The sequence below is a fragment of the Cytobacillus stercorigallinarum genome (assembly GCF_014836495.1).
Classification (GTDB): Bacteria; Bacillota; Bacilli; order Bacillales; family Cytobacillaceae; genus Cytobacillus; species Cytobacillus stercorigallinarum.
Genome location: NZ_JACSQT010000007.1, coordinates 1 through 115,343, shown reverse-complemented (window position 1 = coordinate 115,343; position 115,343 = coordinate 1). Strand labels below are relative to the sequence as shown.

Below are 115,343 nucleotides of genomic sequence, written 5' to 3'. Positions count from 1 at the left end.
TTCAGGTATTCGACCAGAAATTGCGCAAACAGCTGTTCAATTAGGTATTAATTTCCGTAATATTAAAATCTATTCTTCATTGGCACAAGCCATTCAACATACAAAGACATTATAAATAGTTAAATGAGAAATAGAACACGAGGATTTTTCGTGTTCTATTTAAGTTTCGTAGTGAGTGAAACTGGTTTCTGTCCTTTTACAAACTTAGTTACTCTCTATCATTTAGTTATTAATGTGCGATCATCTCGTGAACAATTTCTTCGCCGCTCATTTCTGATGGATAATAAGTTGGCCAATTTGTTAGTTCTTCTAAGAGATCTTCCTGACTTTCATTGCCTAGATAAATATGAAAATGAGCGCTAGGTGTTGGATATATATGATGGTCACTAAATTGCACAAATCTTGGTGCGGCTTGATCTCCATCTACTCGATTGAACAAATACCGAACACCTTGATTACCGGCTTCATAAGTGAGGATCTCTAATCCATCATATTCATATGTGCCAGAAAGTGTAGTGTCTTCATGATGAAATATCATTTTTTCATCGGCGATTTCTATTCTATCAATCTCTGTTTCGTAACCTACCGTATAATACTCTTTGTATTCATCAAAAGTTTTTTCTCCATTCTCTTTAGCTTTGTTCTCTAATACTTCATCCAGTGTTCCATTTGTTAAATAAGGATAAACAGACTGCCAGTCTCCTTCCCAATCAGAAAGGGAGCGGTCTTTTACTTGATCCTCATCGAAATATCCTTCGTAAATTTGCTGGTCACTGTCTTCATGGTGATGACTATGATCATGTCCGTGTTCATGTTCATGATTTTCATCGTGTTCATGGTCATGAGTATCTGTTTCAGCTACAGTCTGATCATTTGCCGATGAATCTGTGACTTCCTTCTCAGCACAACCAACTAAAATAAATAGCAGGAAGCTCATAAAGAAAATAGGTTTGATTCTGGTCATTTTTTGTCCCTCTCCTTTTTTCGTAATGATTACGATTTATACTGCAGACATTATATGTATAAAATGAAATAAAGGTTTATGATAGATAAATCGTAACCATTCTTTTTTGTACTTTTTGACTATACTGTGGGATTCAGTTTTTGTCAATATAAATCGTAATTATTATTATTTACGAGAGGGGAAAATAAAATATTGCTACCAGATCAGAGAGGGTTTACTATATACTGGAATTAAGATTTGGTAGATTAATTCGTTTTTGAATGGAGTGTAGACGAGCTTGAAAAAAATCGGTCTTAGTATGATGTTTATTGGTCTATTATTTATCGGATTTAGTGTTTGGACAATTATTGCTGGTAATGTGAAGGAATCACAGTCATTACAAGTGGCCAAAGCAAAGGTAGCTGAAGGAGTGCAAAAGACAGAGGCTTATTTGCCGAAAAAGGGAGAAGCAGCAGGGATACTCTCGATACCAAAGCTTGATGCAGAATTACCCATTATTGAGGGAGTTGATGCAGATGATCTGGCTAAAGGAGTTGGTCATTATCTAGGAAGTTTATATCCGAATGAGGGAGGCCAAATTGTACTCTCAGGTCATAGGGACACCGTCTTTAGGGGGATGGGCAAGTTAAATTTAAATGATATTTTCACTATAAAGGTACCATATGGAGAATTTGATTATAAAATTACTAAAACAAAAATTGTAGATAAAGAAGATACAAGTGTGATTACATTGCAACAAACAGAAGAAGAATTAATTGTTACCACTTGCTATCCTTTTAGTTTTGTGGGAGATGCACCTGAGAGATACATTATTTATGCTGAGCGAGTTAAATAAGACGAAAATAGAGCAATAAATAGGTAAGAATTCCTTATTCATATAAAATTATTATACTAACGTTCTCTAGCCCCTTATTTTTTTAGAATTTTGTGATAAAATTTCAATAAAAGTATGAAAGGGTTAGATGAATGGGGATTCAATCAGTTTCTTTTATTGGATTGGGTGCGTTAGGTATTCTTTTTGGTAGCCAAATGAACCTTTCATTACCAAAAGGAGCACTTACATTTGTTGCTGATGAGACAAGAGTTAAAAAATATAAAGAGAAAGGAGTTTATGCAAACGAACAGTTTTGCGATTTTGATTATAGAACACCAGAAAGCATAGAAAAACCAGTTGATTTACTCATCTTTTCAGTTAAAGCAGATGGGTTGGATGCTGCCATTGAATTAGCTAAGCCAATTGTCAGTGAGCATACAATCATTCTTTCTTTATTAAACGGGATTTCAAGTGAACGCATATTAGGTAGTGTATTTGGAGAAGACAAGGTTTTATATAGCGTCGCCCAAGGGATGGATGCTGTTAAAGTAAACAATATACTAAGCTATCATCATATGGGGATGATTTGTTTTGGCGATCAGGGGGCTGGAACGATATCAATAATGACAAAGGAAGTAGCTGAATTTTTCGATCGCACAGGCATCCCTTATGAAGTAGATACTAATATGCTAAAGAGACAGTGGGGCAAATTCATGTTGAATGTGGGTGTAAATCAGACAGTTGCAGTCTATCGGGGGAATTATGGAACAATTCAAGTAGAGGGAGAACCGAGAGAAACAATGATTGCAGCAATGCGAGAAGTGATTCGTATTGCGCCATATGAAGGGATTACTTTAACAGAAGATGACTTATCTTATTGGTTAAATGTTCTCAATCAATTAAATGCAGAGGGAAAGCCATCTATGGCACAAGATGTCGAGGCTGGAAGGAAAAGTGAAGTGGAGCTTTTTGCAGGAACGGTATTAGCATTGTATAAAAAGCACAAGCTAGCACAACCAACCACAAATCAGATGTTATATGAAAACATCCAACGTATTGATAGTCATTCAGTTTAAGACCACTGAAAAGGAATAAAATTGTAGAATAAACTGGGTTAGAGGAAGTTTGGAGGTTTCTATGTCAAAGAATGATGCGCTTTTTCAAAATCATAGTAGCCTAAAGGTGGTTTACCCAAGAGAGGTTACTCACTTATTAATGAACCATACATCTGCAGCTATCGTTTTGACAAGCATAAATCATCGGATAAATAAAATTAATCAATCGTATACGGACCTATTGGGCTACCGTGAACAAGATGCACTTGGTACGAATTTATATACTCATTTGCGGTTGAAGAAAGACAATATATTAAAGCCTTTTCAAGATAAAGCGGAAGCAAAGGGTATTCATAAAGATGGTCATCTTATTAATTTGGAATTATCGCATTATCCCATTTATGATTCATTAGAGCAAATTGTCGGTGGTATTACATTTATTAAAGAATTGCCAGATACTGAATGTATAGAGGATATCGTCTCAAATAATTTAGGGATCAGTCGATTAATTACAGAGCACACGTCAGATTTAATTTTACTGTACGGTCTAGATAAGAAGGTCATTTATGTATCCCCATCCTTTGAGGAATTATTAGGGTTGGAAAAAGGCACCTATCTAGGCAAAGGTGTAATGGATCATATGAATAAAGAAGAAAGAGAATACAGTGAATTATTGTATAAAAAAATTAATGATACCGGAGAATCCCAAATCCTACAATCACGCATGAAAACGAGTAATGGGAATATCATATATATTGAGTCAAATATTTCTCCGATTTTTAATGAGTTTAATGAAATTCAATTGTATGTTTGTGTCGGTAGGGATGTCACCGATCGAGTAAAAAATGATGATGCTCTAAGAAATTTAGATCGTCTATCCATTATTGGCCAACTAGCAGCAAGTGTGGCACATGAAATCAGAAATCCACTGACATCGTTAAAGGGTTTTTCAAAACTATTACATTATATGGAGGAGAAAGATAAACAGAAAGAGTATTTGTCAATTATTTCTCATGAACTAGAACGTATAGATGGAATTGTCAATGAATTCATGTCTTTAGCTAAGCCACAAGTAGTTGATTATGATTATTTTGACCTTTATGAGATTTTAGAAGCTACATTTAAATTTCTTCACCCACAAGCTATGATGTGTAATGTCCAAATTCGTTTCATTAAGCCCAATCAATCAATTGAATTACTGTGCAATCAAAATCAATTAAAGCAAGTGTTTATTAATTTCTTAAAAAACTCTATAGAGTCAATGCCAAACGGTGGGGAAGTCATTATAGCTATAGAAGTATTAAGAAATAAAAGAGTAAGAATTAATTTTAAAGACGAGGGTATAGGTATAAGCTCAGATCGTTTGCATTATTTAGGGACTCCTTTTTATACAACAAAGGATAAAGGAATCGGTTTAGGGCTGACTGTGAGCAATAAAATTATTCAAGAGCATAACGGAACGATGAAGATAGATAGTAAACCAGGTGGCGGTACAGTAGTAACCGTTGAACTAGGTTATTCATAAAGGGAATCATCGTTTATGAATGATACATAAATGAATGCATTTATAATGGAAAATGCATTTTTTATATTTAATGATCATTTCAGCCTTTCTCGCTATTTAAGCGAGTTTTTTTGTAAACATCAGCTTTAAGACTTAAGGCTTAGTTGGAATTACAATCTTAGTCCATGGAAAAAGCTCCTTCAAATGTTGTATTCTTATACTGTAAGGGTAAATAAAAATAAGTTTACTTATTTTGAAACTTAAATAAGACGAATTACGTAAATAGTATAAGCGTAAAGTCAGGAGTCGATAATTTTGAACCCGTTCTATGTGTTTTTTTTACGGATACTGATCACTGTACCTGTGTCTGTGTTGACATGGTTAATTAGCTACTTTTTTATGAATAACGGTTTTTGGATGAGTGGATTAATTGGTGCCGGGGTGGGTGCTTTTACGTATTGGATAAGTGGAATAATTATTGTCCATCGTTGGATGAAAAGTAAGGGGCTCAAACGGAAAGAGTTTCGATTTATACAAGATAATTTAGAAGATGCCCGAATCAAGATGACTCGCTTACATCGTGCTTTAATGGCCATTCGCCATTGGCCATCTGGTCGTCAACGTAAAGATTTTATTAAAGTGACCAAAAGGATTTACCAACTTGTGCAAAAGGAGCCGAGACGTTTTTATCAAGCAGAATCATTCTTCTATTCGCATTTGGATTCAGCGGTAGAACTCGCTGAAAAATATGTTTTTCTTTCCTCTCAACCGAAGAAGGATTGGGAACTTGAGCGATCATTAACAGAGACCAGAAAAACGTTGCAAGAGCTAATGGTTCATGTAGATAAAGATTTACGTTCGGTACTAGCGAATGATATTGATGACCTTCATTATGAGATAGATGTAGCCAAACATAATATTAAGAAATTAAAGGATGAGAAAACGATTGATGAAAGTAGGCGATTAAAATGACAAAAGAAAAAAATACGTCAAATCAACCTACCCTTGGTGCAGATTTATTGGATGATCTTTTAGAAGACCCGTTTGGTAGTAAAGAGGCAGAGACAAAGGTTAAAAGTGAGGACTCATCGAATCGAGTAAAATTGATTGATGTCATTCCAGAGGAAAACCGACAAAAAGCTTACCAATTAGCTGACCAGATCGACCCGAGTAATCATCAAGCTATGATTTCATATGGTACACCTGCTCAATCAAAATTACTCAATTTTTCACATGCGATGCTTGATCATGTGCAAAGAAAAGATGTCGGTGAAGTAGGTTCAATATTAGGGGAACTGATGCAAAAATTTAATGAAGTGAACCCGGATGATTTAAAACAGGAAAAACCAGGATTTTTCTCAAAAATATTCGGCAAGCTTTCAGGTTCTGTCCATGAAGTATTGTCGCAATATCAAAAGGTAGGCGCACAAATAGATCGCATTAGTGTGAAGTTAGAACGTAGTAAAAACTTGCTTCTTTCAGATATTGTGATGCTAGATAAGCTATATGAAAGCAATAAAGAATATTTTCATGCTTTAAATATTTATATCGCTGCTGGGGAACTGAAGCTGGAGGAAATGAGAGAACGATCTATTCCGGATTTAAAAAAGAAAGCTGAATCATCACAGGATCAAATGAAAGTACAGGAAGTGAATGACTTAGTCCAGTTTGCTGAGAGATTGGATAAACGATTATACGATCTAAAACTAAGTCGAGAGATTACTATCCAAAGTGCGCCTCAAATTCGATTGATTCAAAATACCAACCAAGCGCTAGTTGAAAAGATACAATCATCCATTATGACTGCCATTCCATTATGGAAGAATCAAGTCTCTATTGCTTTAACGTTGATTCGCCAACGCCATGCAGTCGAAGCACAAAAACAGGTGTCAAAGGCAACCAATGATTTACTATTGAAGAATGCAGAAATGCTGAAAATGAACACAATCGAAACAGCGAAAGAGAATGAACGTGGTTTAGTAGATATAGAAACATTAAAGAAAACTCAGCAAAATCTTGTCGAAACGATTGAAGAAACATTACGCATCCAAGAAGAAGGCAGACATAAAAGAAAACAAGCCGAAAGTGATCTAGCCCATATGGAAAACGACTTGAGGTTGAAATTATTAGAAGTAAAAGATAAATAAAGAGTGGTTTATATCATTAGGCACAAACAAATGCTCATTTAGTATTTGTTTGTGCCTTTTTAGGTGAAGGAATAATTAAACTGAAAGGGCATGTCTAGAAAGTTGAATAAGTAGGCGGAACAGAAAACTGAGAAAAACCAGACTTAGCAGAAGTGAGGGGGTAATAGAAAGATTTCGGCAAAAGTTCCGCATACAAAAATGCATATAAAAGAGAAACTGTATGAATAGAAGGAATGCAGCTTTCATTAGCCGAATTAAAGGTCTCTCAAGAATGGTAAAGGGTAGATTAAGAAGGAATCACAAAAATGAACATGGAAAATTCGCACACAAGTGGAGTGAAAGATCCGAGTTGTGTGGGCAAATGGGAAAGAGAAGAAATCTAGCCCCAAAAGAGGCTCCATAGAACTAAGAACACAAAAGCAAGAAAAACTGGCTAGATGTGTTATCGAAACTCATGTTAAAGATTAGAGGAATAGCCAAGCCAAAATGCCAATGTTCGCCGTGAAATGGCATTTTGGCTTTTCCATTACCCAACTGGTACACGAGAAGCGATTTGTATCGGTAGCTTGACAGTTACTGTTGTTCCCTCATGTAAAACACTTGAGAAATCAATGGAACCATTGTGGCTTTGGACTATTTTATTGCTGACTGTTAAGCCAAGACCAGTACCTTTTTCTTTGGATGAATAAAAAGGTTCGCCGAGTTTTGTTAATAATTCCGGAGACATCCCATCCCCATTATCAGATATTTTAATGATGGCCTTATCCTCTTCTTTTTCTAATGAAATGATGATTTGACCGTCTCCGTCAGTTGAGGCTTCAATAGCATTCTTAATTAAATTGATAAATAATTGTTTAAGTTGATTAGGCTCACACAGTATAGAAATTTGCGTGCGTAAATATGTCTTTAATTGTATTTGGATATTATGGAGTGATGCTTCTGTTTTTAATAGTGAAATGACATTATGGAGTAATTCAAAGATGTCTGCTTGAATGAATTTAATCTCTTGTGGTTTGGCTAGTAGTAATAGTTCGCTAACAATATGATTGATGCGATCCAATTCTTCTTCCATAATGCGATAATAAAATTCATGTTTACTGTCTTCTGTCGTTAATACTTGGACAAATCCTTTTAATGAAGTGAGTGGGTTTCTTATTTCATGAGCCACACTCGCAGAAAGTTCACCAACTACAGATAACTTTTCCGTTTTTCTTAATTGTTCTTCAGCTAATCGTAGTTTTGTGACGTCTTTCCCATAAAAAATAATACCAGCTTGTTTATTATTGATAATCATAGGCACAGCTGTACATTCTAAGATGATCTGGGGACCATCTTTATGGTTCATAACCATCTCACATTGTATATGTTGATTTGTTTGTCGTATGTGTTCAAGACTATTAAATACTTCATCATGTAAGTCTTTAGGAAATAGGTGGGTGATAGGTTGTTGGAGTACTTCTTCTGGGTGATAACCGGTTATCTCCTTAAATTGAGGGTTTGCTTGAGTAATTCGTCCTGATAGATCCATCATTACGATCATATCCTGGCTATACAAAAACAGCGATTTATATTGTTGCTGACTTTCTTGCAATAATTCATCCAATTTCTTTCTTTCGGAAATATCTCTACCGATAATGACAAGTCCTTTTCTACTTCGGTCTTCATGAAAAAGAGGCACTTTAATCGTGTCAAATGTCCTCTTTGTTCCATCGGGCTGTAAAATATTTTCCTCGATTCTCGTAATTTTTCCACTATCCCATGTTTCCTCATCTGAAATCATACAATGAGCGAAGGAATTTTTGTAAAAACTTCTTGCCTGATCGCCGAGTTCAATATCTGTTTTTCCCCGATATTGGTCTTCTTCAAGGTTAAATAGTTCAAGGGCGACTTTATTCGCTTCGATCCATCTTCCTTTTTCATCTTTAAAATTTACGAAATCGACCATTGCATTTATAAGTGTGGATAATCTCTCTTTATCTTCTTTGGATGTATTTAATTCTTCAATTCTTTTTATAAAATAGTAGAAGAGACAAGTAGTAAAGGAGATATATATAATGTCTTTTATATGTATCATGGGGAATAGGTTAGATGGTGTATGAAATACACTAATGAGTAGGTTTGTTGAAATGACCCAAATGATACTACCTAGAAAAAAGAAGATTAAGAATTTTGTTTTCATATCTATGCTCCTGTTCTGTAAAACAAATAATCACTATTATATAGTAATCGATTCTGAATAATTTCGCCATTAAAGATTGAGTATTTTAATAATTAAGTATGATAGTAGGATAAATAAGCTTTTAAAAAAATAAGTTATAATAGTAGAAACTAGTTGGAGGAGATGAAGGAATCATGTATTTAACAATAGAAGAAACAGCTCAATATTTATCGGTGTCAGTCACTTATGTGGAAGAGTTGATCCTCCAAGGTAAAATCCGTGTCATTCATGATAGCGAGGGAGCAGTACTTATTTATAAAGACCAATTTAAGACCCATTTTCAACAATTAGAAAAATATAAGAAATTGGTGGAAGAATTATCGAAAGAACCAATTCCAGAAGATAGGGATATAAAGGATGAAGATTGATTAGTAAGGATGTGACATGTTGAAGTTAAAGCTAGTGAATGAAGATAAGAAAAGATATTTGGATCTGCTACTGCTTGCAGATGAACAAGAGAATATGATTGATCAGTATCTAGAACGGGGAGATCTTTATATTTTCGAGGATAAACAAAAGTTGATCGGTGTTTGTGTGGTAACAGAGGAGAAAGAAGATATATATGAAATAAAGAATCTAGCGGTGGTCCCGCATTTAAAACGAAAAGGATATGGCAAAAAGATGATTCAGCTTGTGGAAGATATCTATAAAGGGAGAGCCCGCATGCTTCAAGTAGGAACGGGAGATAGTCCCCTTACGATTCCTTTTTACCAAACGTGTGGATTTCATATTTCACATCAGATTGATGATTTCTTTGTTAAATATTATGACCAACCTATTTATGAGGGTGGTAAACAACTCATTCACATGGTGATTCTACAAAAGCAGCTTTGAGTAGAATGTTTTACATTTCTAATTATTTTGTCTATTCTAGAAAAGTGAGAGTATTTCTAGAGGAGGAATGGAACATGTATGATATTCTAATCGTTGGAGCAGGACCTTCTGGTGCTAGTGCAGCTTTATTTGCTGCTAAAGCGGGGAAAAAAGTAATTGTTATTGATAATGACAAAGGTGTAACCAAAAGGGCGTGGGTTGAAAACCATTATGGTGTATTAGAGGTATCAGGTCCGGATTTGGTTAGCACAGGTAAAAAACAAGCAGAGAAATTTGGGGCAGAAATAGTAGAGGCAACAGTAGAATCTATTGAGAAAAAAGAAGAAGGTTTTGTTGTTACTGCTTCTGAAGGTAGTTATGAAGCGAAACATGTGATTTTAGCAACAGGGTTCTTAGCAGATTTAGCCGAAAGAGCAGGTGTACAAACGAAACCTGGAACAGAGCCAAGAGTAAAAACCATTATTGATGTCGATGCATCAGGTCAAACCAATATTCCTGGTATCTGGGCTGCAGGAACGACAGCAGGTGTAAGTGTACATACAATTATTACTGCTGGCGATGGCGCGAAGGTAGCTATTAATGTAATTAGCGAAATAAATGGTGAGCGTTATGTGGACCACGATGTATTGAAATAAATAGTAGTTGTTTAAGAAAGCTGACTGTTATGGTCAGCTTTTTTGGTTTGGTGTCAATTGTTGGGGGAACATGCCATTTCACTGAGAATGGGAGGCTGATTTTGCAGTCTCACTGTTTTGCATTGCCTAAATAGCTCGCCAGGAAATTTTTCTTCCCGTAAGACTCCTTTCACTTTATATGTAATTTTTAATAATCAACCTTTTCTATCCATCATTTATCATCCATCATTTGTAGTTAGAAGGTTCGTATATGAAAAACTAGCATTTTCTCCCTATTAAAAGATAGTGAATACTACACTTAATAACTTGGAATTAATAGTCTAAACTTTTAGAAAATAAATTAATAGGAGGAAAAAATGAAGAAATCTATCTTAAAATGGAGTTTAGCTACTACTCTCGTATTTGGTGCATTAGGTGTTCAAGGTTATGTTGTGAAACCTGTTGAGGCAGCTGAAACACAGAATCATTCTAATCAATTCTATGACTATTTAATTACAAAATTAGTGAATGAGCACAAAATCTATCGCAATATTGCACATCTTGCCAGAGAGCCGAGAGTTGCTGGGACAGAACAGGAAGATGAGGCTGTCGAATATATCAAAAGAGAGTTTAGGAATTACGGCTATCGTGCAGATATTCAACCGTTTACCTATGTTGGATATACTCCACCACATACGACTGAACTACAAGTAGATGGATATAATGAGCAATTAAACCCTGACTATTTTACATATTCTATTAGTGGGAATGTGAGTGGGGAGATCGTCTATGGCGGTCTCGGAAAACCAGAAGAATTAGGTGATGTTACGGGGAAAATTGTTTTAATCAAGCGCGGAGAGTTAAGTTTCAGTGAGAAAGTGTTGAATGCAGGAGAGGCAGGGGCAGCGGGAGTCATAATTTTTAATAATAGTGAGGGCTCTTTAAATGGAACATTGGGAGAACATAATGATCAATTTGTTCCAGCCATTTCTTTGTCAAAAGCGGAGGGAGATGCGTTGCTTGCTAGCCTAGAAGCCGGGGAAGTGACTGAGGCGACTATCAATATAGAAGGGGCAAGTACGGGAGAGAAAACGTCTCATAATGTCATAGCGACAAAAAAGCCGACCTCAAAATTAAGAGGTACGAATGATATTATTGTTATTGGTGCTCACCATGATTCCGTTGCTGGTGCGCCAGGTGCCAATGATGATGCTTCAGGAACAGCGATGACACTTGAATTGGCAAGGATACTTAAGTTATTCCCAACTGATACAGAAATTCGTTTTATTACATTTGGTGCTGAAGAAGTAGGATTACTTGGATCTACACATTATGTAAATAGTTTACCTGAAGATGAACGAGATAGAATTGTGGCGAATTTTAACTTAGATATGGTCGGGAGTAGAGATGCAGGTGATCTCGTTTTGGCCACACTTGATGGTGAGCCAAACCTTGTCACCGAGTTAGCTCAAGCGACTAGCACGAGGTTAAATGGAGAAGCAACACCGATTAGAAGTGGTGGCAGCAGTGATCATGTGCCATTTGCAGAGGTAGGTATTCCAGCAGCTTTATTTATTCACAGCCCATCAGAGCCTTGGTACCATACACCAGATGATACGATAGATAAAATTAGTAAGGAAAAACTAAAGGATGTAGCCAGTATTGTTGGAACGGCGGTATATCAACAAGCGCAAATCGATCGTATGTTCAAACCTAGAAAACAGCAAGCGAAAAAGGTCGAGCCACAGATGTTTCTTGAAGAGGATTTAAAATAGATAAGGGTTCAGTTTCTGTAAAGGTGGGGGCGTATGCTCCCATCTTTTCTTGCTCATTTCCGTATTTGGTTATCAATTGCACACTTTTTCTCCATATAAAGAAGATATATGATAAAATTTACTTCATTACAAAGACGGAAAGAAGGATGGGAATGAACAAGCTCGGTCTATTTATATTTATGACAATATTAATGATGATATGGGGATTTAATGTATCCGCGATTAAAATCCTTGTCTCTTCTTTCCCACCGATTACGATTACTGCAATCAGGATTCTAGTTGCGGGATTTTTTGTTTTTCTTATGCTTGGAGTTATAGGGAAAGTAAGAAGACCAAATCGGAAGGAATTACAATATATCATATATGGTGGCCTCTTTAATATTACAGCTCATCACTTTTTTCTTGCACATGGGTTATTGGAAACCTCGGGTGCAAACGGAGGATTAATATTAGGATCAGGGCCAGTCTTAACAGCTATTCTCTCAGCAATTATCATTAAAACCATACCTTCACGAATGCAGATGATAGGTTTTATCTTTGGCATTATTGGTGTTTCTTTTATCGTCGTAATCGGTAATGGAGGGTTATCTGGTTTTTCTTTTGGCGATATTTATATTTTCTTATCGATTCTATCTCAAGCGTTCAGCTTTATTCTTATTAGTAAGGCAGCGAAGACCATTGATAGTAGACTACTCACTGGCTATATGCTGATATTTGGGGGGATCATCCTCGCCGGCATAGGTTTGATGTCAGAGCCTATGGCATTTTCAAATTTATTAGATGCACCAAGTTCTTTATGGATTTTATTCTTAGCATCTGCCATATTAGCAACGGCTATTGGACAAATGGGCTACAATTATGCGATTAGTAAAATTGGTCCGGCTGAAGCGGCCATCTTTTTAAATTTAAATACATTCTTTGCTCTTGTCGGATCGGCACTATTTTTAGGGGAGCAAATCACGATTTATCATTGGATTGGTCTTGTCTTTATCATTCCTGGTGTTCTCCTTGGATCAGGTGCAATTGAAACATTATTAAGAAAAAGAAGAACAGAGAAGATGAAGCCGATAAAAAAAAGAAACGTAGCAAACAAATAGATTTGTAAATGAAGTTGAAAAATCCGAACAATTATTCGCAGCAATAGCAGCGTTTAAATAATTGTTCGGATTTTGTTTCTCTTAATATCCTTTTTTATAATCCACTACATTCGTATCAAGGGCATCGCCATTCAAATATTTTTTTAGGTTAGGAATGAAGATGTTTTTAATGACTCTTTCGTTATAATGTTCGGTTGATCCCGATGTATGTGGGGTGATGATTAAGTTATTTAATTCCCATAATGGACTATCTTCAGGTAGCGGCTCTTTTTCGAAAACATCAATACCAGCACCTTTAATTTCTCCTTCTGAAAGTGCATGATAAAGTGCGTTTTCATCAACGATTTCCCCGCGTCCAATATTAATAAAAAATGCCGTTTGTTTCATGCGTTGGAACTGTTCTTTACTGAACATATGGTATGTATCCTTCGTTAAAGGCAGGGTGACGACAATATAATCACATTTAGGTAGGATGTCGTCAAGTTCCAGTGAAGTATACATTTCATCAACGTAATCGACAGGTTTGCCTGAATGCCTTACACCAATGACATGCATATTAAACGCTTTGGCAATTCGAGCAGTCTCTTGTCCAATCATTCCCACACCAATAATACCGATGGTTTTTCCATGCATTTCGAGTTTATTACCAGTTCCATCCCATACTTTCTCTTGTTGTTGTTTAACATAACGGTCGATACTTCTCGTTAAACCTAACATCAATGCAAAAATCGTTTCCGAAATTGGATAAGCATGTACCCCGTTTGCACTTGTTAGAAGGATGTTTTTCTTGTCAAAGTCTTCGAGCGGTAAATAATTCACACCAGCACTCCATGTTTGAATCCAACGAAGGTTAGCGTTATTCCTATAGGTATCATGCATACGATGTTTCCATGCAACAATCACTTCTGCATCCTTCATATGACTCTCCCATACGTCGTGATCCTTGCCTATGATGTGCTCCCAATCAGGAGTGATTTCTGTAATGGCTGATTTAAGTTCTTCGCTTAAGTTTTGTGTGATAATCATTTTTCTTTTAGACATAAGGTATCCTCCATCAGTAGAAAATTTGCAAGTCTACTCTTTATAATAGCAAAATCTTCAGGATACCGAAATAAAAGATATTGAATATTACTATTATTCGTCGTCTTTAATATATCTACCAGTCTCAGGCATTGCGATGTCATCAAACTCCCTTACTAAAGTGATAAGGCTTTGTTGGAGAGTTTGTTCAGCCATAGGAATACCATGTCCTGTGATGGCGATATGAGGATTAAGGTCAGAGAGTTTTCTGACAGATTCTCTTGCTAGTTGCCAATCAGTGGTTAAATACCTTGGTGGGCCACTAATTTCTTGCTCCTGTGTCATTACTTTAAAAAGGGACTCTTGTTTAACCGTACAAAAGGCATCACCAGCAATTAAGACACCATCGCTTTTGCGGAAAAGTGAAATATGGCCCTCTGTATGTCCAGGGGTATGAAGCCACTTCCAACCGGGCATTTCATCAATATGACCATCTCTTGGTAACGGTTTTACATGCTGTGAAATATTAATCCCTTCATTAGGGAATAAATTGGAGAACTTAGCTAATAATCCACCATCAACTGTATTATCAGGTTCTGGATAATCTTTCCGACCAGTTAAATAAGGTAATTCCATTGAATGAGCATAAACAGGGACATCCCATTCTTCTAATAGCTCATGAATCGCTCCTACGTGATCAAAATGTCCATGGGTTAATATGATCGCAACAGGCTTCGCACCACTTCCATATAATTCTTCAGCAGCTTCAATAATTTTATGGGCTGATTTTGGCATACCAGCATCAACAAGGACCCATGCATCCTCTGCTGTTTTAACAAAACAAATATTAACGATTTGAATGTTTATATAATCAACACCTTCTGCAGAATGAACAATCATACCGCTCGTTGTTGAGGTGATAGGCATATAATGTTGCTCAGAATCATACTCTCTCATAAGATTTTATCTCCTTTACATGTCTTTATATGAGAGTATACCCTGCTTACATTCGATTAATCTTTAACATTAATAAAAAGGAATTTTTTACAAACGATTCATACTGTGTTTAAATAATTTTTATACAATTGTAGAAAAGGGAGAGGGTGGTTGAGCAATGATATTTGCCCACCGTGGATTAAGTGGTCGCTTTCCGGAAAATACGATGCTTGCTTTTGAAGCAGCAAGAAAAGCTGGTGTTCATGGAATCGAATTAGATGTCCAATTATCTAAAGATGGTGAACTTGTCATCATTCATGATGAGAAAATCAATCGGACAACAGATGGTACAGGGTTTATCAGGGATTTTAAATATAAAGATATTGTGCAATTTGATGCAGGGAGTTGGTTTGACACCGAATTTAACCATGCGAGAATCCCACATTTAGAAGAGGTTTTTCAATGGGCGAAAGAGGATCATAATGAATTGGTTATAAATGTTGAATTGAAAAATGATGTGTTTCGCTACGATGGCATGGAGGAGAAGGTGTTAACTTTAATTGAGCAATATGGTTTAAGAGAGCGCATCATTCTCTCATCTTTTAATCCTGAGAGTGTAAAGAGAATTCGAACATTAGATAGTGAAATAAATACAGGGTATTTAATTCTAGGTATACACGCTAATGCGATTAAGGTAGCTCAGAATATTGGTGCTGATGCTATTCATTGTCAAAAAGAATTTGCGCAATCCATATATGGTATACAGGCAATAGAAAACAAAATCCCATTACGAACTTATACAATTAATCGATGGTCCGATGCTCAATCATTACTTAATCAAGGCGTTGAAGTGGTTATGACCGATTTTTGTGATGAATTTGTTTCCAACTATCAATGAATGTAGTATACAAAAAAGTGGCTGATTAGGCCACTTTTTTCATTAGCGTCGAATGGGACGCTCTAAGGTTAATACCTCATCTTCAATACTAGCAAACTGTTCTTTTAGCATGGATTGAGTGTCTTGGATAGCTGCATTGTAAAAGTGAGGGGCAAGTGATTCTTTGAAAAAATCTAACACACGCTCAGCGGCGAATTCGGAAAGATCCTCATCTTTTTCCTGAAGAAAAAACTGTTGGATTTCTTCAATCATTTGTTGCTGCTGTTCTTTTGTCAGTCGATAAAACATGTAATGACCTCCATTTCTATACGACCATCATACACCATGAATGATTATGATGCATGTGTTGAATAGTGAAAAACAGTAAAGAGATGAGTAGCTTAAAAAGAATTATCGCAGCTGTTGGCAAGATGGAAAAGTGCTTAGTAAAGTTGTTCCCATATTGATGCAATCTAATTTCAATCACCCTTATAGCATTCCATTCTAAAGAGTGAACGATGAAAAGATTACACCACAAAAAAACACGAATGATTCATGAAATAGAACCATTCGTGTAAGATATCTTACTTATTTAGCTTAAAAGAGCTTTTTAACGATACAATGCGATTGAACACTGGTTTTTCAGGTGTACTATATTTAGAATCGACATTGAAGTAACCGTGACGGAAAAACTGGAATTTATCTTGTGGTTGAACATCTTTTAAGTTCGGTTCAATAAATCCTTGCACCACTTCAAGTGAATTTGGATTAATATAGTCTAAGAAATCTTTGTCTTCTAATGCTTCTTCTTTCATTTGCTCGTCTAATACTAAAGGTTCATATAGACGGAATTCAGCAGAGACGGCACTTTTGGCATCAACCCAGTGTAATGTACCTTTGACTTTACGACCTGTAAAACCTGTACCACTTTTCGTTTCTACATCATAAGTGCAGTGTAATTCAACAACATTGCCATCTTCATCTTTAATGACATCATTACACTTAATGAAGTAAGCATGCTTTAAGCGTACTTCATTTCCAGGGAAAAGACGGAAATATTTTTTCGGAGGATTTTCCATAAAGTCCTCTTGTTCTATATATATTTCACGAGAGAATGGAATTTGTCTTGTGCCCATTTCCTCGTTTTCAGGATTGTTTTCCGCTTCTAACCACTCAGATTCACCTTCCGGATAATTGGTGATGACTACTTTTAACGGTTTCAAGATTCCCATTGTTCGTGGGGCACTGAGTTTTAAGTCTTCGCGGACATAGTGCTCAAGCATCATTTCATCCACTGCACCACTACCTTTAGAGACACCCGTTTCTTGAACAAACTCACGAATAGCACTAGCAGTATACCCTTTGCGACGCAGACCCGATATCGTTGGCATTCTTGGGTCATCCCAGCCATCAACAATTCCTTCATCTACTAATTGTTTTAGTTTTCGCTTACTCATTACTGTATTTGTAATATTTAAGCGCCCGAATTCAATTTGTTGTGGTTGGTTTTCCATTTCACATTCCGCTACAACCCAATTATAAAGAGGACGTTGGTCTTCGAATTCTGTCGTACATAATGAATGTGTGACACCTTCGATTGCATCTTCAAGCGGATGGGCAAAAGCGTACATAGGATAAATACACCACGTGTCCCCAGTATTATGATGAGTCGCATGAGAGATACGGTAAATAACAGGGTCACGTAAGTTTAAATTTGGTGATGACATATCTATCTTTGCGCGCAAAACTTTTTGACCGTTTTCATATTCCCCGTTTTTCATTTTTTCGAATAGGTCTAGGTTTTCTTCAATTGAACGGTTACGATAAGGACTTTCTTTACCAGGCTCAGTTAAAGTCCCACGGTACTCACGAATTTCATCTTGGTTTAAGTCATCGACATATGCTTTGCCTTTTTTAATTAAAAGGACGGCACGGTTATACATTTCATCAAAGTAATTGGATGCATAATGTAGCTCTTCCCAATCATATCCGAGCCATTTTACGTCTTCTTTAATGGCATCGACATATTCTTGGTCTTCTTTCAATGGGTTTGTATCGTCAAAGCGTAAGTTTGTTTGCCCGTTAAAATCGTCTGCTAAACCAAAGTTAATAATGATGGATTTGGCATGTCCAATGTGGAGATAGCCATTTGGTTCTGGTGGGAAACGGGTTACAACAGTGTCGCGCTTTCCATTTTCTAGATCTTCTTTAATAATTGTACGAATAAAGTTTGATTGTTCCAATCCGATATCAGCCTTTCTACCTTGTTCTTTACCTTATTTTAATCTTAATAAGCCTATAAATAAAGTGCCTGTTGATTCTATCTATTATATACAAAAAAAGCGCGCTTAAAAAGTTTTTCTCCATATAAATAAGGAGGGAATCATCTTTCCGTCATGAATATATAAAAGGTTGGATAATGAAGGGGGAAGTTGTATGGTTAAAGACTGGCGAATCATAGCCTATGAAAAGAAGTATGCCCTCTCGACAGTTAGCTTTTGGAGGGAGAGTAAAGAAGTTGCTATTGGTCAAAAGGAAATACATAATATGACAGAGCATATCTATTTTCTCAATCATATGTTAACAAAACAATTCCGTGTAGATTTAGTGGTGCTAGATGAAACGCCGATTGGCATGATTGCTTATAATGAAAGCGAGATTAATCAACTGTATGTACATATAGCTTATCAAGGGTTGGGGATTGGTGGGGCATTATTAGAGCATGCGAAAACTCATTCATGCGGGCGTTTAAGATTATATACATTCGAAGTAAACAAAAAAGCACAGCAGTTTTACGAAGGCAAAGGATTTAAAAAGATTGCCTTTAATAGTGATAACGAAGAAGGGCTACCTGCTATTGAATATGAGTGGGTCCGCTGTTTAAGTAGATTGTTCAGCTAAGTAAGGAGAAAATCGCAAAGAAGGCCGAGCAAATCGTAATTGCGCAGCTAAGTAAGGTACTTGTGTGCCCCTACCCTAAAATTTTAAAACGAAAAGAACCAACTCTACACTTGGAGTTGGTTCAAATGAATTAGGAGAAAATGCCTTTAATAGAATCGATTAGATTCTTAAAGAAGTCAGATACTGCTTGAAGAAAGCCTTTATCTCCGACTGCTTCTGAAATTTTTTCCTGCACACTGTTGGCCAAATCCTCTAATTGGGATTTGACATTATCAAAGTTAATATTAAGTTCTCGCATTTTTTCAAAAAGGTCATAAAGGAGCTGCCGATCTTCTTCACTAAGCTGGATTTCTAGCTTTTGCATTTGTTCATTAACAATTTGTTGTATATCTTCTTTTGTTGCAGGGTTTTGCTCAGCGATTTCTTTTTTGATTTCAGTTAGTAGTTCGGTTACCTTCTCTTGGTCCATACCTTCTTTTTTCGCTAAATTTGTCGCGATACTTAGTTCTTCATTTGCTACTTCAGTTCTTTCCTCATCTAACTTCTCGCCCTCACCTTGGTCATAGGCTTTGTATATTCCAACTAGAGCTGAGTGGCCACTAACCTTTACAGGAGAAGCGATATCAACTATGGCTTCTTCGATACCGGCTGTAAGTAAGGCGTTGGCGTACATTTCATCAGTTACTTCCGTAATGTTTTCAGGAGTCATTTGGTTGATAATTACACCCTTACCTGTATCCGTGCGCGTAATCTTCGCAGAGGAATACATATTAGAGCGGGGGTCCCCTTTAATATAATGAACAATATCATCAGCAGTGATAATAATTTCTTCTACTTTACTGTTTTCTTTTACACCTAATAACTTCTTTGTTTCTTCTTTCTGGCTAGAACTTAATGCCTCACCATAGGCAACAATGGGTAATCCATATTTCTCATTAATACTTTCCTCAGAATTGGCTGATCCTGTTGAAGCAAAAACAGTGGTTTGTAATGAGAATAATAGGGTAATAGTTGTAATAATAGATAAAACCCTCGATCTTTTCTTCATCTTATGACGCTCCTTTCACTAAGATTATAGACGTTTCAGGATAAAAAAGGTTTCATTTTAAAGAAATAGATGGGAGATATGTAAAGGATAAACGCGACTTTTTCTAAAAATATGATCCCGTCAATAACTAAATCCTAATTAACGTGCAAAAAAGATAACAATGCAACGAATAGTATAAATGTAAGTTAAAAATATTACATTCTTCAACATTTATGTATCAAAAATGATAGCTAAATGAAATTATTTGCAGTGATTATTTTGTTAGAATAACAGGATAGAAGCAGATAGGATAATGGTTCTATCCTAAATTGCAAAGAGAGGGAACAATCATGAATATAGAAAATCAATTAATTAATAAACAATTCCATGACACATTTACAATGAATCATGAACATACACATCCCGTTCAAGTATTAGGGGATGCTTATTTGCAAGAGAATATGAAAGAATCGCCAGACCTGACAATGATTCGTTTTGCACAAGGTGAAGTATATTTTCAACATAAAGATTATGAAGCGGCTATCTTTAAATGGGAAAATATAGATAATGAGTTTCAGCCATGGGCACGAAAAAATGTTGCAGATGCCTATTTTGAATTAGATCTTTTAGGTACTGCGGAGGAAATCTATTTATCAATTGATACAGATTCAGATGTATTGAAAATAGAAGTACTCCTGCAATTATTTTCTCTATACATACAGCAGGGGAAATTAGAGAAGGCAGTAGATGCTATTAAAAAAGCAGTCTTCTTAAATCCGGATTATCCAGATGTAACGAGAATCGCACGTGTCTTTTTTGAAGACCATCAAGATTGGCAAAATGCAGTTGAATTAGCTGTAAATGAAGCCATGAGAACGCAAGAAATTACCTGGTTCCACACATTAAAGGGATATGTTGTAGAGGGAAAAACGAAAAAAACTGCTCCTAAGTACTTTATTGAGGCGTTAACAATCCTTTATCAAAATGATGTTCGCCAGTTTGAAGCGATATCTGTCGCATTTTGGCAAAGCTATAAAGGGGAAGAAAACTATTTTAATTGGTTAGAAGAATTTAACCAACTCATGCAAAAGTTAGATACACAGAGCGGATATCATTGGAACGAATTATCTGTTATTTATCATGATACTTATTTCGAATTAATTAATGGCGATAAGCAAATAAAAGAGATTGCCAAAATCGTTCCACCGCATTTACAAAACTGGCTAAGGATTTCTTCAGATACTTACCGTCTTATTGCATCATCTGCAGTGCTTGCATGGAGTGATTTATTTACTAAGAGTTTTGATGCTGAAGTGATAAATGATGCGGAAAGAATGATAGAAGAAGCAATGCCGGTGGGCCATTCGCTTGAAGAGAATTATCAATTATTCCAATCGATCATGGAATGGGCAAGAAGACATGATGTATTAATGGGTGCAAGATTTGAATGGATGGTAAAAGAATTACTTGATTTAGAAACAAATCATGTCATTATTGCGGGGATGTCTGGGAGTGGTAAGACTGAGTTTGTCCAAGAATTACTCGGAGATCATGTGAAAGCAGAGAATACAACGGCAACAGTGATGTATAAACATGCTGACTATAAAGAACTCACTTCCATTTCTGATACAGCAATTATTCCGCTTGACTCTATGGATGATTTAAGAACGGGAGAAAAACGATCGGATCAAGTATTGGTCGATTATAAAAATTCTCTACCTTTCCTATCGCAACAAAGAATGGCGGTCATGGACACACCTGGTCTCTCTAGCAGTAACAAGTTTAGAAATGATGTATTCCAATATTTACATTTTGCCGATAGCTTGTTATTCATCTTAAATGCGGAGTACCCGTTAACAGATAGAGAATTAGATATTGCTGTGAAAATTCGCGAGCAATCACCTAGTCTGCCGGTACATTTTATTTTAAATCATATGGATGCAGCTAGTAGTGAAGAAGAAGCCATGCAGTGGATGGACGAAACGGCTGATAGAGTTTCTACCTATTTCCCTAAAGCGACAATCTTTGCCTACTCACCGCAATATGATCCTACAGAGCAGCTGAAAGATTTTGCAGTATTTTTAGCTGGGTTGAATGAAGGACGTCATTTAATGCAAGAGCGGACAGAGAAGATGTTGCATTATATCCAAAAATCGATTAAGTTTCTTCTCGATAAACGAATAGAAAAAGAAAATGCGCTAATTGATGATATGAACTGGCATGAAGAAATGTTAACAAAGTTGAATGGTGCAATTCATCAATTAGAGGATATGGAAGAAGAAAAAGTGAAAAATATCAGTCATTCTTATCGTGATATTAAAAAGACGATGGAAGATAAGTTAGCTGCAGCTATTCCGGATATTTTACGTGAGTGTAGTCAATTGATTCGGGAAGATAGTGACTTCAGTAAGCTTCATATTCAGTTGAATGATGAAATGAATGAACGAGTCCAACAATATATATCTGAAAAGGTATTACCGGAATATAGGGAATCCATACAAGCATGGATTATGGAAAGCGAGCAAGAATTTTTGACAGGTCAGGCTTTCTTAGTAGAGATGGGGGATAGCTTCAATGAATTATACGGCTTTGAAAAATTACAATTGAACTGTGATTTCCGTATTCTTGAAGATTGGAAGCGCGATGCAGATCGCCTGACTCACGGTACGGTAAGGTTAGATAAAGCAAATATTATGCTACGTCATACACCAACACAAATGCTATTGAAAAGCGCAGGAAAGATCTTTGGGCTCATCCCACAAAATAAAACAATGCTTTACAATAAGTATAAACAATTTGTTGACAATGAGGATTATCGTGAAGTAGCAAGTCAAATGACAGACAACTTCATCCAGCAATTTGAACTATTCGAGAAAGCGTTAGATCGTGATATTCAAATGTTTTTCCAATCACCATTTGCGGTATTAGAAGAAACAGTAAAAGAATCTCATATGACAATTGCAAATGATAACCAAGAACTTGAAAAAATGAGAAGTAATCCAGAAGTCTACCATGATCCATTAAAATTATTCGAGTTAAAATGGAAGCAATATGAATGGATGACGAAGAAGGCTCAAACACCAAAGCAATATATTTAATCTATATAGCTGATAAAATACGCATATGAATTAACTGAAGAGGTTGGGACATAAGTATTCTAGCTAATGATTTATCCGAATGATTAGGAGTATCCATCTAATCATTCGGTTTTTTTGTGTTTGGAACCCTTATATGAAAAGAATAGTGAAATGGAGCGGAAGACACTCGACTCCTGCGGGAAATAGAGGGAAAGCTGAGACCTCATAGGCAATGCCTTAGGAGGCTCAGACCCTCCCCGCGGAAAGCGAGTGTACGTGAGCGCATTGGAACGGACTTTTTTTGCAAATGAAGTTTTAAGATCATCATTTGTTATTGTTCTTTTTTTGAGGTTAGCTCATTTAGTAATCCTCCAGCCTCTTTTAAATAAGGTTCCTAAGATCAGTAAAAGACAAAAGTGCTGAAGTAAGGAATTGAGTAATAGTTGCGATAGGAAAATAACGATTAAAGGTCGTTGAGAAGGAGTGCTTAAATTATTTTCACCTAGCTGTTGGTAAGAAAAGCACAACATTTGTATTATTTCACTGGACTTCTTAACAAAAACAAGAATTTTTCGCATTGAATTTTACTAACAAAATTGTTCATATCATCACATTTATGTCCTTTCTAAAAATACATTTGTTCTCACTGGATAGAAAAAGTTCTTGATTATTTTTCATTCAGTAGTAGAATGAAGATATAAAATAGAGAATAAATTGGGAGATGTCTTGATGAAAGTTGTTAAATTTGGTGGTTCATCGCTAGCCGATGCGAAGCATATAAAGCGTGTGTTTGATATTGTGCATTCTGACAATGAAAGAAGAATAATTGTGGTATCGGCTCCGGGTAAAAGACATGAGAATGATACAAAGGTGACTGATTTACTTATTTCTTGTGGTTTGCATGCAATCAATAATGAAGATCCGAGTCCTTATATTGAGCAAGTGGTCGCTCGGTATAAAGAAATTGCTGACGACCTTATACTACCGCCAACGATCATTAAGGCGATTCAAAATGATTTATTACAGAGATTGGCTGGAGATAAAAATAACCCTGAACAATACCTGGATTGCATAAAAGCGAGTGGAGAAGATAACCATGCTAAATTGATTGCATGCTATTTCCAAGAACAAGGCGTGAAAGCTAAGTATATGAATCCGAAAGAAGCAGGGTTAATTGTTTCAAATGAGCATGGCAATGCCCAAGTGTTACCTAAATCTTATGAAAAGCTTAGTCGTCTACGTGAGTCTTGTGAACTGATTATTTTTCCAGGATTTTTTGGTTATGGCCAAAACGGAAAGATATTTACTTTTTCTCGTAGTGGTTCTGATGTCACTGGGTCGATTTTAGCATTTGCGGTAAAGGCAGATGTTTATGAAAATTTCACGGATGTGGATGCCGTCTTTTCAGTAAATCCAACTTTTGTTGAACAGCCAAAAGAAATTAAAGAATTAACTTATCGAGAAATGCGCGAATTATCGTATGCAGGTTTTACTGTTTTACATGAAGAAGCGCTTATACCTGCCATTCAAGCAGGAATCCCTGTGCAAATTAAAAATACGAATAATCCAAGTGCAAGAGGCACGACGATTTTACGGACAAGAGAAAATCAAAATGGTCCAGTTGTCGGTATTGCGAGTGCGACTGGTTTTTGCAGTATTTATGTCAGTAAATATTTATTAAATCGTGAAATCGGATTTGGTCGCAAATTATATGCCATTTTAGAAGAGTTTGGGATTAGTTATGAACATACACCATCTGGCATAGATGATGTGACTGTCATTATTAAAGAGAATCAACTACAAGAAGATGAAGAGGTAGTTTTACTTAAACGTTTAGAAAGTGAATTAGTAGCTGATGAAGTACATATTCAACATAGCTTGGCGTTGATTATGGTTGTTGGTGAGGGTATGCGCCATAACATTGGCACGATGGCTCGGGCCGCGAATGCTTTAGCCAAAGCGGATGTTAATATAGAAATGATTAACCAAGGATCTTCAGAGGTGAGTATGATGTTTGCGGTTAAAGAGGTAGATGAGAAAAAAGCTGTTCAGGCATTGTATGAAGAATTTTTTGCAGAGATTGCATTACCAATTGGATAAAGCGATGTTAAGGGTTTGAGGGAAACCTGCCTATACACTGGGTAGAAAAGTGTATAGGCAGGTTCTTTATATTTAGTGATGCCTAAGTGACTAAATGTTAATGAATACTGCGCGTGGCTTCTGTTAGATCCGCAAGTTTCTCCATTTGTTTAAAAATATATCTCATACTTTCTAATTTTCAAAAAATATATTTACTTAACTGGTGCAAAAGACTAATATATTCTTTAAACAGGCGTAAGAAACACGTATCATTATGTTTATTCATAAGCATATAGTATCTCAGGGCAACTACCTAGGTGATGAAATAATAAGGGAGGCAAGTGAAATGTTTATTCAATCTAAAAGTCAGATGTTGGCCACTTTATTAGAGCTTGTGTCCATTGATAGTGTGAGTCTTTCACCAGGAGAGAAATACTTTCCTTTAAGAGTGGAACAAGTATTAAAATCTCTACCTTATTATCAAAAATATCCCGGGTATGTGGTGAATCATCCGACTTCAGATGGTCGTTCCATATTGACGGCTCTATATAAAAATAACTTAGCAGAAAAAACGGTAGTGATGATAAGTCATTTTGATGTAGTAGATATTGAAGACTATGGTGACCTGCAACATCTCGCTTTTAATCCTGTTGAATTGACAAGAGAGCTGCATAATCGTCTTGATACTTTACCAGAAGATGCAAAAGAAGATTTAATTAGTGGAGATTGGTTGTTTGGTAGAGGCATGATGGATATGAAATGCGGATTGGTTCAACATATGTCTTTATTAGAAAAAGCGGCGAATGAAGACTGGAACATCAATTTATTATTAGTAGCGGTTCCAGATGAGGAAGTGAATTCAGTTGGTATGAGAGAAGTGATTCCAAGGTTAGTTTCTCTTGGAGAAGAACATAATCTCAATTATACATTATATTTAAATTCAGAGCCGATGTTTTCTCAAGTTCCGCAAGATAATAATCATTATTTTTATACAGGAACGATCGGCAAAATTATGCCAGGAGCATTGTGTTTTGGGAAAGAATCTCATGTCGGTGAGCCGTTTTCTGGGATGAATGCTTGTTGGATGTCATCTATTCTAACAAATGAAGTTGAGTGGAATGAAGAGCTTTCAGAGCAGGTGAATGGTGTGATGTCTCCGCCGCCGACATTGCTTTGGCAAAGAGATTTGAAAAAAGGCTATACCACACAAATTCCTCATCGCTCAGCAAGTCTTTATAATGTGCTATTAATGAAAAGAAATCCTGTTGATGTCATGCATGAAATGAAGAAAGTGGCGATAAAGGCCGCTGATAAAATGGAAGCATTTATAAGAGATAAATATCGTGTAAATGGTTTGGATGAGTCACAGTTATCACATATTCATGTTTATTTGTATGAAGAAATCAGGGCTTATGCAGTCAAGAAAACGAGTGCAGAATATATAGATATATTAGAGCAATCCATTGCCAAAGAGACCGAGGGGGATATTCGCGATCAAACGATACAAATCGTCGATCAATTAGCGATGCTATGTCAAGAATTAGGTCCGATGGTTATTTTATTTTATGCCCCACCGTATTATCCTGCGGTTAATTCCAGTGAAAACGAGTGTATTGCTGAATTATCCTCATCTTTAATTCAGTTTGCTGAAACAAAATATCAAGAGCGTATTCATCCAGTCGCTTATTTCAATGGTATATCTGATTTAAGTTATGCAGGCTTACATGCTGATTTGAAGGATATGGATATTTATAACGACAATTTGCCAGGAGGAGAGAAATTATATTCCATCCCATTTAAGGAAATGGCAAAGATAACTGCTCCTGTAATTAATGTGGGACCGATGGGAAGGGATGCACATCAAAAAACAGAGCGTCTGCAAATTCCTTTTGCTTTCGAAACATTACCAAAACTACTCGCACATTTGATAAAAAAACATGAAAAGCAAAAAATGATTGACAGTTGAAGCGTGATTGCATATGATAGAGGTATCAAATGAATAGCATCTCCAAAGGGGAGTAGCTTTTACAGCAAAGTCGTCAATTCGGAGTATCATGCTCTCGGCTTTGTTGGCAACAATTCTGATCGTTGTTAGCAAGACCTTTACCAAATTCGGTGAAGGTCTTTTATGTTTTCTAAACCTTTACCTGAAAACGGTAAAGGTTTTTTGTTTTTAAGTGAAATAAACAGGGAATGTTAAGTAAAAGCTAATACTGTTTTTCTTACTTGAAAATGATATTTCGCAGGGGATGTTACATAAATGAAGGAGGAAAATTCATTTGGAAGCAGCATTATTATTAGAGTATGGTTGGGTGCTTTTAGTTCTTATCGTATTAGAAGGATTATTAGCAGCAGATAACGCACTTGTTCTTGCCATTATGGTAAAACACTTACCTGAAAAGGAAAGAAAGAAAGCATTATTTTATGGTTTAGCTGGAGCGTTTGTATTTAGGTTTGCCTCATTATTCGCTATTTCATTTCTTGTTGATGTATGGCAAATTCAAGCATTAGGTGCAATTTATTTAATCTTTATCGCGGCGAATCATATATTCCGGAAGCTTCTGGTCAAAAAGCATGACGTACCTGATGCATCTGCCAAGCCGAAAAAGAAATCAGGTTTTTGGATGACAGTTTTTAAAGTTGAGTTAGCTGATATTGCCTTTGCAATTGATTCAATCTTAGCAGCAATTGCTTTAGCAATGGCATTACCACCAACTGGTATTGGTACAATTGGAAGTATGGATACAGGGCAATTCCTCGTTGTATTTGCAGGTGGAATGATTGGATTAATTATTATGAGATTTGCAGCTAATATCTTTGTTGATTTACTTAATAAACGTCCTGGTTTAGAAATCGCTGCCTTTCTCATCGTCGGTTGGGTAGGTGTAAAGTTAGCGGTCACAACTTTAGCACACCCTGCACTGGCTGTATTACCGGAAGGCTTCTCTCATTCAACTGCTTGGAAAGCAACATTCTATATCGTTCTTATTCTTATCGCAGTTGGCGGTTGGTTTTTATCGAAAGAAAAAACAGATGAAGATGGAACTGGAGATAACGACAAGTTGGATCAGACATTAAAGGAAGAAAAAGAACAATTGTAATATTTGAGTGGAATATCCAAAAAAGCGTTCACCTCTTTAGAAGGTTGAACGCTTTTTCATATCATTAGATAAATCTAAATTACTTTTATATAACTGCTTATATAAAAAGTAAATAATAGGCATCCCAATAATTAAAACAGCAAATTCGCCAATAGCAGTTGTGACCCATGTGATGAAGAAAGGAAGGCCAATAGCCAGTTTTAATTGTAAGGCGATAATCCACATCATTACAGTAAAGACGATGGTGTTTACTAACATACGTAACCAAATATTTTTAACAAATTTAAATAGAAACAAGCTAATTAGTAAACATATGATGGAATGGGCGACCCCAAATGTTAAATCAAATGGCTTCATTGGTGAAAATAGTAGGTTCGTTAAAAAAACACCAAGGACAATGCCATAAATAAATCTTCGGTTTAAAACAATGAGATGATTAAATATCTCAGCAAAACGAAACTGGATAGCTGAAAAAGCAATTGGCTGTAATACCATTGATATGGCAATATACATAGCAGCCAAAAGACCATTAGCTACAATCATTCTAATATTCATTTGATTACACTCCTAGTTTTTTATCGTGGGATGGTTTCGAACCACGTTAACAATAGGTTATAATATCAGGTTTTAGGCGTGTTTGTAAATGGTATTATTTATATAAGAAAAAAATTCACAGTATGATCTTATAAATATTTCTATCCATCTTAATTATTTAGTTTGAGTTTTTAGTCTTAGTTAATCTAAATTCAATGGGTTGAATCCCAAAAAATTTATTTAAGTAAATAGTATCTTGTTTGAAGCTACGATCACTTCTTGTTAGTGCAGATAAACACATGCTATATTTTAGAACTAATAAGATAATGTGGTAGCGTCACTTATGCAAAAACATCAAGAACATACTACAGGTGTATCCTTACTAGTAGATCTCCTCTAAGTAGGAGTTTTTCTTTTTTATAAATATTTTTCTTATAAAAGGGGAAAATATTTAAGACTTAAGAGTCAATCATTTGAAAGGAGTTGAAAGTTATGGCAAAAAGGTTTTTATTCATTCTTTCCAGCATCTTATTGTCTTTCTCATTAGCAGCATGTGGAGCGAATGATGATCAAGATCAGAGTCCACCTCCAGAAACCAACAATGGTATAGAAAATGATAATAATGGTGATGAGAATGTACCTGGAGTAGATGAAGATGATACGATGTTTAAAGATGATGAGAAAGATGGTGATCCTGACCCAGAAGATGCGGTTGAGGACCCGGAAGATATGAATGATGGTAATAATCGAGATGAGTAAAACTAAAGCCCTTCTCAATCGAGATGGGCTCTTTAGCTAAAACCCTAGTTAGTATATGTACGTATTTAATTCTAGCACCTGTCTCTTCTCGATAACTATAGTTTGATGTTCTTATGCAAGAAAATGATTCTTTCTATTTCTTCAAAACCATTTTTCTTATAAAATTCTTCGGCAGGTATACCTCTATCTGTGAGAAGTGTAATGTTACTTATGTTACTGCTATGAAGCTCCTTTATTAAATGATTTAACATCGCTCTTCCAATACCCTTATTTTGACTTTGTGTTTTTACACACATTTCATTAATAAAAAACTCATCTCCGCTCCACCATGCTCTATTTACACCAAAAATAAAGCCAATTATTTCATCGTTTTCTACCGCTAAAACGCCTAGAAATCCAGGTGTCTGATAAAAACTCAGTAAATATTTTTTTGCCTTTGTAAATGTCCATTCATCATTCCAAGGCTCATCATTAAATACTTCAATAAATGTTTGCACACATTTATTTAAATCATTCTTTTCTAATCGTTTAAATTCCAAGGTGAATTCTCCTTATCGCGAAATATATTTTTAGAACCACTTCTTTATGGATTATTCTACCACGAAAAATTTCCTTATTTAGTTAACTTGCCTCTTTAGCTAAAATCCCTGACATAAAAAATGAACCATGAAACATAAATAAATAAGAAAATGAAATACAAAAGGGTATTTATGTCAATATGTTTTTAATATATCAGATATTTAATGGAGCTATGAAAATTCTCCTATATGAATACAGGTGAATATTGTTTGAATATGTTATAAAACAGTATTTAATAAGGTTTGTATAATTGTTAAAATTTTGTGAAGATTTTATGACGTAATTATATAAAGATAATATTTTGGTTCAAAAGTCTTGACATTTCTTCTGTTTCATATTAATCTGAATTTAAAGAAAACTCAAAAGGATTTTGTATGGACAATTAAACTTGTCAGAAAATCTTACAAAACTGTTTTCTTCTAAAAAAGATATGAACTTTATTTTCAGAAAATAAAGTCATTTGAATAAGGAGAGAAATATTTATGAGAAAGAAAAAGTTATCATACATCGAGTTAGTTCGTCGTAATAAAGAAGAGTTATTAAAAAATCCAGATCAACTTGAAGTCATCGAAAAACGTTTAGAAAAAAGGCATGAAAAAGCGAAATAAGCCTTTTATATAGAAAGGGACCAGGATAATCATTCTGGTCTTTTTATTTGGAGTAAATAGGGGATGCGTTATAGTGTATAACTTTAGGTATAAATTCCTTAAGTTACAATTGAAGCGGGTAAATATTCTAGAGTGTTTTTAACAATTGGTTTCATTTTTATAATGCAGAGGATTGTAACTAGTGATCCTGCTAATTGGTTGTCAGTAAAAAAGGAAAAGAAAGGGTATTAATAAAAGCCGCTCAAGTAGAATGAGCGGCTATATGAATGCTTTTTATTTATTTTTATAATAGTCAAAGAAAGCTTGGAAAATCTCTAATCCTTGGAAAAATAAAAGTGTAGTTGCAGTTAATGAAAACATACTAATCATAATCATACGAACAATCATTATTATTTCCTCCTTTAATTTTGTGTACTATTCATACAAAAATTAAAAGAATAATTATAGATAATTAGATTGGAAGAAAATCGGCTGCTTATGTCTACTGTTTTGAATAGAAACATAAGTGATTTGGCAGATGCCAAGTAAGAGTAAGCTGAAGAGCATTAGTGATACATGCTCAAAAACAAGCGGATGTTTTTTGAGCTCTTCTTTTAATGGAGAGGTATCACTTAAATGGGAGTCGTTAAAGACTGCATGTTGATGATCTCCCCAAGTGCTCAAACTTGAATGTTCGCTAGGATATTGGACAACTAAAAATGCACAGAACATGATAAGTAATCCAAAAGAGAAACTCTTTTTGCCCGTCATCCGTACCCCACCTTTCCTTCAAGTTATTATCCATTATACCCACTTTAGCTGATTTGTAAAATAAAAGATTAAGAGAAATCATTCATTTGATTCTTCCACTTTCTTTATACTTTATTAATAAAAGTGGAAAAGATGACTAAAGTAAATAGGTAAACGTATCATTTTTTATTCCTAGTATGTTCTTCTAATGGCTCTAAAACAGGGGGCATGGATTTTTATGTCTGCTTTTCGCGTTTTCCTCTAGAAAACCCAGCATGACCTGAGCTATATGTAAATGCCATTCTCTAATGGTCAAATTTAACTGTTTGGATTGTTTCTGCTCCCTCTGTTTCACCCACCTGTTATCCATGTAATCTGTTGGTTTTCCTTTTAGCAATCATTCGAACATAATGGGGATGGCGCATGTTGTTGAATTCGTTCTTAAAGAAAAAGGGGGTCTGGGATGTTGCTTAAAACAAACCACCAATGATCAACCTTTTATCCATGCCGAATAGAGAATTTTAGCACGTGCAGACATTCGTTTTTTTTAAAAAATTTAACCATTGGGCATCGGATGACGTGTCCTTTTGTTTTGAAGAGTTGATTTTTAACTAAAAATAAAACTTCTGTACTCACAAACAAGTATATACCAAGAAAGGTAATTACAATTGATACTTAGATGTCTTTGATAAGTGAAACATCGCCTTATTTGTTGTTTAATGGTAAAGGAAATGCTGGTTGAACATAGAATATAGTAAATAAGATCGATTTGTTAGAGGAGGGATACAAAATGATTGTTGGATTAGTATCAGTCATCATGATTTTTGGAATACCAATCGTTGCGATTATTACTAGCCATTTAAGTTCTCAAACCGAATTAAAGGCGAAAATAATTGAAGATCAAATAAAATTAGAAGAACTCAAACATCAAAATTATTTATTAGAAACGGATAAAATGAGGAGAGAATTAGAAGCACAGCTCAAACTCGATGAAAAAAAGTTAGTATAAGGCAAAACAAAGAGCCGTTCATTAATCAATAAGCGGCTCCTTGTGTTTGTTATGATAGGTCATCCATTTTTTTAACCTCTAGATAATGTATTTGGTGACCATCGATTTCGGTCACAGTAAATAAGTATCCATCTAACTCTAATTGGCTACCAAGTTTAGCATCAAAGTTTAATGTGAGGAACCATCCTCCGATCGTATCGATTTCATCATCTGGTAAATCAAGGTCTAACAAATGGTTAACATCTTCAATTAATACTTTAGAATCAAGAATATAATGGCCTTCTTTTATCTTACGAATTTCCGGAATTTCATCTTCGTCAAATTCATCACGAATTTCACCAACAATTTCTTCTACAATATCTTCAACGGTGACTAATCCCGACGTTCCACCATACTCATCCATTAAGATTGCAAGGTGTATCCGATCTTTTTGCATCTTTATTAATAAGTCGTTGATTGGAATGGTTTCAATAACACGTAACACGGGATTAATAAAATCATGTATAGTAAGCTTCTTTGTTTCTTCAGGCTGAAGGTTTGCGGTAAGAAATTCTTTAACATTAACAAAACCAACAATATTATCTTTATCACCATCGACAACTGGATAGCGAGTGTAACGTTCTTGTTTAATGGTATTTCTAAGATTTTCAAAGGAATCATCGATTGAAAAAGTAATAATCTCTGTTCGTGGAACCATGATTTCTTTTGCTACTCTTTCATCGAATTCAAATATATTATTCATGTACTTCAATTCGTTTTTGTTGATTTCGCCACTCTTATAACTTTCAGACATTAAAATACGTAATTCTTCTTCCGAGTGTGCAGCCTCACTCTCAGATGCGGGTTTAAAACCGAAAAGCGCAACAATGAGACGGGCTGACCCATTTAACACCCAAATAAAAGGGTAGGTAATGCGATAAAACCAAATAATAGGTTTTGCAAAAATAAGAGTAATGGCTTCTGCCTTATGAATAGCGATCGTTTTTGGTGCCAATTCACCAAGGACCACATGTAAATAAGTCACAATCGCAAATGATACACCAAATGAAATCACATGTGTAAGAGAGGCATTAAGATTTAAATTATTAAATAATGGCTGTAGCAACTTGAGTACGGTTGGTTCACCTAACCACCCCAATCCAAGTGCTGTTACAGTAATTCCCAGCTGGCAAGCGGATAGATATTCATCTAAATGGGTAACTACTTTTTTTGCTGAAAGGGCTTTACTATTCCCTTCCGCTATTAACTGATCAATTTTAGACATTCGAACCTTAACTATCGCAAATTCCGTCGACACGAAAAAAGCAGTTAAAGCAATAAGTATAACAAGTAATATTAAATTTAACGTAACCGTCAAAATGTAATCGTCTTACTTTTGGTAAGACTTTCACCTCCTATATTTTCTTCATGAATGTAAGTCTCAGGAAGTGACGAGAATTCATGTCTTACCATTACATTGTCCAAATTTCCTATAAGCAATGCCTTTTTATTCGTTTATTTTAAGAGTAAAAGCAATGTTTGAATAAGGGACATGCTTTCGGAAGAGACATTCTTCTTAATATATTCCTGACTTGTTACATCAGTTTTATTTAAATGCGCAAGCACTTCTGAAACCTCATCCTTTAATCCATTAATCTTAATTCTTAGTTCACGTACATCAATTTCTTCTGCTTCGTGAACATCTTTTTCGTCTAACTTTCTCTTAATATCCAGTAATGACATACCGTCAGATTTCCACTTTTCAATCAAATGTAATCTTTCGATGGCTGATGCGTCATAATAGCGATAATTTGCAGGAGAACGTTCTGCTTCAAGCAAACCAAGATTTGTATAATGATCAATGGTCCTTTTAGTTAAATTTACTCTTTCTGCCAACTCACCGATTTTTAGTTTCTCGTTCCCAACGTGATACCTCCAAACTATAACGTTATGGTTAAATTATACTCCTGTCCAGTTTAGTTGACAATAGTTTCGACTTACAAAATAAAATCAACTTAGTTTAGATTGACATATGACACGTTGTCATTTAAGATGGGAAGTGATTATGACACATTGTCATTCTTGGGAGGGGAAATATTGAACACGCCATTAAACCAAATTGTTGAGAATCTTCGTTTTCAAGGTATAAAGGCTTCTATATGTAAAAGACCACAAGGTTTAAGGAATATGCACAGCTGATTTTTGGTAACATCGGTATGTATTTACCGGCAGTATTCCCATTAGGTAAGGGAAACCTATAGACAGGGGAAAACGCCCCTTTGTCTTTAAAAATAAATAAATTAGGAAGGATGGCATTCACATGAATATGAATCCTTTTACTGATATGCCTATATTTGTTAAGAAAGAAATCGAATTATTGAATGAACGTTTGGCGCCAGCAATGAGAGTGGCTTCTCGTTATTCCTTATTTTCATTCCCGCTAGTTGTTTTCTCAATCATGAATATCATCATCGTTCTTTTCACCATGCCTACGGATGAAAACACTTGGATAACTTTGCTTATCTATTCTATTTTAGGTGCAGTAGGTATGGCTTTATCTAAAGAATCGAAAATCCGCAGAAAAGCAATTGAGAAAAAAAGCGTTGATTATATGATCCAACGTATTAATGAAAGCAAAACAGCAACCGAACAAATGAAAAAAAGATATATCATTATGATTAATGAGAAGCCTGTTATGGCGCTAGCGCAATTTATGGAATTCTTGCACGAAGAACAGCGCCGTTCTTCATTTTAGATTATTCTCTTAGGGAGGGGAGTATAATGCCAAAAATTACTTTTTATAATTTACCAATTGAAAAGCGAGAAAAGCTCATCAATGCTGTGAAGCAAGAATTTTCTCGCGTGCCACTAACGCAAGCATCCATTAGTAATATTGTTAAATCTGCCCGTATTCCAAGGGGAAGTTTTTATCAATATTTTGAAGATAAGGAAGATGCCTTTTTTTACTTGCTAGAAGAAAGAGTAAAAAGAAATCAAAGTGAAGTTTATTTTTTATTAAATAAGTACAATGGGGATATTTTTGAAATGATGATTGCCTTTTTTGAAAAGGTGATTACTGAACAAGATGAGAATCGTAACTTTCTCAAAAATTTATTTTTAAATATGACATATGAAGTGGAACATGAATTTGGTCGAAGTTTTAATGGATATGAAGCCAATCAGCAGTTCATCCAATTCGAATCAAAGGTAAACACAGAATTATTGCATATCTCAAATCAGGAAGAGTTTAAGTATTTAATGAAAATACTTACATCGGTATTACTGCGCAGTATTATCGAGGCATTTTCCAAAGAGCTATCAAAGGAAGAAGCAGTAAGAAATTTCAAGTTAGAAATAACGCTCTTAAAGCGTGGGCTAAAAAAATAATCAAAAACGTAAGGGCTGTTGGGGAGGATTTATTCTTTTCAGCTCTTTTTTTAGATTCAATCATGTGATTTTTTCACAAAATTCCAAAAATAAATACAGTGGTGCTATAATAAGAATAGCAATAGTCAATAAAGCCATTATTCCCCGTAGAAGGGGGGTGTTGCTTTGTCAGTTTTTGAGGCATTGGTATTTGCTTGTACATTTACAAGTTTAATAATGGCTGTGCTACAATTCAAAAACGATGATAAAAAATAATCCACCTGCTGTAGGTGGACGGTGTCAATTATTAAATGGCTAATACTATTGCGAGATCGGACGGTGTTGCCGCACCACCGATCTTTTTTAATATATGCCTTTATCTAGTCCTATTATACAATAGAATAATTTTTTTGAACAAGCTTTAAGTAAAAACTTAGGTGTGTTTACTTTATATGCCGTACCAAACTCGTCTTTGCCTTTTTCTTAACTTCATTTCCTGTTACAATCATAAATATGATAACAATTTGATTATCATAATCATTATTTTAAGGGAAGGTTTCCTACCTTTTAGAAGGTATCAAATATGAAAATTAGATTATTTACAAGAAAAGATAGTACACAAATCCAATCTGTTGCTAGGGAGAGTTGGCGTTACGCATATGAAGGCTTGATTCCCCAGCAGACACAGGTTGATTTTTTATTATCTGTATATAATGAAGACGCTTTAATGAAAGGTTTGTCTACTTCTGTTTTATTCGTTGCTGAAGAAAAAGGAGAAGTGATTGGATTTGTTCATTTTTCTTTAATAAATATAAAAAAAGAAATAGAATTAGGCGCTTTATATATATTGCCGAGTTTTCACCGTCAAGGTATTGGCACAGCCTTACTAAAAGCAATGTTTGATTATTTTAAAGGTGTTCGTAAAATTACGGTTTCTGTCGTTATGCAAAATGATGCTGCTATCGATTTTTATCATTCAAAAGGATTTAAACAAGTAGGAGAAATGAATGATTCTATTTACGGATTTAGTATTCCGACCATTGTTATGGAATGGGGAAGTAACACACGTCCAAATGTGTAGGGGGAAGTTATGTATACTGTATTCTCAACCTTTGATGTAAATGAAAGCAAAGCAAATGAAGTGATTGAAATATATAAGAATCGTTCACGTCTAGTTGATCAAGCAGATGGGTTTGTCGACTTTATGTTGCTGCAAAACGATAAACGTAAAGGAGAACTTACAGTACAATTAATTTTCGAAACAAAGGAAGATTATTTGCGATGGGTAAGAAGTAAAGATTTTAAACGAATTCATGATCTTGAAAAGAAGTATCCAGATAAAGAATTAGCAGCAGTGATTCCAAAAGTGTCGCAATATAAGGTTGTGGTAAAGTGAGTAAATATGAAATGATCGCTGAAGCAGTAACAAAAAGGATATTTCGAGAGGATCCTACATTAATTGAACGATACGGTGACCGTGGGAGAAATCAAACATTTATTGATAATATGCATCACCTAGATTATTTAAAGACGGCAATGGAATTAAATACATCAAAGATTTTCACTGACTATACCCTTTGGTTAAGAGGTATCTTAATTAAATATGGTATGACTACACAAACCTTGATTGATAATTTTCTTTTTTTAGAAGAGGAATTAAAAAAATGTACGATGGTAGAGAATGAAATTAGTTCTGCCTATATAGGTTTGTTAAGAGAGGCAGTGTCTATTTTAAGAGATGTCCAAGGAGGAGAGGCACAGTGACGAGGGGGGAAGAACTAGCAGAAATCCTTTTAACTGGAGCCTTTGTTGATGCTTGGGAATATATTGAGCAATTCGATTATTTGTCTAATGTAGAAATATATCAAGATATTATTACACCGGCAATGGTTAAAATTGGCCTGAAATGGGAAAATTTTGAGATAACCGTTGCAGATGAACATTTGGCATCGGGGGTTTGCGATCTCATTCTTTCAAGATTAGCTGCAACTCATCAGTTCGAAACTAATGAGTTTGCACCGACTGCCATGTTTCTTTGTTTATCAGGGGAGCAGCATTATTTAGGATTGAAGATGGTAGCAAGTATATTCGCAGAGAATGGATGGAAGATCAAGTTTCTAGGAGCCAATTTACCTGTACAATATGCTTTGCAGGCTGCGAAAGATTGGAAACCAGATGTGATTGGCCTATCGGTTTCAATTGCTCCTCATTTAACGGCACTTACTGAATATATGGAAGCTTTTTCGTATTTACCAAAGAAACCTAGGGTTTTATTAGGTGGAAGGTTGACGAATTTATATGACTTAGCTTCCTTTACGGCGATTAAGCCAGAAATTATTCCCAACATATTTGCTGTAGATAAATGGATAACCGCTTTTCATACGGAAGCGAGGAAAAAGAAAATTGAAGGTTGAGTTCGTTAATAAAAGCCTCCAAGTTACACAACCTAGCCGATAGGAACATAAACTTATACATGTTCCTATCGGCTAGGTTTGTGGCTACTATATTTTTTCTACCTCTTATATTAAAATAATTTGAGTTGACCAATTCGTTCTACTGCTTCAATTAATCGTTCTTCATCGACAAGTAATCCAACTCGAACATAACCTTCACCAAAAGTGCCAAATCCTTTTCCAGCGGCGACAGCTACATCGGCTTTTTCCAGTAAGTAATCAGCAAAATCTTCACTATTATACCCTTCAGGTACAGGCATCCAAGCAAAAAATGACCCTGAAGGTGACTTGCCGTACCAGCCAATTTTTTCACAAGCGTTCATGAATGCATTTCTACGCCCCTCATATCGTGCAACAAGCTCATCTACACTCGTTTGATCCCCATTTAATGCATCGGCTGCGGCTTTTTGTATGGCAGGGAATAAGCTCACATACATATGGTCTTGAAGAAGATTGATGGCATCAATGATCTTTTCATTTCCAACTGCAAATCCAACTCTCCACCCAGCCATATTATATGTTTTAGATAATGTATACATTTCAATGCCGACATCTTTCGCTCCGGCTGTCGCCAAGAAACTTTCAGGTTTCTTTCCATCAAAGCCGATGGCGCCATAAGCGAAATCATGTAAGATGGTGATATTGTTTTCTTTAGCAAAAGCAACAGTCTCTTCAAAAAATGTCGAATCAGCTGTCGCACCTGTTGGGTTATTAGGGTAATTCAAAAATAATAGGCGAGCATCCTTTTTTTGTTTTTCCGTAAACTGTAAAAAATCAGGTAAAAAATGGTTTTCTTCTTTTAAAGGAAAGGTTTCGTATTTTACATTGGCCAAAACCGCACCAGATTCATAATCAGGGTAACCAGGATCTGGTAAGAGCATTAAATCTCCCTCATTAAGAAGGCATAATGGAATTTCTACTAAACCTGCTTTTGCGCCAAAGAGGATAGCGACTTCTTTTTCAGGGTTAATGTCTACCCCATATTCACGTTTATAAAAGGAAGCAGCGGCTTTCTTTAATTCATTAATTCCTCGAAAAGGAGAATATTTATGTGTCATTGGGTCTTCGGCAGCCTGCTGAAGTGATTGTACAATATGTACAGGTGTAGGCTGGTCGGGATTGCCTTGTCCTAGGTTAATAACGTCTCTGCCTTCAAGTTTTGCAGCAGCTACTTTTTGAACAAGGGAAGCAAAAAATTGTTGAGGTAATTGCTTCAAACGATGCGATAATTCCATTTTTTAATCCACCTTCATTTATTTAATCTATATACGAACGCATTTTATAACCAAAAAGACAAAATGTCCAGTTAATTTTATAAAAAGGGAAATATTCAATCTCCTTTTTTATTTTAAAAGGATAAAGAAGGAGAAGTTTTGTCGATAGGCACTTTTTCTAAGAAGATTGGATGTAATAACATTATTTCGAACATTGACAAAAATAATGGAGAGTAGTAATATCATATCATAAAAATTAAATAAAAAGCTTATCCAGAGAGACTGAGGGACTAGGCCCTATGACGTCCGGCAACCCCCAATATTGGGAAGGTGCCAATTCCTGCAGAATGATATCCATTCATTCTGAAAGATAAGGCGGAATATAAATCAATGCCTCTTTCAGATGATGAATAGTGGCATTTTTTATTGGTTAAAATTCTGGTTACAGCTATGGGGAGGAAACATAATGAGAAAGTGGCTAATTGTTTTATTCATTGCAACTGTTAGTTTACTAACAGCATGTGGCGGAGGTTCAGACACGAGTGGAGAAAAAGTAGATGAAACGAAAGAACTTAAAATTGGCGCTACTGCCGGTCCTTATAGTGATATGTTGAAGAAAGCCATTGTACCTGGTCTAGAGGAAAAAGGATATAAAGTAACTGTCGTAGAGTTTAGTGATTATATCCAACCTAACAAAGCTTTAAATGAAGATGATATCCAAGCTAACCTTTTCCAACATACTATTTATTTAGAGAACTTCGAGAAAGAAAATAATATGGACTTAACACCATTAATTATTGTCCCAACAGCCCCTATGGGAATTTACTCGAATGTGTTTAATTCAATTGATGAGATAAAAGACGGTGCAACCATTGCTATTCCAAATGACCCAACGAATGCAGCGCGCGCCTTAAATACGTTAAGTGACGAAGGTCTTATTACGATTGATGGAAATGCCGATCCACTAACAGTATCTGAAAAAGATGTGAAGGAAAATAAAAAGAACTTAGTCTTTCAACCGATTGAAGCAGGACAATTACCAAGATCTCTTGAAGGTGTTGATCTAGCTGCAGTTCCAGGTAACTTTGCATTGGCAGCCGATATGGACTTATTAAGTGCACTAGCATTGGAAAATATGCTTGATGATTATCGCAATGTGGTTGCAATTAGAGCAGACTATGAAGATAAACAATATGCGAAAGACTTAAAAGAAGTGGTTGAGTCTGCAGAATTTGAAAAAATCATCGACGAATCGTTTCAAGGGTTTGGAAAGCCAGCGTGGATGGAATAATTATAAACGAAGTAAGTCTAAACAAGAAACCGAACAAATTCATATGGATTTGTTCGGTTTCTAATGATAATAGTGGAGAATAACTGTTAACTTATCTTTCGAATCATTTGTATTTTGGTCATTCCTTTATTTACAATTTTTTCATCCTGCTCATTGACGATTTTTAACCATTCGTGAAAAATTGGTTGTAAGCCATAAAAGGAAGTGACTCTTCTATACATTTCTTCTTTATTAAATTGTGTTTCATAAGCTGCGAGAGCTTCTTTAGTAAATTGATCTCCGAAATCCCAATATAGCCCTGCAAAGTCAAACGCCGGGTCCCCTATTTGCGTATCTGTAAAGTCTATAATTCCTGATATCTCCTTTTTGATTGGATGATAAAGGATATTGGCACTTGTCAGATCGCCATGAATCACCACTTTTGCTTCTTTAAATTTTGACACCGCTAAAAATAGTTTATTAATTTCTTCCTTTTCGCCTTCATTTAAGAACGGAAATATTTTTGTTTTCAGCGTTTGCTGTAATTGCGCCCAATAATCTTTACTATGTCGTTCTTCTATACCGCCTTTCTTTGCTTCATATATATCCAAGCGATGTAATTCTGTAAGAAATATACCTAGCCGCTTGGCTTCATATAAAGGAGGAATAATCAATGAATGAGATAATGCTTGTCCTTTAATAAAAGGGTAAAAAACACCAATCACTTGTCCGTCTTTATTATAAAATGGATGATAATTTGGTATTTCAATTATCGATGAAAGATATGATAACTGGTGCAGTAGTTTGATTTCCTTGTTCATTTTCGCTAATACTTGTTTTGTTTTTGGTATTCGAATGACATATGTTTGATTGACAATATAAATATGATGATCCCAACCAGAATGATTGCTTTCAATCTGTATTTCCTGAAGATGCGGAAGGTGTTTTTTAATTAATTCCTTCATGGAACAGTCTCCTTTTATTATTTTGTATAAATCGTTTTTTAGAGGGAAAAATAGGCGAGACATCTTATAAAGGGGAGTGAAAAGCAATGGAAAAAAAGTATGATAATCAAGTGGATGAAAAAATTATTGCTGCTCAGAATGAGGCTCAACAATACAATCAAATGGATACAGAATTAGAACAGTCAGAAGAAGTACAAGCAGGAATGGAAAAAAGTTATGAGTATGAAGTGACTAACCAACAGCCGACATATGAACCGAATAAACCATTTTAATTAGAGAGAAGAGACTTCAATCACATGAAGTCTCTTCTCTAATGATAACATACTTTATTTTACATTGATGCTGTTTGGTGTGCCTGTTTACTTTCCTTGTGTTCGATTCGTCCATAAACTAAGAAGTAAAGGATAATTGAAGCAATTGCCACAACCCCCATATAAATATATAACATACTGTAGCCTGTTATAGGAATCAGTAAACCTAATAAATACGGTCCAAAACCTAAACCACCATCGAGAAAGATAAAGAAGGTGGAAGTAGCTAGCCCCATGCGATGGGGGGGTGTTAATTTGACGGCAATCGCTTGTGTACAAGACTGCATATTACCAAAGCCCAAGCCAATTAAAGCCCCCGCCACTAATAGCATAACACCATTTGAAGAATTACTAAGTAAGAATAGACCTGCACCAAATAATATGAACGCTGGATACATCACATAATTTGCTCCTTTGCTGTCCATCAATCTACCAGTGAAAGGGCGGGAAAGTAAGACGGCAATGGCATAGACAAAGAAGAAAAAGCTAGCGGCATTGACTAAGTCCTTTTCAATTGCATAAAAATTAATAAATGACAAGACGCTAGAATAACAAAATGCGACGGTTAATGTGACGAGTGCAATTGGAAGTGCCTTTGGTTCAATAAAGCTAGCCAATTGAAAGCCAGATGATTGAAATTGAGCTTTCTCATCTTCAGTTAATTCCTTCACATTCACAGTAAACCCGATAAGTAGGCCAATAATACCAAGAACCAAACAAAAAATGAAAATCGTATGAAAAGTTGTGTATTGACTCATTAACATACCGATAAAAGGTCCAATTGCTGTTGCTAAAGTGTTACTCATACTAAAATAGCCGATTCCTTCACCTTTCCTTGTTTGCGGAATAACTGAAGCGACAATTGTACCACTTGCTGTACTTGCCATCCCTAATGTTAAACCGTGGATGAAGCGGGTAATAAGTAAGAAATTAACATCAATTTCAATAAAATAAAGACTTGTTGATAAACTAAATAATAGTAAGCCGATGATTAAAGTCTTCTTCCGGCCAATACGATCAATATATTTACCGATAAACAACCTTCCCACCAATGTTCCTATAATAAATATGCCTGTAACTAAGCCAGCTTGGCTGGCAGTCGCATGATGTGCTTCGACGGCATACACCGCAATGGTAACCATTAATAAATAAAACACTAATGTTAGAAAAAAGTTTACGGAAGAAATGGTGATAAAGTCCTTAGTCCATAATTTTTCTTTTGTTGAACGCATATTTTTTTTCTTCCTCCTTACAAATTGCTTTTAATACTATCAAAAATCCGAATACATTCTTCTTGTTCTTCAGTTGTGATTCCCTCTAATATTTCCATTTCGAACTGATCAATCGGAATGCGGATTTGTTTGTATATGCGCTCACCTTCGTTCGTTATCTTCATTTTCTTTTCACGTTTATCCATGCTTGGGATTTTTTCTACATATCCATATTCCTCAAGCTGGTTTATTGTCCTCGTGACTGTTGGCTTTTCAACACCTTGATACGCAGCAATTTCTACTAAAGTCGTTGGACCGAAATGGTAGAGATAATAAAGGATTGTCCACTGTGCTCGTTGTAATTGGTGTTTCGTTAATAAGCTATTCAGTCTATTTTCAAAAGGGCGATAAAGCATCATAAAATGATGGAAGAATCTTTGGCTAGCTATTATAATATCCACCTCATTTAAAATAGTTATCAATGGTAACTAATATACTATAACAAAAAGCCATCTTGTCTGTCTATGGGGCGATTTATTTTTTCTACAAAATGGGAAATGTTATAAGCTATGGTTGTAGGTGACATGACATTAATAAAAAGTGAAAAGCAGTGTGAATAAGAAAAAGGATTGTAAATTTTCTAAAATATTGATATATTTAAGTGGAACAACTTAATATTTTCTAAAATAGGTGTAAATAGAATGCTTGATTGTCTATTTACTTAAAAGGGAAGTACGGTTAGATTCCGTCGCTGTCCCGCAACTGTATTTGCGAGTGATACGAAAGATGCCACTGTTTCCTTCAATAGGAGATGGGAAGGTTTCGTATCATGTTGACCATAAGCCAGGAGACCTGCCTGTTTAGTGTAAACATCAATTCCTACGTGGATATAGGAGGTGTTAAGTACGGGTAATGAATACATGCCAAAGTTGCATGTTTATTTTTAGTATTCGTTTGAACTTAACAACTTCTTTCTAGAAGTTGTTTTTTTAATGGATTGATATGGAAAAAAGGGGAGCAAGAACGGAGGAAAAGCTTTGTTTGGAACCGTTCCTTATTATGTGAACATAATGAAATCTACGATCATGATAAACAGCTATTCTGCTGAGGGTTATAGTTTAAGAAAAGTGTTAGAACAGTGTAAAGAAGACATCCAAACACTCTCTGTAGAAGAAGAGAAGATCCAAATATATTTGAGGAATGCTGAAAGGGCTTACAGCATTGTCAGGCACGATGTAATTGGATGGGAGGAAAATGATTGTGAGCATGGAGGAGAAATATATACCAGGGTTAGAGGGAATCATAGCTTCTGAGACTAACATTTCATTTTTAGATACGGTTCATGGAGAAATTGTCATAAAAGGTTATGATTTAATTCAACTTTCAAAAACGAAAAGATATTTAGATATTATCCATTTACTTCTAGAAGATCAATTACCAACAGACGAGGAAAAACACGCATTAGCTACTAGGTTAAAGTCCTATTATGAAATACCGACGGCCGTTATGGAGGTTTTTACTCATTTACCAAAAGGAACACATCCAATGGATGGGCTCCGCACGGGCATCTCAAGCTTAGCTGGATATGATACGACTTTAGATGATCGGTCGAAGCAAGGAAATAAAGAAAGAGCTTATCGCCTACTTGGAGGAGTTCCAACGATTGTAGCTAACAGTTATCGTATATTACAAGGTCTGGAAAAAATTGAACCGGATAAATCCCTCTCATATAGTGCCAACTTTTTCTATATGTTAACTGGTAGAGTACCATCCGATTTAGAAGAAAGAGTATTTGACCAATCATTACTTTTATATAGTGAACATGAAATGCCAAATTCAACATTTACCGCAAGAGTAATTGCTTCTACACAATCCGATCTCTTTGGAGCTTTAACAGGCGCAGTTGCAAGTTTAAAAGGGAGCTTGCATGGCGGTGCGAATGAAGCGGTTATGTACATGTTGAATGAAGCAGAAAGTGTCGGTGGCTTGGAAAGTCTCTTCTATAAAAAATTATTTAAAAAAGAAAAGATTATGGGCTTTGGTCATAGAGTTTATATGAACAAAATGGACCCAAGAGCATTAATGATGAAAGAAGCTCTACAAGAGTTATCGATACAAAATGGAGATGATTCATTGCTTCGAAAATGTGAAGCAGGAGAAAGAATTATGGAAGTTGAGAAAGGATTATACCCTAATTTAGATTATTATGCCGCACCGGTTTATGGCATGTTAGGAATTCCTATCCCTCTTTACACACCGATTTTCTTTAGTGCAAGAACAGTTGGTTTATGTGCCCATGTCATTGAACAGCATGAAAACAATCGCTTATTTAGACCGCGGGTCATTTATTCAGGAGCACGACATACTTTACCAAATGGAGGAGGATTACGTGTAAATGCTGAAAACGAATGAAAAGGTTGAAACCGATGTTATTTTAACGAAAATTGCTGATTATGTATTGGATTATGAAATAACAAGTGAAGAGGCTTATCGCACAGCACATTATATTTTACTCGATACAATTGGTTGTGGAATATTAGCGCTAGATTATCCTGAATGTACAAAACTACTTGGTCCTGTTGTACCAGGAACCGTTGTACCTAATGGAACAAGAGTCCCTGGTACAACATTTGAATTGGATCCCATTAGAGGCGCATTTAATATCGGCTGTATGATTCGCTGGCTGGATTACAATGATACATGGTTAGCTGCGGAATGGGGGCATCCTTCTGACAACCTTGGTGGCATTTTAGCAGTTGCAGATTTTTTAAGTAGGCAACGTCTTTCAGTTGGTAAAGAGCCAGTTAAAATGATTGAAGTCCTGGAAATGATGATCAAGGCTCATGAAATTCAAGGTATATTAGCGTTGGATAATAGTTTAAATCGTGTGGGCTTAGATCATGTATTGTTTGTTAAAGTGGCAACAACTGCTGTTACGGCAAAGATGCTTGGCGCAACAAAAGAAGAAGTGATACATGCATTATCACTTGCATGGGTGGATAATTCTGCATTAAGAACATATCGTCATGCGCCAAATACGGGTTCGAGAAAATCATGGGCTGCTGGAGATGCCACAAGTAGGGGTGTTCAGTTAGCTATGATGGCTGTGAAAGGTGAAATGGGCTATAACAGTGTCTTATCTGCACCTAACTGGGGTTTTGAGGACGTTCTGTTTAAAGGGCAAAAAATTACCTTACAAAGAGAGTTAAGTGCTTATGTAATGGAAAATGTGTTATTCAAAGTTTCTTATCCGGCAGAATTTCACGCGCAAACTGCAGCAGAGTGTGCCGTCTTACTTTATCAAAATGGCGATGTAAATGATTTAGATCATATTGATCGAATTACGATTACCACACATGAATCAGCGATTAGGATTATCGATAAAACAGGTCCATTACATAATCCAGCTGACCGTGATCACTGTATACAGTACATTACAGCTATTGGTTTATTAAAAGGAAATATTCGCGCAGAGGATTACGAGGATGATGTAGCAAGCGACCCACGAGTAGATAGTTTACGAGAGAAGATGCAAGTTGTTGAAGATCATCAATACTCGAAAGATTATTTAGACCCGAACAAGCGCTCAATCGCTAATGCGGTACAAATCCATTATAAAGATGGAACTTCTTCAGAGAAAATTGAATGTGAATATCCATTAGGTCACCGATTCCGCCGTGACGAAGCGATTCCAAAAGTATTGCAGAAGTTCGAGTATAATATCAAAACTCATTTTTCAAACAAGGCACAAACAAGCATTGCTAGAGCTGTTTCCAATCAAGAATGGTTAAAAGAGATGCCAGTGAATGAATTTATGAATTTATTCATTATCTAGGAGAGGTGATGCAAGATGGCATGGATTGTTCATAAACCTGTGTTGCAACAAGATTTAGCTGAGCAATTTCGTTCAAAAATGCTAGATAAGAATATATTGCAAATACCAGGGGCACATGATGCAATGGCAGGCCTAATCGCGAAACAGTCAGGCTTTCAGGCGCTATATTTATCAGGTGCTGCATATACGGCAAGTAAAGGACTGCCAGACCTTGGTATGGTTACATCTGCTGAGATGGCACAAAGAGCGAAAGAAATTATTCGAGCAACTAATTTACCATTACTTGTTGATATTGATACGGGGTTTGGTGGGGTATTAAATGCGGCAAGAACAGCTGTGGAAATGCAAGAGGCTAGAGTGGCTGCTGTACAAATAGAGGATCAGAAGTTACCGAAAAAATGTGGCCATTTAAATGGTAAACAGCTTGTAACGACAGAAGAAATGATACAAAAAATTAAGGTGATTAAGGAAGTTGCTCCACACTTAATTATTGTAGCAAGAACAGACGCACGAGCGGTGAAAGGACTTGATGAAGCGATTGAACGAGCGAAGGCATATGCAGAAGCTGGAGCGGACGCTATTTTTCCAGAAGCATTAAAAACGGAAGAAGAGTTTAGCCTATTTTCACAAGCGATTTCTATTCCTTTATTAGCAAATATGACTGAATTTGGTCAGACGCCTTATTACTCAGCGGATGAATTCTCACAAATGGGCTTTCAAATGGTTATCTATCCTGTTACTTCATTAAGAGTGGCAGCTAAAGCATATGAAAACGTTTTTAATATCATAAAAGAAACAGGTTCACAAAAAGATGCGCTTAGTAATATGCAAACTAGAAAAGAACTATATCAAACCATCAGCTATGATGATTTTGAAGAATTAGATGATACATTAGCAAAAACGATACTGACAGAAGAATGATTGTATAGGCGTTCGGTGATACAGCCGAGCGTCAACCTTTCATAGTTATTTTACTTCATAAAAGATTAGGAGAAATGAATAGATGAAAGCAAGGAATGAAATAATTATACAGCATCTAATTGGAGAGATGGCTAGCAATAAATACTTTATTCATGTGTTATTGCATAAGCAAAAAACCCTCAATGAGAATCTTGTTTGGCTTATGATGAAGTTGAAAAAACTTGGTGATATGAAAATCACTGATATTTCTACAGATTTCTATATGTCCCCAGCAGCTGCAACGAATATGACTGATAAGTTAAAGGCACTTGGTTATGTAACGAAAAGTAGAGCACAAAATGACCGTAGAATTGTTAGTGTTCGTTTAACACAAGAGGGAGCAGCCTATATTAATGCCTTATTTCATTCGTATTCTTATGAACAATTATGTTCTCTTCAACAGCAAATATCGACCATCAATACTTCTCTTGAAAAAATAGCGAAAATTATCTAAGCTTATTTCCCGAATGAGGATAAGGTCATTTAACAGTAAGTTCTGTTTTACTCACCTTATCCGTTTTTATATAATCTTTCGGAGGTCGTTCATATAACATTTGAAAGCCATAGTTAATTAATGAATAGACGAAGGCAGAAATAAATAATGAAAATGATGTGAATTTGTACAGTTTATAATGACCAATTTTTTGAAAGAAAGCATTGAGAGGGTATGCAAATAAAAGATCAATAATTAGATTAAGCCCAGCATACCGAATAAACTTCCCGTAGGTTAAATGGAATACCCAAATATTAACGGTAAAAAATGGCCCCAATATAAAGGCAATTGAATCATAAACCATGTATTTTTTTCCGCCCTTTACCCTCCACCATTTAAAAACAAATGATAATAGTGTTTCAATTAAAAGAATGCAAGAGCAAAATAAAGTAACAGGAAGAAACCTTTTAATGGATTTACCAGGGATAAAAAACATGCTTCCCCATAAGATGATGGCATTTAATATACGAAAGATATTAGCTACATTCATACTTTCCCTCCTCTCAAACATGATTATCATTAGAATGTGAAACATCAATAAAATTATGTGTACAAGATGTATTTTTAAGAATAGATCTAGTTGGTAAAAATGAACATATAAACAGAATGATAAGCGGAGGCATCTTTATGAAGGGAATTGGAATTCATCAATATGGCGATATTTATCAATTGCGTGAAATTGAATTTGTAACACCACCAGTAGGTGATGACGAGATATTAATTCAAATAAAAGCGAGTGGCGTGTTAGAAAGTGATTGGCAATTCAGGGCGGGAAAACGATTGAGAGACAATCTTCCCTTACCGATAATTCTAGGAAGTTCCGGAGCGGGAATCATTAAAGCAATAGGAAAAGGCGTCTCCCAGTTTAAAGAGGGTGACAAGGTATTTTTTCAAACGACTATTTCTACATATGGGACATATGCAAACGAAACGATCGTACCATCATCTGATGTTTGTCTCATGCCTCATAATTTAACATTCATTGAATCGGCTTCTCTCTTAGAAAGTAGTATAGCGGCATGGCAAGCAACAGTAGAGGGGAGAGTAAGGGAAGGAAGCTATGTTCTTATTTTAGGTAGTCAAACGAATGTAGGTTTGATGCTCATACAAATCTTAAAGGCAATGGGCACAGTTATAGGCGTACTTACCGAAGATGCAAAGCAGAAAGATGTAATCTATATTAATGGAGATCGTCTGGATCCTATTCATGAGCAATGGCGGTTTGATTTACTAATTGATACAATTGGGCATAGCTCCCCAATTTTTAGTGCGTTAAGGTGGTTGAAGCCAGAAGCAAAAGTGATAAAATTTGCCAAGTCGAGATTTCAAGGCGTTGATAAGGAATGTTTATATTCAATTAATAAGGGGTTGGAACAAATAAAGCAATTAGTAGAAAAAGGTGATCTTGCCCCAGTTTTGGCGCATGTTTATCCGCTGAACATTGAAGGTATACAAAAAGCCCACATAAAAAAACAATATGGCCGTTGTCAGGGGGAAATTGTAGTCTGCCATCGAGACTAAAAGCATGAAAATTTCGTCATGCGAAATTCTCTAACTATCAATCATCTCTAGGCATGTTATAATAATCATGAAAATTCAGAATAAGGAGGTCGCTCCCTTTGACACTTTTGCAAGATATTTATCAAAAATCACTGTACACTTTAAGCGGTCATGGAGTGCGCCAAGTGGAAGTACTTAAAGAAGCCTTCCGCCATGTGCCAGAAGATGTTACAAGTGATATTTACGGCGAAGGCCAAATAATTGCAGCATTTGAAAAGAAGATGGCGACATTATTAGGCAAAGAAAAAGCAGTCTTCTTTCCAAGTGGAACAATGGCACAACAAATTGCACTTAGAATTTGGAGTGATAAAAAACAATCAAAAAAAATTGCCTATCATCCATTATGTCACCTAGAAATTCATGAACAAGATGGACCTAGGATCCTTCATCAATTTGATGTAACATTCGTCAGTGAAGCAAATAGACCTGTAGGTTATGAAGATATTTGCCATTTAGATGATTCGTTCGCTGCTTTGTTATTAGAGTTGCCGCAAAGAGAAATAGGCGGGGTGGTACCGCCACTTTCAGAACTTCAGCAAATGGTAAATCATTGCCGCAAAAATAATATTAAATTACATCTAGATGGTGCGAGATTATTAGAAGTGCTGCCTTATTATGAAAAGAGCGCCGCAGAAGTAAGTGCATTATTTGACAGTGTCTATCTTTCTTTTTATAAAGGTGTAGGTGGGATAGCTGGTGCAATCTTAGCAGGTGACGAGTCCTTTATTGAAGAAGCGAAGATTTGGAAAAGAAGGTTCGGTGGAGATCTTATTAGTCTTTATCCTTATATCATTCCAGCAGACTATTATTATGAAAAAAGAAAAAATAAAATGAAGCGATATTATGAAATATCACGATATTTCGCTGAGAGATTTAACCAAATAAATGGGTTGTATACAAAACCAAAAGTTCCTCAATCAAATATGTTCCATCTTTATTTTGAACAAGGCATAGAGGAAATAGAACAATTGTTGAAATTGGTTTATGAGGAATGTGGTGTGGGTATCACAGCTAGCATTCAAAAGAAAGATAACGATTATTTTGCAGAAATTAGTTTTGGCGATGCAGTAACGGTTATACCAGAAACAGTAATAGAAAAAATGTTTTTAACGATCAAACAGAATAGATAATTATTATTCATAGAATGAGAGAAAAAAATAAATACAGGAAAGCAAAAAGCTGCTTATACAGGCTATTAGGAAGAAATATTGATGACTCCCTTTTAGGAAAAATATAGAAATGCAAGAGGAGATAGATATGAGAAGAAAGGCAATGCTATCAATGTACTGAAAGGCGAGTTTTCTAAAAAGTAAGCTTATCAAGATCGAAAATAAAAAGATGAGAAGGATAAGTAAAACTTTAAAAGATATCAATGGACATTCCTCCTTTTATAAATTTGTAATGGACCTCTTTCAGTACCCTTTATATTAATATATGTATACATAAAGAATCTTCTCAAAAAAAGGGTGCCGTTCATAAAAAAACGGCAAATATCACAGTTTGATTATAAGGAGATGTTAACAATTAAGGTGATCATTATCGGATCAGGTATAGTTGGAGCGAGTGCTGCTTATCATCTAAGTAGAAACGGCATCGATGTTACAGTAATTGATGCGAACCATGAAGGTAGGGCATCTGCTGCTGGAGCTGGCATTGTTTGTCCATGGATTACTCATCATAAACATCCAGATTGGTATACATTGGCTCGCAGGGGGGCTTTGTATTATGGAGAGCTCATTAAGGAATTAAAAAATGATGGTGAGTCGGATATAGGATATAAACAGGTTGGTGCGTTGGCGATAAGCAAAGACGATGAGGGGATCAATCAGTCTCAAGCGGAGGCAATGTCCAAACGGGAAGCGGGTACGCCTGAGGTAGGTGATATTAAGCGCTTATCAGGAGAGGAAGCACGGGCTTTATTCCCGCTATTGAATAAAGAATATCAAGCACTCTATGTGAGTGGGGGAGCTAGGGTGGATGCGCATTTACTTTGTCAAGCGATGCAAAGAGCAGCTTCCTTACATGGGGCTCAATTTGTAGAAGGTAAAGCAAGTCTTACTTTAAAGAATGGGCATGTAGTAGGTGCGGAGGTAAATGGGGAATTATATGCTGGTGATCAAATCATTGTAACAACTGGCGCATGGACAAATGAGTTGCTTTCACCCCTTGATCATTCTATTACGATTAAACCGCAACGTGGACAAATTATTCATTTCGGTGTAAAGGAGTACGATACTTCAGACTGGCCAGTTGTTATTCCGGATTCTAGTTATTATATGCTAGCCTTTGATGATCAAAGAATCGTGGTAGGTGCAACGAGAGAAACTGATTCGGGGTTTGATTATCGATTGACAGCAGGAGGTGTGAAAGAAGTAATTGATGCAGGATTGGAGATGGCAGCATTAGAAAATAGTTCAGTTTCCGAGATGCGAGTAGGTTTTCGACCCATGGGACCCGATACTCTTCCGTTATTAGGTAAACTGGAAGGCTATCATAATGTAACGATAGCAACAGGCTTGGGGCCGTCGGGGATAACAATGGGCCCTTACATAGGGGTGGTAGCTAGTGAAATCGCTTTGGATCATACTTTACCATTCGATCTTACTCCTTATAATCCACTCAGATAATGGATGCTAATTTGTCTTGGTCATTGATACCAAGGCAATTATTTTTGGATAATGTGGAAGTTTGTGATTTATAACAAAAGAAAAGATCAGGTTTTACGAAAAATGGCATAAGTGTATGAATAGAATTTTCGTTTGAAATACTCTCAATGTCATCGGGCTTTCTTGTAAGTGCATATTGGTTGAGTGAGAATGTTAAACGGATTTGTGCGTCACTTAAGAAGAATTGTAGCTAAAAAAGAGGAAGGAATCCGGGTAGACAAAAATTAGCGCGTCATTCGGAAAGAAAAACGCGCAAAAAAACTGAGCGAAAGACAGATACGTAAACGATATGGAGAAGAATATCCCTCAAATGATTTATTCATTTTTAATACATTATTTACTTAATATAAATTGAAAATTATCCCCGATTTGCTTAAGCTCTCCCAGAAAATGGCCAATTCCATCTATAGAAATGCCATCTATTGTCTGTTCTGGAGGGTGGTCAATGAAAAATTGTAGCTGTGTCACATCACTTAAGCCATTTTCTGTTAGGGCTAACACAGGTTTTGAAAAGTATATCGACTGTTCTTGAAGACGTATGGTCATACCGTTTTTATGTAAGAAGTTTTTATGTAATTTTATAATATTCATAGGATCAAATTGTTGGATCTTTCCTTGGCCTATCAGCGTAAAAAGCAAGCCGTTTGTTTCTTTAAAATGGCTAATTTCACGTTCTTTACTTATTTCAGCTTCATGAATAAGATTATCTAAGGAATATGCCAGATGCATTCTCTTTGGTGCTTTAGCTAATGATTCAAATTCTTGTTTTAAGACTTCATAAAGAGTTAGTTGATGGTCGAATAATTCTTCTTTCCATTTTGGAGAGAATGTCTCGAGTAATAAACAAATAGCTAAACCCGAGGGATAGCAACTATGTCTTATTTTATTTGTCATAATAGAGTAGTCTGTTAATGACTTTAAATAACGCTCAAGTACCCGTTCATCTGGTTGATTAACGATATCTTTGTATGCGTGGTATTCGATAAAAAACGCTGGCCCTTCAATTGTTTCAATAAGGTTTTCATATTGAACAAACTCATTGTACTGCTCTTCTCTTTTTCCTCTCCAATAGATGAAGGCTTGAATCGCTTCTCTTTGTTTATTGATGTCCTTCATACGTAATGCCTGGTTAAGCCACTCTCGTTCCTGGATTCTCCATTGAATATTTTCTCTTTCAAGAGGATAAGCCATTCCTGTTAACTCATTGGGAAAACGCGTTTCTTTCTTATGATATTGGTGGCAATGAAAAAGTTCATGAATAAGCGTGGCGTATACTTCTTCTTTATTAAGGATGTTTATATCGACAATGGCTGTTGCTTCATTTTCGAAAATAATCGAGGTACAGCCCGTAAATTGATTGTTCCATGGTAAAATGACTTCTTGACCGTTAAATTGTGGATGATGATATAAATAAATAGACTCATGATTATAATAGGCATAAGGTGAAGCGATAAAGTGTGGCCAATAGTTTGGGAGCATTGTATGAATGGTAGTCACTTCAGTTAATTGTTGGTTGATCATAATAATCTCCTTCATCAGAAGTATTAGTAAATGATAATATATAAACCTAGTGCAATAATAGAAAGGATAATCAGGATAATATATATAAGTGAAAGATTTCTACTGTTTTTCTTTGTAGAAGATCGGTAATTGTCATCACTGCGACTTGTTAATAACAAGGTACCAACAATAGCAGCAATGAGTAAAAAGATAATAATGCCGTATAATACAGTCATAGGACTCTCCTTTTCTCATACTTACTCAATAACCAAGGGTATCTAGTCAAATGTCTTTCTTATGATTATAATGGAAGAGGTTGTATTTTTATAGCTATAGTTTGTCACTTCTTTTTGAAGATATTGTGAAAAGGTTTCCTTAAAAAGTTATAAATACTTTTTTAGTGTTACAATATAATTGAAATTTCTTATGGAAGGGAAAGTTCCTCTTGTTATGGAGAAAGGTATTAGCATGAATAATTCAATGCAGCAACTCGAAAAGCGTCAACCAATTACTAAAATTCTAGCTGCAACCATTAAAACAGGGATTATTAAATCCAATTTGTTTCCAATGTTCGCAGGGTTAACGCTCGCCTTATATACGTATGATTATGGTATTTTAGACAAGATACCAGAAATATTATTTGCCTTATTTGGTTCTATTTTTATTATCGGTTCTGCCGGTGCTTTTAATAATGTTTATGATAGAGATATTGACTCTATTATGGAGCGGACGAAGACTAGACCAACAGTTACAGGTGATATCTCTACTAAGTCAGTGTTAATTCTAGCGACAGTAATGGGGTTAGTAGGTATTGTTTTGTTATCATTAGCAACTCCGCTAGCAGGATTGCTTGGTTTTTTAGGTTGGTTTTTTTATGTTGTTCCTTATACTATGTGGACAAAAAGAAGAACCATTTATAATACGGAAGTTGGGAGTATCTCAGGAGCGATGCCGCCTTTAATTGGATGGGCTGCCATTCATCCAGATATTTTACATCCGGCAATATTAGGCTTGTTCGTTATTCAAGTTATTTGGCAAATGCCACATTTTTATGCGATTGCAATACGTAAACATGATGACTATAAAGCGGCTAATGTTCCGATGTTACCTGTTGTAAAAGGAATTCGTCGCACCTATTTACAAACAAACGTCTATCTTGTTTTGTTAATTTTAACAAGCTTTTTATTCTGGCCATTAAGCCCAGGGTTAACACTTGTATCATTGTTGCTTGGTATTGGCTGGTTAATTCTTAGTATCTATGGTTATAAGAAGATGGATCCGAAGAAATGGGCAAACGCTTTATTCGCCTATTCACTTATCCATATGACAGTCCTTTTTTCAACAGTAATCATTTATTCTTTAGTAGGAATTATTTTTAATTTGAAGTAATTAAGTATGCGATCTTAGCATCATTTGAACTCGAACAATACAGTGTTCGAGTTTTTTTTATTTGGTGAGCAAGTTGGGCAGTTGCCAGTTCGATGTTCGTTCTTGCCAGTTCGCATTAAGTGCATGTGATGATGATCAGAATAGAGGGGTAACGCATCAAAAACTCGTGGCGAGGATAAAAATTGATAGGAAAAGGCAAGAACCGCGTCAAAAATTCGTCTCGGGAGAAATATTTGATAGGAAAAGGCAAGAACCGCGTCAAAAATTCGTGGTGAGGGTAAAATTTGATAGGAAAAGGTAAGAACCGCGTCAAAAATCCATGGCGGGAGTGAAATTTGATAGGAAAAGGTAAGAACCGCATCAAAAATTCGTTGCGGGAGAAAAATTTGATAGGAAAAGGTAAGAACCGCGTCAAAAATTCGTGGTGAGGATAAAATTTGATAGGAAAAGGTAAGAACCGCGTCAAAAATCCGTGGCGGGAGAAAAAATTGATAGGAAAAGGTAAGAACCGCATCAGAAATTCGTGGCGGGAGAAAAATTTGATAGGAAAAGGCAAGAACCGCGTCAAAAATTCGTCTCGGGAGAAAAAATTGATAGGAAAAGGCAAGAACCGCGTCAAAAATCCATGGCGGGAGTGAAATTTGATTGGATACCTGACGAGGAGGCGACTAAAAGCAGTGTCAAGTCGCCGAGTTGTTTTCGTTTACCATTATTTGTAGATCAGATGCTACCGGATCCTTCTGGTGAGCGAATTGAATTTTATTCATCAGTACATGGTTATTGGCATAAGTAAAATAGCGTCCTGCCTTCCTAATGTTTTTAAGGTTTTCTTGCTTCCTTCTGTTTAATATTAACGATTGGTAGCTTAGAGCTGTAGTTAAGCATTTCAATCAATTGTTCGGCCATATGAGTCGGACTATATTTAAAGCCTCCTTTTACCCAGGAAATAATGAGTCCGTAGAGGCCATATACATGATAGTTTGTTATTAATTTATGGTTAATGGCGTTTGGGATGTGATCAAAGCCAATTTCTTCTTGAGAAAGCTGTGTTAAAACGGAAATAATCTTATCTTGAAATCCAGAGAGTGCGTGGGAATGAATCATTACGGAATAGAAACTTTCGTATTGATATACATGTTCAAAAATCTTTACACTTGATGTGGTTAAATCTTTAATATGTAATTCTCCAATACCGATATAAGGTTCACGATAGCTCCGAATAAGATCATCTAGTATATCATTGGTTAATTCTTCTAATAATTCTTCTTTCGTCTGAAAATGTTTATAAAAGGTGCCGCGATTTAAATCCGCTTTTTGTACAAGGTCAGTCACTGTGATTTTTTTAAACTCTTTTTCAGCCATTAAAGTAATAAGAGCATCTTTTAGCCCTTTTTTTGATTTATGAATTCTTCGGTCATTTTTCATCAACAATTCACCTTCCCTTTGTTGATTAACTTTTATTAATATACAAGTGATACCCAATGTATTTATTTTTGAACAAATGCTATCTGTTTTGCATATTGTTACTTAAATTATAGAAGATTAAACTGAAAGAGTACAAACTATTTTGATAGCGCTTTAATGAAAGTGCATAAATGAAAGGGGTAAATTTTCTATGAAACTAAAAGATCAAGTAGCCATTGTAACAGGTGCAGCATCTGGTATGGGAAAAGCAATTGCGGAGTTATACGCAAAAGAAGGTGCAAAAGTGGTTGCTGTCGACTTAAATAAAGCAGGTGTAGAAGCGGTAGTTGATGCGATTAAATCTAGTGGGGGACAAGCCCTAGCTCTTGGCGTAAATATTGCTAAATTAGATGAAGTTGAAGGAATGATTGATGCTGCTGTAGCAGAATACGGTACATTAGATATTTTAGTGAATAATGCAGGTATTATGGATGCAATGGAACCTGTAGGAGATATTACAGATGAAAAATGGGATCTGATCTTTGATATCAATACAAAAGGTGTAATGCGAGCTATGCGTAAAGCCATTCCGATTTTCCTTGAAAAAGGGAAAGGCGTGATTGTAAACACAGCTTCAACAGGTGGTTTAAACGGTGCGCATGCTGGTGCAGCCTATGGAGCATCTAAACATGCAGTTGTGGGCTTAACAAAAAACACTGGTTTTATGTATGCAAAAGAAGGAATCCGTTGTAATGCTATTGCTCCTGGTGGGGTGGCTACAAATATTGCGGCTGCATTAAAACAGCCGAATGAATTTGGTATGAGCCGTACTCAATTAGCATCAGCGGTTATGCCACGTGTCGGTACACCGGAAGAAATTGCGAAAGTGGCTTTATTCTTAGCTTCTGATGAATCGAGCTTCGTGAATGGTACGGTTATTACAGCTGACGCTGGTTGGACAGCAGCATTTTAATCTACGCTTTAAACTTGCTGTGCTATATGTAAATGAAACCCAAACTCAACTTGTTTGGGTTTTTTATTGTTCACATTTCCCATTCTAACGTTTCTATTTCTTGTGTGATTGTTTATTGAGTGACCTTCTTTAAATGGTGCTGTGTACTCAAACAACTGCATACTTTTTCAAATCATATGTGTATATGAACAATAATCTGTATGTTTTATGGCTTTGTTTCACCGCTTTTAGGAGAAGGAGTATATAAGGTGGCTAAGTTTCTACCTGAAATGCAATAATTACAAATTTATCACAGTGTATCCCAATGCTTACATTGCTTGTGATAAACTAAAAATAATCAAATTGGAGAGAAGTGTTCGAGATGAAACAGAAAATAATCATTGAATATAACAATGTACAGATGATAAAAAAATAGAGGTACGGGGGAATGTGAATTGGTATTAAATCATAGAGGGTTCGATGAATGGGCAAAGGATTATGATCAATCCGTAAAACGATCTGAGGAAAAAGAGGCTTATCCTTTTGCTGGTTATCAGGATGTAATCAATCTTGTATATCATATGGCAGGACATCATCCAACATCAACCATTTTAGATGTAGGCTTTGGCACGGGGACGTTAACAAAACGATTGTACGATGACGGCCATATCATCTATGGCATTGATTTTTCAAAAGAAATGATAGCCATTGCACAGGAAAAAATGCCAAACGCTTATCTTTTTCAAAGAAATATTGAAGAGGGTCTTCCACCCGAATATAAGAAGCAAAAATTTCATGCCATTATCTCTACCTATGCACTTCATCATATAACAGATAAGAAAAAAGTCGAATGGATTCAACAACTATCCTTTTCGTTGCATGAAGGAGGGGCAATTATTATTGGAGATATTGCCTTTGAAACAAGAAGTGCGCATGATCAATGTAAGAACAGAAGTGAAAAAGATTGGGATCATAGTGAATTTTATACCGTCTATGAGGAACTAAAGGAAGAATTAGTAGCATTAAAGTTTAAAGTAGATTATAAGCAAATCTCTCATTGTGGAGGCGTATTATTAATTCGACCATAACTAGATGCCCCCCCTTAAGTGAGAAAGGAATGAAACATGAATAAAAAGCAGAAGAGAATTGAGCAAATCACACGTTTGCAATCACCATTACGATGTCCTATTTGTAAGGAAGTTTTGCAGGTGGAAGACAATAGTCGACTAATTTGTAGCCATCGCCATAGTTTTGATATTACAAAGCAAGGCTATATTAATCTCCTGACTCATAAAGTAAACAGTCATTATGATAAGGAGCTATTTGAAGCAAGAAAACAAATCATTACAAAAACAAAACTATACAATCCGTTACAACAGTTAATAATTGCGCATATACAGGAGCTTAGTCAAGGAAAGACGATTGCTGATGCTGGTTGCGGTGAAGGCTCGCATTTACATATGATCGTAGAAAAGCTAAATTTAACTAAGCAAAAGTATGTAGGTGTCGGATTAGATATTGCAAAAGAAGCAGTTAAAATGGCAGCGGGCAATGATGATGAGTGGATATGGCTTGTTGGGGATTTGGCGAATCTACCAGTCACCGATCACTCCATCGATGTGCTATTAAATATTCTATCGCCTTCTAATTATCAGGAGTTTAAAAGGGTGTTACGAAAGGATGGCATCGTAATTAAGGTTGTGCCTCGTCCTTATTATTTATTTGAGTTAAGAAGTGCATTATCCAAAAATAATCACTATGATAATCAAGAGATACTACAATTGTTTAAAGAACATTTTCATGTGATAAGTCAAAACAGTTTGCATTACACTGTAGAACTTAGTAGTGAAGAGAAGAAACAACTTGTGAAAATGACACCCCTCACTTGGAGTGGACAAGAAAATACGAAGAAGTTGTTTATTGAAGGGGATCATAATGAAATTACGGTTGACCTTGAAGTAATCGTCGGTAGATTAAAATAAATGAAGCTGGGGGAAATGGCTATAAACCCCTGGATTTGTTTAATATTCTGAATAGTGTTGTAATAAATAGGGGTGGCAAATATGCAAGAAGAGATAATGGAAGCGCTAAGGTTAAGAAAACAAGGTGAATTGTTGCTATCTAATCAGCGATTTTTAAAAATGTTGGAATCTTTCCCCGATGATGCAAATCTTTTATACCAAAGTGCTTGGAGTTATGACTTGCTCGGTGAAGAAAGAAAGGCTGTGTCCCTTTATGAAAAAGCCATTCAAAAGGGACTAAAAGAGGGATTGGATGGGGCTTATATTGGTTTAGGAAGTACACTTAGAACGTTAGGGGAATATGAAAAATCTAAAGCGGTATTAGTGGAAGGAATTAATTTATTTCCCGATAACGGTGCACTAGTGGCATTTTTAGCAATGACTTTATATAACTTAGAGGAACATGAATTAGCGATGAACCATTTGTTGAGATTATTGGCTAATACTTCAAGGGATGAGTCAGTTACTGCTTATCAAGGTGCGATTCATTTTTATCGCGAGCAATTGAATAAAACATGGGAGTAGGTATGCGTCAGATGAGTAATATAGCAGAGTTACAAAAAGAGGTTGGGCAATTTAGTAAGGAAAAAGGCTTTGATAAAAACACCGTAGAGGCTCGTGCCCTCTTTCTCGTGACGGAGGTAGGTGAAGTGGCAAAGGAAGTTCTATCACTTTCATGGGAAGAGGATAAGGAAGTGGTGAAAGAACGCCTAGGTTTAGAACTATATGATGTTGTATGGAATGTGTGCGAGCTTGCGAATAAATTAGATATAGATTTAGAGAAAGCCTTTGCACAAAAGAGTGAAATGAATCGCAACAGAACTTGGGAATAAAAAAAGTGGTTGAATGATTCGATATCAACCCCTTTAAATAATTAGTAATGCTCTTGAATCGTGAAACGAATGTAAAAGGTTGTCCCAGATGAGTCTGTAGTAAATTCAATAGTAGCATTGTTTCTTTTGGCAATGGTGAACGAGATGGCTAGCCCGAGACCCGTTCCCTTTTCTTTTGTTGTAAAAAAGGGGGTAGAGATCTTATTCATTACTTCAGGGGCAATTCCTGTACCTTCGTCTGTTATAGATAATACGACTTGACCACGATCTAAGTATGTACGAATATGTATAGATGCTTTCGCTTTCATTGCATCTAAAGAATTATTTACCATATTTATGATTAACTGTCGCATTTCGTTTTGATCTAAATTTAATAGTGGTAAAGGGTGTAAATGAAGATGGATTTTTTTATTTTCTTTAAGTGCTCTCGTCTCTAGCAATGGATAGATCGATTGAATGATTTCGTTGAGGTGCTCCTTCTCTTTTCGCCTAGGCTTATTCTTAGCCATATCGAGAAATTCACTAATAATAGTATTTATGCGATCAATCTCATTAATCATTAATAGGAAAATTTCTTGATATTTTAGTAAGTCTTCATTTTTTTCTACTAACTGAAGAAAGCCTTTCACAGTTGTTAGTGGATTACGCACTTCATGGGCGACACCAGCTGCCATTTCCCCAATCAACCGTAATTTTTCATAGTAAGCTTTTCTATCATCTTCTTTCGTCGTCTCTGTTATATCCTGCATAATAACTAGAAGGCCTGTTGTATCGGGTATTGTTTTCACTTTAAAATATTTTTCATTTGTGTATGAGAGGTTAAAGTTAATGCCTTTTTGCTTTTTGTATGATTGATATAACTGTTTACGAACTTTATTACATAAATCTGGGATAGCCTCACAAATATTTCGGCCTAGTATTTCATCTTTTACTATATTTAACATATTTTCTGCCGAACGATTAATAAATAATAGTTGCATATCTTGGTTTAAATAATAGCAGCCATCAGAGATGTTTAGGAGTATCTGGTGGAGGTGAAGATTATTTAATCGATTCTCTTCGGGAAAGATAGAAAAGTTCTTTGTCGTAGTCATCTGATGTAAAATCGCTCCTCTTCATTATTGTGAGTTAAATGAAAGAGGCTATGAGGTGTACACAAAGCCTCTTTATTAAATCAATACTTCTCTATTATTCTAATGTGATGGTGTAAAGTCCAAATCCATTATTACTTGGTCCAATATATTGAATCGGACTATTTTCAATAAGTAAATCTTTAGCCGCTATTGCCGACTCAAATTGAATGTTTGGTGTATTTAAAACAGACGTGAATGTCCAGTTATTATCTGCAGTAGGATCGATGGTGCCTTGCTCAAGAATGTAATCAATGATTACTTGTCTGTTTTCATCTGGATACATAGTAACTGATTGTTGGTTTCTTACACCTGGGAACTGCCCACTTGCGCGATAATTATTAGTCGCAACAATAAAATTTTGCTCAAGATCAATTGGTGCACCTTTATAGCTTAAATCTTTGATTCTATTCGCATTTGCATTAATTAACTTTCCTTCAGTATCATATTTGGCAGGCTCTGTTACATCAATTTCATAAGTGACTCCGTCTATCACATCAAAGTTATATGTTGGGAATTGATCATTTATTAAAGGTTGTGTTTGTTCCTCGCCAAGTAGGATTTGATTAAACTGACCAGCCGACATTTCTAACCATTCTTTTATATCAGCACCAGTTACTTTAATAGCTGCAACCGTATTTGGATACAAATATAAATCAGCGACATTCTTAATCGCTATAGTTCCTTCAGGTATATAAGTATAATAATTTGCTCCGTTACGTCCACCAGCTTTAAAAGGGGCTCCAGCAGATAAAATCGGAGTACCTTCTTCTGGTGTACCAGCTAGTTGTTTTTCTAAATACCATTTCTGTGCATTGGTAACAATTTGAATGGAAGGATCATCTTTTACTAATGCAAAGTAACTATGAATATTGGCAGTCGTATTGCCAACAGGTTGTCTCACATATTCTAAAGTTTGTTCATGAGCATCTTGGATAGCATCTAGTATGTCTGGATCGGCAACTACATTGGTTTCGTCATCTGCATCATAAACGCTCCGCAATTCTGACTGTGCTTTGTTTACCTTCCATTGCCCAAAGGAGGTGGTAAGCGATAAATCAATGACGCCTAAATGATTCCCCCAGTTTCCAGGCATCACAACGGGTACACCATTAATTGTCCCCTCCTCTTCATTTATTCCCGGTAAGTCTGAAAAGTCTCCTGGAAAGAGCTTATGGTTATGACCAGAGATAATAGCATCGATTCCTTTTACTTTTGTTAGCGCATATGTAGCATCTTCATCCATCTCTGTATAATTTTCCGTCCCCATGCCAGAATGTGCGAGGACAATCACTAGATCAGCACCCGCTCTTTTCATTTTAGGAATGGTTTCTTTAACAGATTGGACAATATCTTTCGTATAAACTTTCCCTTCTAAATTCGCTCTATCCCATTCAGTTATTTGTGGTGTCACGACACCAGTTACCCCGATATTTAATAAGTGAGGAAATCCTCTCTCATCTCTAACTATTTTTCTAATGATTTTGTATGGCTGGAAATATTGCTTTTCTTTCCCTTTTCCTTTTTTTACGTGATAGACATTACTATTAACATAAGGGAAGGGGGCATCATTTAATACCTCATTTAGAAATGATAATCCGTAATTAAATTCATGATTCCCTACAGTGGCAGCATCATAATCTAGAAGCTTCATAGCTTGGAATACTGGGTGTAATTCTCCGGGTTTGATTGGATTGATCTTTGCTTTATAATCCCCTAGTGGATTCCCTTGAATCAGATCACCATTGTCGAAAAGAAAGCTATTTCTCTCCTCCGCCCTTGCTTCTTTGATTAAAGTGGCTGTTTTGGCTAATCCGAAATCCGCCACTTCTTTGTCTTGATAATAATCATAGTTGGAAAGGTGGGTGTGGATATCAGTCGTCCCCAATAAGCGAATATTTACTTTGCTTTTAAAAGGATTTGGAAAATGATTCGTTTCTGCTGACTCTGCATAAGAAATTCCTGGTAAAGAAGAAATCACAAGGATAAAAGCAAGACATAAAAAAGTAATTTTCCTTATCAAAATCATCGCAACTCCTCTGTATTGATTTTTTAATCTTTACTTCACACCTCAGTAAACAATCTATTTTTCAACATAATAGTAACTATTTTCTATTTTTTTTGATAGAGGAGAAAAGAAGGGTTTTTGTCGAAGATTTTCCTTAGAGAAACTAGGAAGAGCAAGGATGATGAATAATGGGGGACTTTTATCATGAGTATTTCCAAAAAAATAGTTCAAATGTTTTCTTCGTTTTCTTTTATCACCTCATCATGATTACTTAGATTTTTTTTTGAGGGAATGAAGTTTATTTATTATATTAACGATGTTCGATTGAAAATAGGATTCTAAGTAAAAGGAGAGGATATTTTAAAATGCCATTGCATAGGATGGTAAAGTAGCTTTTACTCAACGATATACAGGGGGGTTGGACGAGCATGTTGTATGATTGTATCATTATCGGCGGTGGGCCTGCGGGGTTAAGTGCCGCTTTAGTATTAGGTCGAGCAAATAGAACGGTACTGTTACTTGACCATCATCGTCCGAGGAATCGATTTACCACTTATTCACATGGCTTTTTGACACGTGATGGCATAGAAGTAGAACAGTTTAGACAGTTAGCTTATGAGGAAATCATCCATTACCCTTCTGTTACAATAAAAAATCATGAAGTCATCCATGCAAGAAAAAATGACCAATCTTTCGTTATTGTAACGTTAGATAAAGAAGTATACGAAGGAAGAAAAATCGTAGTTTCAACAGGGATTAGAGAAAGACTACCTCAGATTAATGGGTTGGCACCTTTGTATGGAAAAAGTGTGCATAATTGTTTTTATTGTGATGGTTGGGAGCAGAGAGGTAAAAAAATTGCAGTTTTATATGATCATCTTGGGTCATTTCATTTAATCAAACTTATTCATCAAATAACAAAACAAATATTAGTATGTACAAATGGTTTCTCAATAGACAGGAGGATAAGAGACCAGTTACTAAGTAAAGATATCCTTGTCATAGATTATCCGATTAAGGAATTAGTTGGAGAAACGGGGAGTCTTTCCACCATTATTTTCACAAATGGTAGAACAGAAAAAGTTGATTCGCTTTTTGTCAGTCCAAGATGGGAACATAATGGGACCATTTTATATGGATTAGGCTGCAAGAAAGATGTAAATGGTAGAGTGGTTCGTGATATACATAATCGGACGACTATATTTGGTGTGTATGCGACTGGTGACGCTGCATTTATTTCTCCTTCTCAAGTAGCGATTGCTGTTGGAGATGGTTCGCGTACTGCTATAACAGTTTCAGGTGATTTGGCAAATGAGGATTTTTAGTAGTGTTATATAATTTGACTAGTTCGCTAATATAAGTAAGTTCATGTTCCCCTACTTATATCTCCCCCCACAAGTGCTTCATAAAGAAACAATGATCTTTCCCCTCCGACAAATCATTTACTAATTTTTTTACTAAAGTACGAATTATTGGGACATATGTCCTTTTCAAAAAATGTTTGTTATCTTTAAATAAGAAAAGAAATGAAGAGGAAATAGGTGTTGTACATGAGTAGAGTGGACATTCAGTTTTATATGGATAAATATAATCTGCATGAGGTGTTACCCGAAAGGCTGTATCCTCATTTGAGTTTGCATACTGTAGAAAAGGGTGAGCAGCTTTGTAGACAAGGGGAACCGGCGAAGACTTTGTACATCGTAGTGAAAGGAAAAGCAAAGGTATTTACGACATCTGTAGAAGGAAAAACACTTGTCCTTTCATTTCAAACACCGATTGAGTTGATTGGTGATATTGAATATATCCAAAACATTGATATTATCAATACAGTTGAAGCGGTATCTTCAGTAACAGTGATAAAAATCCCTTACAAATTTATCCGCAAACATTGCGAACAATATTCCCCGTTTCTCATGTTTATGCTTAAGGTTATTACGGATAAATTTAATGCAAAATCAAATTTTTTAAAATTAAATGTGCTCTATCCAGTAGAAGTCAGACTAGCTAGCTATTTATTATCGCATTCATTTGATGAGGAACACTCATTAGTGACAGGTGTGCATAGTACAAAAAATTTAAAAGATACTGCTAATCTCATTGGAACGAGCTATCGCCACTTAAATCGAGTGATTCAACAATTTAATGAACTTGGTTTAGTTGAAAGAAAAGATAAATGGATTCAGATTAAAGATTGGGAGGGCCTGAGGGAAATGGCTGGTTCGTCCCTATATGAATGACACAACAGGAGAGGCTATATATGAAAAAGTATCAATATTTATTTTTTGATGTGGACGACACATTATTAGATTTTAGGCATACGGAAAAAAGGGCATTAGAGCGTTTGTTTGCGCAAGAAAATATCATGTTAACTGATGAGTTAAGAGGGGATTATCATCGCTATAATAAAGGGTTATGGCATGCGCATGAACGGGGAGAGATTGGCAAAGAGGAACTTTTAAATACAAGATTTACCGAGTTCTTCCGACTTTATGGAAAGCAAGTAGACGGCTTAAAAATGGAGCGGAGTTACCGCAATTTTTTATCTGAAGGGCATGAACAATTAGATGGTGCGCTTTCTCTTATTCAAGAACTTTCCACGCAATATGAACTTTATATTATGACGAATGGTGTAGCACAAACGCAAAATCGCAGGTTACGTGATTCCGGTTTGTTTCCTTATTTTAAAAATATTTTTATCTCAGAAGAAACTGGTTTTCATAAGCCGATGAAGTCATACTTCGATTATTGTTTCCAGCGCATAGATCAGTTTAATTGTGGAAAAGCACTCATCATTGGTGATTCGTTAGTAGCTGATATAAAAGGCGGTCTTGCTGCGGGAATGGATGCTTGTTGGATGAATGTTGCAAAAGTAGCTAATGACACAGACATTACACCAACTTATGAAATTAATAAATTAGTTGAGCTCTTACCTATATTAGAAGGGAGGGAGTGTATTGACTCATAATCCAAAAGGTAAAGAACGAATGATACTAGCATTACTTTTAGGGATGCTAGCGACATTAGGACCGTTGAATATTGATATGTATTTACCAAGCTTTCCGAGCATTGCTTCGGACTTAGAGACATCGGCTTCTATGGTTCAATTGAGTTTAACAGCTTGTTTAATTGGATTGGCTTTTGGACAATTGGTGATTGGTCCGATTAGTGACGCAAAAGGAAGGAGGAAACCACTTTTAATTTCTATTCTTCTTTTTGCTGGTGCCTCTTTTTTATGTGCAGTTTCCCCTAATATTACAACCCTTATTATTGCAAGATTTTTGCAAGGAGCTACTGCCTCGGCGGGAGTTGTCTTATCGCGAGCGGTTGTAAGAGATACATTTAGTGGAAGAGAATTAACGAAGTTTTTTGCGCTATTGATGGTCATTAATGCGGTTGCTCCGTTAGTCGCTCCAATTGCTGGGGGAGGCATTTTGCTTTTTCCTTCTGCCAGTTGGCATTGGATATTTATAAGCTTAGGAATCATTGGATTCATTATTTTTCTAATTGTATTTTTAAAACTTAAGGAATCCTTACCGGTAGAGAAGCGTAGGCCAAGTTCCTTAAAATCCACGTTTCAGACAATGGCAGATTTGAGTACAGACCGTTCTTTTATTAGTTATGCTTTAATCGTTGGCTTCGTTCATGGAGGGAGTTTTGCTTATGTCTCAGGTACGCCGTTTGTTTATCAAGGGATATATGGAGTTTCCCCGCAAGTATTTAGTATTCTATTTGGCATAAATGGTCTTGCAATTATATCAGGAAGTTCCATCGTAGGTCGTTTAGGTGGAAAAGTGCCAGAGAAAAAATTGTTGAAAATCGCGGTAACAGTCGCTGCATCGTCGACATTATTCTTACTCTTGATGACGATTATAAAAGGACCGCTAGCATTAATCGTCATCCCAATCTTTATTTATATGCTCTCAATGGGAATGGTTTTGACAAGCTCATTTACATTAGCAATGGAATTTCAAGGGCATCGGGCAGGCAGTGCAAGTGCCATTTTAGGAATGCTTCCACTTGTGGTAGGAGCGATGGTTTCTCCATTAGTAGGGTTGAATGAATCAACAGCGATACCGATGGGCGCCATTTTGTTCGTTACATCTTTTATTGGTTTTACTCTCTTTTACACTGTTGCCAATCGTAATGAAAAGCAACCAAATAATGTGTAGAAGCATAGGATGAATCATTCATCCGAACTATTAATCTGCATCTCTATTGTTGGAGTAGTAATCTAACAAATGGAGGTGCAGTTTCTTTATGGGCAAATGAAATGAAGAACAAGGAAGGGAAGTCTCTTACTAAGAATAGATGATGTAGCAAAGTATAAACCTTAAGCATCTATGTGAATAAAGGGAAATAGTGGGCAGGTAATGGGGAGTTAAAGACATTAGTAAATTAGGAGTTTTCCGACTAATGGAAACAACTATAGGTCTTATGATAGTTTCGTCAAACAATCAAAGGACAATATTTAAAAAGACTATGGATTCTAGTTAACTTGGTAACGACTATATTTAATCGACCACTTGATCAGTATTGATCACTTCTTGCAATAGAGAGATATGGTCATCGATAATATGATTTCTAGGATCTTGTGGGTTAGTAATATGTTTTTTCATTCTTTGCAAAAAATGTAATTCTCTTTCCATTAATCGTCTTTCAATTGAATCAAGCATATATGAAAACTCCTTTTTAATAAAAATGAATAGAGGTTGTCCCTTCTTTCTATTATTATATGCACGGCAGTCTATTATATACGTCACATTATTGTCACCTTTATTATTATACCTATATTTTTTTCCTAGATACAGTGCAAATTTCCTGATTGCTAGGGAAGAAGGAGAGTCTAATCGAATTCGTTTATTTTTTTAGTAAAGAAGGAGTAATTCAATAAGACCAGGAATGAGTATAGTTGAGGCAAAAATAGAGAGGAAGATGTAGAAGTGAATCAAGTGTTATTAGTAATTGATGCACAAGAAGCATTAATTGAGGGGGAAAACGGACAAACGCCAGTCTATCAAAAAGAGCAACTGATTACTACAATAAATTTACTCATTGTTCAAGCAGAAAAAAATGATATTGACGTTATATTTGTAAGGGATCTAGATGTTGGCGGAGGATGTGGAGATGGCTTTCAAGTACATCATTTAATTAGAGTACCCGAAAAATCTTCTAAAATCATGTTTAATAAACGTGCCACAAATGCTTTTTACGAAACCGGTTTGTTAAATTACTTAAAAGAAAGAAATGTCCAACATCTAGTTATTGCAGGATGTCAAACGGAATATTGTATCGATACAGCTGTCCGATATGCTACTGTTAATGGATTTGATGTTACTTTAATTGAAGATGGCCACTCGACAACTGATTCAACAATTTTATCTGCAGAGAAAATAATTACTCACCATAATCAAATCCTCCATGGTCACTATAATGTTGATCATTTTTCAGTAGTAAGAAATAGTCATGAAGCGGTCTTTATCCCACCTCACAATGAATACAGGAAAGAGTGGGCAGTTGAGTTAGAGCAACCAAAGTAAGAAACTTATCCATACTGAAGTTGACAAGAGAGTCTGCCCTACTAAATATATGTAGAGCAGACTCTCCTAGTCAAACATCACCGACTAACATTGTCAAATGTTGAGGTAAGATAGAAATTGTAGAGGGTGTTTCGTCAATTAATTCTCCGTCACAATCAATTTTTTGAATGGGTTGTGCTTCTATCTTTAATGAATTTGTTCGAAAATAGACGATTTCTTCATTTTTTTTATCTGGATAATCGTCATTTACTTGTGATTGTAACCACGTCCAAAAATTTTGCATACTCGCTTGTTTAATAATTAACACATCAAGTAAGCCATCTTGGATATTCGCTTGAGGAAAGAAGGATTGCACACCGCCTAAAAAAGAACCATTCCCTATTACGACCATGACAGCATCATCATCATAGGTAGAATCATCACTTTCGATTTTTAAGTGAAAGACTTCGTTTTGAAAAATAAGTTTAGATGCTTGAATATAGTAAGACATTTTACCGAGTTTTTTACTATTCTTATCCATTTGCTCTGATACTTTTGAAATTAAGCCAATTCCCCAGAAGTTCAAAAAGTATTGATGATTAAAAGTACCGATATCTATCTGTTTTATCTTTTTTTCCTTAATCTGTTTGGCGGCTAATAATGGTTCTTGGTTTATACCAATTGTTCTTGAAAAGTCATTACATGTCCCCCCAGGTAAGATGGCAAATGCTGGTCTCTCTTGTAATGGTGCTAATGCGTTGACTAATTCAAAGATTGTTCCATCTCCGCCAGCCCCGATAATTAAATCCACTGAAGATGCAAGTTTTTCCACGTATTTAGCGCCATCACCCTCCTGTTTTGTTTGATATATTTTCACATTGGAAAAGGTTTCCTTTAATTCTGTTTCAATTTCTTCCATTTGATTCATTAATTTTTTGTTGCCTGCATTAGGATTTAAAATAATTGCTACAGTATTCATGGTTCATTTCCCCTTTCGTTATGGACATATTTCCCGTTTTATTTCAAAATGTAGCATGAATTTGAAATAAAAATACTATAAATTCGAGATATTTTACTTGAAGATAAATCACTTGAGTGGTAAAGTGATAAATATAACGAGGTGACTTTAAAATGAAAAAGCATACTTTAGGGTCTTTATTATGGATGAGGATAGCTCGATTTACCCATCAAAGTAACTTATTATCTAATGAGTTTTTAAAAAAATATCAATTAACTGCTTCCCAATTTGATGTTCTTACACAGATAGCAGCGTACGAACCTATTACGCAACAAGAGCTAGCTGATAAATTAACTGTGAGCCAAGGTGGGGTATCTAGAATGCTTTCAAAACTAGAAAAAGAGGGATTGATTATAAAAGCAGTAAAATGGAAAACAAAAAAAATTTCTCTCACAGAAAAAGGGAAGACTAAATTAGCTGCTGCATATGAGGCTCAACTACATTTTCAAACTTCTTTTTTTGATGAATCGCTATCACATGATGAGCAGAAGATTCTTTATCAGTTATTATCAAAATTACAAAAAAATAGTGATCAGAAGAAAAAATCCATTATGTAGGAGAGGGTTTAAATGACGTACATTGCAGGTCATCATCATACATCGATGATTACAAAGGATGCGAATAAAAATAATCACTTTTATAAAAATATACTAGGTTTAAGACGGGTTAAGATGACTGTAAATCAGGATGATCCCTCTATGTATCATCTGTTTTTCGGAGATGAAATCGGAAGTCCTGGTACAGAATTAACATTTTTTGAAATACCGATGGCAGGTAGAACACATAAAGGAACAAATAGTATTACCCGTATTGGATTACTTGTCCCATCCTATGAAAGTTTATTGTTTTGGTCCGAACGTTTTAAGCAATTAAAAGTAAAACATGGAGAAATTTCTGAATATACGAAACGCCCCAGCCTATCATTTGAAGATCCCGATGGCTTGCAATTAGTGTTTATAGTCTCTGAACAAAGCCTGTCATTTTGGAGAGGTTGGTCTCAATCACATATCCCTAAGGAACATCAAATTATGGGCATGGGCCCAGTTGAAATGACAGTGAGGAGACCTGAGAAGTTGCAGGATACGCTGGTGAATCTGTTTGGCTACTCTATTTCTTATCGAGAAGAAAAATTAACGGTTTATCAATCAGTAGCAGGCGAACCGTTCGGTGAAATTGTAGTGATTAAAAAAAATGGACCAGATGAAAGACCGGGACGAGGCAGTGTTCATCATTTAGCAATCCGTGTAAAAGATGAAGAGGAACTGAAATATTGGGAAAGTAGAGTAAGAGAAAAAGGGTATTTAACAAATGGTATAATCGATCGCTATTATTTTAAAAGCCTATACTTTAGAGAATCTAATGGTATCCTTTTTGAAATGGCGACAGATGGTCCAGGATCCACAATTGATACCGACCTCGTGCATTTAGGAGAAACTTTAGATCTTCCGCCATTCCTCGAAGAACGCCGAGAAGAAATAGAAAAAATGCTTAAGTCTATAGAGGAGAATGAATAATGGAAAAATACCGGATAAATAAAGAAAATGGTTTGGAATTCGGCTTGTACTCATTGGGTGATCACATTCCAGATGCTAAAACAGGCAATCGAATATCCGCGCAAAAGAGGCTAAATGAAATCATCGAGGCTAGTCAATTAGCTGAAGAAGCAGGTATTGATGTGTTTGGCCTAGGTGAGAGCCATCAAACTTATTTTACAACTCAAGCACATACCGTTGTACTTGGTGCGATTGCCCAGGCAACGAAGAAAATAAAATTAGCCAGTTCAGCAACAGTATTAAGTGTATCTGATCCTGTTAGGGTATATGAGGATTTTGCTACAATCGACTTGCTTTCAGGTGGCCGTGCTGAAATTGTCGCTGGTCGTGGTTCTAGAGTAGGAGCTTATCAATTATTGGGTATAGACTTAGCTCATTATGAAGAGATCTTTGAGGAAAAGTTGGCTTTATTAAAGCAACTGAACGAGGAAGAAAGGGTGACATGGTCGGGAAGATTCCGTGCGTCATTAGATAATGCTGAAATGCTTCCACGGCCTCTGAATGGTTCACTTCCTATTTGGAGAGGTGTTGGCGGTCCACCAGCTAGCGCCATTAAAGCAGGGAAAATGGGCATTCCAATGGTATTAACAACATTAGGTGGTCCAGCAGATCATTTCAAAATATCAGTAGATGCTTATCGCCAGACGTTAGAGGAGAATGGATTCCAAGCCAATCAATATCCAATTGCAACTACGAGTTTGTTTTATGTTGCAGATACAACTAGAGAAGCGCTTGAAGGAATGTATCCATATCTAAATGGTGGTTTTCAAGCGATAAGAGGTGGAGGGGGTTACCCTATTCAGCAATTTACACAAGCCCCAGATGTAAGGGATGCTTTAATGGTTGGGAGTAAGCAGCAAATTATTGAGAAAATCCTCTATCAATATGAATTATTTGGGATGCAAAGGTTTTTAGCACAAATCGATTTTGGTGGTGTACCTTTCGCCGATGTAATGAAAAATATAGAGATCATTGGGAATGACATAATTCCAGCAGTTAAGAAGTATACAAGAGTAGAAAAATCGTCTGAAAATTAATAGAAGCAAAGAAGCCACCTTATTGAAAGTGGCTTCTCTTTATATCTTATCAGTATCTATTATATTCATTTCTTCTATATGATTTTTCGCCTCTTGATCACCTAATTGATAGATCATCTCATAAAGACGCATCAAAATTTGATCATATTCGGGGTTAGGCGATTTTTTATGATACTCAAGAAAAGGAACTTGAGCTCTAGCAAAGGTTTTTAACTCAGCATGATAGTTCTCATCTAAAAAGCGGTTGAGCTCAGCAATTTCAGCACCTGTTGCATATACTCTAAACTGCCAATCATGACCATCCATTGTGTCAAGTATTGTACCGTTTTCAAGGTTGATAAAGTAAGCTTCTCTATTACCATCCATATAAACCTCTCCTTATCCTTGGATAGTCATGTTATTCCCTGTTGGATAGGTAGGTAAACAAGAGATTCAACTGACTTTCGAGAAACAAACGATGAAATGCTCATTTCACTTGCCTTAATTCAAGCTAGTATGAGATTGAATCATTTGTTTTTAACTTAATTGTTCTAAGTATCGGTATAATGTCGATTTACTGATCCCTGTCTGTTCTTTGATTTCTAATAAAGTGAAATTATTTGTTTGATACATCTCAATCGCTTTTTTAACATTTTCATCAGGCTTTTTGGGTCTTCCACTCGATTTTCCTTGTTCTTTTGCTTTTATTAATCCCCTTCTCGTATTTTCACTGATTACGTCACTTTGAAAGGAAATAAGCTTATTTAACATAGGTAAGAAATGCTTACCCGATTCATTACTTGTATCGATTTCTTCATGTATGGCTTGGAAATAGATCTCTCGCTCATCTAACTCATTTAATAATTCTGCGAGATGATTAGTAGAATCAGCCAATACGTTCAGTCTTGCGACAATCACTTTATCTCCTTCTTGCAAATGGTTTAATAAATCCTTTAATTTCACTCTTCTTTTTGGTGAGGTATGTGCTTCTTGAAAGTATATATCGCAATCTTTTAAGTGGGTGTATTGCTCATCTATATCTAAATTATGTAAAGGTCGTAAATATCCCGCGAACATAATCATTGCTCCTTTTCTGCTTGAGATGAATTAAGACTAATGGTTGCAAACGTAATTAAAGATATCATATCACAACACCTGAAAATTTCTTTCTTTGACATAATCAATCCCAAAAACGTTCCTTTATGAAACCATCTGTGTTAAAATCTTTTCATTGTCTAAAAAAAGAGTTGAATGAGGTGTTTGAGATTGATCACATTGAAAGAACAATGGTTTTCAAATATTAGAGGAGATATTTTATCAGGCATTGTCGTTGCACTTGCACTTATCCCAGAGGCGATCGCCTTTTCTATTATTGCTGGTGTAGATCCAATGGTAGGGTTATATGCATCTGTTTGTATTGCTATTATCATCTCTTTTACAGGTGGAAGGCCCGGAATGATATCTGCAGCTACTGGAGCAATGGCACTCTTAATGGTTCCTTTGGTAAAAGAATATGGTTTGAATTATTTATTAGCTGCAACTATTTTAACTGGAGTGATTCAGTTTTTATTCGGTGTATTTAAAATAGCTAAAGTAATGAAATTTATCCCGCGAGCTGTCATGATGGGATTTGTTAATGCACTTGCTATTCTCATCTTTATGGCGCAGGTGCCTCATATTTTAGGAGAGTCATATATGACTTTCATCTTTTTAGCTATTACTCTTTTAATCATTTATATTGTACCAAGATATATCAAGATTATACCCGCTCCACTCATTGCGATTGTTTCCCTTTCAGCAGCCGCGATCTTTTTTCAAGTCGAAATGAAAACAGTCGGGGATTTAGGGGCGATTTCACAATCATTACCAAGCTTCCTTATACCCAATGTACCATTTAATCTAGAAACGTTGATGATTATACTTCCCTTTTCTGTTGCTTTGGCAATTGTTGGGTTGCTTGAGTCGTTATTAACGACTCAAATTGTAGACGATATGACTGATACTGTAGGAGATAAGAATAAAGAAGCAAGAGGGCAAGGAATTGCTAACTTTATCACGGGTTTCTTTGGGGGAATGGCAGGTTGTGCAATGATTGGTCAATCGGTTATCAATGTGAAGTCGGGTGGCCGAGGACGTCTATCAACACTTGTAGCTGGTCTTGTATTAATGTTTTTGATCCTTGTGTTAGGAGGAGTAGTTGTCCAGATTCCAATGCCTGTGTTAGTAGGTATTATGGTTATGGTCTCTATTGGTACCTTTGATTGGTCTTCTTTTACTTATTTGAAAAAGGCACCATTATCTGATTCGTTAGTGATGTTAGTTACAGTTGGCATCGTTGTATATACACATGACTTATCTAAAGGTGTTATTGCTGGTGTCATATTAAGTGCAGTCTGCTTCGCGGCGAAAATATCAAAGGTGAAACTAACGAAGTCCATCGACCACTCAAAGTGTGTAACCAATTATCAGGTTCAAGGTCAAATATTCTTTGTCTCTGTTGATGCTTTTTTAGAGAAAATAGATTTTGACGTAAAAGAAGAGACGATTGTATTTGATTTCACTCAAGCTCATATTTGGGATGATTCAGGTGTTGGTGCGTTAGATAAAGCTATAATGAAGCTCAAAGAAAACGGAAATTCCGTTAAAGTTCAGGGTTTAAACGATGAAAGTGAACAAATAGTGAAGCGATTAGCTGTCTTTCAACATGAGATACAAAAGAGTTAGGTAAACGCTATCTTCCTATCATTTATATAAAAAAGTTGCGAGATGCCGGCCATCTCGCAACTTTTTAATTATAGAAGGTAATGAGGTTGAAGAAGGACCTGTTATCTATATTTTATAGTTTTTTTATTGTTGGTAATTTTGGCTAATATTTGGTAAAGTCCGATTGAGGTGCTCTATACAACTAGTATAATGACGAATGTAAGGGAGGAGCTACGAGGAAGAGTTGTTGCTTCAGTTATATCTTTGTTAAGAATTGCTTATATAATGGAGATTATACTTGTTGGTATATAGGAGATATGCTCGCTGTTTCAACAATCGCAGCGGGTGTTGGAATATTTATAATTTTTTAGCAGGGATTTTGAATAGGATATTATTTTTGAGACCAAAGGAAAAAGTTGTAGAAACAGTATCAATAGATTCATAAGTAAAACAAATAAGGGGGAAGAATTATAGTGAAGCTCCAAAACTTAAAATCAGATGAGATTTTAATCTTATTAAAAAGAAATTTTTCTAAGATAGAAGAGTTTGTAACACAATTTGATGACTCAATATTGTTTAGAACAAGGCAAAACGGAAAATGGACTGTAAAACAAATAATAGGTCATTTATATGATACACAAGAGGTGTGGGGCGAAAGAATTAAACAATGTTGTCAATCTTCATTAATCATTTTTGAATCGTATGATCCAGAAAAGCTTGTAGAAGAAAGAGAGTATAATAAAGCAAATTTAAAAAGGATGTTAGAACAGTATAGAAAAAGCAGAATAGAGATGTATGAGTTATTAACAAAGGAAAATTTTAAAAAAGAAGGTATACATATAGAAGATGGAACAATGACCGTTAAAGATTTAGCCGAGACCATTATGGCTCATGAACTGCATCATATTGCACAAATTGAGGATATCAAAAAGAATATAGGGGTGTGAAAATATGAAGCACGTTGAGTATATGCTCGGTAATTTAGTGTCTGTAGATTACGAAAAATACATCAGAGAATTAAAACATAGGAAAAAAATCTCAAAGTAATACAAACCGGCACCCCAGTGTTAATATTTCACCCTCAATATTTATATCAAAAGCAGTCCTAGTAGAAAAAGTCCCTTTTGAATTTAAAATTTTTAAGGGTCTTTTTCTTTTACCTATAAATTAAAAGATAATTCATAATTATGTTTTAATGAATGATTTTCATTCATTATTTCTAATACCTATTGTCGTCACTATTCATCGCATGATAAAATGCAGTGGTGCCTCGAATGGCGAGCGAATTTAATGATGGAGGATAGAAGCCATGAAAAAATATATTTGGGATAGTATTGTCATTGTCTTTGGTGCATTTCTTTTTGCATTAGCTATTAATCTGTTTGTCATCCCGAGTGAACTAAGTGAAGGCGGAGTTACTGGATTGACAATTATATTCTATTATCTTTTTGAATGGTCTCCAGGATTAGTGAGTTTCATATTAAATACCATTTTATTGATTGCAGGATATAAATTTTTAACGAAACAAACCGTTATATATACGATTATTGCTGTCGTTTCGCTTTCTCTTTCCTTACATTTAACTGAAGGATGGAGAATTGATTCGAATGAGATATTAGTTAATGCGATCTTTGGAGGAATATTTTCTGGTGTAGGTATTGGCTTAATTATTCGTGTTGGTGGTACTACAGCAGGAACAACGATTCTTGCGAAGATGACAAATAAGTTCTTAGGATGGAGTATTAGTTATAGCTTATTATTTTTTGATATTCTTGTTGTTTTAAGTTCTTATTTTATTATTGGCGCAGAGAAAGTAATGATTACACTCATTATGTTATATGTTGGTACAAAAGTGATGGAGCTCATTATTGAAGGGTTAAATCCTAAAAAGGCTGTCACAATTATATCAAAAGAGTCAGACACGATTGCCCAACTAATTAATCAAAAACTCGACCGTGGAGTGACAGTAATGAACGGAAGAGGATATTATACGAAGCAAGCAAAGGAAGTACTATATATTGTCATTAGTAAACAAGAAATTATGAAATTGAAAAAAATAGTCTTAGCAACAGATCACACAGCCTTCGTTGCCATACATGATGTACGCGATGTGTTTGGTGAGGGATTTGGAGATATGTCAAAAGGATGAGAAGCCAGCGATGAGCTGGTTTTTTTGTTCCTTATCATTTAAACATTCGCAAAAAAGAATGCACTTTTGTAAGATTCACTATATCTGAAAACAATGTGATAAGAAAAAATCACCAGATTCTAAAAGGAGAAATCCATCTTTTTACAAGTGTAAGTATTAAAAAATGATCCTATTAATTAATGAGTACAATTTAGATATTTTTTTGATATCCTTGAATCGATAATATCCTACATATCTTTTCATGGTCATAAATAAAAAATACATAGGCAATTTCACCCGAGTTATTGTAGAATGAAAGGTATGGCGTTTAGCCTAGAGCATGAATAGAAGGAGAAAGAAAATGACAGAGAAGATAAATGATTTACAACAAGTCGAGATCAAGCCTTTGCCGATTACCATTGTGTTAATGATTGCTGCTTTTATTGGCTTGTTTAGTGAAACGGCACTTAATATGGCTTTTACGGATATTATGGTTGATTTTCAGATTGAACCACATGCGGTTCAGTGGCTGACAACAGGGTTTTTATTAGTGCTTGGTGTGTTAGTACCAGTTTCAGGTTTACTTATTCAATGGTTTAGTACAAGGCAATTATTCGCTGCTTCCCTTATATTCTCAATTGTTGGGACATTGATTGGAGCGTTATCAATTAGTTTTCCTATGTTATTAATATGTCGTGTGATACAAGCGATAGGGACAGCATTGTTATTACCATTAATGACGAACGTCATCTTGCTGATTTTCCCTGCGAATAAGCGTGGAAGCGTGATGGGACTTATGGGTTTAGTTATTATGTGCGCCCCTGCTATTGGTCCGACGATTTCAGGATTATTGATTGATCAATGGGGATGGCATTCTATATTTTGGTTATCACTACCTATTTTAATCCTTACTTTAGTCATTGGAATGGCGTTTATGCAAAATGTTTCTACCATTACAAAGCCTCGAATTGATTTTGTCTCATTGTTATTATCGACTATTGGTTTTGGTGGTGTTGTATATGGATTTAGTAGTGCAGGAGAAGGAAATGGCTCGTGGGTTAGTCCAATGGTACTTTTACCAATTGTAATTGGTTTAATTAGTTTATTACTATTCTCTATTCGCCAGTTACGTAGTTCAGAGCCAATGCTTGATTTACGTGTTTTCGCACATCCAATGTTTTCTTTAGGAACGATTATGGTTTTTGTATGTATGATGATTATTTTATCATCTGCTATTTTACTGCCACTGTATTTAAAAGGTGGACTATTACTAACTGCACTAGCAGCTGGTCTTGTTTTACTTCCAGGTGGATTAATCAACGGTTTGATGTCTCCAATTACAGGGCGACTATTTGATCGGTTTGGTCCAAGATATTTAATTATACCTGGTTTTGTTTTAACAACGATTATGTCATTTTTATTTACTAGAATAACGACGGAAACAAGTTCAGTTTTCATCATTTTCATTCATTCTGTGATGTTAATCGGTGTAGCGATGATTATGATGCCGGCTCAAACGAATGGATTAAATCAGCTGTCAAAAAGGCATTATCCAGATGGCTCAGCTATTATGAATACACTATCGCAAATTGCTGGGGCCATTGGTACGGCAGTTGCTATTAGTCTAATGGCAGCAGGTCAATCCAGCTATATACCAAAAGAGGGTATGGAAAATACAGCGATCGCAGCTGAAGCCTTAACAAACGGAGTCCAGACAGCGTTTTATCTTGGGTTAATTGCTTCTATCATCGGACTGATTTTATCTTTCTTTGTAAAAAGGGTCTATGTTGAGAATGAAACAAAATAACGCTTGCCATTAAGTGAGCCCAAAAGTTAGATAATTTATCTTAAGCAGCTTAGAGGACTTGAGTCCTGTCATTATACAGTACTCAGGTCCTTTAATTTTGCTTTCAATCATAGTATATATAATCCTTATTGTCTTGTAATACAAAACTCTGTATAAAGAGGAGTTCTGTTTTAAGGCTGCCTAAGAAGTTTTTAATAACAGCCCGCCCATAATTTGTCCTCATTAGACATATAAAAATACTGCACCGCCATTGTTCGTTTTGTGTCTAACAATGGCGGTGCAGTTCATTTACATGTATTATTAACTTTGATTTACTACAATTGTTCTACTACCTGTGGCTCTAAGGTCACTTCGATGTTATTGCGTATAGCTTTAGAATAAGGACAAGTTTCATGCGCTTGATGAACGAGTTTTTCTAATGTCTCCTGATCGGTTCCTTTTGCTTTAATAATTAAATTCACCTGTAAACGATATCCTTCTTCTTCATCTTTATAGAGACTGACATTGCCAATTACTTCAGTATCTATCGGTGTCCGTTCCATTTTAGATACACCTTGTAGGGCACTTTCAAAACAAGCCGCATATCCGGCTGCGAATAATTGTTCTGGATTCGTCGCTTCGGGCATTTCTTTTGCTCTAGGGGTTCCTGGCATTGCTATGGCGACATTAAAGTTACCATCCTCTGATACTGCTGTACCTTCTCGACCACCACTTACTGTAACAGTAGCTGTAAATAATTTCTTAGCCATTTGGATCGTCTCCTTTTTAGAAATAGATTGTACTATATATATAACCTTTTTTTGACGAGTTACACATTATTTTAAAATCTATTCAAAAAAACGAGGCTTTACGTTTGGCTCCTTTTAAGAAATGTTTTGACCTCAGGAGGTGTATAAGTATAAAATTGCTGAATTAATTCAGCCGGGCTCTCACTAACTAGTGCCATTTTTAGAAATTTGTCCTGTAAAAATTGTTGTTCATTCATATGTGTAATTAAAGAAATTAAGAGGTCAAAGTAGTGATCAATATTGAGGATACCAATAGGCTTCTGATGTAAACCTAACTGCCCCCAAGTAAACACTTCAAAGAATTCTTCTAATGTTCCGCAACCACCTGGAAGCATAATAAATCCATCGGCAAGTTCTTCCATTTTATGTTTTCTCTCATGCATAGAATCTACGATGACAAGGTCACTTAAGTTTGGATGGGCAATTTCTTTATCTTGAAGAAATTTAGGAATGACACCAATTACTTTCCCTCCATTGGCTAATGTACTATCTGCTACTGCGCCCATTAAGCCAATGCTTGAACCACCATATATGAGTGTAATGTTTCTTTTGGCTAATTGCTCTCCTAAAACTTGTGCCCCTTTCATATAGGAGGGATGTGCCCCTTGGCTTGAACCACAAAAGACTGCGAGTGCTTGCAAATTTTTTTACCCCCTTTTTATTTAAATGAAGTATACTTATCTAAGTATAGCAAATATTCTTATAAAATTTGAAGCGGCAGGTGGACCTATGAATGGTGTCGACATCATTACAGATTGTATGGCGACAAATTTCGAAATACAAAAGGTACAAACAATACATCGGTTAAAATTGGCAGAATTTTGGGGCATTAAAGAAGGGGATCGTGTCTTAGAAATAGGTAGTGGACAAGGTGACACCACAGCAGTATTAGCTTATTTAGTCGGGGAGGAAGGGTTCGTTCACGGTATTGATATTGCGTCTCCTACTTATGGAACACCTATTACACTCGGTGAATCCATCTCCTATTTGTTAAATTCTAAAATAGGCAAACAAATTCATATTGATTTCCATATGGATTTATTAGCTGACCAAATTGAGTTTTTAGAAAAATCTTTTGATCACATCGTTTTTTCGCATTGTGCATGGTATATGAAATCAATTGAGGAGTTTGCCGCATTAATGAAAAAAGTGAAAAAATGGGGAAAAAACTTATGCTTCGCCGAGTGGGATACGAGAATAAGTGTAGTGGAACAGTATCCACATTTATTATCCGTTCTTATTCAGGCCCAATATGAGTCTTTCAAAAAAGAGAGTGACGCTAATATTCGTACATTGTTTACCCCATTTGATATACAAAAAGTGGTGAGGGAGGCAGGCTGGGATATAGAGAAAGAACATATTATTTTCTCTCCAGAGTTGCAAGATGCAAAATGGGAAGTGACTAAATTAGTAAAGGACTTACATAATGAGTTAGAACAGTTAGAAGAAATACCTGAGAAGCTGAAGTCGCTTATCTTTTCACAAATGTCCATGTTAGAAGATTTCCGTGTGACGAATGAAATCACGCCATTATCTGTTTATGCGTTTACAGCTAAATAGAAATTGGACCGAATGAAATTTCTGTACTTAATATAGGTGTTTGTATTAGACAACTTATCACATTCCAACATACCTTATTAAGGAATAAAACAGAATGGAGGTCTTAGCGTGAGCTATAAACAATGGAATAACCCAAATCAGGTGGCAGGTGCGCAATCGGGTGCACAATTGCCCCACCAAGTAGCAGGTGCACAATCGGGTGCACAATTGCCTCACCAAGTAGCGGGTGCTCAAACTGGTCCATGGGGTGGCCAACCGCAATTCTTATCCCCATCTTATTCACCAGCACAACAAGGTCCGACTCAAGTTTCTCCGACTCAGCAATATGTTAAGCCGAATTTTTCAAATACGAATATCAATCATGTACACCCTAGTCACACTACAAATGTTAATAAACATTGTATTACACACAAACATTATTTTCCACACACTGAATCCGTTGTAAATGAGTGTAAAGAACAACATATCATGTGTGGTCAGCCTTACAACCCTTGTCAAACAGGTGGTTGGGGTCCTAAAAGACCTTGGTAATTATTTAAGAACTGTCATTAATGGCAGTTCTTTTTTTGTTTTCTTATATTTTTTGATTGATCTCAAAAGGTTTCTACAAAAAGTGTTCACATCGACTTTACAAGATACATAATATGATGTATAGTTGGTTACATGAGTAATCAACCTATCAACTAGGTAGGAAGGAGTCAAAAGTGAAATCAGTTTTTGATGATTCTAAGCCAATATTTCAACAATTGGCAGAAACAATAGCAGATGATATTGTTGATGGTCACTTAAAAGAGGGAGATCAAGTACCTTCGACGACAGAACTTTCTCAGTTTTATCAAATCAATCGAGCGACAGCACAAAAAGGGTTAGGTCTTCTTGTAGATAAAGAGCTGGTTTATAAACAGCGAGGTGTTGGCATGTTTGTAGCGAAAGGAGCGAAGGCACTGTTATTAAAAGAAAGGCAAGCAGATTTCTATAAACAATATGTGCTACCTATGTTAGATGAAGCGAGACGCATCCATTTAAATGAAGAAGATATTCTTCGACTTATAAGGGGGGAAAATCATGATTAAGATTCAAGGACTAGATTTTAAGTACGGATCCACTCTTGCATTGAAAAATGTAAACTTAGTGGAAGAAGAGCCGATTATAATGGGACTTTGGGGTAGAAATGGCGCAGGTAAAACGACGTTAATGAAGCTGTTAGCAGGGTTGGAAAAACCAAATAATGGCCTAATTGATATTCACGGAATCTCGCCATACAATCAATCAGAAGGGATGAAGTATATTGCCTACATGCAAGAAAATCATCCGTTTTCTGAGTTTTGGAATGTGAAAGATGCACTAAGGTTTGGGGCGTATTTCAACCCAAATTGGGATCAGCAATATGCTGAAGAGCTGGTCGAATTATTTGAACTGCCAAAGAAGAAACTGATAAAGAAGTTTTCTAAAGGGATGCAAACGATGATAAAAATCGTCATTGGTTTAGCAAGTAAGGCGCCAGTAACGATTATGGATGAACCGACAAATGGGTTAGATGCATTTAGAAGAAAGCAATTCTATGATGTATTGTTAGAGACGTATGAAGACCACCCACGTTTGTTTATACTATCTTCTCATCATATAGAAGAAATTGAACCACTTTGTGAGAAAATAGCTGTAATTCATAACAAAACATTAGCGAGTTATACCGATACCGAAGAATTAAAGCAAAGAGGTCTTATGTTAACGGGGCCTATAGAAGAAGTGCAAAAACTAGTGCAAGGTCATCACCAAATATTACAACAGAAGAAGTTACTTAACCAAATGCAAGTAATGATTGATGATGCAATAACTGATGAATGGCAGACAATCGCGAATGAATATAAGGTTCATCTTGAAAATGTCTCACTGCAAGACTATCTGGTGCAAAAAACAATGACGCAGGAAAGGAGAGATTAACAATGTTTTCTACATTTAATGGGCCGTTTAAATTAATGTTCGAGGATTTGAAAAAACAGACAATTGTTATTCTCTCTATTACTCTGGGCGTGGTCATTCTATTTTCTATTAGTGGACATTTATTTGGTGATTTCACTGGATCGATTTTTGGTCCTATATATGGATTTTTCTTAATTTATCCGTTTTTACTCTATAATAAAACATATAAGTGTGTTCTTTCTCTAGGAGGAACGAGACGGCAATATCTTTTAAGTACAATTATTAATACCGTTTTATTTATCTGTATCAATACAGCTTTTCTTAATGTGATTTATCAGTTAAATTTATATTTATCAGAGAATAATCTGAATCCAGTTCATCTGCAACATGTTGGATTATTATTTCAAAGTGATAATCCAGTTCTTTATTGGTGGGTTGATGTTGTACTGTGTGTGTTTTTGTTTGGTGTCTTTTTATTAGTCAATAGCTTATGGTTTTATTTAGGTACAATTAGAATATTAATTGGTTTAACGATGATTGGTGGCTTATTTGTTGTTTGGTTTACAAATGAAGGAATGGGTAAAATAATTGATTTATTTGTTAATCATTTATTATCATTCATTCATATATTAGGGTTCATTGGTTTATGCGGCATGGCTTTATCTTACTTGATTATGCGAAACGGTCCATTGGAAAGAGGGGGCCATTTAGTAGGGATTAGGTCTAAAGAATAGATTAACTAAAAAGGTACTGCATTGTTGCAGTGCTTTTTTGTTCTAGGCGATACAGTGAACACCGAACAACAATGAGGAAGCAGGGCTAGATAAGAAAGGGGAGAGAAGACAAATCAGACAAGAAGAAGATCAAGAATAGTTATGGTAATTGGGATGCGCAGTGAAAGAATGGGGAAAGTAATAACAATGTAATATGTTCCATGCGGGCATTGTGGTACGGAAAAAAGCTAATCACCTGAAAAAATCGATTTTTGCCATTTGGAAAAATAAAAAAGCTGAAAAAACTGTATGATATGTTAAAATAAACTCAAGAATTGAAAATGTTAAGGTAAGTGAGGACAAAAAGTTGAATAAACAATTAACAAAGGATTACTCACCCTATTTAACTTTTAATCGAAGTGAATGGTCAGCATTGAGTAGGAGATCGACCATTCCTTTAGAGGATTTGGATTTGCAGTCATTACAAGGGGTAAATGACCGATTATCATTGTCAGAAGTAACAGAAGTATATCAGCCTATATCGCAGCTTTTGAATTTGTATTATTTAAATGCAAAAAACATGCATAAAGATAGCAATCATTTTTTACAGATGGAAACGAAGAAGGTTCCTTATATTATTGGTATTGCAGGAAGTGTAGCAGTAGGTAAAAGTACAACGGCTAGAATGATTCAATATTTGATTTCGGAGTGGCCTGAACGGCCTAAGGTAGATCTAGTAACGACGGACGGATTTCTTTACCCAAATGAAATATTAGAATCAAAGGGGCTTATGAAGAAAAAAGGCTTCCCAGAAAGTTATAATATTAGCAAGCTCTTCAAATTTCTTTCTGAATTAAAATCGGGTCAATCCGTTGTGCAGGCACCTGTCTATTCACATTTAACGTATAATATTGTTCGTGATCAGATGCAAACGCTTACGGAGCCTGATATTGTCATTGTAGAAGGGATCAATGTCTTACAACCACCTAAAAATGTCAGGGGTAAAGATAAGCCCTTTGTCTCAGACTTCTTTGACTTCTCTATTTATATCGACGCCGAAGAAGCGAATGTAGAGAAATGGTACAAAGAAAGATTCCAACTACTTAGGAGCACCGCTTTTAAAAATCCGAAATCTTATTTTAATAAGTTTGCCAAAATGAGTGAAGGGGAAGCTTTAGCAATTGCTGACCGTATTTGGAAGGAAACGAATCATACAAATTTAAAGAAGAATATATTACCTACGAAGAACCGCGCTGATTTAATTATCGAAAAAGGCGAAGGTCATCGTGTGACAGAAGTAAAGGTTAGAAAGCTATAAAGGAATCGCGACCAAGAGTTGTACTATTAAAAAAAACTGAGTGATCATCACTCAGTTTTTTTCTCTATTTAACAATAGCTAATACAAATCCGTCGTAACCTTTTTGACCAACTGTTTGTATAGCTGTAGATTCTATTCGGGGATGATTCTCAAGCATGTCGAAGAAGGAGCGTACACCTTGAATGCGGGTATCCGTACTATGTTCTTCAATGATTTCCCCATTTCTAACGATATTGTCAGCAATAATGACTGCTCCCTTATTGGCTAATTTCAAAGCCCAATTTAAGTATGCAGGATTATTCTCTTTATCAGCATCAATAAATATTAAATCAAATTGTACATCTCTTTTCGCAAGGATAGGTAATGTTTCTAACGCTTTGCCTTCAATGATCTCAATTTGATCTGTAAATGGCGTTTGTTCAATGTTTTTACGAGCAACATTGGCATACTCTGAATTAGCTTCTAATGTATAAATTTTAGCCCCTTTATGAAGTGCTTTTGCAAACCAAAGACTACTATAGCCTCCAAGTGTGCCAATTTCTAAAATATTTTTAGGAGAACGTAACTTTGTAATTAAGTAAAGAAGCTTTCCTTGAGTCGGTGATACATCAATGGCAGGTAAGTCTGCCTCCTCATTTGTCCGTAGTATATCTTCGAGCTCATTATCAATTGTAATCAATTTGTCGATTAAGTAATCATCCACATCAGACCATACCATTTTATCCTCCACTACTATCTCCCCTTCTAAAAAATGTATGTTTCTTTATTTTAAGTATATGTTATGATTTATAATAAAAAAAATATATTATTTTTATAGATTTATAAATAATAATTATAATTAGGGTGATTGAATGAATACACATGGGTTAAGACTATTTTATCAAGTTGCCAAAATTGGCAGTTTCACTAAAGCGGCTGAGCAATTAAATATTAGCCAACCTGCTGTTTCTAGCCAAATTAAAAAATTCGAACATGAAATTGGTGTGCCATTATTTCAACAAAATGGAAGGAAAGCCGTTCTAACTGAATTTGGTACAGCTTTAGCTGGTAAAGCAGAGCACTTGTTTTCATTGGAAAAGCAAATTGAAGCATTTATAGATGATTATCGAAATGGTGAGGAAGGCACGATAAGGATTGCTACGACCTACTTACCTGCAAATTTATTATTACCTAAATTAGCAGCCAGTTTTAAGCGTGAACATGAAAAGGTCAATTTGGTTATTTCTACAAGTAATACGAAAGATGCTTTTGATCAACTTCAACATTATAAAGCTGATATTGCTATATATGGTGGAATTGGTGAGCGGCCGGATAATGTTGATTGGTACGAATTATTAGAAGATGAGCTATGGTTTGTTGTAGGAGCAAATCATCGCTTAGCCAATCAAACGATTAAACTTGAAGAAATGGTCAAAGAGCCATTCATTATGCGAGAAGAAGGGAGTTCCATGCGTGAGCATTTGTTCTCGCTTTGTTATGCTAATCAACTAAATCCGCCGAAGGTTGCTCTTCAATTCGATGGACTAAGTGAAACAATCTCTACGGTCATTTCTGGATATGGGGCAAATTTTATTTCCTCACTCGTTGTCAAAGACCATATTAAGAATGGGCAACTAGCAAGAGTTAACGTAGAAGGCGTTTCTGTAAAGCATAGAATTGCCATTTGTACACGTAAAAACGAAGAACAATCCATCCTTGTGAAACAATTTATTGAGAAGTGTAAACAAAACATTAGAAAAAATTATTGAAAAACATAATAAATATTGAATTTACTTATAGCTTGTTGTTGCTTAAGCTAAGAAAAGAAGGTTTATATATGGAAAGGTGTTTTTCTATATGACATTTTTTATTGAGATATTCATGCAAATTATTTTTCCTATTCTTCTTTTATTGGCATTAGGTGCTTTTTTACAAAGGAAGTTTTCTTTCCAATTGAAGCAACTATCTACTTTAGTAACCAATTGTTTTATGCCAGCAGCTATCTTTTTGCATATTTACCACTCATCTTTTGATGTGAGTTTATTAGGCCAACTGCTAAGCTATTTGTTAATTTTTACGGTGGCCTTAATGATTATCGGGCAAGTAATGGCGAAGTGTTTATCTTTAAATAAGGGAGAGGCAGCTACTTTAAAAAATAGTATTTCCTTAATGAATTCGAATAATTATGGATTGCCTGTGAGTCAACTTGTCTTTACTGTTAATCCATTAGGTGTATCCGTACAAATTATTATCATTGTTGTGCAAAATATTTTAACCTTTACATACGGTATGTATAACCTTCTTTCAACTAGTCGATCGATAGGTTCTCTCATATTGTCGCTCGTAAAACTGCCTGTAATCCATGCCCTTTTATTAGGATATCTCTTCTTATTATTCAACATTCCTCTTCCCACTTTTATAGAGATTCCTTTAGAACAATTGGCAGCTGGTTTTATTGGCTTAGCTTTATTATTGTTAGGTGCGCAATTATCACAAATACAATTAAAAATGTTTCATCGCGTGATTACATGGAGCTTAATTGGACGTTTATTATTAGGGCCAGCTCTTTCATTCCTTATAATTACGCTTCTTGGAATTGAAGGGGTTTTAGCACAATCTTTATTTATTGCCAGTGCTTTTCCTACTTCAAGAAATACCGCTACAATTGCTCTTGAATATAACGTGGAACCACAGTTGACTGCTCAAATTGTGCTGTATTCTACATTATTAAGCAGCCTAACTGTATCTTTAGTCATTTATTTGTCATTTGTTATTTATACATAGTTCGAATTTAAAATCAGGTTACTTGTTTTAAAAACCTTCCAACTATGTTTAATTTTATCACTGTGGGTTTTTATACAAACCTGCCTCTACTAAACACCGTAACTATAATTGTGGACTAATCGGTTCATAATCGATATACTACAAATGAAGGAGGGAGAACATTTGGCTCGTCCATTAAATTTTAATCCGCAATTAAAATTAAAAGATGTCATGATCTTATTTTGGAAAAAGGGATATCATGCAACTTCTCTCTCGGATTTACAAGAAGTCACCGGTTTAAGTAAAAGTAGTATTTATCAAGTATACGGCAATAAATATGATTTATTTATAGCCGCTTTCCGTATGTATCATGAAAATCAGCTCAAACTACTTCAAGACATATTACAAAGCGGACATAACGGTTATGAGGCGATTGAGTCTTTCTTATTAAAAATAGTGGATGCTGAGGACGGTTTACCATGTGGATGCATGACAAGTAATGAAGCAATTGAAATGGGGCCGCATGATCAAGCGTTTTGTCAGCTTATTAATGAGCAATTTCAAGAGATAGAAGAAGTATTTATTCGTGCTATTGAAAGAGGAAAGGCAGATCAATCCATTACTTCGCAAACAGACAGCTTGTTGTTGGCACGTTTTTTTATGGTGATGATTCAAGGCACAAATGTAATGAGCGGTGTGAAAACAAATAGTGATCGTGTTATGGATGCATTAACAGTAACAAAACAAATCTTAAAAAGTTAATAGAAAGTAGGGAATAGAATGAAAGTAGAAATTTGGTCAGACATTGCTTGCCCTTTTTGTTATATTGGCAAAAGAAAGTTTGAACATGCACTTGTTGGCTTCGAACAAAAAGATGAGGTAGAAGTGATATATAAAAGCTTTCAATTGGATCCAAATGCTCCACAAAATACAACAGAAACGATGAATCAAATGCTGGCAAAGAAATACGGCCAGTCTATTGAGCAAGTTGAACAAATGCAAAAACAAGTTACGGCTCAAGCAAATGAAGTAGGCTTAGATTATCATTTAAACGATGCTAAAATGACAAATACTTTAGATGCTCATCGCTTAATCCACCTAGCAAAAGAAAAAGGTAAAATGAGCGAAATGAAAGAACAATTACTTAAAAGTTATTTTGTCGAAGGAAAACATGTAGGGGAAATAGAATCATTAATTGATATTGCAGCAACTGTAGGATTAGATAAAGAAGAGGTTACATCTGTTCTAGCTTCTAATCAATATAAAAAAGAAGTAGAGCAAGATATGCAAGAGGGCGTGCAGTTAGGTGTACAAGGTGTTCCATTCTTTGTTTTTAATCGTAAATATGCCGTTTCTGGTGCGCAATCTTCAAATGTTTTTTCTGAAGTATTAACAAAAGTAATCAAAGAGGAAAAGCAAAGCCAACCATTGAATGTAGTGAAACAAGGCGATGCTTGCACAGATGGCAGCTGTTAAAAATTTTAATTTAAGGAGTGTTTTACAAATGAGTGAAGCAATCAAGTATCAACTAGAATTAACAAGAAACAATCTATTAAGAGAAGTAAAAAACATCCCGCAAGATTTATTAGATGTTCAACCTGTAGGCTTCAATAATACGATCCATTGGCATATTGGACATGTCCTAACAGTGACTGAGCAATTCATATTGAATTATCCAAATAACACAGACCATCTTTCTGATAAATATATGAAGTTATTTGGTTACGGCTCAAAGCCAAGTGATTGGACAGGGGAAGTTCCGGCTGTAGATTTGTTAATTGATCAACTTCAAGATCAAATTGTTCGAATAAATAAGATTCCCAATGATGTGTTTGCGCAAGAATTACCTGAAGCAATATTAGGGCAAAAGACAGTAGGCCAACTAGCAATGTTGTCTGCTTATCATGAAGCAAATCATCTAGGACAAATTCATGCAATGAAGCGCATGGTTGAAAAATAATATACGAGTTGCAGATAGCTTTATTCGCTATCTGTACTTTTAATTTGAATTTTCCCTTTTTTCTCATAATAATATTGAATAAAAATCCGTTTTGTTGTATTTTTATTATATTACGTTTAAAAGGGGTTCAACAGCAATGGAAATTTTTAATGCAGTTAGCACGGATGTGAAACAAATTCATCAATTAATCAAAGTGTACGCTGATAAGGGCATTGTACTACCTAGGTCATATTTATCACTCTATCAACATTTACAATGTTTATATGTAATGAAAGAAGAGGGAAAGATTGTCGGTGTTGCAGGTTTACATGTATTGGGAGAAGACCTAGCTGAAATTCGCTCCCTTGTTGTAGATGATCAATATGCTGGAAATGGAATCGGGCGCCTGCTGGTCAATAAAGTGGCAGAAGAAGCTGTGAAACTAGGGATACAAAGGCTTATCTCATTAACCTATGAGCAAGAATTCTTTGCTAAATGTGATTTTACTGTAGTGTCTCGTCATTCACTACCAGAGAAAGTTTGGGTAGATTGTATGTCATGCCCTAAAAATGATGCTTGTGACGAGATTGCCATGATTCGTTTTATCGCTTAAATTTAATGTAAATGCTGCAGTCACTAGCTACTGTAGTAGGTTTTTTGGTCTGCTAGTCGGGTTTACACATAATAGGATGTACGGAATGCACAATTTTCTATTGAAACCCGTTACGGGTGCGGTATTAATTATGATCACAATCTTAATTGCTGAGCTAAAGCCATCCCTCAATAAAAACCAATCTGCTAAAAAAATTCATAATTAATTGTACTAAGCGACTCATAAGAAACTCTTTAATTTAAACATTACATGAGCACATTGTGAAACGTCGTACTTAAGCTAACGGGGGGCGGGTTTGTTTTAGAAGGGGAAAATATTATTAGATTGATCTAAGGAATGTCTACAAAAGTTAGACATTCCTTAGAGTACAAAATAACTAAAACGAAGAACATCAGGTTTAAGGGCCTAATTATTGACATAGGTATACAATAATTACATTTCAATTTTCAATCATTTCTTTGAATTAGAGAGATACCTCGTTTCTTCCTCAGCCAGTTACTTCTTTTTAACTTTTGGCCATAAAGGTCTTTGAACATAATTAATCATCGTATTGAACACAATCCCCCATTGCGTATTTGTTAAAGAACCAATGGGTGTTCCATTTGAAATACCTAAGCTTTTTTTTATATGTTTTAACTGTGGGAGTGTAAATATTCCTCGCAAAGCAATATCTAAAGGGGCATTAGATTGCTTTAGAGCATATTGTGCCAGTCCAAGGAAAGCTAAATAATATTTTTTCTGGACAATGGGTTCTTTCCTTCGAGTTATTAGAACCATTGCAGAATCTACTTTGGGTGGGGGAGAGAAATTATTTCTTGAGATGTCTTTGATATAGTGTATATCAAACCACATTCTCCAAGCTAACACATAAGAATCTTTGACTGACTTTGAGGTAAAGCGTTTTGCAGCCCCTTTCTCCATTACAATGATCCCTTTTTGAAATCCACTTGATGGATTATTTAAAAGCATCTTCATGATTGGAGTTGTAATGGAGTAGGGTATATTCGAGACAACGATAAAATGCTCATCGGGTAAAAAAACCTTCATAATGTCCTTATGGATAATTTTCGTGTTAATATTCTGTGCCGTTTTTTTCTTTAGAATTTCGACAAACTTCATATCATATTCTACTGCAAGGACCTTTCCTGCACTTTTCGCTAATAATGTGGTTAAAGCTCCTTTCCCAGCTCCTAATTCTAAAACTATATCACTACTATTTATATTTGCTCGTTCAATAATTTCATTTAGTAATTTCTTATTACTCATCAGATGCTGCCCAGAAAAATTGGGGAACTTCATACTTTTTAATTTTTTTTCACAGTATTTATGGGTCTTCTTACTCTTCTTCGTCATACTATCTCTTCCCTTCGAAAAATAATAAATCAAAGGGATCTGACTGTGATTCAGAGTAGAGGGAAGAAAGCCTATCTTCATAAGATAAGGGTAAATCCTAGATAGTCGCAACCAAATAAACCTACTTTTTGCTAAAAAAAGAAAGGTAATCATACGTAAAAAAAGAAAAGCATAACTCAGCCTTTCTTCACCTTACATATTTTTTGTAGGAAATGAAGATTATTTAAAAAGGGCAGACTAATCCCGTTTACTCTGTATACACAAAACAGAGCCTTTGAACGTATTAAATTTATGAGTTCAAAGTTGAGATACGAAGTCTGACATATGAATGACCCATTTTAAATAATCCTCCTAATAACAATTTAATGATACATTCTTTATTATAACTCGTTCATCGAAATAAATCAAAATATTTAGAAATTTTTTGCCGTGCAAAGTTTTTTGGAAGTTGTATTTTTCCTTTAACTATCAATATATTTCTTAACAGAGCCATAGAGTAAAAAAAGCCAAACTGACAAAGTAAGTTTTCTGCAAAAATGATGACTTATTTTCAAATTTAACCGATAATAGAGGGAGAAGTATACCGGTTAATATCATCCTATATTGTGAATACCTATCCTATTATCATTTTCTAAAGGAAATCTTCAGTCAACGAAAGCAGTGATATCATGTTTTTACTTCCACAACCAACATCTCGAATCGAAAAAGACAGATTCATCGATATTGTGAAGGAACGTTTATTAAAAGTATATGATGAGAAAATCATGGCTATCGGTGTCTATGGCTCATTTGCCCTTGATGAGGATGGTCCTTATTCCGATATAAATTTTCAAGTGATTGTTTTTGATGGACAACGAATCGATGATTTTCAGTTTATTTATCCGCCGTTTAAGGTGACCATTGAGGCACTGCAAAAACAGCAATACATAACTTCTGCAAAAGAAATAAATGCAGATTGGTCCTTAAACGTTGCACGTTTCATACATACGATGCCTATCTATGATCCGATTATGTTTTTCTCAAAAATGAAAAGCATCCCCCTGCAAATATCTAGCTACGAGATAAAAGATGTAATGAAAGAGTGTATGATTGAAGAGTTGTACGTGAAGATGGCTAAAATAAGAAACTTAAGGCTCATTCAGGAAGAAACCTCATTGTTGTTGAATGCAGTGGAGTTTTGTGAACAAAGTGCTAAGTTAATTGGTTTAGCTAATCGTTATTATTTTCGATCAAAAACAAGGATGCTTGAAGAATCATTAGGAATTGCGACAAAACCTCATGGCTATGAACAGTTAGTGAAACTTATTCTTCAAAGAGATTGGGATAATAGTGAAAATATATATAAAGCTTGTGAGCATCTTTGGACTGGAATCAATCAGTGGTTCAATGAACTTGGAATTAATTATCGCTCACATTCTTTTCCATTTTAAAAGTCATCTTCCAAAACGAGAGAAGATGACTTTTTTTGTCATTATTAAATATCTATACAATAGCCATTGGATTAATCAGATATTATTAGTATCTAAATAAAGGGATTAGTTCTTATTTTTTTTATTCTTCCTGATGACAAAAATGATACCACTAATCCAAAGTACGAAAATAACGACGTAGATTAGATAAATCCAAATATCAGGCGTTTGGAAGGTTAATAAGATGGTCCTGGCGTTAGTAAGGACAATAAAACCACCAACGAGTACGCCTAATAGATAAGGTGGCAGTACTTTAACTAACCATGCTGCAATTGGAGCAGCAATAATGCCACCGATCATTAAAGCAATGACCCAAGTCCAATTCAGTTCTTCCCAGCCTAAAGCAATGAAGAAACCAATGCTAGCAGATAGCGCAATGGCGAATTCACTAGTATCTACTGTGCCAATGACTTTTCTAGCAGATATCCCTTTTTTAGAAAGTAAAACAGGTGTGGCAATTGGTCCCCAGCCACCACCACCTGTTGCATCTGCAAAGCCGGCAATGAGTCCGAGTGGAATGGCTTGTTTGCGCGATAAATGTAAAGTTTGATTTTGTCTTTTCACTTCGTATTGGAAAAGAAACCGAAAAAAAACAAATAAACCTAAAAGTAGGAGAAATCCAGCAATATAAGGTTTAACCACATCTCCAGGTAGTTGACTTAAGAAGCAAGCCCCTATAAATGCACCGATTGACCCTGGAATAATTAAACGAAAAACCGCTTGTTTGTCAACATTGCCAAACTTTATGTGTGATGCCCCTGAGGCAGCAGTCGTTACAACTTCAGCTAAATGGACAGACGCTGAGGCGACAGCAGGAGCAATACCAAAAGTGAGTAAAAGCGTTGATGAAGTTACGCCATATGCCATGCCAAGGGAGCCATCAATTAACTGTGCAAAAAATCCAATAAAGGCAAAAATAATTAGTTTCCTCATAGTCCTTCCCCTTTAAAAGTAATCTAATTTAACATATGAATTTTTTGTACAAGGGTGCATAGAAAGTGAGTGGTGTTTCTCAAATTAAATAGTTAAAAAAGGTATGGTTTTTCCTGAAGATGGCTCTTATTACTGGCATCATCTATGCTTGGCTCATATTGTGAGATGGGTACTATGAAGTGTGATGGTATTTATTGTTTAAAATCAGCAAGTAAACGTAGCATTTAAAAATCATTTTCGAGCTGATTCCAGGCTGATTTCTATAGTAAAAGGAGCAGGAGCGGTTGGCATAATGAATGTATTTGGAGGTTTTAGAAATGGTATAAGTTTCTTACGAGTACCTAACGAATTTTATTCATTCCTTCTCATATCATCCATTAATATTTCAATAACCTCTGGTCTACTAAACTGTTTCGGTAGAATGGCTCCTTGTTTTAACATTTCCCTAACCTTTGTTCCAGAAAGATGAAGGTGTAAAGAAGAATCATGTGGACATGTTTTATGTGAGGCCATGCCATCACATTTAATGCAATAAAAGGTGTGTTCAAAAGGTAATATAGTAATGCCTAGTTCTTCCTTAGGAAAGGTTAAAAATAACTTCTGGGCATCATATGTGCCATAATAATCACCAACACCAGCATGGTCTCTGCCAACAATAAAATGTGTACATCCATAATTTTTACGTGCAATTGCATGATGAAGTGCTTCTCTTGGGCCAGCGTATCTCATCGCCTGTGGGTAAGATGACAATAAAACTCTTTCTTGCGGATAATAATTTGCTAATAAAACTTGATAGCTTTTCATTCTTGTTTCTGCTGGAATATCATCTTTTTTTGTTTCACCAACTAGGGGATGAAGTAGTAAGCCATCAACTAATTCTAATGCTAGTTTTTGAATATATTCATGTGCGCGATGAACAGGGTTTCTTGTTTGAAATCCAACAACCGTCTCCCACCCTTGGGTAGCAATATATTTTCTTACTTCTGCTGGATCTAATTGTAACCCTTCAAGAAAAGCTGGTTTTTGGATTTCTTTTGTTAATGTGACGGGACCGCCGATATACACTTCACCACGATTAAAAAGCTTGTGGACTCCTGGGTGATTGCGGTCGTTTGTTTGATAAATCATACTAGCTTCTTTTTGTTTATCTGGCAGAAAGATATCGCTAATTTCAATATATCCATAAACACAACCATCATAGATTAAATTCGCTTTGTCATTGATTTTTAGCAAATCAGCTTCTTTTTTTGATAGAGGTAAAGTAATTGGAATGCTCCAGATAAGATTATTGGTCAGTCTCGTTTCATGAAGAACTGAATAGTAGTCAGCTGAAGTTAGAAAACCTTCTAAAGGGCTATAAGCACCATTACTAATTAGTTCAAGGTCAGATAAAGAGGTACGATCAAGTATGATCTGCTTAGTAATATGACTCGTGTCTGCATTAAGATTTTTTCTATTAATTAATTTTCCACCATGCGGAATAGAGTTTGTCATGTCCATTATTCCTCCTTCACTTCAGTCGCTCAATTAAATAGTTTACGAGTTCATTTGCACATTCTTCAGGTGATTTTGAGATAGTCGAAATAACGAGTTCTGGAGACTGGGGAGGTTCATATATTTGATCAATGCCTGTGAAATTTTTAATTTCTCCTAAACGGGCTTTCTTGTAAAGCCCTTTTGGATCTCGCAACTCACATTCTTCTAAAGAACATTCCACATATATTTCAATAAACTCATCTTCGTTAAAAAGAAAGCGGGCTAGCTTTCGATCTTCTTCGAACGGTGAAATCAGTGCTGCCAAAACAACAATGCCTGCATCTACGAATAATTTGCCTATTTCAGCTGTGCGGCGAATATTTTCTTTTCTATCTTCATTACTAAATCCTAAGTTTTTATTGATACCGTGCCGTAAGTTATCACCATCTAATAGATAAGTACTCATATTTAATTCGTATAATTTAGTTTGTACAATGTTTGCTATCGTTGATTTACCAGAACCTGATAAACCAGTTAACCACACCATACAACTTTTATGATTGTGCAATTTTTGCCGATTTTCTTTTGAGACTTGTGATTGAGACCAAGTGATGTGTTTTCTACTCTCCATTTAAAAATAACCCCCAATCTAATATTTGTCTCATTTGTTATTATGCATATGTATTTTCAGGTAAGCTTGTACAGGTCATGTGCCTGTTAATAACAAAATTCGTAACCGCTTTTTTGCTTTCTCATATTCTATATAGTAGGAGAAAGGAGTTCGAAGAACCGTGACAAAAAGAATGTCTGAAATAGTAGTGAAAAACTTGATGATGCCTTATTATATCCCGCTATTTTCTAGCAATTTTCCATACATTCTCTTATGGGTGCCGAAAAACGGGTGCACCATTGTGAATAAGTGGTTTATGTATCATATTGGCGTGGCTGGGGATGTGTCTCAGTTGAATGTTGAAATGGCGCATAACTATCGTGACTTTGTCCTTCGGAAGCGTACAGGGTACGTGGGTGAATTAAAAGAGGAATTAATAAATGGTGAAAAAACGATTGTGAAAGTCGTGAGAAACCCTTATAGAAGAGCGGTTAGTTCCTTTTATCATACATTGAGCGGGGAGTGGCTTATCACACAATTAGGAAGTACCGTTACGGAAGGTATGTCTTTTAAAGACTATCTCTTAAAATTGAAATCATTCGGCGAAAGCATATATGAATTAGATAAACATATTGCGCCTCAATATACAATTGGGGAAGAACAGGCACCTATTTGTTACGTGAAATTAGAGAATTTACAACAAGAATTAATAAAGTTAGAAAGGCTTGCAGGACTAAAAGCTTCACCAATAAATGAGATTGCAAAATCCTCTCATCATTTTTCATCAAGAATGAGGCTAGAGGGTGATTATGCAAACAGAGTGATCAATTTTGCCGATGATGAGGAGGGGGATTTGCAGGATTTACCTACAGTCAATAGTTTATATAATGAAGAAACGAAGGCGTTAGTAGAGGAAATTTTTGCTGTTGATATACACCTTTACCGATATAATCTAGGGGAATATTGATTTTTTTGCTATCAAATGAAGAAACCCTCAGTTATGGAGAAAGTGCATCTGAGGATTCCTTTGTATTTAAGAAAACATTTTACCGAATGGACCCTCATCATTAATAATATCTTGCAAGGAATAAAGGGATAATGGGAAATAAATCGTCCCATAAACATATGGAAGTAAGCTATACACATCAAAGATAATGACCAATGTGAGGTCAGCAATATAAAAGGATTGTGCATCTGTGATTCCTGAATAGGGTACAAGAAGATCGTTGGTTAAACCTCTTTCCTGCAACTGTTGTTTTATAAGGATGTTAATCCTTTCTTTGTAATTGCTATTCTTTTTAAAGAGATCTCCAAGTATATATTGCTTGCCAGTTAAACTGTTAAATGTTAACCCGCGTGTAAAAGTAAGGCCATGTGCACCTCCTGAGTAAGAATAAACGGTAAGAGTTAAACTTAATACACCTTGTTGATTGTTTTTTAAGTCAAAACCACCAGTTAATTCAGTTTGAGGATGTCCATAACCTTGATCTTTCATTAATTTATTTAAGCTATCTGAAATGGCTCGATTCATTTTTTGTTTGGCAGCTGGTGGTGTGTAGGAAGTTACTTGCGGTTGAAATATATCTACACGATCATGTTTTATATGAATCGGTTGAATACCAACTGGTAATTTAAATGTATTCATCACATACACCTCCTAGAAACTAACATATGATGGGGAACTAATCGTTATGTGGCCATGACAAGTTTTATATATAATAAAATGATGACAACTATTTAGGATGATAACTGTGTATGAAAATGAAAAAATAAAACAAAGATTAAATACATTTATCAATGTATCAAGAAATATTACATCGAATACAAGTTTAACAAAATTAGTACAAGAAATTATAGAAGCCGTTATTGAATCAATAGATAAGGCTGATGCAGGCTTCTTTCTTCTATGGAATGAAGAGAAGGAATATTTAGAGATAGAAGGAGCTTACAACTTTAAAGAGGAGATGTATTTACAAAATAAGCTTTTAGCAGGGGAAGGGATTAGTGGCTCTGTTTTTGAAGATGGTTGTAGCAAAATGATTCATACGGCAGAGAAGATTAAAGAGGCAATGGGCAATATGCGTAATCAAACATTGCATTATTATTTAGAGTCAACGGTACATGCAGCTATTCCTGTAAGTTGTATGTCTGTGCCTTTGATTCATCAAAATAAAAAAATCGGCGTTTTAACGATTGACAATTTTAAAAACAACGGTTTTTTTAGCGATGAAGACTTAGCGTTCTTAGAAGCCATCGGTCACCAAATTGCGATTTCTATAGTAAATGCTAGAGCTTTTCAAGAAAAAGAAAAACAAACAAAAGAACTAGAAACGATTTTGTCTTTACATAATGAATTGAATCATGTGGCTTTAAAAGGTGACGGTACATTTTCTTTAGTCAAAAAGCTAGCGGAAAAGTTCAGCGGATCGATTCTTTATTTTGATTCACTTTACCGCTTGAAAACATCTTACCCTCCTTCTGAAGATCATCATTTCTATATAAAAGAATGGTTAAAGAAAAATGCCAAGAAATTAAGTATTCCAAGATTGCTTGATGTCTATAAAAAAGATGAATGGGTAGGTCAAGCTATTGGGGTGATGTCTTCTTTCGGGACAATTGGTTTTTTGGTGGTAACTGAACAAAAGAAGGAGTTAAATTTAATTGGTGAATTGGCTTTTAAGCATGCAGCGTCTATTATGGCCATTGAACAAATGAAACAGCAAGAACAAATGAAGCATCAACTCATGGAAAAAGAAGAATTATTAAAAGATATATTGAAAAATAACTTTACTTTAGAAGTACAGAGAGCTTTGAAGAGATATGGCGTTAGTATCGAAGACAAATGTGTCTTTATTGGGATGGAACGGTTGAGGAATGATGAAGCATTAGAAAGCTTTAGTTCAATAGAAAATCAGGTGAAGAGCGTATTTCAAGATCGCTTTCTAACTATTTGTTTTCCTGGTAGGGATATGATTTATGTGATGCTCGCTTCTAAAGATTCTCTATTGAATAGGGAAGAAGAATTAAAAACGAGGTCAGAGAGACTTCAACAATATTATCATCCGAATTTAATATATATAGGCCGATCTGTCGGTTCATTAAGACAAGCCGATATTTCTTTTAAAGATGTACAAATCATGCCTGATTTTTTGCTTGAGCAAGCAAAAAAGACCAGTAAAGTCATAGGATTTAGAGAAATAGGGTATAGAAGATACTTAAACGATGTATCAGATGATGATGCTACTGCTTTTATCAAGATATTCTTAGAAGGGATATTACAAGCAAATAAAAATGATTTGCTTAAAACACTTACAACATACTTACAAACGGACAAAAACGCAGTGAAAACAGCAGAAGAGATGCATTTACACCCTAATACGGTTTATTACCGAATTCAGCAAATTGAAGAGAAGCTTAATATTAACCTTGATTCAATGGAGGATTGTATGAATGTGAAAATAGCACTCGATCTTTATCAACTAAAGCACTCGTAGGATAAAAATGAATGGAATGCTCTAAAAGCGAAGATTTACGTTAACAATGACAAGAAGATGAAAATTTGCTGTAGAAGAGTGATGGTGGGAATAAGATGAAAAATAAACACGAATGTCATTCTATATTAGGTATGCAATGTCATGCTACCTTTAAATAGAATCCATTCGTGTTTGATTTTAGGTGAAGAAATTATATGTCTCATTTATATCATTAATGAGGTCCTATAGCCCAAGAGGTCAAGGCCCTGATGGCCCTGCTTGGGAAATATGAGTGGCGATTTGTTTGACTATTGGTATCACCTCATTAATTCATATGAGAGAATAACCAATCGTTAAACGCCGCGTTTGTTACCCCATATATATGTGTGTAATTGGGGGAGAACTCTTATACTTTTAAATTCACTATCATGCATTGTTTTCTCTAATAACCATTCATATTTAGCTAGTAGGTTACTTCTTAGCACATCGTTATTGTCAGTAATGCTGTCATCGTTGCCAACTTGTAAACAGAAGGAAAGTTTAGGGTAGCGTAAGTGAACTTTTTTTGCATAAGCTAGATCTTCTTCATTAAAGACAACAACTTTTATATTAGGTTGCTTTTCTTCAAGTTTAGCAATAATGTCATCTAGTTTATTAAAATCGGTTTTCATTTGTGAGCTTGGTGGTTTCGGGGATAATGTCAGAAAATCGATATCTTTAAACCAATCTTGCCACTTGCTTCCTTGTGTTTCCAAAGCTGTTTGCACCTTATTGTTTTTAAGAAGCGTCACTAATTCGCCTAAGTTTTTTAGTAATGCAGGATTGCCTCCAGAAATAGTCACAAAATCAAAGTGATCTCCACCGATGTTTTTGAGCTCATGCCAAATTTCTGTCGCTGTCATTTGTTTAATTAAATGTTTACTAGAACCATCCCAAGTAAATGAAGAGTCGCACCAAGTACAAGCGTAATCACATCCTGCAGTCCGAACGAACATCGTTTTCTGACCAATAACAATGCCCTCTCCTTGAATGGTTGGTCCGAAGATTTCCATTACAGGTATTTTACTCATCTTCCATCCACTCCCTTCTTACTTCAGCAAAGCTTGTAGGAGTTTCATAGAGTTTGACATATTCCACTCTAAGTTGTTGAGGACTGTCTACTAGCGCTTCTTTCATTTTTTCATAAACCCATACTACGATGTTTTCAGCTGTTGTATTCATCGGTGGTAGGGTTTCATTAATATACTTGTGATCGAGGTATATTTCGATTTCTTCTTTCCAAAGTTGCTTAATATTTGCGAAATCAACTACGATGCCACGTTCATCAGTATAGCCACTAATACCGAATATTACTTCATAGGTATGGCCATGTAGATTTTTACATTTCCCTTCATATGCGTGAAGGTGATGGGCCGCATCAAATGTAAAGGATTTACTAACGAGTACTCTTTTGTGATGAAATTTTAATTGGTCTTTTTGAATATCCTTATTTATTTTCTGGAGTTCCTCAACAATACGAAAGCCATATAAATCCTTCATGACATTTTCTCCTGCAAATAATGATTTAAGCCTTGCATTCGAAGCTCACATGCAGGACATTCGCCACAACCATCTGCGATGATGCCATTGTAACAAGTTAGTGTTTTATTTCTAACATAATCAAGTTTGCCAAAATCATCAGCCATCGCCCATGTTTCCGCTTTGTTTAGCCACATTAGGGGCGTATGTATGACAAATGGTCTTTCCATAGACAAGTTTAATGTGACATTTAATGATTTAATAAATTGATCACGACAATCCGGATAGCCACTAAAATCTGTTTCGCATACACCTGTAATGATATGCCTTGCCCCTATTTGGTAAGCGAGAATGCCAGCGAATGAGAGAAATAATAAATTTCTACCTGGTACGAAGGTTGAAGGTAATGCCCCATCTTCACCGTTCTTGACAGCAATATTTGATCGGGTCAACGCATTAGGCGCTAATTGATTGAGCAGTGTCATATCTAAAATATGATGTTCAATTTGTAAATCATCTGTAATTGCCTTAGCACATTCAATCTCAATGGCATGCCTTTGATTATAATCAAACGTTACAGCGACTACTTCAGTGAAATGTTCCAAAGCCCAGAATAAACAAGTAGTACTGTCTTGTCCGCCACTAAATACGACAATGGCTTTTTCATTCTTCTTCATAATTAATCTCCTTTTAAACAGAAAAACAGCACCACTAAGAAAATGGCGCTGTTTTTCCTTAGTTTTTTTGAGAGGGTTTAGCTAGAACCTCTACCGCTAAGCGGAATTTGACTTAAGTTGTCGCTAGTCATTATAACATAAATAATGAGCAGTATTCGTCTTTTTTTAAAAGTAGAAGGGGATAAAAAGGTCAAATCTATTCTGAGGTGTTGTATGAATAAAAGGAAGGAGTTTTTAAGGAGAGAAGAGAAGTAAAGGGTAAAGTCTACTAAAAAGAGAAGGAAATGGCTTTAAGATTGTTTTTTGAAAGAAGGTGTAAGGGAATGAGGTGGAAACTTAGAATACCTTTAATCCTATTGACTATGGGGCTAACGTCTAAACTCTTTCAACTATTCATAGGTAATGGCTCCTTTTTCAATCGTTTACTCTATATCTTCTTAACAGGTGGGGTCATTTTTTTATTAGAAAGAACAGGCTTGAACAATCAGAAGGTTCATTTTTCGTTTGGTGTGCTGATTATATTTGTTGGGCTATCGGTAGATTATTTTTCAATATAAGAAATGATTGTTTAGCTCGAACTAAGATGGAGGTGTTTCTAATCAGTTTAAAGATTGATAGTAAGATAAATAATGTTTTTATTCATGTCTCAAACTTAAAGTACTCAGCCACATGGTATGCAACTCTAATGGGATTGACGATTGATGAGGAAAAAATTCAATCTCCCGTTTTTAATCTTCCTGTCACAGGCGAAACAGGATTGAGCCTTGATGATCATACAAAAGATCCTAGCTTTGTTTTTAAACCAGCTTCTCATGCTATGTTTAATTTGTATACGAATGATATTGATAAGGCTTATCAATTTGTCATCTCGAACGATATAAAAATAGTAAAAGAAATGGAATGGGTAGGTGAATTGGCTTATTTCCTCATTGCTGACCCTGATGAAAATGTATTAATGCTATGTAATATGTAAAAAATAAACCCAGTTCGCAAAAAAGAAGCGGACTGGGTTCATCTTTTTATTTTGTCAATGAATCTGCAATTGTTGCTGTTGTTGCTCCTTCAAGAAATTTCAAAGCAGCTGTTCCTAGTGTTTTAGCTGCGATAAGAAGGGAGCGCTCATCAATATTAAATCGTGGGTGATGGTGGGGGTAGGTCATTTGCCAATTAGGATCCTGTGCCCCTGTAAAGAAGAAAGCTCCTTTTACATGTTGGAGATAATAAGCGAAATCTTCTCCACCCATAAGCGGATCACATTCTACTACTTCTGTTACTTCTTCAATCTCCTTAGAGATATTTGCAATAAATGCTGCCTCTTCTGCATGGTTAACAACAGCGGGGTAGCCCCGTTTGTATTGGAAATCATAGGTGGCCCCAAATAGCTGGCATGTTGAACTTAAATAGTTATCAAGCTCTTTTTCTATTAAATCACGTGTATCATCATCAAAGGTTCTTACAGTACCGATTAGTTTAGCTGTATCAGCAATGACATTAAAAGGGTTTAATGCCTCAAAATGACCAACTGAGACGACAGCTGGATGAAGAGGGTTCGCTCGGCGAGAAACAATTTGCTGTGCACTTGCGACAAATTGGGAGCCAACCATCACTGCATCTTTTGTTAAATGAGGTTCAGACCCATGGCCACCTTGCCCTTGGATGAGAATGTCGAATTGGTCAGCTGCTGCCATAATAGGTCCTGGTTTGACTTGTATCGTGCCTAGAGGGAAAGTTGACCAAAGATGTGTGCCAAATATGGCGTCAACCCCATCTAAGCAACCATCTTCAATCATAGAAATAGCACCACCAGGGGCAATTTCTTCAGCGAATTGGTGAATAAAAACGATTGTTCCTTCAATATCTTCCTGGATTTTATTAAGTGCTTTAGCTAAAACGAGTAAAGTTGCTGTATGTCCGTCATGACCACAAGCATGCATCGCACCATCGATTTTTGATTTATATGGAAGGTCATTTTCTTCTTGAATGGCTAATGCGTCGAAATCAGCTCGAAGCGCAACTGTTTTACCGGGTTTTCCACCACGAAGAGTAGCGACAACACCCCTGCCGCCAACACCGGTACGAACGTCATGACCGAGCTTTTCATGATAATCAGCTATATAAGCAGGTGTTTTCACTTCTTGATACGAGATTTCGGGATATTCATGAAGAAATCGGCGGATAGAAATCATTTCTTCTTCGTACTCTTTTAACAAAGCAAATAATTTTTCCATTACTTGAACGCCTCTTTTCAAAAAGATTTAAATGATTGAATAGTATAATTATAGGAAAATTGAGTCTCCAGGTCCAACTGGTAATCCAAGAAGGTACCAAATAGAGAACAAAATAATCCATCCGATGGCAAAACAAATTGAGTAAGGTAGTAAGGCAGAGATTAATGTTCCGATTCCAATGGATTTATCATGCTTTCTAGCGAAAGATAATAAAATTGCAAAGTAGGCAAGCATCGGTGTAATCGGATTCGTTATCGAGTCACCAATACGGTAAGCCATTTGAGTAAAGGCTGGACTATAACCTAAATACATAAACATTGGTACAAAAATCGTTGCTAAAAGTGCCCATTTGGCTGATGCACTCGCAATAAGTAAATTAATCAGAGCACAGATGATAATAAAACCAATTAGCATTGGTAAACCTGTGAAATTCATTGCTTGTAAGAGTTCTGCGCCTTTAATAGCAAGAATAGGACCAATATTACTCCAATTAAAGAAAGCAATCATTTGCGCTGCGACAAATGCCAGTACAATAAAAGGAGCTAAATCAGCAATAGATTTGAACATTTTATCTGCGACATCTTTATCAGATTTAATGGTTTTTGCACCTATTCCAAAAGCGATAGCTGGTAGTAAGAATAGGAAAAGCATAATAGGAACAATGCCTGCCATAAATGGACTATTAATGAAAGAGCCTGTTTCTGCATCACGTAACCATCCGTTTTCAGGAATGACAGCAATAAGTAAAATAGCGATATAAGCAAAAATTGTGATGCCGGCCCATTTTAAGCCCCGTTTTTCGTCGTTTGAAATTTCGGCAATGGCTTCAACTTTACCATCGTATTTTTTGAATCGCGGTTCAACAAACTTAACGGTTACCCACGTAGCTAGTCCAACGAGTAGAAAGGTTGATACAATCAAGAAATAATAGTTCATTGTTGGATTGCCGACATAATTAGGGTCTACCATCCTTGCAGCTTGTTCTGTAATACCAGCTAATAATACATCTAGTGAATTTAGTAGAATATTAGCTGAGAAGCCACCACCAACTGCAGCATACGTAGCTATTAAACCTACTAGCGGGCTTCTTCCGACACTCATAAAGATAAGAGCAGCAATAGGTGGGAATACAATAAATGCTGCATCTGCGGCTACTCCACCGACAATTGCTGTAAAAAGTACGACTGGAAGGATGAGCTTCTTAGGTGCACTTAAAACTGATTTTTTCATGACAAGTTGTATAAGACCAGTGGCTTCTGCAACGCCTACTCCAAGCATGGTGACAAGTACTAGTCCGAGTGGTGCGAAGGAGGTAAAATTGCTAACCATATTGGTGAGAATCTGTTCAATTCCTGCTCGGTTAAGGAGATTAATCACTTCTATCGGTTCTCCAGAACTAGGATCAGTAGCAGAAACACCAATCTTAGCAAGTAAAAAAGATAAAAAAAGTATCATACCTGACATGATTACAAATAGTGTAATAGGGTCAGGTAATTTGTTTCCTGCCCGTTCAATACTATCGAGGAAACGATCGGTTAATTTCTTTTTAGTAGGTAAAGGTGCTTGCTGTTTTGGTATTGCGCTCATATAAACCCTCCTTGTTGATTCACTTTTTTGAAAATTATAAGGGTATTACGAGAAAAAAACTATGTGATGAATTCTAAAAAAAATATATTTTTTTAGATGAATGTACAAAAATATATCTTTTTGATGAATGAATGAGATGGACAAACGTATATATACCAAAGGAAATATAAAATTCCTAATACTTTAACTCACTAATGAATTTAAGTGATGGAAAATATAAGACTAGGATAAATTAATAAGGCTTTTTGTTCTAAAATACAATAAATGGTTAAAAGTTGAAACTTTTTCTTGTTTAGGTTCGTAAAGATTTATGATGGGAGAGTGTTTTATAATGGGGTTTATCAAAAAAAGAAAAGTAAAAAGAAGAAAGAATCCATTTGGGATGTTTTAGTTGAAATCGTCTTGTGGATCCCTGAGGTTCTATTGTGGCCATTAAGAGCTCTGTTTTTTCTTACAAGGAAAACCTATCATTTCTTTATTTCTAATTAAGGAATAGGGTTCTTACTTCCCTTTCCTTCTTTTTTCTTATAATATGGTATTGATGAAAAGAATAGAAGATTGTTAACAGCAGGATAAACAGTTTAAATAAAAGGTAGGTTTAGGATGGAACAATTGATATTAGATCTTGTAAATTGGTTTAAAGATTTATCATATATAGGTATTTTTCTTGCTCTTTGTATCGAATTTATTCCGGCTGAGGTTGTTTTGCCATTGGCTGGTTTTTGGGTGTCTGAAGGAGACATGTTGTTCTGGGGTGTCGTCATTGCCGGCTCTTTAGGTGGTGTTGTTGGCCCGCTTACTTTATATGCAGTTGGTCGTTACGGGGGTAGACCTATATTAGAAAAGTACGGCAAGTATTTTTTTATGTCTCCAGAGAATTTAGAGAAGGCGGATGCGTTTTTCGCTAAACACGGGGCATTTGTTGCCTTTTCTGCTCGTTTTCTACCAGGGGTGAGAACAGTGATTTCTGTTCCTTGTGGGATGGCAAAAATGAATCCTTGGATTTTTTCACTATACACATTATTAGCGATGACCCCGATTACATTCTTTTATGTTTACTTAGGCGTACAATTAGGCGCAAATTGGTCAGATGTAAAACCAATACTTAATCAATATCTTGTGCCAATTGGTATCGTACTCGTTATTTTATTTGTCATTTATTTACTTATTAAGAGAAGGAAAAATAAAAAAGCTGAATCACTTTCAGATTTCTTAGGGAAAAAATAAAAATGAAAAGTAATGTAATCACTGATTGTGAAGTGAGGGCATTGCTTTTTATTTTAATAGAAAAAATTTTTGAATTAGCATGTGATCAGTGATTGGCAGAATGTTATCAATCAGATTGGTAGCCACATAAGGGTATTTATCTAGTCATACGTGCACAAGTCAGTAGGCGAGAGAAGTGTACATTCTCAAATAATCATAATGTTCATCGATTGCTTGACGTTTTTCAAGGAACTAGGTTTCACATAAGAATTATGGAAATTCAGTTAGCTTGTTTCCTTCTTGCTAAAAGAATCACATCTCTCTATCCATCTTCATGCTTGGCGATTTCCCTAATCTTGGACTACTCATGATTCGATTTTCATAGCTATTCTCTCCTCTATATCTCCTATTTTTCAAAAAATGTCTTGTTATTAAAGGAGATAATTGTAAATAGTATAATATTTCTTATTAGAAAAGGGATCAATCATTTCTAAGGAGGAGTATAAATGAGGAGTTATGTATCGAAAAGTAAGCATGGCATTAATCGTGAATCTCTCCCGTTTAAATTGTACGAAAAGGCAAAGAAATTTGGCGTGTGGGACCCTCGTGACATCGACTTTAGTCAAGACAAGAAAGATTGGCATACTTTATCAAAAGAACAGCAGGATTCGATCCTCAGACTAGTTGCCTTGTTCTATAGCGCTGAAGAGGCTGTAACAAAAGATATTCTGCCACTGATTTATGCGATATCAAAGCAAGGTCAATTTGAAGAAGAAATGTATTTAACGACCTTCCTTTTCGAGGAAGCGAAACATACAGATTTCTTTCATTTGTTTTTAAAAGAAGTAGGTATAGAAAGAAATCTAAATAGTTATCATTCTGAAGCATATTTAAATGTGTTTGATAATATCCTTCCGCAAACGATGGAGAAGCTATTGGTAGATCAAACACCACAGACAATAGCGGATGCGGCAGTTGTATACAATATGTTTGCTGAAGGGATATTGGCGGAAACGGGGTATTGGAATTTCTATGAGAACCTACAAGACTTAAAAAAATTACCAGGCTTACTTGAAGGGATTTCTTATATTAAAAGAGATGAGTCGAGACATATTGGCTTCGGGACTTTTTTGCTACAACGTCTTATTACGGAAGATGAAGCTATGTTTGATTATATTATGAATAAACTCCATCAACTCATGCCAATTGCCGAGGCAATTAATCAAATGCCTGAAGAAGTTAACCCATTTGGGGTAAAATTGGCAGATAGCCGAGCTTTTATGATGAAGCAGTTACATGCGAGAATAGAGGTTTTACGTAGAGCGAAAGGTAAAAGTTTAGAAGAAATTTATAAAATGGAGCCTGTTGTAGAGTAGATTGTTTGATCTTTTAAGCCGTTCATCAAGAATGGCTTTTTATTTCGAGAAAAAGTAAATACTCTTTTCCATTTCTTTTATAGCTTGCCTTCTATAAATAGAGGTTGGATATGAATGGAAATCGATGGTTGAGCAGTGTTAAAATAAAGAATGAATCAATATCGTGAGGTCATTATGGATATATCTTACTTAGGATTAGCACTAGTAGAGTCATGGTGTATTGAAACGAGCACGAAATGGACGGTGGAGAATCCTGCTGCAGGACAATGTGGTGTTACCGCATTAGTCGTTCAAGCATATTTAGGTGGAGAAATTGTGAAAACATTTATGGGCGAGGGGTGGCATTTCTATAATAAAATTCAAGACGCCTATCTAGATTTTACAGCTAGTCAATTCGATATGGTAATTGATTATAAGCCTGTTGTTTCCAACAGAGAGGAAGCATTTGAGGATACGAATCTTAATCAGTATCGTTATTTAACAAAGGAAATGAATAATCGACTAATATCGCTACTTGGAGAGGTAGGAAGGAATTATGGTAGATAGCCTTATTTTTGATTTAGATGGTACATTATGGGATTCTAGAAAAACCGTTGCTGATTCATGGAATATCGTTATTCGAAAAGATGCAGAAGTGCAAAAAGAATTAACAGTAGCAGATTTAAAAGCAACAATGGGGTTAAGAATGCATGAAATTATGGAAAAACTGTTCCCTTATTTAACTAAGGAGAAAAGAGAATCATTATTGGAAGCACTAAGCAAAGAGGAACTGGAACATATCCGGAACTATGGTGGGACATTATACCCGCAAGTAGAGGAAACATTGTCAGAGTTGGCTAAGACCTATCAATTGTTCATCGTAAGTAATTGCCAAGAAGGTTATATTGAAGCGTTCTACGAAGCACATGGATTGGGAAAATATTTTCAGGACTTTGAAAACCCAGGAAGAACTGGTTTATCTAAAGGGGAGAATATACAACTCATTATGAAGAGAAACAACCTACAGTCTTCCATTTATATTGGCGATACAGATGGAGATAGAGAAGCTGCAAAATATGCCGGGATTCCTTTTGTGTATGCGAGTTATGGTTTTGGAGAAGTGATAGACAAAGATCAAATAATTGAACAATTTCAAGACCTACTACATATGAGGCTAGAGAGGGGATAGCTTCATGAAAGCATTGGTCATCTTATTCCACGCATACGCTGATTTTGAAATTAGTCATAGTTTATTTTTACTTCGAAAAGTCGCAAAAATGGAGATTGTTACTGCATCGGTTGATGGCTTGCCAGTAACAAGTATTGGTGGCTTAAAAACGACAATTGACGTTTCATTAGAAAATCTGAATATAAAAGATTACCAACTTATTTTAATCCCCGGTGGTGATGGAATTGATAACGAGCTACTGAATAATAAATGGTTAATTCAGCAAATTCAATCAGCATTCCAATCACGTATTCCAATTGCATCCATTTGTGCATCAGCCTTAATGCTAGGAAAAGCAGGTATATTGTCTGGTGAGCGTTTCACTTGTTTACCACATACTTATAATAAGTATCAATCGCTCTTCGAATCAAGCGATTATACAGGACAACCAATTGAAGTAAATAATCGCATAATTACGGCTAAAGGAACAGCATTTGCCGCTTTTGCTATTGCCGCCCTTAAACTAACTGGTGTGGATCTCACTGACCAAGAGTGGGAAAAATGGCGCCAGTTTTGTATGGTAACATAGTACATCAGAAGAATCTAGTCATCATTGTATAAAAGAAAATATTCACTTATTCACTTGTATTGAAAGAAAAACACAAGGGGTGTGTTATTTTTGGATGAACGTAATGATTTAATTGGTGATATGTTAAAAAGTAAAAAAACTACGCCGCTGCAAGGACAAGGTAAACCACTTCCTAAAGGCTATCTACAGAGAGATATTTTTCAAAACTTCCAAAAAATCGCCAAAGATGCGGGTTACTTACCTCCATGGTTAAAACTTCAAAAGGAAATTGCAGCGCTTGTACATCAAGCACAAAGTAAACAAGATATTGCCACGATTAATGAAAAAATTAAAGAATACAATTCGATTTGTCCACCACAAATGCAGCGCTACCCGATTAGTCTTGAGGGGCTAGAAAAAGCAAAAACATTATGGTGAAAAGAGTCCACTCGAACAGATTCTTATTCGTTTGATAGTCAGCCTGTTATACTTGCAAAAAGGAGGCGATCATTTTGAGTAAAATTATATTATTCGATGGCGAATGCAATTTTTGCGATCAAAGTGTGCAATTTATATTGAAAAGGGATCATCAGGGTGAGTTTTATTTTGCCTCCTTACAAGGTGAAAACGGGCAATTACTTTTAAGAAAACACGAAATTGATCCGGCAACTGATAGTTTTATATATATAGAAAACGATCGTGCCTATGATCAATCAACTGCAGCTATTAAAGTATTGCAACAATTAAGGGGAATGTGGAAACTTTTCGCTGTCTTTCGTATCATTCCAAAACCGATGAGAGATAAGGTGTATCAATTTATTGCTAAACGGAGATATAAGTGGTTCGGTAAAAAAGAAAGTTGCCGTTTACCCTCACCGGAAATTCGAAAAAGGTTTCTTGATTAATCTAATTAATTGGTAATCAAATCAATATTATTAACATATAATGTGGTTTAATTGTTAAAAAACACGCTCAATCGAACAAAAAAACAGAAGATGATCTTCTGTTTTTTTTAAGCAGTTGGTTTATTAAAATACTTTGTTGTAAAGGAAGTTAATATCGCAAGAATTGTGTACAATACTGTCCAAATCATAAAGGTTTCATTATAGATCGTAAAGGAGAGTATAGTAAAGATAATTGCTGTTAATAAAGGAACAAGATACATATTCCGCTTTTTCCAAGCCACAAGAATAGATGCGGCTATTACAATAGTTGGATAGATAAGTATTGTTAATACGAGTGTCATTTTAAATCGCCTCCATTATCTCTATACCCGAAAAATAAAAAAAGAACCATTTTCGGTTCTTTAAAATTCTTTTTGAGAGATAGGAAGGAATAACTTAATGCCTCTACGATTAAAAGGAAGGAGTTTGGAGTCAAGCGCAAGATGACTGATATATCCCGTCATACAAGCAATATAAGCGCCATTTATGCCTATCGCTAATTGAAAAAAATCAGCAATAAAGTGAAAGAATATTACACCTAAAATAGAATGAGTATAACTTCTATGCGGGACGAATGATGCTATAAGAATATAGCAGCCCATGAGCATAAGCCAAATTTCTTGTAATAATATTCCGCACACAATGACTCCTACACCCGTAATGATAAGCATATGTCTCTGCTTTATGTAGGAAGATAAAAGAAACATCGCCAGCCCAATGCCCATGCTTATCCATTGATCTACGGCTGTAGCTTCATAAAAACTATAAAAAATAATTAACAATCCAATGATTTGTGCAGTTGCTTTAATAAATTTGTGAGAAAGGGTGATTCTATTTCTCAGTTTACCGTCGATATCTAAATCTGGTAAAAGTGCAGAAATTGTTCCAATACCAATAAGCGCTAATGTGGCCGATGGCGTTGCTTGAAGCGTATTTGCGGTCACAAAACCTGCAACAGCACCAATACTCGCATGAGCGGTACCATTCACTTTCATTCCACCTTTTTCTAAGTTGTCTTTTTCTATTCTACAATAAAACATCTGTTCTGTTTATCCTTTTTGCAGGAAAATTGTCAAATGAACAAGAATTTATGTTAAATACTTTGATTAATGGGAATCAATCTCTCTTTTTAAACTATATTGCCATAAAGAAGGTTAGGTACGACCCCTTTTATGGGTAAATACATTGAAATAAGGGCAATTAAAAAATAGTTTTCATGATTAAGATACAAAAAGAGAGGAGAATGACAATGAACTGGATACATCCATTTGCACTGGCAGTATTAGCTTTCTGGGCTTCTTATTTTATGAATGATTCATTAAGCATCTCCTTATTAGTGGCGTTGGGTGGATTCATCATCGGTTTGATTTTCTCATTATTAATCTTTAAGAAGGCAAAAAGGAAACATATATGACGAGGAACTATGGATTTATATTCCTACTAAGAGGGTGATGACGATACAAGCGGTTTTATTTGATTTTGACGGGACATTAGCTAATACATTGCCATTGTGCATCTATTCATTGCAAGAAGTTTTCCGTACATTTGATCAGCGAGAATTGGCTGTGAAAGAAGCGAAAGAGTGGTTAGGAAATCCAGAAAGTAAGATTATAGAGGAGCATTTATTAAGCAATCAGAAATTTGAAGCAATAGAATATTATTATAAAGTTTATAAGAACAATCATTCAAGATTAGTAGAGAATAATAGAGAGATTGACCATTTACTGTCTTATTTGAAAGAGGAAGCAATTAAGTTAGCAATTGTTACAGGGAAAGGGAGAAGAAGTTTGCAGATTTCGTTAGAATGTCTGCAAATGACATCCATTTTTGACTGTATAGTTACGGGAGATGATGTACTGCAAGCAGAACCTGATCCAGAAGGTATAAATCTTGCCTTATCAATGCTAGAAGTACCGTCATCCGAGGTTATTTTTTTGGGGGATAGCAATTGTGATATCGAAGCAGGGTTAAAGGCGAATATTTATACAGCGGGTGTTCATTGGTTACCTGATGGAAAGACAACTGAATTTGAGGTGATACCAGATTCAGCTTTTCTAACGGTGGATGAATTTTTGGATTTTTTAAAATTGGGTGCTTTACACGAGAGTTAACCAAATAAATATTCGAAGAGGGGACAAAGAAGCATGAGTATTCAATATCCAATTGGCGAATTTTCTGTATGTGAAGAGGAAATTAATGAAAACAAGATAAAAACTTGGATAATAGAAATAGAGAAATTTCCACGCCTGCTCCGAAAAGTTGTAGAAGAGTTTACTGAAGATGAACTAAACATACCCTATAGAAAAGGGGGATGGACGGTGCGTCAGCTCATTCACCATTTAGCAGATAGCCATTTAAATGCCTATTTAAGGGTGAAGTTAGCGTTAACAGAAGAAAATCCGATGATTAAAGATTATCAACAAGATCAATGGGCACGCTTGCAAGACTATCATTTACCAATTGAAGTGTCTTTAAGTATGATAGAAACTGTTCATTTGCGTTGGACTGTTGTGCTAAAAAGTTTGTCTATTCATGAGTGGCAGCGGACGTTTGTTCATCCTGAATCGGGTCAACTTTCCATTGGGAAGGCAACTGGAATGTATGCATGGCATGGCCGTCATCACCTCGCTCATATTACGGCTAAGCATAAAGGTGAGAAATGAATGAGGGATAAAAAATGGGGAGAATTTATTATTTCTATTAATCAATCATATTTAGATAGAGAGTTAATTTATCAGTTTTTACATAATGAAGCGTATTGGTCAATCAATATTCCTAGAGAAGTCGTGATGAAATCGATCGATGAAAGTAGGCTAGTTTTTGGGCTGTATAGAGGAAGGTTCGATGGTGATTTTGAGCAAGTAGGGTTTGCTAGAGTGGTCACAGATTTATCCACATTTGCTTATCTTTGTGATGTCTTTATTTTACCTCAATACAGAGGAAAAGGCCTATCGAAATGGTTGGTCGAAACAATCATTTGGCATCCAGATTTACATGATATTCGTAAATTTATGTTGGCAACAAAGGATGCACATTCATTATACGAAAGGTTCGGTTTTGAAACAGTTGAATCACCTGAACTGTTATTGCAAAGGGTAAGGAAAGTACCTTATTAATCGTTCTTTAGAAAGATGTAATGGGTCTTAAAAAGGTTACTATTTACATGTTAGGATGCTTTTCTATACATTAACTAGTTCTATTAGCATGGTAAATTTCCATTATTATTAAAACAATATTCTAAAATTATTGAATTATAAAGATGGAATCGATAAAATGTTTAATTATAGAAATAGCTAAGGGGTGTCACATGAAAATGGAACTGATTAGACATACCATTCGTGCAAGAGAAACATATGAAGTGAAGATAGAGTCATCGTTATTATGGGAGTGTGCCCTCGGAATCGCAGCCGTAACAAATACGCGTTTAATATCACATTTGGAAAAGCCGATGGAAGAATGGAATGATATTAAAAAAAAATTATCAAACGAGCTCCTAAAAGAATTAGAAATCGTTCAAAAGAACAACACATGGAAGGCATTGCTACAATTATTACATCAAAAGGAATTTGATAGTTTACATATGTTTGTTCACTAGTGTTGCATAAATATTGTCGCAATTTTCAGTCTGATTATCCTCCCTGTTTAGAGCCAAAAAGGTAAATACCT

Annotated in this window: 125 protein-coding genes and 4 riboswitches (1 of these 129 running past the window's edge); of the genes, 84 read left to right on the top strand and 41 right to left on the bottom strand. The window is 35.6% G+C overall.

The features are described 5' to 3' along the window. Positions 1-115, top strand: the 3' portion of a protein-coding gene (locus H9655_RS14665; RefSeq protein ID WP_191815285.1) for an STAS domain-containing protein. It extends 713 nt beyond the left edge of the window; only the last 115 of its 828 coding nucleotides appear in the window; its start codon lies beyond the left edge, outside the window; the stop codon is at positions 113-115. 114 nt (positions 116-229) lie between these two features. Here the strand turns inward: H9655_RS14665 and H9655_RS14660 are convergent, their stop codons facing one another. Continuing rightward, positions 230-964: a metal-binding protein ZinT gene (locus H9655_RS14660; protein ID WP_225230658.1), complete on the bottom strand. Its 735-nt coding sequence runs from the start codon at positions 962-964 to the stop codon at positions 230-232. A gap of 298 nt (positions 965-1,262) precedes the next feature. On the opposite strand from H9655_RS14660, the gene H9655_RS14655 reads away from it, so the two are divergent. From H9655_RS14655 to H9655_RS14635, 5 genes are all read left to right on the top strand, one after another. After that, on the top strand, positions 1,263-1,799 hold the full coding sequence (locus tag H9655_RS14655) for a class D sortase (RefSeq protein WP_404826104.1): 537 nt from the start codon (positions 1,263-1,265) through the stop codon (positions 1,797-1,799). A 131-nt stretch (positions 1,800-1,930) separates the two neighbouring features. Continuing rightward, the gene (locus H9655_RS14650) at positions 1,931-2,854 is read left to right on the top strand and encodes a ketopantoate reductase family protein (protein ID WP_191815281.1); all 924 of its coding nucleotides are present in this window, start codon (positions 1,931-1,933) and stop codon (positions 2,852-2,854) included. A 61-nt stretch (positions 2,855-2,915) separates the two neighbouring features. Continuing rightward, positions 2,916-4,358 carry a PAS domain S-box protein gene (locus H9655_RS14645; RefSeq protein ID WP_191815279.1) on the top strand — a complete coding sequence of 481 codons (1,443 nt, stop codon included), beginning with the start codon at positions 2,916-2,918 and terminating at the stop codon, positions 4,356-4,358. A 309-nt stretch (positions 4,359-4,667) separates the two neighbouring features. Continuing rightward, the gene (locus H9655_RS14640; protein ID WP_318245496.1) at positions 4,668-5,309 is read left to right on the top strand and encodes a 5-bromo-4-chloroindolyl phosphate hydrolysis family protein; all 642 of its coding nucleotides are present in this window, start codon (positions 4,668-4,670) and stop codon (positions 5,307-5,309) included. Beyond that, entirely contained in the window at positions 5,306-6,484 is a 1,179-nt protein-coding gene (locus tag H9655_RS14635; protein WP_191815274.1) for a toxic anion resistance protein, read from the top strand. The genes H9655_RS14640 and H9655_RS14635 overlap by 4 nt, the downstream gene beginning before the upstream one ends. Before the next feature lie 526 nt (positions 6,485-7,010). Here H9655_RS14635 and H9655_RS14630 read toward each other — a convergent pair. After that, positions 7,011-8,663, bottom strand: a complete 1,653-nt coding sequence (locus H9655_RS14630; RefSeq protein WP_191815272.1) for a PAS domain S-box protein — start codon at positions 8,661-8,663, stop codon at positions 7,011-7,013. 173 nt (positions 8,664-8,836) lie between these two features. Between H9655_RS14630 and H9655_RS14625 the strand changes: the two genes are divergently transcribed. The 5 genes from H9655_RS14625 to H9655_RS14605 all read left to right on the top strand — a co-directional run bounded on the left by H9655_RS14625 (position 8,837) and on the right by H9655_RS14605 (position 13,022). Next, complete coding sequence (locus tag H9655_RS14625) at positions 8,837-9,070, top strand: excisionase family DNA-binding protein (RefSeq protein WP_191815270.1); 234 nt, start codon at positions 8,837-8,839, stop codon at positions 9,068-9,070. Between the two features lie 16 nt (positions 9,071-9,086). Then, entirely contained in the window at positions 9,087-9,536 is a 450-nt protein-coding gene (locus H9655_RS14620) for a GNAT family N-acetyltransferase (RefSeq protein ID WP_191815268.1), read from the top strand. Between the two features lie 74 nt (positions 9,537-9,610). After that, positions 9,611-10,171 carry an NAD(P)/FAD-dependent oxidoreductase gene (locus tag H9655_RS14615; protein ID WP_191815265.1) on the top strand — a complete coding sequence of 187 codons (561 nt, stop codon included), beginning with the start codon at positions 9,611-9,613 and terminating at the stop codon, positions 10,169-10,171. Between the two features lie 356 nt (positions 10,172-10,527). Next, positions 10,528-11,925 carry a M20/M25/M40 family metallo-hydrolase gene (locus H9655_RS14610; RefSeq protein WP_191815263.1) on the top strand — a complete coding sequence of 466 codons (1,398 nt, stop codon included), beginning with the start codon at positions 10,528-10,530 and terminating at the stop codon, positions 11,923-11,925. A gap of 152 nt (positions 11,926-12,077) precedes the next feature. Next, positions 12,078-13,022 carry a DMT family transporter gene (locus H9655_RS14605; RefSeq protein ID WP_191815261.1) on the top strand — a complete coding sequence of 315 codons (945 nt, stop codon included), beginning with the start codon at positions 12,078-12,080 and terminating at the stop codon, positions 13,020-13,022. 81 nt (positions 13,023-13,103) lie between these two features. Here the strand turns inward: H9655_RS14605 and H9655_RS14600 are convergent, their stop codons facing one another. After that, positions 13,104-14,063: a D-2-hydroxyacid dehydrogenase gene (locus H9655_RS14600; RefSeq protein WP_191815259.1), complete on the bottom strand. Its 960-nt coding sequence runs from the start codon at positions 14,061-14,063 to the stop codon at positions 13,104-13,106. Positions 14,064-14,156: 93 nt separating this feature from the next. Then, positions 14,157-14,999: an MBL fold metallo-hydrolase gene (locus H9655_RS14595; RefSeq protein WP_191815257.1), complete on the bottom strand. Its 843-nt coding sequence runs from the start codon at positions 14,997-14,999 to the stop codon at positions 14,157-14,159. 157 nt (positions 15,000-15,156) lie between these two features. Here H9655_RS14595 and H9655_RS14590 point away from each other — a divergent pair, with 157 nt between their 5' ends. Further along, positions 15,157-15,876, top strand: coding sequence for a glycerophosphodiester phosphodiesterase (locus H9655_RS14590; protein ID WP_191815254.1), 720 nt, complete (start codon positions 15,157-15,159; stop codon positions 15,874-15,876). 42 nt (positions 15,877-15,918) lie between these two features. On the opposite strand, the gene H9655_RS14585 is transcribed toward H9655_RS14590, so the two are convergent. Then, on the bottom strand, positions 15,919-16,164 hold the full coding sequence (locus H9655_RS14585) for a DUF2164 domain-containing protein (RefSeq protein WP_191815252.1): 246 nt from the start codon (positions 16,162-16,164) through the stop codon (positions 15,919-15,921). Between the two features lie 275 nt (positions 16,165-16,439). Then, positions 16,440-18,098 (bottom strand): glutamine--tRNA ligase/YqeY domain fusion protein, encoded by a 1,659-nt coding sequence (locus H9655_RS14580; protein ID WP_191815250.1) that lies wholly within the window; start codon positions 18,096-18,098, stop codon positions 16,440-16,442. A 193-nt stretch (positions 18,099-18,291) separates the two neighbouring features. On the opposite strand from H9655_RS14580, the gene H9655_RS14575 reads away from it, so the two are divergent. Further along, positions 18,292-18,756 (top strand): GNAT family N-acetyltransferase, encoded by a 465-nt coding sequence (locus H9655_RS14575; RefSeq protein ID WP_191815248.1) that lies wholly within the window; start codon positions 18,292-18,294, stop codon positions 18,754-18,756. Positions 18,757-18,886: 130 nt separating this feature from the next. On the opposite strand, the gene H9655_RS14570 is transcribed toward H9655_RS14575, so the two are convergent. Then, a complete protein-coding gene (locus H9655_RS14570) occupies positions 18,887-19,804 on the bottom strand; it encodes a DUF1002 domain-containing protein (protein ID WP_191815246.1) in 918 nt (305 codons plus the stop codon). A gap of 329 nt (positions 19,805-20,133) precedes the next feature. Between H9655_RS14570 and H9655_RS14565 the strand changes: the two genes are divergently transcribed. The 4 genes from H9655_RS14565 to H9655_RS14550 all read left to right on the top strand — a co-directional run bounded on the left by H9655_RS14565 (position 20,134) and on the right by H9655_RS14550 (position 28,040). After that, the gene (locus H9655_RS14565) at positions 20,134-22,881 is read left to right on the top strand and encodes a GTP-binding protein (protein WP_191815244.1); all 2,748 of its coding nucleotides are present in this window, start codon (positions 20,134-20,136) and stop codon (positions 22,879-22,881) included. 708 nt (positions 22,882-23,589) lie between these two features. Next, on the top strand, positions 23,590-24,960 hold the full coding sequence (locus H9655_RS14560) for an aspartate kinase (RefSeq protein WP_191815242.1): 1,371 nt from the start codon (positions 23,590-23,592) through the stop codon (positions 24,958-24,960). A gap of 325 nt (positions 24,961-25,285) precedes the next feature. After that, positions 25,286-26,905, top strand: a complete 1,620-nt coding sequence (locus H9655_RS14555) for a M20/M25/M40 family metallo-hydrolase (RefSeq protein WP_191815240.1) — start codon at positions 25,286-25,288, stop codon at positions 26,903-26,905. Between the two features lie 313 nt (positions 26,906-27,218). Further along, the gene (locus H9655_RS14550; RefSeq protein ID WP_191815238.1) at positions 27,219-28,040 is read left to right on the top strand and encodes a TerC family protein; all 822 of its coding nucleotides are present in this window, start codon (positions 27,219-27,221) and stop codon (positions 28,038-28,040) included. A gap of 36 nt (positions 28,041-28,076) precedes the next feature. On the opposite strand, the gene H9655_RS14545 is transcribed toward H9655_RS14550, so the two are convergent. After that, complete coding sequence (locus H9655_RS14545) at positions 28,077-28,595, bottom strand: QueT transporter family protein (protein WP_191815236.1); 519 nt, start codon at positions 28,593-28,595, stop codon at positions 28,077-28,079. A gap of 6 nt (positions 28,596-28,601) precedes the next feature. Beyond that, positions 28,602-28,646: riboswitch (PreQ1 riboswitch) on the bottom strand. 420 nt (positions 28,647-29,066) lie between these two features. Here H9655_RS14545 and H9655_RS14540 point away from each other — a divergent pair. Then, positions 29,067-29,333, top strand: coding sequence for a hypothetical protein (locus H9655_RS14540; RefSeq protein WP_191815234.1), 267 nt, complete (start codon positions 29,067-29,069; stop codon positions 29,331-29,333). Positions 29,334-29,428: 95 nt separating this feature from the next. Here H9655_RS14540 and H9655_RS14535 read toward each other — a convergent pair whose 3' ends face one another. Further along, complete coding sequence (locus tag H9655_RS14535; RefSeq protein WP_191815232.1) at positions 29,429-29,872, bottom strand: GNAT family N-acetyltransferase; 444 nt, start codon at positions 29,870-29,872, stop codon at positions 29,429-29,431. A gap of 522 nt (positions 29,873-30,394) precedes the next feature. On the opposite strand from H9655_RS14535, the gene H9655_RS14530 reads away from it, so the two are divergent. Continuing rightward, complete coding sequence (locus H9655_RS14530) at positions 30,395-30,520, top strand: FbpB family small basic protein (RefSeq protein ID WP_095370308.1); 126 nt, start codon at positions 30,395-30,397, stop codon at positions 30,518-30,520. Positions 30,521-30,961: 441 nt separating this feature from the next. Here the strand turns inward: H9655_RS14530 and H9655_RS14525 are convergent, their stop codons facing one another. Then, positions 30,962-31,270, bottom strand: a complete 309-nt coding sequence (locus H9655_RS14525; protein WP_191815230.1) for a hypothetical protein — start codon at positions 31,268-31,270, stop codon at positions 30,962-30,964. A gap of 769 nt (positions 31,271-32,039) precedes the next feature. Between H9655_RS14525 and H9655_RS14520 the strand changes: the two genes are divergently transcribed. Then, positions 32,040-32,258: a hypothetical protein gene (locus tag H9655_RS14520; RefSeq protein ID WP_225230657.1), complete on the top strand. Its 219-nt coding sequence runs from the start codon at positions 32,040-32,042 to the stop codon at positions 32,256-32,258. Positions 32,259-32,307: 49 nt separating this feature from the next. On the opposite strand, the gene H9655_RS14515 is transcribed toward H9655_RS14520, so the two are convergent. Beyond that, positions 32,308-33,615 carry a hemolysin family protein gene (locus H9655_RS14515; protein WP_225230656.1) on the bottom strand — a complete coding sequence of 436 codons (1,308 nt, stop codon included), beginning with the start codon at positions 33,613-33,615 and terminating at the stop codon, positions 32,308-32,310. Positions 33,616-33,752: 137 nt separating this feature from the next. After that, positions 33,753-34,133 (bottom strand): MerR family transcriptional regulator, encoded by a 381-nt coding sequence (locus H9655_RS14510; protein WP_191815228.1) that lies wholly within the window; start codon positions 34,131-34,133, stop codon positions 33,753-33,755. Positions 34,134-34,557: 424 nt separating this feature from the next. On the opposite strand from H9655_RS14510, the gene H9655_RS14505 reads away from it, so the two are divergent. The 6 genes from H9655_RS14505 (at position 34,558) to H9655_RS14480 (ending at position 38,017) form a co-directional block, all read left to right on the top strand. Then, positions 34,558-34,992, top strand: coding sequence for a DUF5392 family protein (locus H9655_RS14505; protein ID WP_191815226.1), 435 nt, complete (start codon positions 34,558-34,560; stop codon positions 34,990-34,992). A 26-nt stretch (positions 34,993-35,018) separates the two neighbouring features. Then, positions 35,019-35,624: a TetR/AcrR family transcriptional regulator gene (locus H9655_RS14500; protein WP_191815224.1), complete on the top strand. Its 606-nt coding sequence runs from the start codon at positions 35,019-35,021 to the stop codon at positions 35,622-35,624. A 562-nt stretch (positions 35,625-36,186) separates the two neighbouring features. Then, positions 36,187-36,684 carry a GNAT family N-acetyltransferase gene (locus H9655_RS14495; RefSeq protein ID WP_191815221.1) on the top strand — a complete coding sequence of 166 codons (498 nt, stop codon included), beginning with the start codon at positions 36,187-36,189 and terminating at the stop codon, positions 36,682-36,684. A 9-nt stretch (positions 36,685-36,693) separates the two neighbouring features. Further along, entirely contained in the window at positions 36,694-36,999 is a 306-nt protein-coding gene (locus H9655_RS14490) for an antibiotic biosynthesis monooxygenase family protein (protein WP_191815219.1), read from the top strand. Beyond that, a complete protein-coding gene (locus H9655_RS14485; protein WP_191815217.1) occupies positions 36,996-37,367 on the top strand; it encodes a hypothetical protein in 372 nt (123 codons plus the stop codon). The genes H9655_RS14490 and H9655_RS14485 overlap by 4 nt, the downstream gene beginning before the upstream one ends. Then, positions 37,364-38,017, top strand: a complete 654-nt coding sequence (locus H9655_RS14480; protein WP_191815215.1) for a cobalamin B12-binding domain-containing protein — start codon at positions 37,364-37,366, stop codon at positions 38,015-38,017. The genes H9655_RS14485 and H9655_RS14480 overlap by 4 nt, the downstream gene beginning before the upstream one ends. A gap of 110 nt (positions 38,018-38,127) precedes the next feature. Here the strand turns inward: H9655_RS14480 and H9655_RS14475 are convergent, their stop codons facing one another. Next, positions 38,128-39,291 carry a pyridoxal phosphate-dependent aminotransferase gene (locus H9655_RS14475; protein ID WP_191815213.1) on the bottom strand — a complete coding sequence of 388 codons (1,164 nt, stop codon included), beginning with the start codon at positions 39,289-39,291 and terminating at the stop codon, positions 38,128-38,130. 245 nt (positions 39,292-39,536) lie between these two features. After that, a riboswitch (SAM riboswitch) is annotated at positions 39,537-39,647 on the top strand. A gap of 89 nt (positions 39,648-39,736) precedes the next feature. Here H9655_RS14475 and H9655_RS14470 point away from each other — a divergent pair. Further along, positions 39,737-40,561: a MetQ/NlpA family ABC transporter substrate-binding protein gene (locus tag H9655_RS14470; protein WP_191815211.1), complete on the top strand. Its 825-nt coding sequence runs from the start codon at positions 39,737-39,739 to the stop codon at positions 40,559-40,561. A gap of 86 nt (positions 40,562-40,647) precedes the next feature. Here the strand turns inward: H9655_RS14470 and H9655_RS14465 are convergent, their stop codons facing one another. Further along, complete coding sequence (locus H9655_RS14465) at positions 40,648-41,505, bottom strand: aminoglycoside phosphotransferase family protein (protein WP_191815209.1); 858 nt, start codon at positions 41,503-41,505, stop codon at positions 40,648-40,650. A gap of 86 nt (positions 41,506-41,591) precedes the next feature. Between H9655_RS14465 and H9655_RS14460 the strand changes: the two genes are divergently transcribed. Beyond that, a complete protein-coding gene (locus H9655_RS14460) occupies positions 41,592-41,777 on the top strand; it encodes a hypothetical protein (protein ID WP_191815207.1) in 186 nt (61 codons plus the stop codon). Between the two features lie 59 nt (positions 41,778-41,836). On the opposite strand, the gene H9655_RS14455 is transcribed toward H9655_RS14460, so the two are convergent. Both H9655_RS14455 and H9655_RS14450 read right to left on the bottom strand, forming a co-directional pair. Then, positions 41,837-43,048 (bottom strand): MFS transporter, encoded by a 1,212-nt coding sequence (locus tag H9655_RS14455; protein WP_191815205.1) that lies wholly within the window; start codon positions 43,046-43,048, stop codon positions 41,837-41,839. A gap of 17 nt (positions 43,049-43,065) precedes the next feature. Then, positions 43,066-43,488, bottom strand: a complete 423-nt coding sequence (locus H9655_RS14450; protein WP_318245492.1) for a MarR family winged helix-turn-helix transcriptional regulator — start codon at positions 43,486-43,488, stop codon at positions 43,066-43,068. A 210-nt stretch (positions 43,489-43,698) separates the two neighbouring features. After that, a riboswitch (cobalamin riboswitch) is annotated at positions 43,699-43,901 on the top strand. Between the two features lie 163 nt (positions 43,902-44,064). Here H9655_RS14450 and H9655_RS14445 point away from each other — a divergent pair. From H9655_RS14445 to H9655_RS14425, 5 genes are all read left to right on the top strand, one after another. Then, on the top strand, positions 44,065-44,340 hold the full coding sequence (locus tag H9655_RS14445) for a hypothetical protein (RefSeq protein WP_191815201.1): 276 nt from the start codon (positions 44,065-44,067) through the stop codon (positions 44,338-44,340). Beyond that, the gene (mmgD, locus tag H9655_RS14440) at positions 44,285-45,439 is read left to right on the top strand and encodes a citrate synthase (protein ID WP_191815547.1); all 1,155 of its coding nucleotides are present in this window, start codon (positions 44,285-44,287) and stop codon (positions 45,437-45,439) included. The genes H9655_RS14445 and mmgD overlap by 56 nt, the downstream gene beginning before the upstream one ends. After that, positions 45,423-46,862 carry a 2-methylcitrate dehydratase gene (gene prpD, locus H9655_RS14435; protein WP_191815199.1) on the top strand — a complete coding sequence of 480 codons (1,440 nt, stop codon included), beginning with the start codon at positions 45,423-45,425 and terminating at the stop codon, positions 46,860-46,862. The genes mmgD and prpD overlap by 17 nt, the downstream gene beginning before the upstream one ends. A gap of 15 nt (positions 46,863-46,877) precedes the next feature. Further along, entirely contained in the window at positions 46,878-47,783 is a 906-nt protein-coding gene (gene prpB / locus H9655_RS14430) for a methylisocitrate lyase (protein WP_191815197.1), read from the top strand. A gap of 82 nt (positions 47,784-47,865) precedes the next feature. After that, positions 47,866-48,276 (top strand): MarR family transcriptional regulator, encoded by a 411-nt coding sequence (locus tag H9655_RS14425; protein WP_191815195.1) that lies wholly within the window; start codon positions 47,866-47,868, stop codon positions 48,274-48,276. A 25-nt stretch (positions 48,277-48,301) separates the two neighbouring features. Here the strand turns inward: H9655_RS14425 and H9655_RS14420 are convergent, their stop codons facing one another. Continuing rightward, entirely contained in the window at positions 48,302-48,805 is a 504-nt protein-coding gene (locus H9655_RS14420) for a hypothetical protein (protein ID WP_191815193.1), read from the bottom strand. Between the two features lie 137 nt (positions 48,806-48,942). Between H9655_RS14420 and H9655_RS14415 the strand changes: the two genes are divergently transcribed. The 3 genes from H9655_RS14415 to H9655_RS14405 all read left to right on the top strand — a co-directional run bounded on the left by H9655_RS14415 (position 48,943) and on the right by H9655_RS14405 (position 52,502). Then, positions 48,943-49,836, top strand: coding sequence for an NADP-dependent oxidoreductase (locus H9655_RS14415; RefSeq protein WP_191815191.1), 894 nt, complete (start codon positions 48,943-48,945; stop codon positions 49,834-49,836). Positions 49,837-49,934: 98 nt separating this feature from the next. Beyond that, a complete protein-coding gene (locus H9655_RS14410) occupies positions 49,935-51,005 on the top strand; it encodes a threonine aldolase family protein (protein ID WP_191815189.1) in 1,071 nt (356 codons plus the stop codon). Positions 51,006-51,389: 384 nt separating this feature from the next. Further along, complete coding sequence (locus tag H9655_RS14405) at positions 51,390-52,502, top strand: NAD(P)/FAD-dependent oxidoreductase (RefSeq protein ID WP_225230654.1); 1,113 nt, start codon at positions 51,390-51,392, stop codon at positions 52,500-52,502. A 372-nt stretch (positions 52,503-52,874) separates the two neighbouring features. Here H9655_RS14405 and H9655_RS14400 read toward each other — a convergent pair whose 3' ends face one another. Together H9655_RS14400 and H9655_RS14395 are read right to left on the bottom strand one after the other, a co-directional pair. Beyond that, complete coding sequence (locus H9655_RS14400; RefSeq protein ID WP_191815187.1) at positions 52,875-54,062, bottom strand: cyclin family protein; 1,188 nt, start codon at positions 54,060-54,062, stop codon at positions 52,875-52,877. Positions 54,063-54,085: 23 nt separating this feature from the next. Next, a complete protein-coding gene (locus H9655_RS14395) occupies positions 54,086-54,277 on the bottom strand; it encodes a hypothetical protein (protein ID WP_191815185.1) in 192 nt (63 codons plus the stop codon). 232 nt (positions 54,278-54,509) lie between these two features. Between H9655_RS14395 and cyoE the strand changes: the two genes are divergently transcribed. After that, positions 54,510-55,430: a heme o synthase gene (gene cyoE, locus H9655_RS14390; protein ID WP_225230653.1), complete on the top strand. Its 921-nt coding sequence runs from the start codon at positions 54,510-54,512 to the stop codon at positions 55,428-55,430. A gap of 625 nt (positions 55,431-56,055) precedes the next feature. Further along, a complete protein-coding gene (locus tag H9655_RS22480) occupies positions 56,056-56,223 on the top strand; it encodes a hypothetical protein (RefSeq protein ID WP_225230652.1) in 168 nt (55 codons plus the stop codon). A 26-nt stretch (positions 56,224-56,249) separates the two neighbouring features. Here H9655_RS22480 and H9655_RS14380 read toward each other — a convergent pair whose 3' ends face one another. Beyond that, positions 56,250-56,855: a TetR/AcrR family transcriptional regulator gene (locus tag H9655_RS14380; protein WP_225230651.1), complete on the bottom strand. Its 606-nt coding sequence runs from the start codon at positions 56,853-56,855 to the stop codon at positions 56,250-56,252. A gap of 190 nt (positions 56,856-57,045) precedes the next feature. On the opposite strand from H9655_RS14380, the gene H9655_RS14375 reads away from it, so the two are divergent. The 5 genes from H9655_RS14375 to H9655_RS14355 all read left to right on the top strand — a co-directional run bounded on the left by H9655_RS14375 (position 57,046) and on the right by H9655_RS14355 (position 60,640). Beyond that, a complete protein-coding gene (locus H9655_RS14375; RefSeq protein ID WP_191815182.1) occupies positions 57,046-57,807 on the top strand; it encodes an SDR family oxidoreductase in 762 nt (253 codons plus the stop codon). A 434-nt stretch (positions 57,808-58,241) separates the two neighbouring features. Beyond that, on the top strand, positions 58,242-58,874 hold the full coding sequence (locus H9655_RS14370; protein WP_191815181.1) for a class I SAM-dependent methyltransferase: 633 nt from the start codon (positions 58,242-58,244) through the stop codon (positions 58,872-58,874). A 36-nt stretch (positions 58,875-58,910) separates the two neighbouring features. Further along, on the top strand, positions 58,911-59,768 hold the full coding sequence (locus tag H9655_RS14365; RefSeq protein WP_191815180.1) for a putative RNA methyltransferase: 858 nt from the start codon (positions 58,911-58,913) through the stop codon (positions 59,766-59,768). Positions 59,769-59,849: 81 nt separating this feature from the next. Further along, positions 59,850-60,332: a tetratricopeptide repeat protein gene (locus H9655_RS14360; protein WP_191815179.1), complete on the top strand. Its 483-nt coding sequence runs from the start codon at positions 59,850-59,852 to the stop codon at positions 60,330-60,332. An 11-nt stretch (positions 60,333-60,343) separates the two neighbouring features. After that, the gene (locus tag H9655_RS14355) at positions 60,344-60,640 is read left to right on the top strand and encodes a MazG-like family protein (RefSeq protein ID WP_191815178.1); all 297 of its coding nucleotides are present in this window, start codon (positions 60,344-60,346) and stop codon (positions 60,638-60,640) included. Between the two features lie 41 nt (positions 60,641-60,681). Here the strand turns inward: H9655_RS14355 and H9655_RS14350 are convergent, their stop codons facing one another. Together H9655_RS14350 and H9655_RS14345 are read right to left on the bottom strand one after the other, a co-directional pair. Then, positions 60,682-61,734, bottom strand: a complete 1,053-nt coding sequence (locus H9655_RS14350) for an ATP-binding protein (RefSeq protein ID WP_191815177.1) — start codon at positions 61,732-61,734, stop codon at positions 60,682-60,684. 94 nt (positions 61,735-61,828) lie between these two features. Further along, positions 61,829-63,793: a bifunctional 2',3'-cyclic-nucleotide 2'-phosphodiesterase/3'-nucleotidase gene (locus tag H9655_RS14345; RefSeq protein ID WP_225230650.1), complete on the bottom strand. Its 1,965-nt coding sequence runs from the start codon at positions 63,791-63,793 to the stop codon at positions 61,829-61,831. A 413-nt stretch (positions 63,794-64,206) separates the two neighbouring features. Here H9655_RS14345 and H9655_RS14340 point away from each other — a divergent pair, with 413 nt between their 5' ends. From H9655_RS14340 to H9655_RS14325, 4 genes are all read left to right on the top strand, one after another. After that, a complete protein-coding gene (locus H9655_RS14340; RefSeq protein WP_191815175.1) occupies positions 64,207-65,103 on the top strand; it encodes an NAD(P)/FAD-dependent oxidoreductase in 897 nt (298 codons plus the stop codon). A gap of 225 nt (positions 65,104-65,328) precedes the next feature. Then, positions 65,329-66,015 carry a Crp/Fnr family transcriptional regulator gene (locus H9655_RS14335; RefSeq protein WP_191815174.1) on the top strand — a complete coding sequence of 229 codons (687 nt, stop codon included), beginning with the start codon at positions 65,329-65,331 and terminating at the stop codon, positions 66,013-66,015. A gap of 20 nt (positions 66,016-66,035) precedes the next feature. After that, complete coding sequence (locus H9655_RS14330; RefSeq protein ID WP_191815173.1) at positions 66,036-66,743, top strand: YjjG family noncanonical pyrimidine nucleotidase; 708 nt, start codon at positions 66,036-66,038, stop codon at positions 66,741-66,743. Beyond that, positions 66,733-67,947 (top strand): Bcr/CflA family efflux MFS transporter, encoded by a 1,215-nt coding sequence (locus H9655_RS14325; protein WP_191815172.1) that lies wholly within the window; start codon positions 66,733-66,735, stop codon positions 67,945-67,947. Before H9655_RS14330 ends, H9655_RS14325 begins: the two co-directional genes overlap by 11 nt. Positions 67,948-68,289: 342 nt before the next feature. Here H9655_RS14325 and H9655_RS14320 read toward each other — a convergent pair whose 3' ends face one another. Next, positions 68,290-68,451 carry a hypothetical protein gene (locus H9655_RS14320; protein ID WP_191815171.1) on the bottom strand — a complete coding sequence of 54 codons (162 nt, stop codon included), beginning with the start codon at positions 68,449-68,451 and terminating at the stop codon, positions 68,290-68,292. Between the two features lie 267 nt (positions 68,452-68,718). Here H9655_RS14320 and H9655_RS14315 point away from each other — a divergent pair, with 267 nt between their 5' ends. Further along, positions 68,719-69,315, top strand: coding sequence for an isochorismatase family protein (locus H9655_RS14315; RefSeq protein WP_191815169.1), 597 nt, complete (start codon positions 68,719-68,721; stop codon positions 69,313-69,315). A gap of 70 nt (positions 69,316-69,385) precedes the next feature. Here H9655_RS14315 and H9655_RS14310 read toward each other — a convergent pair whose 3' ends face one another. Next, the gene (locus H9655_RS14310) at positions 69,386-70,273 is read right to left on the bottom strand and encodes a diacylglycerol/lipid kinase family protein (RefSeq protein ID WP_191815167.1); all 888 of its coding nucleotides are present in this window, start codon (positions 70,271-70,273) and stop codon (positions 69,386-69,388) included. 152 nt (positions 70,274-70,425) lie between these two features. Between H9655_RS14310 and H9655_RS14305 the strand changes: the two genes are divergently transcribed. Genes H9655_RS14305 through H9655_RS14295 form a run of 3 tightly spaced genes read left to right on the top strand, consistent with a single transcriptional unit; the run spans position 70,426 to position 72,902 of the window. After that, positions 70,426-70,869: a MarR family winged helix-turn-helix transcriptional regulator gene (locus tag H9655_RS14305; protein WP_191815165.1), complete on the top strand. Its 444-nt coding sequence runs from the start codon at positions 70,426-70,428 to the stop codon at positions 70,867-70,869. 12 nt (positions 70,870-70,881) lie between these two features. Further along, positions 70,882-71,826: a ring-cleaving dioxygenase gene (locus tag H9655_RS14300; RefSeq protein WP_191815163.1), complete on the top strand. Its 945-nt coding sequence runs from the start codon at positions 70,882-70,884 to the stop codon at positions 71,824-71,826. Next, the gene (locus tag H9655_RS14295) at positions 71,826-72,902 is read left to right on the top strand and encodes an LLM class flavin-dependent oxidoreductase (protein ID WP_191815161.1); all 1,077 of its coding nucleotides are present in this window, start codon (positions 71,826-71,828) and stop codon (positions 72,900-72,902) included. The genes H9655_RS14300 and H9655_RS14295 overlap by 1 nt, the downstream gene beginning before the upstream one ends. A 39-nt stretch (positions 72,903-72,941) precedes the next feature. On the opposite strand, the gene H9655_RS14290 is transcribed toward H9655_RS14295, so the two are convergent. Together H9655_RS14290 and H9655_RS14285 are read right to left on the bottom strand one after the other, a co-directional pair. Beyond that, positions 72,942-73,268, bottom strand: a complete 327-nt coding sequence (locus tag H9655_RS14290) for a hydrolase (protein WP_191815159.1) — start codon at positions 73,266-73,268, stop codon at positions 72,942-72,944. A 150-nt stretch (positions 73,269-73,418) separates the two neighbouring features. Continuing rightward, complete coding sequence (locus H9655_RS14285) at positions 73,419-73,958, bottom strand: recombinase family protein (RefSeq protein WP_191815157.1); 540 nt, start codon at positions 73,956-73,958, stop codon at positions 73,419-73,421. A 189-nt stretch (positions 73,959-74,147) separates the two neighbouring features. Between H9655_RS14285 and H9655_RS14280 the strand changes: the two genes are divergently transcribed. From H9655_RS14280 to H9655_RS14265, 4 genes are all read left to right on the top strand, one after another. Then, complete coding sequence (locus tag H9655_RS14280; protein ID WP_225230649.1) at positions 74,148-75,605, top strand: SulP family inorganic anion transporter; 1,458 nt, start codon at positions 74,148-74,150, stop codon at positions 75,603-75,605. 452 nt (positions 75,606-76,057) lie between these two features. Beyond that, positions 76,058-76,531, top strand: coding sequence for a DinB family protein (locus H9655_RS14275; RefSeq protein WP_191815153.1), 474 nt, complete (start codon positions 76,058-76,060; stop codon positions 76,529-76,531). Between the two features lie 362 nt (positions 76,532-76,893). After that, entirely contained in the window at positions 76,894-77,733 is an 840-nt protein-coding gene (locus H9655_RS14270) for a YitT family protein (protein ID WP_191815151.1), read from the top strand. A gap of 340 nt (positions 77,734-78,073) precedes the next feature. Continuing rightward, positions 78,074-79,519 (top strand): MDR family MFS transporter, encoded by a 1,446-nt coding sequence (locus H9655_RS14265; RefSeq protein WP_191815149.1) that lies wholly within the window; start codon positions 78,074-78,076, stop codon positions 79,517-79,519. Between the two features lie 314 nt (positions 79,520-79,833). Here the strand turns inward: H9655_RS14265 and H9655_RS14260 are convergent, their stop codons facing one another. Together H9655_RS14260 and H9655_RS14255 are read right to left on the bottom strand one after the other, a co-directional pair. Continuing rightward, positions 79,834-80,268 (bottom strand): organic hydroperoxide resistance protein, encoded by a 435-nt coding sequence (locus H9655_RS14260; RefSeq protein WP_191815147.1) that lies wholly within the window; start codon positions 80,266-80,268, stop codon positions 79,834-79,836. A 98-nt stretch (positions 80,269-80,366) separates the two neighbouring features. Next, positions 80,367-80,948 (bottom strand): LOG family protein, encoded by a 582-nt coding sequence (locus H9655_RS14255; RefSeq protein WP_191815144.1) that lies wholly within the window; start codon positions 80,946-80,948, stop codon positions 80,367-80,369. Positions 80,949-80,973: 25 nt separating this feature from the next. Between H9655_RS14255 and H9655_RS14250 the strand changes: the two genes are divergently transcribed. The 6 genes from H9655_RS14250 (at position 80,974) to coaA (ending at position 85,818) form a co-directional block, all read left to right on the top strand. Next, positions 80,974-81,867 carry a class I SAM-dependent methyltransferase gene (locus H9655_RS14250; protein WP_225230648.1) on the top strand — a complete coding sequence of 298 codons (894 nt, stop codon included), beginning with the start codon at positions 80,974-80,976 and terminating at the stop codon, positions 81,865-81,867. A 108-nt stretch (positions 81,868-81,975) separates the two neighbouring features. Continuing rightward, a complete protein-coding gene (locus tag H9655_RS22920) occupies positions 81,976-82,398 on the top strand; it encodes a CotD family spore coat protein (protein ID WP_404826101.1) in 423 nt (140 codons plus the stop codon). Between the two features lie 173 nt (positions 82,399-82,571). After that, complete coding sequence (locus H9655_RS14240; RefSeq protein ID WP_191815139.1) at positions 82,572-82,940, top strand: GntR family transcriptional regulator; 369 nt, start codon at positions 82,572-82,574, stop codon at positions 82,938-82,940. After that, positions 82,933-83,808 (top strand): ATP-binding cassette domain-containing protein, encoded by an 876-nt coding sequence (locus tag H9655_RS14235; RefSeq protein ID WP_191815136.1) that lies wholly within the window; start codon positions 82,933-82,935, stop codon positions 83,806-83,808. The genes H9655_RS14240 and H9655_RS14235 overlap by 8 nt, the downstream gene beginning before the upstream one ends. Positions 83,809-83,810: 2 nt before the next feature. Then, positions 83,811-84,521, top strand: a complete 711-nt coding sequence (locus H9655_RS14230; protein WP_191815134.1) for a hypothetical protein — start codon at positions 83,811-83,813, stop codon at positions 84,519-84,521. 346 nt (positions 84,522-84,867) lie between these two features. Beyond that, positions 84,868-85,818, top strand: a complete 951-nt coding sequence (gene coaA / locus H9655_RS14225) for a type I pantothenate kinase (RefSeq protein WP_191815132.1) — start codon at positions 84,868-84,870, stop codon at positions 85,816-85,818. A gap of 64 nt (positions 85,819-85,882) precedes the next feature. Here coaA and H9655_RS14220 read toward each other — a convergent pair whose 3' ends face one another. Beyond that, the gene (locus H9655_RS14220) at positions 85,883-86,536 is read right to left on the bottom strand and encodes an O-methyltransferase (RefSeq protein WP_191815539.1); all 654 of its coding nucleotides are present in this window, start codon (positions 86,534-86,536) and stop codon (positions 85,883-85,885) included. A gap of 133 nt (positions 86,537-86,669) precedes the next feature. Here H9655_RS14220 and H9655_RS14215 point away from each other — a divergent pair, with 133 nt between their 5' ends. From H9655_RS14215 to H9655_RS14190, 6 genes are all read left to right on the top strand, one after another. Then, positions 86,670-87,566 (top strand): LysR family transcriptional regulator, encoded by an 897-nt coding sequence (locus tag H9655_RS14215; RefSeq protein WP_191815130.1) that lies wholly within the window; start codon positions 86,670-86,672, stop codon positions 87,564-87,566. Between the two features lie 88 nt (positions 87,567-87,654). Further along, positions 87,655-88,581, top strand: a complete 927-nt coding sequence (locus H9655_RS14210; protein ID WP_191815128.1) for an AEC family transporter — start codon at positions 87,655-87,657, stop codon at positions 88,579-88,581. Between the two features lie 162 nt (positions 88,582-88,743). After that, positions 88,744-89,322, top strand: a complete 579-nt coding sequence (locus H9655_RS14205) for a TetR/AcrR family transcriptional regulator (protein ID WP_191815126.1) — start codon at positions 88,744-88,746, stop codon at positions 89,320-89,322. Positions 89,323-89,340: 18 nt separating this feature from the next. Then, complete coding sequence (locus H9655_RS14200; protein ID WP_191815124.1) at positions 89,341-90,036, top strand: DsbA family oxidoreductase; 696 nt, start codon at positions 89,341-89,343, stop codon at positions 90,034-90,036. Positions 90,037-90,064: 28 nt separating this feature from the next. After that, positions 90,065-90,520 carry a DinB family protein gene (locus H9655_RS14195; RefSeq protein ID WP_191815122.1) on the top strand — a complete coding sequence of 152 codons (456 nt, stop codon included), beginning with the start codon at positions 90,065-90,067 and terminating at the stop codon, positions 90,518-90,520. Positions 90,521-90,656: 136 nt separating this feature from the next. Next, positions 90,657-91,112, top strand: a complete 456-nt coding sequence (locus H9655_RS14190; RefSeq protein WP_191815120.1) for an N-acetyltransferase — start codon at positions 90,657-90,659, stop codon at positions 91,110-91,112. 495 nt (positions 91,113-91,607) lie between these two features. Here the strand turns inward: H9655_RS14190 and erm are convergent, their stop codons facing one another. Next, positions 91,608-92,465 (bottom strand): 23S ribosomal RNA methyltransferase Erm, encoded by an 858-nt coding sequence (gene erm, locus H9655_RS14185; protein WP_191815118.1) that lies wholly within the window; start codon positions 92,463-92,465, stop codon positions 91,608-91,610. Positions 92,466-93,133: 668 nt separating this feature from the next. Here erm and H9655_RS14180 point away from each other — a divergent pair. Next, positions 93,134-93,895 carry a kanamycin nucleotidyltransferase C-terminal domain-containing protein gene (locus tag H9655_RS14180; protein ID WP_191815116.1) on the top strand — a complete coding sequence of 254 codons (762 nt, stop codon included), beginning with the start codon at positions 93,134-93,136 and terminating at the stop codon, positions 93,893-93,895. 105 nt (positions 93,896-94,000) lie between these two features. Here the strand turns inward: H9655_RS14180 and H9655_RS14175 are convergent, their stop codons facing one another. The 3 genes from H9655_RS14175 to cysC form a co-directional block, all read right to left on the bottom strand. After that, positions 94,001-94,867, bottom strand: a complete 867-nt coding sequence (locus tag H9655_RS14175) for a sulfite exporter TauE/SafE family protein (RefSeq protein WP_191815114.1) — start codon at positions 94,865-94,867, stop codon at positions 94,001-94,003. Between the two features lie 351 nt (positions 94,868-95,218). Then, positions 95,219-96,361 (bottom strand): sulfate adenylyltransferase, encoded by a 1,143-nt coding sequence (gene sat, locus H9655_RS14170; RefSeq protein WP_191815112.1) that lies wholly within the window; start codon positions 96,359-96,361, stop codon positions 95,219-95,221. A gap of 16 nt (positions 96,362-96,377) precedes the next feature. Beyond that, entirely contained in the window at positions 96,378-96,974 is a 597-nt protein-coding gene (cysC, locus tag H9655_RS14165) for an adenylyl-sulfate kinase (RefSeq protein WP_191815110.1), read from the bottom strand. Positions 96,975-97,134: 160 nt separating this feature from the next. Here cysC and H9655_RS14160 point away from each other — a divergent pair, with 160 nt between their 5' ends. After that, a complete protein-coding gene (locus H9655_RS14160) occupies positions 97,135-97,920 on the top strand; it encodes a sulfotransferase family 2 domain-containing protein (protein WP_191815108.1) in 786 nt (261 codons plus the stop codon). Positions 97,921-97,986: 66 nt separating this feature from the next. Here the strand turns inward: H9655_RS14160 and H9655_RS14155 are convergent, their stop codons facing one another. Continuing rightward, the gene (locus tag H9655_RS14155) at positions 97,987-98,598 is read right to left on the bottom strand and encodes a DUF3298 and DUF4163 domain-containing protein (protein WP_191815106.1); all 612 of its coding nucleotides are present in this window, start codon (positions 98,596-98,598) and stop codon (positions 97,987-97,989) included. Positions 98,599-98,704: 106 nt separating this feature from the next. On the opposite strand from H9655_RS14155, the gene H9655_RS14150 reads away from it, so the two are divergent. Continuing rightward, positions 98,705-100,447 carry a helix-turn-helix domain-containing protein gene (locus H9655_RS14150; protein WP_191815104.1) on the top strand — a complete coding sequence of 581 codons (1,743 nt, stop codon included), beginning with the start codon at positions 98,705-98,707 and terminating at the stop codon, positions 100,445-100,447. 332 nt (positions 100,448-100,779) lie between these two features. On the opposite strand, the gene queE is transcribed toward H9655_RS14150, so the two are convergent. The 3 genes from queE to queC are packed head-to-tail and all read right to left on the bottom strand — an operon-like array spanning position 100,780 to position 102,621. Then, the gene (gene queE, locus H9655_RS14145; RefSeq protein ID WP_191815102.1) at positions 100,780-101,496 is read right to left on the bottom strand and encodes a 7-carboxy-7-deazaguanine synthase QueE; all 717 of its coding nucleotides are present in this window, start codon (positions 101,494-101,496) and stop codon (positions 100,780-100,782) included. Further along, entirely contained in the window at positions 101,489-101,965 is a 477-nt protein-coding gene (queD, locus tag H9655_RS14140) for a 6-carboxytetrahydropterin synthase QueD (RefSeq protein WP_191815100.1), read from the bottom strand. Before queD ends, queE begins: the two co-directional genes overlap by 8 nt. Next, positions 101,962-102,621 carry a 7-cyano-7-deazaguanine synthase QueC gene (gene queC, locus H9655_RS14135; RefSeq protein ID WP_191815098.1) on the bottom strand — a complete coding sequence of 220 codons (660 nt, stop codon included), beginning with the start codon at positions 102,619-102,621 and terminating at the stop codon, positions 101,962-101,964. Before queC ends, queD begins: the two co-directional genes overlap by 4 nt. A 52-nt stretch (positions 102,622-102,673) precedes the next feature. Then, positions 102,674-102,718, bottom strand: a riboswitch (PreQ1 riboswitch). A 226-nt stretch (positions 102,719-102,944) separates the two neighbouring features. On the opposite strand from queC, the gene H9655_RS14130 reads away from it, so the two are divergent. Beyond that, complete coding sequence (locus H9655_RS14130) at positions 102,945-103,178, top strand: hypothetical protein (protein WP_191815095.1); 234 nt, start codon at positions 102,945-102,947, stop codon at positions 103,176-103,178. 26 nt (positions 103,179-103,204) lie between these two features. Continuing rightward, positions 103,205-103,594 (top strand): VOC family protein, encoded by a 390-nt coding sequence (locus tag H9655_RS14125; protein ID WP_191815093.1) that lies wholly within the window; start codon positions 103,205-103,207, stop codon positions 103,592-103,594. Between the two features lie 46 nt (positions 103,595-103,640). On the opposite strand, the gene H9655_RS14120 is transcribed toward H9655_RS14125, so the two are convergent. Both H9655_RS14120 and H9655_RS14115 read right to left on the bottom strand, forming a co-directional pair. Further along, positions 103,641-104,849, bottom strand: a complete 1,209-nt coding sequence (locus H9655_RS14120) for a M20 family metallopeptidase (RefSeq protein WP_191815091.1) — start codon at positions 104,847-104,849, stop codon at positions 103,641-103,643. 48 nt (positions 104,850-104,897) lie between these two features. Further along, entirely contained in the window at positions 104,898-106,436 is a 1,539-nt protein-coding gene (locus tag H9655_RS14115) for an AbgT family transporter (RefSeq protein ID WP_191815089.1), read from the bottom strand. A gap of 603 nt (positions 106,437-107,039) precedes the next feature. Between H9655_RS14115 and H9655_RS14110 the strand changes: the two genes are divergently transcribed. The 7 genes from H9655_RS14110 to H9655_RS14080 all read left to right on the top strand — a co-directional run bounded on the left by H9655_RS14110 (position 107,040) and on the right by H9655_RS14080 (position 111,638). After that, on the top strand, positions 107,040-107,663 hold the full coding sequence (locus H9655_RS14110) for a DedA family protein (protein WP_191815087.1): 624 nt from the start codon (positions 107,040-107,042) through the stop codon (positions 107,661-107,663). Positions 107,664-108,148: 485 nt separating this feature from the next. After that, the gene (locus H9655_RS14105; protein ID WP_191815085.1) at positions 108,149-109,018 is read left to right on the top strand and encodes a R2-like ligand-binding oxidase; all 870 of its coding nucleotides are present in this window, start codon (positions 108,149-108,151) and stop codon (positions 109,016-109,018) included. 150 nt (positions 109,019-109,168) lie between these two features. Beyond that, positions 109,169-109,564, top strand: a complete 396-nt coding sequence (locus tag H9655_RS14100) for a YunG family protein (RefSeq protein ID WP_225230646.1) — start codon at positions 109,169-109,171, stop codon at positions 109,562-109,564. Then, positions 109,554-110,186: an HAD family hydrolase gene (locus tag H9655_RS14095; protein WP_191815083.1), complete on the top strand. Its 633-nt coding sequence runs from the start codon at positions 109,554-109,556 to the stop codon at positions 110,184-110,186. The genes H9655_RS14100 and H9655_RS14095 overlap by 11 nt, the downstream gene beginning before the upstream one ends. Before the next feature lie 4 nt (positions 110,187-110,190). Continuing rightward, positions 110,191-110,754, top strand: a complete 564-nt coding sequence (locus tag H9655_RS14090) for a DJ-1/PfpI family protein (RefSeq protein ID WP_191815081.1) — start codon at positions 110,191-110,193, stop codon at positions 110,752-110,754. Between the two features lie 81 nt (positions 110,755-110,835). Beyond that, positions 110,836-111,171: a DnaJ family domain-containing protein gene (locus tag H9655_RS14085; RefSeq protein ID WP_318245491.1), complete on the top strand. Its 336-nt coding sequence runs from the start codon at positions 110,836-110,838 to the stop codon at positions 111,169-111,171. A gap of 74 nt (positions 111,172-111,245) precedes the next feature. Next, on the top strand, positions 111,246-111,638 hold the full coding sequence (locus H9655_RS14080) for a thiol-disulfide oxidoreductase DCC family protein (protein WP_191815076.1): 393 nt from the start codon (positions 111,246-111,248) through the stop codon (positions 111,636-111,638). Positions 111,639-111,745: 107 nt separating this feature from the next. On the opposite strand, the gene H9655_RS14075 is transcribed toward H9655_RS14080, so the two are convergent. Together H9655_RS14075 and H9655_RS14070 are read right to left on the bottom strand one after the other, a co-directional pair. Then, complete coding sequence (locus tag H9655_RS14075; protein WP_191815074.1) at positions 111,746-111,979, bottom strand: DUF2651 family protein; 234 nt, start codon at positions 111,977-111,979, stop codon at positions 111,746-111,748. 60 nt (positions 111,980-112,039) lie between these two features. Further along, positions 112,040-112,672, bottom strand: a complete 633-nt coding sequence (locus tag H9655_RS14070) for a metal-dependent hydrolase (RefSeq protein WP_225230667.1) — start codon at positions 112,670-112,672, stop codon at positions 112,040-112,042. 254 nt (positions 112,673-112,926) lie between these two features. Between H9655_RS14070 and H9655_RS14065 the strand changes: the two genes are divergently transcribed. The 5 genes from H9655_RS14065 (at position 112,927) to H9655_RS14045 (ending at position 115,272) form a co-directional block, all read left to right on the top strand. After that, positions 112,927-113,091 (top strand): hypothetical protein, encoded by a 165-nt coding sequence (locus H9655_RS14065; RefSeq protein WP_191815070.1) that lies wholly within the window; start codon positions 112,927-112,929, stop codon positions 113,089-113,091. Positions 113,092-113,128: 37 nt separating this feature from the next. Further along, the gene (locus H9655_RS14060; protein ID WP_191815068.1) at positions 113,129-113,788 is read left to right on the top strand and encodes an HAD family hydrolase; all 660 of its coding nucleotides are present in this window, start codon (positions 113,129-113,131) and stop codon (positions 113,786-113,788) included. 33 nt (positions 113,789-113,821) lie between these two features. Then, a complete protein-coding gene (locus H9655_RS14055) occupies positions 113,822-114,340 on the top strand; it encodes a YfiT family bacillithiol transferase (RefSeq protein WP_191815066.1) in 519 nt (172 codons plus the stop codon). Then, positions 114,341-114,793 carry a GNAT family N-acetyltransferase gene (locus tag H9655_RS14050; RefSeq protein ID WP_191815064.1) on the top strand — a complete coding sequence of 151 codons (453 nt, stop codon included), beginning with the start codon at positions 114,341-114,343 and terminating at the stop codon, positions 114,791-114,793. It abuts the gene before it with no gap. Positions 114,794-114,984: 191 nt separating this feature from the next. Next, positions 114,985-115,272: a hypothetical protein gene (locus H9655_RS14045; protein WP_191815062.1), complete on the top strand. Its 288-nt coding sequence runs from the start codon at positions 114,985-114,987 to the stop codon at positions 115,270-115,272. The last annotated feature ends 71 nt before the right edge of the window (positions 115,273-115,343 follow it).

Bases quoted from the DNA above. Each gene is read 5' to 3' on its own strand.
- H9655_RS14530 (WP_095370308.1), top strand. From the start codon at position 30,395: ATGAGAAAGAAAAAGTTATCATACATCGAGTTAGTTCGTCGTAATAAA.
- H9655_RS14405 (WP_225230654.1), top strand. From the start codon at position 51,390: ATGTTAACAATTAAGGTGATCATTATCGGATCAGGTATAGTTGGAGCG.
- cysC (WP_191815110.1), bottom strand. From the start codon at position 96,974: ATGGAGAGTAGAAAACACATCACTTGGTCTCAATCACAAGTCTCAAAA.
- H9655_RS14350 (WP_191815177.1), bottom strand. From the start codon at position 61,734: ATGACTACGACAAAGAACTTTTCTATCTTTCCCGAAGAGAATCGATTA.
- H9655_RS14600 (WP_191815259.1), bottom strand. From the start codon at position 14,063: ATGTCTAAAAGAAAAATGATTATCACACAAAACTTAAGCGAAGAACTT.
- H9655_RS14110 (WP_191815087.1), top strand. From the start codon at position 107,040: ATGGAACAATTGATATTAGATCTTGTAAATTGGTTTAAAGATTTATCA.
- H9655_RS14395 (WP_191815185.1), bottom strand. From the start codon at position 54,277: ATGACTGTATTATACGGCATTATTATCTTTTTACTCATTGCTGCTATT.
- H9655_RS14460 (WP_191815207.1), top strand. From the start codon at position 41,592: ATGGAAAAAAAGTATGATAATCAAGTGGATGAAAAAATTATTGCTGCT.
- sat (WP_191815112.1), bottom strand. From the start codon at position 96,361: ATGACAAACTCTATTCCGCATGGTGGAAAATTAATTAATAGAAAAAAT.
- H9655_RS14415 (WP_191815191.1), top strand. From the start codon at position 48,943: ATGAAGGGAATTGGAATTCATCAATATGGCGATATTTATCAATTGCGT.
- H9655_RS14570 (WP_191815246.1), bottom strand. From the start codon at position 19,804: ATGAAGAAAAGATCGAGGGTTTTATCTATTATTACAACTATTACCCTA.
- H9655_RS14175 (WP_191815114.1), bottom strand. From the start codon at position 94,867: ATGAGGAAACTAATTATTTTTGCCTTTATTGGATTTTTTGCACAGTTA.
- H9655_RS14320 (WP_191815171.1), bottom strand. From the start codon at position 68,451: ATGCTTGATTCAATTGAAAGACGATTAATGGAAAGAGAATTACATTTT.
- H9655_RS14470 (WP_191815211.1), top strand. From the start codon at position 39,737: ATGAGAAAGTGGCTAATTGTTTTATTCATTGCAACTGTTAGTTTACTA.
- H9655_RS14250 (WP_225230648.1), top strand. From the start codon at position 80,974: ATGAAGTATACTTATCTAAGTATAGCAAATATTCTTATAAAATTTGAA.
- H9655_RS14660 (WP_225230658.1), bottom strand. From the start codon at position 964: ATGACCAGAATCAAACCTATTTTCTTTATGAGCTTCCTGCTATTTATT.
- H9655_RS14560 (WP_191815242.1), top strand. From the start codon at position 23,590: ATGAAAGTTGTTAAATTTGGTGGTTCATCGCTAGCCGATGCGAAGCAT.
- H9655_RS14400 (WP_191815187.1), bottom strand. From the start codon at position 54,062: ATGATCAACCAACAATTAACTGAAGTGACTACCATTCATACAATGCTC.
- H9655_RS14300 (WP_191815163.1), top strand. From the start codon at position 70,882: ATGACGTACATTGCAGGTCATCATCATACATCGATGATTACAAAGGAT.
- H9655_RS14210 (WP_191815128.1), top strand. From the start codon at position 87,655: ATGACATTTTTTATTGAGATATTCATGCAAATTATTTTTCCTATTCTT.
- H9655_RS14525 (WP_191815230.1), bottom strand. From the start codon at position 31,270: ATGACGGGCAAAAAGAGTTTCTCTTTTGGATTACTTATCATGTTCTGT.
- H9655_RS14120 (WP_191815091.1), bottom strand. From the start codon at position 104,849: ATGGAAAAATTATTTGCTTTGTTAAAAGAGTACGAAGAAGAAATGATT.
- H9655_RS14360 (WP_191815179.1), top strand. From the start codon at position 59,850: ATGCAAGAAGAGATAATGGAAGCGCTAAGGTTAAGAAAACAAGGTGAA.
- H9655_RS14045 (WP_191815062.1), top strand. From the start codon at position 114,985: ATGAAAATGGAACTGATTAGACATACCATTCGTGCAAGAGAAACATAT.
- H9655_RS14425 (WP_191815195.1), top strand. From the start codon at position 47,866: ATGAAAGCAAGGAATGAAATAATTATACAGCATCTAATTGGAGAGATG.
- H9655_RS14265 (WP_191815149.1), top strand. From the start codon at position 78,074: ATGACAGAGAAGATAAATGATTTACAACAAGTCGAGATCAAGCCTTTG.
- H9655_RS14310 (WP_191815167.1), bottom strand. From the start codon at position 70,273: ATGAATACTGTAGCAATTATTTTAAATCCTAATGCAGGCAACAAAAAA.
- H9655_RS14490 (WP_191815219.1), top strand. From the start codon at position 36,694: ATGTATACTGTATTCTCAACCTTTGATGTAAATGAAAGCAAAGCAAAT.
- H9655_RS14365 (WP_191815180.1), top strand. From the start codon at position 58,911: ATGAATAAAAAGCAGAAGAGAATTGAGCAAATCACACGTTTGCAATCA.
- H9655_RS14195 (WP_191815122.1), top strand. From the start codon at position 90,065: ATGAGTGAAGCAATCAAGTATCAACTAGAATTAACAAGAAACAATCTA.
- H9655_RS14200 (WP_191815124.1), top strand. From the start codon at position 89,341: ATGAAAGTAGAAATTTGGTCAGACATTGCTTGCCCTTTTTGTTATATT.
- H9655_RS14650 (WP_191815281.1), top strand. From the start codon at position 1,931: ATGGGGATTCAATCAGTTTCTTTTATTGGATTGGGTGCGTTAGGTATT.
- erm (WP_191815118.1), bottom strand. From the start codon at position 92,465: ATGACGAAGAAGAGTAAGAAGACCCATAAATACTGTGAAAAAAAATTA.
- H9655_RS14455 (WP_191815205.1), bottom strand. From the start codon at position 43,048: ATGCGTTCAACAAAAGAAAAATTATGGACTAAGGACTTTATCACCATT.
- H9655_RS14495 (WP_191815221.1), top strand. From the start codon at position 36,187: ATGAAAATTAGATTATTTACAAGAAAAGATAGTACACAAATCCAATCT.
- H9655_RS14095 (WP_191815083.1), top strand. From the start codon at position 109,554: ATGGTAGATAGCCTTATTTTTGATTTAGATGGTACATTATGGGATTCT.
- H9655_RS14260 (WP_191815147.1), bottom strand. From the start codon at position 80,268: ATGGCTAAGAAATTATTTACAGCTACTGTTACAGTAAGTGGTGGTCGA.
- prpD (WP_191815199.1), top strand. From the start codon at position 45,423: ATGCTGAAAACGAATGAAAAGGTTGAAACCGATGTTATTTTAACGAAA.
- H9655_RS14285 (WP_191815157.1), bottom strand. From the start codon at position 73,958: ATGTTCGCGGGATATTTACGACCTTTACATAATTTAGATATAGATGAG.
- H9655_RS14615 (WP_191815265.1), top strand. From the start codon at position 9,611: ATGTATGATATTCTAATCGTTGGAGCAGGACCTTCTGGTGCTAGTGCA.
- H9655_RS14305 (WP_191815165.1), top strand. From the start codon at position 70,426: ATGAAAAAGCATACTTTAGGGTCTTTATTATGGATGAGGATAGCTCGA.
- H9655_RS14125 (WP_191815093.1), top strand. From the start codon at position 103,205: ATGGAGGTGTTTCTAATCAGTTTAAAGATTGATAGTAAGATAAATAAT.
- H9655_RS14520 (WP_225230657.1), top strand. From the start codon at position 32,040: ATGATTGTTGGATTAGTATCAGTCATCATGATTTTTGGAATACCAATC.
- H9655_RS14380 (WP_225230651.1), bottom strand. From the start codon at position 56,855: ATGAAAAATGACCGAAGAATTCATAAATCAAAAAAAGGGCTAAAAGAT.
- H9655_RS14050 (WP_191815064.1), top strand. From the start codon at position 114,341: ATGAGGGATAAAAAATGGGGAGAATTTATTATTTCTATTAATCAATCA.
- H9655_RS14545 (WP_191815236.1), bottom strand. From the start codon at position 28,595: ATGAATATTAGAATGATTGTAGCTAATGGTCTTTTGGCTGCTATGTAT.
- H9655_RS14115 (WP_191815089.1), bottom strand. From the start codon at position 106,436: ATGAGCGCAATACCAAAACAGCAAGCACCTTTACCTACTAAAAAGAAA.
- H9655_RS14590 (WP_191815254.1), top strand. From the start codon at position 15,157: ATGATATTTGCCCACCGTGGATTAAGTGGTCGCTTTCCGGAAAATACG.
- H9655_RS14630 (WP_191815272.1), bottom strand. From the start codon at position 8,663: ATGAAAACAAAATTCTTAATCTTCTTTTTTCTAGGTAGTATCATTTGG.
- H9655_RS14075 (WP_191815074.1), bottom strand. From the start codon at position 111,979: ATGACACTCGTATTAACAATACTTATCTATCCAACTATTGTAATAGCC.
- H9655_RS14295 (WP_191815161.1), top strand. From the start codon at position 71,826: ATGGAAAAATACCGGATAAATAAAGAAAATGGTTTGGAATTCGGCTTG.
- H9655_RS14335 (WP_191815174.1), top strand. From the start codon at position 65,329: ATGAGTAGAGTGGACATTCAGTTTTATATGGATAAATATAATCTGCAT.
- H9655_RS14105 (WP_191815085.1), top strand. From the start codon at position 108,149: ATGAGGAGTTATGTATCGAAAAGTAAGCATGGCATTAATCGTGAATCT.
- H9655_RS14055 (WP_191815066.1), top strand. From the start codon at position 113,822: ATGAGTATTCAATATCCAATTGGCGAATTTTCTGTATGTGAAGAGGAA.
- H9655_RS22480 (WP_225230652.1), top strand. From the start codon at position 56,056: ATGGCGGGAGTGAAATTTGATTGGATACCTGACGAGGAGGCGACTAAA.
- H9655_RS14605 (WP_191815261.1), top strand. From the start codon at position 12,078: ATGAACAAGCTCGGTCTATTTATATTTATGACAATATTAATGATGATA.
- H9655_RS14500 (WP_191815224.1), top strand. From the start codon at position 35,019: ATGCCAAAAATTACTTTTTATAATTTACCAATTGAAAAGCGAGAAAAG.
- H9655_RS14565 (WP_191815244.1), top strand. From the start codon at position 20,134: ATGAATATAGAAAATCAATTAATTAATAAACAATTCCATGACACATTT.
- H9655_RS14635 (WP_191815274.1), top strand. From the start codon at position 5,306: ATGACAAAAGAAAAAAATACGTCAAATCAACCTACCCTTGGTGCAGAT.
- H9655_RS14100 (WP_225230646.1), top strand. From the start codon at position 109,169: ATGAATCAATATCGTGAGGTCATTATGGATATATCTTACTTAGGATTA.
- H9655_RS14330 (WP_191815173.1), top strand. From the start codon at position 66,036: ATGAAAAAGTATCAATATTTATTTTTTGATGTGGACGACACATTATTA.
- H9655_RS14090 (WP_191815081.1), top strand. From the start codon at position 110,191: ATGAAAGCATTGGTCATCTTATTCCACGCATACGCTGATTTTGAAATT.
- H9655_RS14190 (WP_191815120.1), top strand. From the start codon at position 90,657: ATGGAAATTTTTAATGCAGTTAGCACGGATGTGAAACAAATTCATCAA.
- H9655_RS14595 (WP_191815257.1), bottom strand. From the start codon at position 14,999: ATGAGAGAGTATGATTCTGAGCAACATTATATGCCTATCACCTCAACA.
- H9655_RS14355 (WP_191815178.1), top strand. From the start codon at position 60,344: ATGAGTAATATAGCAGAGTTACAAAAAGAGGTTGGGCAATTTAGTAAG.
- queE (WP_191815102.1), bottom strand. From the start codon at position 101,496: ATGAGTAAAATACCTGTAATGGAAATCTTCGGACCAACCATTCAAGGA.
- H9655_RS14070 (WP_225230667.1), bottom strand. From the start codon at position 112,672: ATGAAAGTGAATGGTACCGCTCATGCGAGTATTGGTGCTGTTGCAGGT.
- H9655_RS14645 (WP_191815279.1), top strand. From the start codon at position 2,916: ATGTCAAAGAATGATGCGCTTTTTCAAAATCATAGTAGCCTAAAGGTG.
- H9655_RS14375 (WP_191815182.1), top strand. From the start codon at position 57,046: ATGAAACTAAAAGATCAAGTAGCCATTGTAACAGGTGCAGCATCTGGT.
- H9655_RS14465 (WP_191815209.1), bottom strand. From the start codon at position 41,505: ATGAAGGAATTAATTAAAAAACACCTTCCGCATCTTCAGGAAATACAG.
- H9655_RS14585 (WP_191815252.1), bottom strand. From the start codon at position 16,164: ATGTTTTATCGACTGACAAAAGAACAGCAGCAACAAATGATTGAAGAA.
- H9655_RS14655 (WP_404826104.1), top strand. From the start codon at position 1,263: ATGATGTTTATTGGTCTATTATTTATCGGATTTAGTGTTTGGACAATT.
- H9655_RS14235 (WP_191815136.1), top strand. From the start codon at position 82,933: ATGATTAAGATTCAAGGACTAGATTTTAAGTACGGATCCACTCTTGCA.
- H9655_RS14610 (WP_191815263.1), top strand. From the start codon at position 10,528: ATGAAGAAATCTATCTTAAAATGGAGTTTAGCTACTACTCTCGTATTT.
- H9655_RS14230 (WP_191815134.1), top strand. From the start codon at position 83,811: ATGTTTTCTACATTTAATGGGCCGTTTAAATTAATGTTCGAGGATTTG.
- H9655_RS14065 (WP_191815070.1), top strand. From the start codon at position 112,927: ATGAACTGGATACATCCATTTGCACTGGCAGTATTAGCTTTCTGGGCT.
- queD (WP_191815100.1), bottom strand. From the start codon at position 101,965: ATGAAGGATTTATATGGCTTTCGTATTGTTGAGGAACTCCAGAAAATA.
- H9655_RS14555 (WP_191815240.1), top strand. From the start codon at position 25,286: ATGTTTATTCAATCTAAAAGTCAGATGTTGGCCACTTTATTAGAGCTT.
- H9655_RS14620 (WP_191815268.1), top strand. From the start codon at position 9,087: ATGTTGAAGTTAAAGCTAGTGAATGAAGATAAGAAAAGATATTTGGAT.
- H9655_RS14060 (WP_191815068.1), top strand. From the start codon at position 113,129: ATGACGATACAAGCGGTTTTATTTGATTTTGACGGGACATTAGCTAAT.
- prpB (WP_191815197.1), top strand. From the start codon at position 46,878: ATGGCATGGATTGTTCATAAACCTGTGTTGCAACAAGATTTAGCTGAG.
- queC (WP_191815098.1), bottom strand. From the start codon at position 102,621: ATGAAGAAGAATGAAAAAGCCATTGTCGTATTTAGTGGCGGACAAGAC.
- H9655_RS14155 (WP_191815106.1), bottom strand. From the start codon at position 98,598: ATGAATACATTTAAATTACCAGTTGGTATTCAACCGATTCATATAAAA.
- H9655_RS14505 (WP_191815226.1), top strand. From the start codon at position 34,558: ATGAATATGAATCCTTTTACTGATATGCCTATATTTGTTAAGAAAGAA.
- cyoE (WP_225230653.1), top strand. From the start codon at position 54,510: ATGAATAATTCAATGCAGCAACTCGAAAAGCGTCAACCAATTACTAAA.
- H9655_RS14540 (WP_191815234.1), top strand. From the start codon at position 29,067: ATGGCAAAAAGGTTTTTATTCATTCTTTCCAGCATCTTATTGTCTTTC.
- H9655_RS14130 (WP_191815095.1), top strand. From the start codon at position 102,945: ATGAGGTGGAAACTTAGAATACCTTTAATCCTATTGACTATGGGGCTA.
- H9655_RS14575 (WP_191815248.1), top strand. From the start codon at position 18,292: ATGGTTAAAGACTGGCGAATCATAGCCTATGAAAAGAAGTATGCCCTC.
- H9655_RS14180 (WP_191815116.1), top strand. From the start codon at position 93,134: ATGTTTTTACTTCCACAACCAACATCTCGAATCGAAAAAGACAGATTC.
- H9655_RS14215 (WP_191815130.1), top strand. From the start codon at position 86,670: ATGAATACACATGGGTTAAGACTATTTTATCAAGTTGCCAAAATTGGC.
- H9655_RS14420 (WP_191815193.1), bottom strand. From the start codon at position 48,805: ATGAATGTAGCTAATATCTTTCGTATATTAAATGCCATCATCTTATGG.
- H9655_RS14340 (WP_191815175.1), top strand. From the start codon at position 64,207: ATGTTGTATGATTGTATCATTATCGGCGGTGGGCCTGCGGGGTTAAGT.
- H9655_RS14270 (WP_191815151.1), top strand. From the start codon at position 76,894: ATGAAAAAATATATTTGGGATAGTATTGTCATTGTCTTTGGTGCATTT.
- H9655_RS14290 (WP_191815159.1), bottom strand. From the start codon at position 73,268: ATGGATGGTAATAGAGAAGCTTACTTTATCAACCTTGAAAACGGTACA.
- H9655_RS14625 (WP_191815270.1), top strand. From the start codon at position 8,837: ATGTATTTAACAATAGAAGAAACAGCTCAATATTTATCGGTGTCAGTC.
- H9655_RS14475 (WP_191815213.1), bottom strand. From the start codon at position 39,291: ATGGAATTATCGCATCGTTTGAAGCAATTACCTCAACAATTTTTTGCT.
- H9655_RS14220 (WP_191815539.1), bottom strand. From the start codon at position 86,536: ATGGTATGGTCTGATGTGGATGATTACTTAATCGACAAATTGATTACA.